Below are 113,207 nucleotides of genomic sequence, written 5' to 3' on the forward strand. Positions count from 1 at the left end.
GGCAAGGGTGGGATGGGCGGGACCAGCCAGCCGAAGAAGTAGTTGAACTCGTTGATGCCGAGGTTGATCAGAGAGGTCACGGTGACCGAGCCGAGGGTCAACAAACCGTTGACATAGCTCGCGGGGTTGAGCGGCTCATTGAGAACCGGCCCGACGAGGTCGACCACGAAGCTGTCGGCGACCGGCCGCACCAGGCTGAAGTAGACGATGTCGATCTGATCGCCGATAAGGGAGCCGAACGGGATGAAGCCCAGCACGTAATCGGCGAGTTCGACGCCGTAGTCGATCCACGGCAGAACCGCATTCCAGGCGTTGACGACGGCATTGCCGAGTGAGGTGGCCCCGACGACCGGTTCGGCGGCGGGAGGCAACGGCGCGGCGGCGCGTGCAGGCACGACCACGCGCTGTAGCCAGTCGCCGAGCAGGTCCGGCAGCTCGGTCATCGCCAACGGCCGCGCCGCGGCAGTCAACCGCATCGGCGGTGTGGCGACGCGTGTCGACGCCGCCGGTGATGGGGACGATGGTGCCGCAGCCGCCGGAGGTACGACGGTCAACGCCGTCGCCGTCACCGCAGCAACACTCGCGGACAGACACGCTCGAGTCAGAGTCCTCACGTCAAACCGCTCCCTCACGCTTGCACGACCCCGACTCGGCAACCAACTTACGCCTGCGAAAGTCGGGCGGACAACCCAGCCCGCACATGCGAGCACCGACCCGATCGTTCAGGGACTAGGGTGACCCGTATGTCAGGCGAAGCGGATCCCGGATGTGAGGTGCCAGGGATGATTCGCGTCGACGCCGGGGTTACAGGGGAGTGGCCCTGAACCCTCAGCGCGGCGCCGATCTGCCCGACCCGGTGATCCCACCGAAGTCCGATCAACCCAGTCCTGCCGCTGTGCGGCGGGTGCTGCGACGCGCCCGCGACGGGGTGGCGCTCAACGTCGACGAAGCGGCGATCGCGATGACCGCGCGCGGCGACGATCTCGCCGACCTGTGCGCCAGCGCTTCGCGGGTGCGCGACGCGGGTCTGGAGGCCGCAGCGCGGCGCGGACCGACCGGGCGGCTGCCCGTCAGCTACTCGCGCAAGGTGTTCATCCCGGTCACGCATCTGTGCCGCGACACCTGCCACTACTGCACTTTCGTCACCGTCCCGGGCCGGCTCCGCGCGCAGGGCACGGGCTTGTACATGGAGCCCGACGAGATTCTCGACGTGGCGCGTCGCGGCGCCGAACTCGGTTGCAAGGAAGCGTTGTTCACCCTCGGCGACCGACCGGAAGCGCGATGGGACGAGGCCCGCCGATGGCTCGACGAGCGCGGCTACGACTCGACGCTGGACTACGTGCGCGCGATGGCGATCCGTGTGCTCGAGGAGACCGGCCTGCTGCCGCACCTGAACCCCGGCGTGATGAGCTGGTCGGAGTTGTCGCGGCTCAAACCGGTCGCGCCGTCGATGGGCATGATGCTCGAGACCACGTCGCGGCGGCTGTTCGAGACGAAGGGCCTCGCGCATTACGGCAGCCCCGACAAGGACCCCGACGTTCGGTTGCGGACGCTGGCCGACGCGGGCCGCCTGTCGATCCCGTTCACCACCGGCCTGCTGGTCGGAATCGGCGAGACGCTTCCCGAGCGCGCCGAGACCATCCACGCGATTCGCCGGTCGCACAAGGAGTTCGGGCACGTGCAGGAAGTGATCGTGCAGAACTTCCGCGCCAAGGACCACACCGCGATGGCGTCGACGCCCGACGCCGCATTCGAGGACTTCCTGGCGACGGTGGCGGTCACCCGGCTGGTGATGGGGCCCAAGATGCGCATCCAGGCGCCGCCGAACCTGGTGTCACGCACCGAGTGTCTGGCCCTGATCGGCGCCGGCGTCGACGACTGGGGCGGCGTGTCGCCCTTGACTCCCGACCACGTCAACCCGGAGCGGCCGTGGCCGGCGCTGGACGAGCTGGCGACGGTGACCGCCGAGGCGGGATACGACCTGGTGCAGCGGTTGACAGCGCAACCGCAGTACGTGCAGGCGGGCGCGGCGTGGATCGATCCGCGGGTGCGGGGCCACGTCGACGCGCTGGCCGACCCCGACTCCGGGTTCGCGCTGGACGTCAACCCGGTGGGCCGACCGTGGCAGGAGCCCGACGAGGCGTCGGAGTCGTTGGGGCGCACCGATCTTCACTCCGCGATCGATGCGACGGGCCGGCTCACCGACACCCGCAGCGACCTCGACAGTGCGTTCGGCGACTGGGAGTCGATCCGCGAGAAGGTTTCCGAGCTGGCCGCACGGGCGCCGGAACGCATCGACACCGATGTGCTGGCGGCGCTGCGCTCGGCCGAGCGGGATCCGGCCGGCCTGTCCGACGACGAGTATCTGGCGTTGGCGTGTGCCGACGGACCAGCTCTGGAAGCCGTTGCCGTGCTGGCGGATTCGCTGCGCCGCGACACCGTCGGTGATGACGTCACGTTCGTCGTCAACCGCAACATCAACTTCACCAACATCTGCTACACGGGTTGCCGGTTCTGCGCGTTCGCGCAACGCAAGGGCGATGCCGACGCCTACTCCCTGTCGGTCGACGAGGTCGCCGACCGCGCCTGGGAAGCGCACGTCGCAGGCGCGACCGAGGTGTGCATGCAGGGCGGCATCGACCCCGAGCTTCCCGTCACCGGCTACGCCGATCTGGTGCGCGCAGTGAAGAAACGCGTGCCGTCGATGCACGTGCACGCATTCTCGCCGATGGAGATCGCCAACGGCGTCACCCGCAGCGGGCTGTCGATTCGAGAGTGGCTGATCTCCTTGCGGGAGGCGGGCTTGGGAAGTATTCCGGGCACCGCCGCCGAGATCCTCGACGACGAGGTGCGGTGGGTGCTGACCAAGGGCAAGTTGCCGACGTCGATGTGGATCGAGGTCGTGACAACCGCGCACGAGGTCGGGCTGCGCTCCAGTTCGACGATGATGTACGGACACGTCGACCAGCCGCGGCACTGGGTGGGCCACCTCCGCGTGCTACGCGAAATTCAGGACCGCACAGGCGGTTTCACCGAATTCGTGCCGTTGCCGTTCGTACACCAGAGCTCGCCGCTGTACCTGGCCGGCGGCGCCAGGCCGGGACCGTCGCACCGCGACAACCGCGCGGTGCATGCGCTTGCGCGAATCATGTTGCACGGCAGGATCGCCAACATCCAGACCAGCTGGGTCAAGCTCGGCGTGGAGCGTACGCAGGTGATGCTCAACGGGGGCGCCAACGATCTCGGTGGCACGCTGATGGAGGAGACGATCTCGCGGATGGCCGGCTCGGAGTTCGGCTCGTACAAGACGGTGGAGGACCTCGTCGCGATCGCCGAAGGCATCGGCCGCCCGGCCCGCCAGCGCTCCACGACGTACGCCCCACTGGCCGCGTAGCTACCTTCAGCGCGAGCGACCGCGTTTGTCCCCCGACACGCCGCAATTGGTTTGCACTTCGGGGTCGCTCGCGCCCGTCGAGTGACCGTCAGGTCTTCAACTGCAGCGGTGGTGGCGTCTCCTCGGGCACCACGAGCGCGATGGCCGACTCGAGCAGCCAGAACACCACGGTCGAAACCAGGGTCGCCGCCGCGGGTACCACGATGATCGGCGCGGCGACGAGCAGCACCAGAAGCGTCGCGCCGGGGAGGTCCTTCCACCACCCCGCACCACCTTTGCCCTGCAGGATCGCGGACAGCCGCACCGTGGCCCAGATGATCCAGCGCCGCAGCAGGCTCACGCCGTCGCGTTGCATCTGCAGGCGGAAGCGGTAGTCGGCGGCGCGGCGATCGCACCCGGTGCGCTCGGGGAAGCGCCAGAGGTAGTCGTGAAGCACGGCCGCACGCGCATAGCGGCCGGCGCGTGGGACGAACCAGGCGACCACGCCGGGCACCGACACCAGGTCGGTCGGAAAGTCGGCGTGGACCTCGAATCGCTCATTGGGCCCCTCGAAATGGAGGGGCTGGGTGGTTCGCCACTCATCCCAGGCGCTCTCCTTGAAGAACTTCTTGGCCGCGCGCACGGCGTCGAGTTCGTCGGCGGTCAGTTGGCGGACATGCAGGACAGCCGTCCTGTCGACGGGAGGTGCGCAGCGTTCCATTACGCAGGTATAGCAAGGTCGGGGGCGACGAGGGGCCATGCTGAGCAGTCGACCAGCAGATCCTCGCGAATCCGGGGTGTCAGTTGGGCAGTTGTATGTGCAACGTCTAGTATCAGTAACCACGCGCAACCCCTAAACCGGGTTGCGCGTGAAGTTAGGGCACACTGAGACGACCGTCCAGGTACCGGCGACGGATACTTGCGGCTGAGCCCAGATGCCCTACCCCGTGCGGCAGCCCACCGGACAGGAGATCGAGGAGACCTTGAGGAGAACACGGTGACGTACGTCATTGCCGAACCTTGTGTCGACGTCAAAGACAAGGCGTGTATCGAGGAATGCCCAGTCGACTGCATCTACGAGGGCGCCCGCATGCTCTACATCCATCCGGACGAATGTGTGGACTGCGGTGCCTGTGAACCGGTGTGCCCGGTCGAGGCCATCTACTACGAGGACGATGTGCCCGACCAGTGGAGCAGCTACACCCAGATCAACGCCGACTTCTTCGCCGAGCTCGGCTCGCCCGGCGGCGCGTCCAAGGTGGGGCAGACCGACAACGATCCGGAGGCGGTCAAGAGCCTGCCGCCGCAAGGTGAGGACTGATAACGGCTCGCGCCGGGCTCCGTAAGCGCGTCTCGGCGGCGCTGCCGGTTTTCCCTTGGGACACGCTGGCCGACGTCACCGCGCTGGCCCGCGCGCACCCCGACGGCATCGTCGATCTGTCGGTCGGCACGCCGGTGGACGAGGTAGCTCCGGTCGTCCGGCAGGCGCTGGCCGCGGCCGGTTCCTCGCCCGGTTACCCGACCACCGCCGGCACCCCGGCGTTGCGCGCCGCGGCGGTCAATGCGCTGGCGCGGCGCTACGGCGTCTCGGGGCTGGCTGACGGCGCGGTGCTGCCGGTGATCGGCACCAAGGAGCTCATCGCCTGGTTGCCGACGTTGTTGGGCCTCGGTCCCGACGACGCGGTGGTGGCGCCCGAACTCGCTTATCCGACTTACGAAGTCGGCGCGCGGCTGGCCGGCACGCAGTTCCTGCGCGCCGACTCGCTGACCCAACTCGGCCCGCAGACGCCCGCGCTGGTGTACCTGAACTCGCCGAGCAACCCGACCGGCAAGGTGCTCGGTGCCGACCACTTGCGCAAGGTCGTCGGCTGGGCGCGCGAACGGGGCGTGCTGATCGCGTCCGACGAGTGCTACCTCGGACTCGGTTGGGACACCCAACCCTTTTCGGTCCTTCACCCGTCGATCTGCGGCGGCGACCACACCGGGCTGCTGGCCGTTCATTCGTTGTCGAAGACGTCGTCGCTGGCGGGCTACCGGGCCGGTTTCGTCGCCGGCGACCCGAACGTCGTCGCCGAACTGCTGGCCGTCCGCAAGCATGCGGGAATGATGGTGCCGACGCCGGTACAGGCCGCCATGGTCGCGGCGCTCGACGACGACGACCACGAGCGCGACCAGCGGGCCCGCTATGCGCGGCGGCGCGACGTCCTGCTACCCGCCCTGCGTTCTGCCGGGCTGAGCGTCGATGACTCCGAGGCGGGGCTGTATCTGTGGGCGACCCGCGGCGAGCCGTGCCGGGACACCGTCGCCTGGTTGGCGCAGCGCGGAATCCTGGTCGCGCCCGGCGAGTTCTACGGCCCCCGCGGCGCCAAGCATGTGAGGGTGGCGCTGACCGCGACCGATGAACGGATTTCGGCAGCGGCGCAACGGCTTACGAGCTGACCACCTCTCTGCCGAGCAGACGCGAAATGCCCTGAAACCCGCAATATTTTGAGCGGTTTACGTCTTCTCGCGCTTAGGGTTCTGTCGCGCGCAAGCCGAGCGCGAGCACCAGGCGGTCGTCGGGATCTGCCAACGAGGTCGACAACAGCTTCTCGATGCGACGGACGCGGTAGCGCACCGTATTCGGGTGCACGTGCAACCGTGCCGCGACCGCGGCGATGTCGCCGAACCCGTCGAGATACGCCCCGAGCGTCTCGGCGAGCGTCGGATCCTGCTCGCGCAGTTGGCGTACCCGCGGGTCCACCAGCCGCGGCTGCGCGGCCACCCGAGACACGATCTCGTCGAGGAGCACGGTGGTGCGCGCGTCGGCGAGCGAGGTGACGCGTCCGATCGCGGTGGGGTGTCGCGCAGCGCTGTCGAGCACCCGGTCCACCTCGGCGCGGGAGTTCGCGGCGACCGCCAAACCCCCTAGCGGCGCGGCGACGACCGCCCGCAGCGAGCGCGCGAGTTCGCGGTCCAGGGTCGACACGACACCGCGCGCCCAGGACATCACCGACGACGGCGCGCCGATCTGAGGCAGCAGCACGTAGACCCGGCCGTTGTCCGACGCGACTTGTGCGTCGGCACGAAAGGCGCTGGCGCTCAGCGCGATGACGTCCGGCGGCGCCGGGTCTCCGGGGTCGGAGAAGCCGACGAGTGCGGCGCGGCCATCGGCCGCGATGCCCAGTTCCCGGGCGAGCGTGGCGACGTCGACGTCGTCGCCGGAAAGCCCGAGCAGCTCTCGCACCTGCCGGGTGTGGGTGGACGGAGAGGCCGACAGTCTGGACATGATCCGGGCCGCCAGCACCGCCCCGCCACGCAGCACGTCGTCGACGTCATCGGCCAACGGTGCCGAACCCTGTTGCAGCCAGATGGTTCCCGCGAACCGCGACCCACGCGGCGCAATTGCGTCGGGCACGTGGACGCCGACCGCCAGCCGCGGTCGCAATCCCAATTCCGGTCGCTCGGCGACGCGCACGACGTCGGCGCTCGAACGCAGGGCGTCGAAGATGCCCCACTGCCCGATCCAGGCGAGATGTTCGGGCGGGCCGGCGCGCCCGAGGATGGTCAACCGGCGCAGCTCGTCGGCCTCGTCGTTGGACGCGGAATAGGCGAGCACATGGGAGTCCTCGTCTTCGATGCTGATCATGCCGCGGGTCCGGTCGGCGATGGATTGGGCCAGACCGAACAGGTCGGTACCCGGGTCATGGCGCGGGTCGCCGCGATCGCCGTGGTGGTCGAAGGCGTGGTTCACCAAGCGGTACAACGACTCCCAGCGAGCCCGCGGTTCGACGGCCACGACCGCGGCGCCCAGCGCGACCGCCCGATCCGCAACGGTGTGAGACGGTTCCTTGACGAAGATCGCCGCGGGCACCCGGCCGGTGCCGGTGAACTGCCGCTCGAGCCAGCGCACCGCGTCCGCATCGGAGACGCCGAGCAGGAAGAACAGGTCTGCCGAACCGGGACCGACGGCCAGTCCCAACCGGACGTCGTCGGCGTCGACGAGCGCGACCGACCCGACCGGCATGTCCAGCCCGCGCGGCGCGTCGATCAGCGTCACCATGGTGCGGTCCAGCGCCAGCAGCAGCTGGCCGAGGCCGAGGCCGGAGGTTCGCGGGTCGATTGGGTCCACTGCACACCCCTTTGTCTGATCCGACTATAGACCGGCGGCGGTATTGTCGGATCGACCATCGGCAGGACAGCTGCATCCGAGCATCATTTCGGCATGGACGCCATCATCGACGTGCCCCTTCCGGCCAACGAGCCGGTACGCGACTATGCGCCTGGTTCGGGTGAGCGCACCCGGCTTCTCGACGCTCTGAGCTCCGTCGCGACGGACCCGGTGGACCTGCCGCACGTCATCGGCGGCCGCCGCCGCATGGGTGACGGTGACCGTGTCGACGTGGTGCAGCCGCACCGCCACTCCGACCCGTCCGGCCGACTGGGCACGCTCACCAACGCCACGCACGCCGACGCCGTCGCCGCCATCGACGCCGCGATGGCCGCGAAAGCGGACTGGGAGGCCACCCCATTCGACGAACGCGCGGCGGTCTTCCTGCGCGCAGCCGAGCTGCTCGCCGGACCGTGGCGCGAGAAGATCTGCGCCGCCACCATGCTCGGCCAGTCGAAGTCGGCGTATCAGGCCGAGATCGACGCGGCGTGCGAACTGATCGACTTCTGGCGGTTCAACGTCGCCTTCGCGCGCGGAATCCTTGCCCAGCAACCGATCAGCGTGCGCGGCGTCCGCAATCGGACCGACTATCGGCCGCTGGACGGATTTGTCTATGCGATCACCCCATTCAACTTCACCGCGATCGCGGGCAACCTGCCGACGGCGCCTGCGCTGATGGGCAACACGGTGGTGTGGAAGCCCTCGCCCACCCAGACGTTCGCCGCCTACCTGACCATGCAGTTGCTGGAGGCCGCCGGTCTGCCGCCCGGGGTGATCAACCTGCTCACCGGTGACGGGGTGGCGGTTTCCGATGTGGCGCTGGCCGATCCGCGGCTGGCGGGCATCCACTTCACCGGTTCGACGACGACGTTCCAGCACCTGTGGCGGGAGGTCGGCACCAACATCGACCGCTACCACGGCTATCCGCGATTGGTCGGTGAGACCGGCGGCAAGGACTTCGTCGTCGCGCATGCCAGCGCGCGCCCCGACGTCCTGCGGACCGCGCTGATCCGCGGCGCCTTCGACTATCAGGGGCAGAAGTGTTCGGCGGCGTCGCGGGCGTTCATCCCGCGGTCGGTGTGGCAGCAGATGGGCGACGACTTCCTGTCGGCGACCGAAGCGCTGCGCTACGGCGACGTCGCCGACCTGTCGAATTTCGGTGGCGCGCTGATCGACGAGCGGGCCTTCGCCAAGAACGTCAAGGCTATCGAGAGGGCGAAAAACGCTCCCGTGACGATCGCCGTCGGCGGCGAATACGACGACAGCGAAGGCTATTTCGTGCGGCCGACCGTCCTGTTGTCCGACGACCCGACCGACGAGGCGTTCTGCACCGAGTACTTCGGGCCGATCCTCGCAGTGCACGTCTATCCCGACGACGACTACGACCGCATCCTCGACGTCGTCGAAACCGGTGTCAGGTACGCGCTGACCGGCGCGGTGATCGCCGATGACCGCGCCGCGGTGCTGCGGGCGCAACGGCGACTTCGCCACGCGGCGGGCAACTTCTACGTCAACGACAAGCCCACCGGCGCAGTCGTCGGGCAGCAGCCCTTCGGTGGCTCGCGGGCCTCGGGCACCAACGACAAGGCGGGCTCGGCGCTGAACCTGCTGCGATGGACGTCGGCGCGCTCGATCAAGGAGACCTTCGTGCCGCCCACCGATCACAACTATCCCCACATGGGGGTCTGAATGCGCGTGTTCGAGCGCGTGGTGCGCCCGGCGATCATGGCCGCCGGCCGACGCGATGGCCTGCGCAGAGCCGCCGAACGGCTGCCCGTGACACGCGACGTCGTGCACAGGTTCGTTCCGGGTGAAACGGTGCCCGAGGTGCTCGACTCGGTTGCGCGGCTGCGAGATTCGAACCGTCTGGTGTCGATCGACCACCTCGGTGAGGACGTCACCGACGTCGACGCGGCGACCGCCAACGTCGACGCGTATCTGAGGCTGCTCGACGGGCTCGCGCGGCGCGGGGAAGCGCGGGCCGAGGGGCGGGCCGCGGTGCCGCCGCTCGAGGTGTCGGTGAAACTGTCGGCGCTCGGGCAGGCGCTGGCCCGCGACGGCGACAAGATCGCGCTGGAGAACGCCCATACCATCTGCGAGCGGGCACAACGAGCCGGAATATGGGTGACGGTGGACGCCGAAGACCACACCACCACCGACTCGACACTGTCGATCGTGCGCGATCTGCGCACCGAGTTCGGTTGGCTGGGAACGGCTCTGCAGGCCTATTTGAAGCGCACCCACGCCGACTGTCAGGAGTTCGCCGCGTGCGGCGCGCGGATTCGCCTGTGCAAAGGCGCGTACGACGAGCCGGCGTCAGTGGCCTACCGCGACCGCCACGACGTCACCGACTCATACCTGCGCTGCCTGCGGATTCTGATGGCTGGCGACGGCTACCCGATGGTCGCCTCCCACGATCCCGCCGTCATCGCGGCGGTGCCGGCGCTGGTGCGCGAGAGCAACCGTGGCCGTGAAGATTTCGAATATCAGATGCTGTACGGCATTCGCGACGCCGAGCAGCGCAGGCTCGCCGAGGCGGGCGACCATGTGCGGGTGTACGTGCCGTTCGGCACCCAGTGGTACGGCTACTTCGTGCGCAGGCTCGCCGAACGTCCCGCCAACCTGGCGTTTTTCCTGCGGGCGCTGGCCGAACGCGGCACGAGCTAGACGGGGCGGGCGGCGACCGGCATCACGACGGTGCCGCGGCACGTTCCGGCCAGAATCTCGGTGCGCCACGTTCCGAACAGTGATCCGTCGATGTCGGGGGCGTAGAACACCTTCGACCGTGCCGGCGCGTACTCGCTGGGCACGCCGTCGCCGCGGAAGCATTCCCACTGCCAGTTGTAGGCGTACTGCCACCTCGACCCGTCCCAGGTGTAGCGAACCGGCTGGGGGATGGTCGGGTTACTCGGCGCGGGTCCCTCCACGACGGTGGCCACGCAGAGTCCCGTCGAGCAGTCGGTCACCAGGACGTACTGCGCGGCGAAGTCGGGTTCGGCCTGCGCGGCCGCGATACTGCTGCCCATTTTGTCCGAGGCGTAGGTGACGATCTCGTAGCGCCCGTTCCATGCCGGGTTCGCTGCGACGGCCTGCGGCAGCGCCGAAAAGCTCGCGGCCGCAGCACAAGTCACACCGAACAGCGTGCTGGTCAGGCGGCGGGCAGACATGGCCGAAACACTAATCGGGCCAGCCGCCCGGAAGCGCCACGACACGGTTTGCCGGCGGCTACGAGACCGTCACGGATTCGTATCGGCGAACGAGTGGTGCTCGTGGGTGACGACCCAGCGACCGTCGCGCTTGCGCAATCCGACGGTCAGCCGCAGCCGGTTCTCGGGGTCGGCCGCCAGCTCGGCGGGCTTGCCGCAGCGCAGCAGTGCCCACGCGAACGCGACGTCGGCGCCCACGGTGAGGTCGAGTTCGACGATCTCGAACACCGCGCCCTGTCGCTGCCATTCGAAGAACGGTGGCCAACAGTCCCGGTACTCGTCGATGCCGCGGACGCCGCGGTGCGGCGGTGGCACGTCGAACATCACGATGTCAGCGTCATGGTCGGCCACAACGGAATCCAAGTCGCCGGCGTGAACCGCCTCGGCCCACCGGACGATCAAGTCGCGGATGGCCTCTTCGTCACTCACCGAGGCGGGCGTTTCCGGGTCTCGTCGCAGCCCGCCGATGCCACGAGAACGTAGCCGGCCCCGCCGAACAACAGGGGCATCATCGCCATCATCCCGTACAGCGCGGTCATCGTGTCACCCCTTTCCGTTCGTCCTACTGGTTATAACGAGACAGACCGCCATTCGGTTCGAAACTCATCGCGCCGGCACGGGTGAGTCAGCGCTCCGCGAGCAACAGCAGCGCCCACGCGGCGATCGACTGCGCGTCGGTGATGACACCGTCACGCACCATCTGCTCCACCTCGGCACGGCTGAACCAATCGCTGTGCATGTCCTGCTCCTCATGCTCGCGGTCGTGTTCGCCCTCGGTGATGCCCGTCGCGAGAAACACCCAGCCGCGCTGGCTGCTCATCCCGGGCGCCACGTCGAGCCGGCCCAGGGCGCTCAGGTGCGACGCCCGCAGTCCGGTCTCCTCGCGCAGTTCGCGCGCTGCCAGGTCGGCCGGCTCCAGATGCCGCCGCTCGGGCGCGGTGCCCTGCGGGAACTCCCAGCGCCGCAAGCCCAGCGGATAGCGGAACTGCTCGACGAGCCGAAATCGGTCACCGTCCCGAGCGATCACCAACGCATACGTCGGCTTGTCGACGACCGCGTAGATCCCGCTGCTGCCGTCGGGCCTGCGGATGTCGTCCTCACGCAGCGTCATCCAGTTGTTCCGGTAGACCTCGCGCGTCGCCAGCCGCTCAATGTGAGTCACGCGACCCAGTATCGCCGAGCCGATGTGGGTAACCTCGCTGGTTATGCTCCTCTCTTCGCTGAACCCCGCCGCGGTGGCGGGCGGCGCAGACATCGGGGACGCCGTCCGTATCGACGGGGCGGTGCTGAGCCGCGGCGATCTGGTCGGTGCCGCCACGTCGGTCGCCGAGCGGGTGGCGGGCGCGCGCCGGGTCGCGGTGCTGGCCACTCCGACCGTGTCGACGGTGCTCGCGGTGACCGGTTGCCTGATCGCCGGGGTGCCCGTCGTGCCGGTGCCCGCCGACGTCGGTGCCGCCGAACGCAGGCACATCCTGACCGACTCCGGCGCGCAGGCCTGGCTGGGGGACAAGCCGGCCGAGACCGACGGCCTGCAACACGTGCCGGTGCGGCTGCACGCCCGCTCCTGGCACCGCTATGCCGAACCGCCCGCCGACTCGCCGGCGTTGATCATCTACACCTCGGGCACGACCGGCCCGCCCAAGGGCGTCGTGCTGAGCCGCCGCGCGATCGCCGCCGATATCGACGCGCTCGCCGAAGCCTGGCAGTGGACGCCCGATGACACCTTGGTGCACGGCCTGCCGCTGTACCACGTACACGGGTTGGTGCTGGGACTGCTCGGCTCGCTGCGCATCGGAAACCGGTTCGTGCACACCGGGAAGCCGACCCCACAGGCGTATGCGGCGGCCGGCGGCTCGCTGTACTTCGGCGTGCCGACCGTGTGGTCGAGGGTGGCGGCCGACCGCGCGTCGGCGACGGCGCTGCGGTCGGCGCGGCTGCTGGTTTCGGGCAGCGCACCGCTGCCGGTACCCGTGTTCGACAACGTGGTTCAGTTGACCGGGCACCGGCCGGTCGAACGCTATGGCTCGACCGAGTCGCTGATCACGATCAGCACCAGGGCCGACGGTGAGCGCAGGCCCGGCTGGGTGGGCCTGCCGCTGACCGGTGTCGAGACACGGTTGGTCGACGAGGACGGCGCCGCCGTTCCACACGACGGGGAAACCATTGGGCGGCTGGATGTTCGCGGTGACACGCTGTTCGACGGTTACCTCAACCGCCCCGACGCCACCGCTGAGGCGGTCGATGCCGACGGCTGGTACCGCACCGGCGACGTCGCGGTCGTGGGAGCCGACGGGATGCACCGCATCGTCGGCCGCGAGTCCGTCGACCTGATCAAGACGGGTGGGTTCCGCGTCGGCGCGGGGGAGATCGAGACCGCGCTGCTCGGACACCCCGGCGTGCGGGAGGCGGCCGTCGTCGGTGTTCCCGACGACGACCTGGGGCAGCGCATCGTCGCGTTCGTCGTGGGCGACGCCCCCGCCGAGGCGCTCATCGACTATGTGGCGCAGGAACTTTCGGTGCACAAACGTCCCCGCGAGGTGCGGCTGGTGAAGGAGCTGCCGCGCAACGCCATGGGCAAGGTGCTCAAGAAGGAGCTGGCACGATGACGCTCAAGTTCGACGAAATCTGCATCGACTCGCACGACGCCTCCGCGCTGGGGCGGTGGTGGTCGCAGGTGCTGGGCTGGGCCCACGAGGTCGACGACGATGGCGACGTGGTGTTGCACGCGCCGCCCGGGGCCGGGCCGAACTGGTTGTTTCTGGCGGTACCCGATGACAAGCTCGTCAAGAACCGGATTCACTTCGACTTTCGCCCCGACGATCAGCGGGCCGAGGTCGAGCGCGTCCTCGGCCTCGGTGCTCGGCGCGTCGACATCGGTCAGGGCGACGCGAGCTGGGTCGTGCTGGCCGATCCGGAGGGAAACGAATTCTGCATCCTCGCCGCCACCTCCTGACCTTTGCGCGTGGGCCCACGCGGCAGCTGGGGATGTACGTCCTGCGCACGCTCGCGCTCGCTTCGGCGTGCGCAATCGTCGCGTGCGGAACGTCCGAACCGGCGCCGGCACCGAGACCCGCCGTCGGTCAGGAGGCACTGAGCATCGGACCGGCCGCGCAGGACACCGTCGGTGGTTGGCTGCCCGAGGACACGACGCTGAGCCCGTTTGACACCGACGACCCGATCGTCGGCTGGCTGGACCCCGAACTGCTCGAGGCGGTCCAGGAGGCGGCTCGTCGAGCTCGAGCCGAGGGCATCGACATCCGCGTCAACTCGGGGTGGCGATCGAAAGGATTTCAGGAGCGGCTCTTCGCCGACGGTGTCGAACGGTACGGAAGTATCAACGCGGCAAGGGAATTCGTGGCATCACCGGAGAAGTCGAAACACGTCACCGGCGAAGCCGTGGACATCGCGCCGGTCGAGGCCGACAAGTGGCTGATCGCCAACGGGCGCGAGTTCGGACTCTGTCAGATCTACGCGAACGAAATATGGCACTTCGAACTGGCCGCCGTTGACGGACGCTGTCCGCCGCTGAAGCCGAACGCCGCGGCGGGTTGAGCACGTCCCCAGCTGCGCGGGAGCCCTCGCGGCCCGCGAGCGACCGCTCAATGCACGCCCCAGCCGGCGTGTCGCCGTGCAAACGCGGTCGCTCGCGCAGAAGAAAAGAGGGGGTCAGTTCTGGTGTAGGGCTTCGTTCAGCGTGATGCCGGTGCCGTCGCGCTTGACCACCTCGACGGCGCCCGACAACGAATTACGCCGGAACAACAGGTTGTCGGCCCCCGACAACTCTCGCGCCTTGACCGTCTGACCGTCGGCGGTCTGCACCTTGGTGCCCGCCGTGACGTAGAGACCGGCCTCGACCACACAGTCGTCACCGAGCGAAATACCAAGCCCCGCATTGGCCCCGAGCAGGCAACGCTCGCCGACGGAGATCACCTCCGTGCCGCCGCCCGACAGGGTGCCCATGATCGACGCGCCGCCGCCGACGTCGGACCCGTCTCCCACGACGACACCCGCCGAGATCCGCCCCTCGACCATCGAGCTGCCGAGCGTGCCTGCGTTGAAGTTGACGAAGCCCTCGTGCATGACGGTGGTGCCGGCCGCGAGGTGGGCCCCGAGCCGCACCCGGTCGGCGTCGGCCACCCGCACCCCGGCCGGCAACACGTAGTCGACCATCCGCGGGAACTTGTCGACGCCGTAGACGGTCACCGGGCCGCGCTTGCGCAGACGTGCCCGCACGCCCTCGAAGCCGTCGACCGCGCAGGGACCGTGGTTGGTCCACACCACGTTGGTCAACACACCGAAGAAACCGTCGGCGTTCAGGCCGTGCGGCGCGACCAGCCGGTGCGACAGCAGGTGCAGCCGCAGATAGGCGTCGTAGGCGTCGGTGGCCTTGTCGTCCAGCGACCCGATGACGGTGCGGACCACGACGACGTCGACCCCGCGGTCCTCATCCCGACCTGTCAGGTCGGCCAGCTCGGGCGGGACCTCGGCCACCGAGAGACGAGTGGTGCCCGACGGGCCGTCGGCGCCGAGTTCGGGTGCTGGGAACCATGTGTCGAGGACTGATCCGTCGGCGGCGATGGTCGCCAGCCCGATACCTGCAGCAGAAGTCACACGGGTAAGACTAACGTCGAGCCCGTGAGCCTCGACCTGCACGGTGACCCGGTCGCGTTGACCGCCGCGCTGGTCGACATCCCCAGCGAGTCTCGCCACGAGAAGCGCATCGCCGACGAGGTCGAGGCCGCGCTGCGCGAGCAGACCTCCCTCGAGGTCGTCCGCAACGCCGACGCCGTGCTGGCCCGCACCAACCTGGGCTTGCCGTCGCGCGTGTTACTCGCCGGCCACCTCGACACGGTCCCGGCCGCCGACAACCTGCCGAGCCGCCTCGTCGACGGCGAACTGCACGGCTGCGGCACCTCGGACATGAAGTCCGGCGACGCGGTGTTCCTGCATCTGGCCGCCACCGTCACCGCACCGAAGCACGACATCACGCTGGTGATGTACGACTGCGAGGAGATCGAGGCGTCCGCCAACGGCCTCGGTCGCATCGAGCGCGAACTGCCCGAATGGTTGCAGGCCGACGTCGCGATCCTCGGCGAGCCGTCGGGCGGCTACATCGAGGCCGGTTGCCAGGGCACACTGCGCGTCGTGGTCAGCACGACGGGCACCCGCGCCCACTCCGCGCGATCCTGGTTGGGAGACAACGCTATTCACAAACTCGGCGCGGTACTGGACCGGCTCGCGTCGTATCAGGCCCGCAGCGTGGAGATCGACGGCTGCACCTACCGCGAAGGGCTGTCGGCGGTGCACATCGACGGCGGCATCGCCGGCAATGTGATCCCCGATGCCGCGTCCGTGACGGTCAACTTCCGGTTCGCTCCGAACCGCAACGTCGCCGATGCGCTGCAACACGTACACGAGGTGCTCGGCGGGCTCGACGTGCAGATCGAGCTGACCGACTCGGCGGCCGGCGCGCTGCCCGGGTTGACCAAGCCCGCCGCCGCGGCTCTGGTGGCCGCCGCCGGTGGACAGGTGCGTGCGAAGTACGGGTGGACCGACGTGTCGCGGTTCGCCGCGCTCGGTATCCCGGCGGTCAACTACGGGCCCGGCGACCCCAACCTCGCGCACCGCACCGACGAACGTGTCGAGGTCGAGAAGATCACCGCGGTGACGGACATGTTGCGCCGGTACTTAACCCCTTGACCGCACACCTACCCTGAAGACATGTGAGTTGACGACGTCTGCCGGGTCTCTCCCGGCTCGAGCCGTCCCGATTGTTCGTGCGATCCCGTGCGCTCAACGAAGAGATCTCTCACATGCCTTCCATCGTCTGTTCCAACTTGTCTTTCGCGTGGCCCGACGACACGCCGCTGTTCGACGAGCTGTCCTTCACCGTCGGCGAGGGCCGCACCGGTCTGGTTGCCCCGAACGGCGCGGGCAAGAGCGCGCTGCTCAAGCTCATCGCCGGTGAGCTCACCCCTACGGCCGGTGCCGTCACGGTCGACGGCACCCTCGGCTACCTGCCCCAGTCGCTGCCGTACGACGGGCGGCGGACCGTCGCAGAGGTACTCGACATCGCCGCCGTCGTCGAGGCGTTGAACGCGCTGGCAGACGGGCAGACCGACGCCGACCTGTTCACCGCGATAGGCGACGACTGGGATGTCGAGGAACGCGCGCGGGCGCAGCTGGACCGGCTCGGGCTCGACCATGTCGCGCTCGACCGCCGGCTGGGCACGTTGTCCGGTGGCGAGGCCGTCGCCATCGGGCTCGCCGGCCAGCTGCTCAGGCGACCTGATGTGTTGCTGCTCGATGAGCCGACGAACAACCTCGACGTCGACGCGCGAGAACGGCTCTACGACGCGCTCGACGCCTTCACCGGCTGCCTGCTGTTGGTCAGCCATGACCGGATATTGCTCGACCGGATGGACCGCATCGCCGAACTACATCGGGCTGAAATCACTTTCTACGGTGGAAATTTCACGATGTACACCGAGTCGGTGAGCGAACAGCAACGCGTCGCCGAGAGCAACGTGCGCAGCGCCGAACAACACCTCAAACGCGAGACGCGGGAACTGCAGCAGGCCCGGGAGCGGGCGGCCCGGCGAGCCGGAACCGCCGCACGCAAGGTCAAGGACGCGGGTCTGCCGAAAATCGTTGCGGGAGCGAGGAAGCGCCGGGCACAGGAGTCGGCCGGCCGCATCGACGCGGTCAACGCCGCCCGGGTCGGCGATGCCAGGGCCCGGCTCGAGGAGGCCGAGCGCGCGGTGCGTCACGACGACGCGCTCGTCCTCGATCTGCCCGACACCGACGTGCCGGCGGGGCGTGTTGTGCTCAGCGTCAACAAGCTACGTGCCCGCGCCGGTGGGCGGGTGCTGCTCGCGGACGTCGACGTGGCGGTCCGCGGTCCCGAACGCATCGCGCTGACCGGGCGCAACGGGACGGGCAAGTCGACGCTGCTGCGCATCCTCAGTGGTGATCTGAAACCCGACGAGGGCACGGTGCAGCGCGCCGACGGCCGGCTGGCATACCTGTCACAGCGGCTAGACCTGCTCGACCCGCGCCGCACGGTCGCCGAGAGTCTGGCCGCGTATGCGCCGAGCCTCTCGCACACCCGTCGGATGCACCTGCTCGCGCAGTTCCTGTTCCAGGGTGATCGGATCCACCTGCCGGTGAGTGCGCTGTCCGGCGGCGAGCGACTGCGCGCGACGCTGGCCTGCGTGCTCTATGCCGAACCGGCGCCGCAACTGCTGCTGCTCGATGAACCGACCAACAACCTCGACCTGGTCAGCGTCGGGCAACTCCGGTCGGCGTTGAACGCTTACCGGGGCGCGTTCATCGTCGTCAGCCACGACGAGCGGTTCCTCGCCGACATCGGGGTGCGACGCCGGCTGCGGCTGTCCGACGGCCGTCTCGAGGAGGTCTGACGCGCCCTGAGCGCGGGCATGGACCCTGTCGAATCAGCGTGCTGTGGGGTATCGAGGGCACGGTAAATTTGACGCCCGAAGCGTGTCACGAAAGGGGGTCGCGTCATGGGAATCGCCCCGGATTCCAGTCCGTACGGCTCGCAGACCGTGACCGGTCCCGGCTGGCCGAACGTCGACGAGGAGATGTTGGCCGCGGCCGCGGCGTCGTATGAGGCGCTGGCCGCCAAGATCAGCGGAAACGTGGTGCCGCAACAGCAGAGCCAGCTGATGCGGCTGTCCGACTCGTGGGAGGGCGTCGCGTCGATGGCCGCGGCAGGGGAGGCCACCACCATCATCGGCGGCCACGAGGCCAACGCGGCGCACGCGGCCGGGATCGCGGCCAAGCTGCGCGCGATGGAGGCCACCGTCGTCAAGACGAAGATGCTGGCAAACACCATCGCGCAGGAAGTCCAGCACGAGTGTGAGGCCATCGCGGCGATGCCGTTCAGCAACACCCAGGAGCTGGTGCAGAGCCGCATCAAGATGGGGTTGTCCCAGAACATCGCCAACGTGACGACCAACACCACCGAACTCGCCGGCACCCTCGGCGTACCGCCGAGCATCCCGTTCTTCGGCGCCCCGCCCGTGCCGGGCAGCAAGGAAGCCCAGGACAGCGGCGAGGAAGCCGCGAAACAGGCCGGCGACGGCTCGCAGCAGGCGATGCAGATGATGAGCCAGATGGGGTCGATGGCCGCGCAGCTGCCCATGCAGATCGGCCAGTCGCTGATGCAGCTGCCCCAGCAGATGGGCCAGCAGCTCCAGCAGCTCTCGCAGCCGCTGCAGCAACTGACGTCGATGTTCGGCCAGGGCGGCAAGGCCGACGCGCTGGGCGCCGCCGGGCTGCCGTTCTCGTCGTTCTCCAACCATCCGCTGGCCGGCGGATCGGGTGCGGGCGGCGGTTCGGGCATGGTGCGGGCGGCGTCGCTTCCGGGCTCCGGCGGCGCGCCTCTGCAGACCCCGCAGATGGCGAATCTGGTCGGCAGCAAGCCCGTCAGCACGGCCCCCGCCGCGGAAGGCGCGATGGCCGGCTCCGCTGTGGTCGCCGGTGCCGCGCCGATGGCCGCGGGCGGCGGGATGGGCGGGATGGCCCCGATGATGGGTCAGCGCGGTGACAGCGGGGGCACCGTGGCGGGCCTGTCCGTACCCGCCCCGCTCGAGCATGACCTCGACGAAGACGACGATGACGACTGGTGACGAGGAGTGCGAATGAGCACGCTGAGAAAGCCCGAGGGCATCAACTGGAACGCCGCGGCGGTCGAACTGCCGGAGATCCCGATGGTTCCCGCCGGGCAGGATGCGATGAGCGCCACCATCTCGGCCGTGTTGCCGACGCTGTCCGCCGAACTGACGGCAAACGTCGCAGCGCTGTCGGCGAAGGAGAACACGTTCTCCGGCAAGGTGGGCGCCGCGCAGGTCGCGTATCAGAACGCCGAAGACGCCGGTTCGCAGTCGGTCGGCCAGCTCGTGGGAATGCTCGGCCAGGTCGGCCAGCAGGCCGGTCAGATGGGACAGATGGCGGGGGCGCCAGCGCAGGCGCTCGGCGGCCAGACCGGGATCTTCGGTTCGCTGATGCAGCAGGCCATGCAGGGCGCGCAAGCGGCGGGCCAGACCGCAGGCGGTCAGGGAGCCGCCGGCGCGGGCTCGGGCGGCACGGCAGCCGGTCCGGCCGGCGCGGCCGCGCAGCAAGCGCGCGACGAATCACCTGGCGGCGCAAGGGAACCCGAACCGGGTGAGCGCGACGAACGTGACGAGCGCCAACCGCTGCAACACGCCGACGACCGGCCATGGGCCGGCGCGTCCGGGCCCGAAGGCATCGCAGCGGGCCCGGCGCCGGTGACCGGGCCGGAGCCCGGACGCGGCGACGACGCGATCGCTCGCAACCTCTAGCGGCGTCAGAGCCAGTCGCCCTGCGGGCGCGTCTGCGCCGGCTGTGGCCGCTGTGGCTCGGCCGGTACATCCGGCGTCCGACCACTCGCCGCTGCACCCGCATCCGCCCGGTCGACCGGCTGGCCCTCGACCGCGCGCTCGGTGTGCTGTGCCCGATCCCGCGTCGGGGACTCCTCAGCGCCGCCGGCGTCCTGCGTGCGGTCGGCCTCGTCATACGCCTCACGGCGTGCCTTGTCGTCGGCGGTCGACCCGGCGGCGCCTTGCACGGCCTGCATGACCTGCTGCGGAACCTGCACCAGCCCTTGCGCGAGGCCGGCCAGCGACGCCGTCAGTCCGCCGACCGCCTGACCTACCTGCTGGCCGATCTGGCCGGCCAGCTGACCGGCCATCTGATCGCCGCCCGCCGGACTTCCGGTGGCTGCCGCCGGGCCGACCGCGCCCACGGGGCCGCTGGTACCGCCGGGTGCGCCCTGTTGTGAGTCGAGGGCATCGGCGGCGGCGCGCAACTTGTCGGCGCCCGCCTGGTCGCCGTCGTCGTACATCCGAGCGGCCTCGCGCAGAAGCTCGGAGAGCGTCTCACCCGAGCGGGCGGTGGCCTGCACGGTGTCGCGTCGGGTGCCGAGTGCACTCGTGAGCGCGGCGCCCACTGCGGCTGCGATCGTGCCGTGACTGGCCTGCACGCCGGCCGCTTCACTGGCATCGGCGTCGATCACTTGTGACAGGTCCGTCGCGACCCGGTCGTGGATCTGGGCGTAGGACCGCACCGCGTCGGTCTGCACGTTCAACTGGCTCATCTGCACCTCCGTCGAAGTCAAAGTCTAGGCCCGCGACCGAACCGTCTCCGACGCCAATTCAGCGGTACTCAGCGCTCTGCGCGGCCGCGTCGGCCGAGGCACCGTGCCACCCGGCCGCCGCGTAACTCTGCGACACCTCGACCAGCGCAGCCGCATCACGCGCGGCGAGCGCCCGGCCGTGTGCCAGCGCCAACCGCCCGGTCGCGCAATCACATTCGGCGCTGATGCGCCCGATCGCGTCGACGGCGCGCATGTCGCCCAGCCGCACCGCGTCGAGCAGGGTGCGCAACGCGACGGCCGTCTGCCCGCCCCGTTCCGCGTTGCGCACCGCCTCGCGGGCGGCGTCGACGGCGCCGTGCCGGTCGCGTCGCGCCGACATCGTCCACGCCCGCGCCACGGCCAGCTCCGGAGCGAACAGCATCGACTTGAGGCCGTGTCGAGATTCGGCGCGCGCCAACGCTTTTCCCGCCTCGACTCCGGCGCCGAGCTGGCCGAGCGCCTGGGCCAGCAGCATCCAGGCCAACGGACCCCACGAATAGCCGGTCGGCGACAGGGCGGAGACCGCGCGACGCAGCAGCCGCACCGCCTCGTCGAGTTCGCCCTTGGCGATCAGCACGTCGGCGACCAACACCTCGCCGATCGCCCGGCCGGGTTGCTGCAGCTGCGCGAAGTCGGTGAGCCGCTGGGCGAGCTCCTGCGCCCGGTCGAGCTGCCCGGCCATCACCAATGCCGTCGTCTGGCCGAACCCGCTGGTGAACCGCAGCAGACCTGGGTGCCCGGCGGCGATCGCACGGTCGGCCAATGCGTCGACCTCGGCGAAGCGGCCCGTCCGCGCCGAACTCAACGCCGCGGCAGCCGCGGCCCAACCGACCGCGGTGTCGTCGGCCGCCGGCGACCGCAGCACCTCATCGGCGAGTTCCACGGCCCGCGACACGCTTCCCGCGTTCATCGCGAACGTCGCCGACAACGCGTCCAGCGTGGTACGGGCCATCGGCGACGACACCCGGTTGCGCGTCGCGCGCAGGAACGCCGTCGCCCGTTCCGGCTCGGACAGCATCCAGAACTGGTTCGCCGCGCGTGGCAGCGCCCATGCCATCAACTCGTGCTCCGAGAGCGCGGCGCTGTCCACCTCCGCGAGCACCGCGTCGGCGTCACGGCCCCGGCCCTGCCAGGCCAGCGAATAGCCCAGCGTCAGCCGGGTCGACAGAACCGGTGCGCGATGCAGTGCGGCGCGGGCGAGCCGTTCGCTGAGCGTCAGATCGCCGAGCCGCAGCGCCTCTGCGGCCGCCGCGGCCACCTCGGCGGGCTCCTGCGGGCTGTCGCTGTCGAGCGCCAGCACCGCGCGGCGTAGCCGGTCGACCGCGGTGTCGCCGGGCCGCGCCGCGAGCCGGTCGACGAGCTCACCGCGCAACCGCCGCAGCTCCGGGCCACCCAACGCCTCGCGCACCGCGTCGGCGAACAGCGGATGCGCTGGACGCACCCAGCCGCCGTCGACGGCCACTGCGCCACAAGCCGATGCGCCCTCGACGGCGTCGCGCCCGGCCAAGGCTTCGAGTTCGCCGAGGGCCAGCGGGTCGTCGACCGCGAGGTACTCCAGCACGCGGTGTGCGGCGGTGGGCAGGGCCGCGACGAACTGCTGGACCCGAGCGGCCAGCCGGCTGTCGTCGTGACCTGGCGGCTCGAGCTCGATGCGCTCGACGAGCCCGTCCTCCCACAACGCCGAGACCCCTTCGGCCATCACGCCGTTCGGCGCCACCGTCACGATCAACGTGGCGGCCGCACCAACCGCCAGCTGATACACCAGCGCCGCCGAGAGCGGGTCGAGCAGATGGGCGTCGTCGAGCACCAGCAGCCGGCCGTCACCGAGAGATTCACGCGCACACCGCAACACGTCGGCGGTCTTGCCGGTTTCGGGGATCTCGATGAGGTGGCTGACCGCCGCGAACGGCACTGCGGCCATCGGCCTGGTCGCGGTCACCCAGTCGACCCGCGGATACCTGGCCCCGAACCGGTCCACGGCCGCGCGCGCCAGCGTCGTCTTGCCTACGCCGGCAGGCCCGATCAGCACCGCACCGGATCGCTTGCGCAGCCCGGCGTCGATCGAGTCGAGTGCCGGTCCGGGCGGCGAGGTGACCCACTCAATCGGCACCGCCGGAGTCTATGGCTAAATCAACCGCCGCACCGCTCAATGCTGCCGGGGCCGCTTGATCGTCGTGCAGTTAGGTTGTGCTCGTGTCCGGCGAACCTGACCGTCAATGGGCGGTATGCGTCTACTGTGCGTCGGGGCCGGCGCACCCCGAACTCCTCGCGCTGGCCGAGGAGGTGGGCGGGGCGATCGCCGAGCGGGGCTGGGCCCTGGTCTCCGGCGGCGGAAACGTCTCGGCGATGGGGGCGCTCGCCGTCGCGGCCAGAGCCCGCGGGGGGCACACCGTCGGTGTGATCCCCAAAGCGCTGGTGCATCGGGAGGTCGCCGACGTGGACGCCGACGAACTCGTCGTCACGGACACGATGCGTGAGCGCAAGCAGGTCATGGAAGGACGAGCGGACGCGTTCATCGCGCTGCCCGGGGGCATCGGCACCCTCGAGGAGTTCTTCGAAGCCTGGACAGCGGGCTATCTGGGTATGCATGACAAACCCGTCGTGCTGCTCGATCCGATCGGGCATTACGACGGCTTGCTGGCCTGGTTGCACGGGTTGCTCGACAGCGGCTACGTCGCCCAAGCGGCGCTGGACCGGCTGGTCGTCGTGACCGACGTCGAGTCGGCCATGGTGGCGTGCGCGCCGCGGCATGACCTGGGTCACTAGGGTGTGCGACAAACGAAGAGCGGAGGGACGGACGCACATGACCGAGAAGTCGGGGACCCGCAGCAGCGTCGGGTTGCTGGACATCGCCGCCAGGATGCCGGGTCTGATCGCGGACGTGCCGACCATCCTGCGGGGCGTGGTCACCGGCTTCGGCGCGCGGCCGTCGGCCAAGACGTCGATCGGCAGGGTGTTCCAGGAGCGCGCCGCCCGTTACGCCGACAAGGTCTTCCTGAAGTTCGGCGACGAGCAGATCACCTACCGCGAGGCCAACGAGACCGCCAACCGCTATGCCGCGGTGCTGGCCGCCCGCGGCGTCGGGCACGGCGACGTCGTCGGCATCATGCTGCGCAACTCACCCGAATCCGTGTTGTTGATGCTGGCCGCGGTCAAGTGCGGGGCGATCGCCGGCATGCTCAACTACCACCAGCGCGGTGACGTGCTCCAGCACAGTCTCGGGTTGCTGGACGCGAAAGCCGTGGTCGCCGACACCGATTTCGTCGAACCGATCACCGACTCCGGCGCGGACACCTCCGGCCTGATCACCGTCGACGAGCTGAAGCGCCTGGCCGCCACCGCGCCCACCGGCAACCCGCCCACCACCGCGGCGGTGTTGGCCAAGGACAAGGCCTTCTACATCTTCACGTCGGGCACCACCGGCATGCCCAAGGCCAGCGTGATGACCCACTACCGCTGGCTGCGCGCACTGGCCGGGTTCGGCGGCCTCGGCATGAGGCTCACCAGCAAGGACACCTTGTACTGCTGCCTGCCGCTGTACCACAACAACGCGCTGACGGTCGCGCTGTCGTCGGTGCTGAACTCGGGCGCCACGCTGGCATTGGGCAAGTCGTTCTCGGCGTCGAAGTTCTGGGACGAGGTCATCCGCTACGACGCCACCGCGTTCGTCTACATCGGCGAGATCTGCTCCTATCTGCTCAGCCAGCCGGAAAAGAACACCGATCGCGCGCACAAGGTCCGGGTGATCTGCGGCAACGGGCTTCGCCCGGCGATCTGGGACGAGTTCACCGAGCGGTTCGGCATCGAGCGGGTGTGCGAGTTCTACGGCGCCAGCGAGGGCAACACCGCGTTCGTCAACGTGTTCAACGTCCCGAAGTCGACCGGCATCTGCCCGACGCCCGTGGCGTTCGTGGAGTACGACCCGGAGACCGGCGATCCGCGGCGCGACGACAAGGGCCGCGTCAAGAAGGTGCGCAACGGTGAGGCGGGGTTGCTGCTGTCCAAGGTGAGCAACTTCCAGCCGTTCGACGGCTACACCGACAAGAAGGAGTCGGAAAAGAAGTTGGTGCGCAACGCCTTTCGTGACGGCGACGTCTGGTTCAACACCGGCGACCTGATGCGCTCACAGGGGTTCGGGCATGCGTCGTTCACCGACCGGCTCGGCGACACCTTCCGGTGGAAGGGCGAGAACGTGGCCACCACCGAGGTGGAGTCGGCGATCTCGGCCGACCCGCAGGTCGAGGAGTGCACGGTGTTCGGCGTCGAGGTGGAAGGCACCGGCGGTCGGGCGGGCATGGCGGCGATCCAGCTCAAGGAGGGCCAGGAGTTCGACGGCAAGGCGCTGGCCAAGGCCGCCTACGACAAGCTGCCCGGGTACGCGGTGCCGTTGTTCGTCCGGGTGGTCAAGGAGCTGGCGCACACGTCGACGTTCAAGAGCCAGAAGGTCGACCTCCGCAAGGAGGGCTACAACGTCGAGGAGATCGAGGACCCGATCTACGTGCTGTCCGGCCGCGACGAGGGCTACGTCGAGTTCTACGACGCGTACCCCAAAGAGGTCGCCGACGGAAAGAAGCCCAAGAACTAGCGATTTGTGGAGCCGCAGCGGCGATGAGCGCCGCGAAAACTCCACAAATCGCACGGCCGTAGCCTGGAAACGTGAGCACGTCCTCGGGCCGATTCCTCGGGCGACCCGTCGCGGGCGACCGGGCGCTGATCATGGCGATCGTGAACCGGACGCCGGACTCGTTCTACGACCGCGGCGCCGCCTTCACCGACGAGGCCGCCAAGGCCGCCGCGCACCGGGTGATCGCCGAGGGCGCCGACGTCGTCGACGTCGGCGGGGTCAAGGCGGGACCGGGCGGGCTCGTCGATGCGGACGAAGAGGTCGCCCGCGTCGTCCCGTTCATCGAATGGCTGCGCGGCACCTATCCCGACCAGCTGATCAGCGTCGACACTTGGCGCTCGGCGGTCGCCAAACGAGCCTGTGCGGCCGGTGCGGACCTGATCAACGACACGTGGGCCGGCCACGACCCGGCGTTACCCGAGGTCGCCGCGGAATTCGGCGCCGGGCTGGTGTGCTCGCACACCGGAGGCGCCCAACCGCGGACGAGGCCTTTCCGGGTCGACTACGGGATCTCCGAACGCGGCGTCGTCGACGCCGTGATCACCGAGGTGACCGCGGCGGCCGAACGGGCGGTGGCCGCCGGGGTGGCGCGCGACGCGGTGCTGATCGATCCGACCCATGATTTCGGCAAGAACACTTACCACGGTCTTATTTTGTTGCGCCATGTAAAAGAGCTTGTAAAAACTGGATGGCCGGTCCTGATGGCGCTGAGCAACAAGGATTTTGTCGGGGAGACTCTGGGGGTGGGTTTGACCGAACGCCTGGAGGGCACCCTTGCAGCCACCGCCCTGGCGGCTGCAGACGGAGCCGCGATGTTCCGGGTGCACGAGGTCGCACCGACTCGGCGCGTACTGGAGATGGTCGCGTCGATCCAGGGCGGACGGCCGCCGACACGCACGGTGAGGGGACTGGCATGACACTCACTCCGGAACTGCCCGGCACCGCGGTCCGCACCGGGCAGTGGCTGGCCGACCGTAGCTGGAACCGGCCGGCGTGGACCATCGCCGAACTCGAAGCCGCCAAGAAGGGCCGCACCATCTCGGTGGTGTTGCCGGCGTTGAACGAGGAAGAGACCGTCGGCAGCGTCGTCGAAAGCATCGCGCCGCTGACGGGTGGGCTGGTCGACGAGCTGATCGTGCTCGATTCGGGCTCGACCGACGACACCGAGATCCGTGCGCTGGCCGCCGGGGCGCGAGTGGTCAGCCGGGAACTCGCGCTGCCCGAGTTGGCCCCGCAGCCCGGAAAGGGGGAGGTGCTGTGGCGTTCACTGGCCGCGACCACCGGCGACATCGTGGTGTTCGTCGACTCCGACCTGATCGACCCCGACCCGATGTTCGTGCCCAAGCTGGTCGGCCCCCTGCTCACCGCCGACGGGGTGCACCTGGTCAAGGGCTTCTACCGCAGGCCGCTGAAGGTCAGCGGCAGCCAGGACGCCAACGGTGGCGGGCGCGTCACGGAGTTGGTGGCCCGGCCGCTGCTCGCCTCGCTGCGGCCCGAGCTCAGCTGCGTCCTGCAACCGCTGGGCGGTGAGTACGCCGGCACCCGTGAGCTGTTGACGTCCGTACCGTTCGCGCCCGGCTACGGCGTGGAGATCGGCCTGCTCATCGACGCCTACGACCGTCTCGGGCTGGATGGAATCGCGCAGGTCAACCTCGGCGTGCGGACGCACCGCAACCGGCCGCTGACCGAGCTGGCCACCATGAGCAGACAGGTCATCGCGACGCTGCTGTCGCGCTGCGGCGTGCCCGACTCCGGTGTTGGGCTGACGCAGTTCTTCGCCGACGGCGACGACTACACGCCGCGGACCTCCCCGGTGTCGCTCGCCGACCGCCCGCCGATGGCGACGCTGCGCCCGCGCGGGTAGTCGGCCGCTTTTGTCGCACGCCTGAGGCAGTATCGACAGCGTGACGCTGGTTCTGCTGTATCTGGTCGTGCTGGTCCTCATCGCTGTGGTGTTGTTTGCCGTGGGCAGCGTGCTGTTCGGCCGCGGTGAACCGCTGCCGCCCCTGCCGCGCGACACCACCGCCACGGTGCTGCCCGCCTCGGGTGTGACGGGTGCCGACGTCGACGCGGTCAAGTTCACCCAGACGCTGCGCGGCTACAAGACCAGCGAGGTGGACTGGGTGCTCGACCGGTTGGGTCAGGAGCTCGACCAGCTTCGCGGCCAGCTCGCCACGCTGCGGGCGACCCACGGCATCGATGACGACGAGCCCGTCGAGGGGGGCGCGCACGCACTGCCGTCGGAGGAAGGGACGGAATCGTGACCGCCACGACGGAGCTGGTCGCCGCACCCGACGGTCGCACCCGGTGCGCCTGGATCGACGAATCACGGCTCGCGTTAGCCGATTTCGTGCTCTATCGCGACTACCACGACACCGAGTGGGGGCGACCGCTGCGCGACTCGGCCGCCCTGTTCGAACGGGTCAGCCTCGAAGCGTTCCAGAGCGGGCTGTCGTGGCTGGTGATCCTGCGCAAGCGGGAGAACTTTCGGCGCGCCTTTCACGGCTTCGACGTCGAGCGCATCGCCCGCTACACCGACCGCGACATCGCGCGGTTGATGGCCGACGCCGGGATCGTGCGCAACCGCGCAAAGATCGAGGCCACCATCGCGAACGCGCGGGCCGCAGCCGCCCTCGCCGATGCCGGGGTCGACCTCGCCGGGTTGTTGTGGTCGTTCGCGCCGCCGCCCCGGGCGCGCCCCGCCGGCTTCGCCGACGTTCCGGCGGTCACCCCGGAGTCGACAGCGATGGCCAAGGAACTGAAGCGTCGCGGCTTCCGCTTCGTCGGGCCGACGACCGCCTACGCCTTGATGCAGGCCACCGGAATGGTCGACGACCACACTGCGGACTGCTGGGTGCCGGCGACGTCACCGCCGTCTCCGAACACGGCCATAGCCGGGTCTTTGCACACCGAACACCGCCGATAGGGAACAATAGGGGCGTTCAGTAGCAGTTCAGTGCCGGGAGCTGTCAAACGGGTGGGCAGACTCGGCCCCGACCGAGCCCGCAAGCGGGCCGGCTCATGTGGAGGGAGCACTCGATGGCGGCGATGAAGCCCCGGACCGGCGACGGTCCACTGGAAGCAACCAAGGAGGGGCGCGGCATCGTGATGCGGGTACCACTGGAAGGCGGCGGGCGACTGGTTGTCGAGCTCACTCCCGACGAAGCCGCCGCGCTGGGGGACGAGCTGAAGAACGTCACAAGCTAGTGAGTTCGCTGTCGGCCACCTTGCGGTAGATCTCCAGCGTCTGCTCGGCGATGTGCGCCCAGGAGAACTCGTCGATGCAACGCTGCCGCCCGGCCCGGCCGTACTGCCGCGCCTTCTGCGGGTCGGCCACCAGCTCGTTGACGGTCGCGGCCAACCGGCTCTCATAGCCCGTCGGGTCCTGCGGGTCATAGTGCACCAGCCGCCCGGTGGTCCCGTCGGCCACCACCTCCGGAATGCCTCCGACATCGGAGGCCACCACCGCGGTCGCGCACGCCATCGCCTCCAGGTTCACGATGCCCAACGGCTCATAGACCGAAGGACATATGAAAACCGTTGCTGCGGTTAATATTTCGCGAATCTTGACGATCGGAAGCATCTCGCGCACCCAGTACACCCCGGCGCGGGCCCGCGAGAGCTGCGCAACCGCCGCGGTCACCTCGGCGGCGATCTCGGGGGTGTCGGGCGCTCCCGCGCACAACACCAGCTGGATGTCGGGCGCGAAATCGTGTGCCGCAGCGATCAGATGCGCGACGCCCTTCTGCCGGGTGATCCGCCCGACGAATGCCGCGATCGGGCGCGTGGGGTCGACCCCGAGTTCGGCCAGCACCGACTCGCCCGGTTCCGGCTTCGCGGGATACCAGACCTCGGTGTCGATTCCGTTACGCACCACATGGACCCGGTTCGGATCCAGTGCGGGATAGGTGCGCAACACGTCGTCGCGCATGCCGGAGCTGACCGCGATCACCGCGTCGGCGGCCTCCACCGCCGTCTTCTCCACCCACGACGACACCCGATAGCCGCCGCCCAGCTGTTCGGCCTTCCACGGCCGCATCGGCTCCAGCGAATGGGCGGTCAGCACGTGCGGGATGCCGTAGAGCAAGCCGGCGAGATGACCGGCCAGCCCGGTGTACCAGGTGTGTGAATGCACGACATGCGCCCGGGCCGCGGCGTTGACCATGTTCAGGTCCGCCGAAAGCATGGTCAGCGCGGCGTTGGCGCCCAGCAGAGCCGGGTCGGGTTGCGCAACAATCGCGTCGGGCCGCGGTGCGCCCATGCAGTGCACGTCCACCTCGCACAGGTGGCGCAGCTGAGCGACCAACTCGGTGACGTGCACCCCCGCACCGCCGTAAACCTCGGGTGGATACTCCCGGGTCATCATCGCCACCCGCATGGGTGTAGACGATAGTTACGGCGGCGGGCCACCGCAGGCTTGTGTCGAGCCCGCGAGTGACTGACTCAGCGCACCAATGCCTGGCCCCGGACAGACCCGGCCGATAGGTTTGAGGGATGAGGGAATTGCCACACGTGCTGGGCATCGTCCTGGCCGGCGGTGAGGGCAAGCGGCTCTACCCGTTGACCGCGGATCGGGCCAAGCCCGCTGTTCCCTTCGGCGGCGCCTACCGGCTCATCGATTTCGTGCTGTCGAATCTGGTCAACGCGCGATATCTGCGCATCTGCGTGCTGACGCAATACAAGTCGCATTCGCTCGACCGGCACATCTCGCAGAATTGGCGGCTTTCGGGCCTCGCCGGCGAATACATCACGCCCGTGCCCGCTCAGCAGCGGCTCGGCCCGCGGTGGTACACCGGCTCCGCCGATGCGATCTATCAGTCGCTCAACCTCATCTACGACGAGGACCCGGACTACATCGTGGTGTTCGGCGCCGACCACGTCTACCGCATGGACCCCGAGCAGATGGTCCAGTTCCACATCGAGAGCGGTGCGGGTGCGACGGTCGCGGGCATCCGGGTGCCTCGCGCGGAGGCCACCGCGTTCGGCTGCATCGACTCCGACGAGTCCGGGCGGATCCGCGGGTTCATCGAGAAGCCCGCCGACCCGCCGGGCACGCCCGACGATCCCGAGCAGACGTTCGTGTCGATGGGCAACTACATCTTCACCACCAAGGTGCTCATCGACGCGATCCGCGCCGACGCCGACGACGACCACTCGGACCACGACATGGGCGGCGACATCATCCCGCGACTGGTCGCCGATGGGATGGCGGCGGTGTACGACTTCAGCAACAACGAGGTGCCCGGCGCGACGGAACGCGATCACGGCTACTGGCGCGACGTCGGAACCCTTGACGCGTTCTACGACGCACACATGGACCTGGTGTCGGTGCACCCGGTGTTCAACCTCTACAACAAGCGCTGGCCCATCCGTGGCGAGTCGGAGATGCTCGCGCCGGCGAAGTTCGTCAACGGCGGCTCCGCGCAGGAGTCGGTGGTGGGCGCGGGCAGCATCGTTTCGGCGGCGTCCGTGCGTAATTCGGTGTTGTCGTCAAACGTCGTCGTCGATGACGGAGCGATCGTCGAAGGCAGCGTGATCATGCCCGGCGCCCGGATCGGCCGTGGCGCGGTGGTGCGCCACGCGATCCTCGACAAGAACGTCGTCGTCGGCCCGGGCGAAATGGTCGGGGTGGATCTGGACAAGGATCGCGAACGGTTCGCGATCAGCGCCGGGGGAGTGGTCGCGGTCGGCAAGGGCGTCTGGATCTAATCCCCTGGCCGCGCTGTGGGCCCAAGCGCGGCGCGACGGGCGCGGCGTCGCCGGCGCACCAGTCGGACCGCCGCCCACACCAGCAGCGCCACGGCCACCAGCACCAGCACCGGCAGCACGATCGCCAGAAAGACCAGGCCGACGCTCACGCCGTCCTCGACGGTGCTGAGCACCGGCGCCGCGACACCCGCGGTGGCGACGTTGGCGGCGGGTCGCACCGCGGATTTCGTCAGCGACACGGCCAGGGCCACGACCACCCCGATGGCCACCGGTATCCACTGCCCGGACTGCGCGAACGCGCCGGGATCGGCGACCGCAGAGGTCTGTGCGGCGGTGCCGGATCCGAATACGATGCCGCCGGCCGTCGGTCGCACGAAGGTCTGGATGGCGTCGTTGACGCTGTCGAGGGCGGGGATCTTGTCGGCGACGATCTCGATCGCCAGCAACACCGCGACGATCGTCATCACCCAGCCGTTCTCGAGCCAGGCCCAGCCACCCGGCAGCGTGACCAGGTCGGTGAACCGCGACAGCAGGCCGAGCGCCAGCAGCGGGATGTAGGCGTTGAGTCCCGCGGCGGTGGCCAGTCCCAGGCCGGTCAGCAGTTCCACAGCGGCATTATGAGCCGGTGCTTCCGCTTGCGCCGGGCGGACCACGAAACTTCACCAGACGTAGGGCAGCAATCGGTAGCGCACCTTTTGCGTGTACTCGCGGTAGCCGGCCAGGTCGCGTGTGAGTAGAGCCTCCTCGTCGCCGATTCGAAGAACGAGGATCGCGAGGCCGACGGGCACGAACACCAAACCCCACCAGGAGCCCAGAGCGAGCGGCACGCCGGTCATCAGGACCACATTGCCGAAGTACATCGGGTGCCGGACGAACCCATACCAACCGGTGGACGACAGCTGTTGACCCGACTCGACGGTGACATTGGCTGCGGCGTAACCATTTTGGATGGTCACCAGCATCGCGATGGTGAGTCCGCCTGCGACGAGGACAAGTCCAACCACCGAAACGACGGCGGGCACCGACGACCAACCGAAGCGGAAGTCCAGCGCGCTCACCGCGATCATGGCGGCCATCGAGATGAAGGCGATGGCGATGATGAGTTTCTGCAGCGGTCGTGTCTCAGCTTGCGGGCCCGCTTGCATGCGTCGACGCAGCGCCGCCGGATTCCGTTTCGCCAGATAGCCGCTCGGTATCAGGGTGGCCGTGGCGAACACCGCAATGAACGCCCAACCGCGCCAGTAGTCGAACGTACCCGCGGGCCCGAACACCAGAAGGCCGAACACGACGAAGCCGGCAAGAGACGTAACTAATGCCTGGGCAGCGGTTTTCATCGTCACCACACCCCCGGCACCAGGCGGTAGTGCACTTTCTCGGTGTACTCGCTGTACCCGTCGAGTTCCTCTCGCAACGCCTTCTCCTCGTCGGTGATACGGGCCGCGAAGACGAGGATGCCCGGAATCACCATGAGCAAGCCCCAGTACGAGGCCAGGGCAAGTGGCATGCCCAACGTCATGATCAGCGCCCCGGCGTACATCGGGTGCCGCACAACGCCGTACAGACCCGTGGACACGACCGGTTGCTCGTCCTCGACGGTGATCGTCGCTGCGGCATAGTTGTTCTGGATCACCACCAGCTCCGACAACCCCAGGCCGGCCAGTACCAGTATGTTGCCGATCACGACAACCGCCGTCGGCACCGTCGACCAACCGAAGCGGTAGTCAAGGGCACTGAGGACGCCGAGGGCGACAACCGACACGATGATGCCGACCGTGATCAGCTTTTGCGCCGTTCGGGTCTCCGCCCAGGGCCCTGATGTCATGCGCCGCCGCAAGGCGTCGGGATACTTCACCGCCAGGTACACGGTCGGCACCATGGCGCCGACGAGGAAAACGGCGATGAAAACCCATGCCTGCCAATAGTCGAACGTGCCTGCGGGCAAGAACAGCACCGCACCCATGAACAGGATTGCCCCGAGCGTCGACGCCAGTAGTTGAAGAGCGACCTTCACGGTTCCTCCTAGTCCTCAGACCACGTCGCGCCGGCGGTACAACGCGCCCGCGAGCAACGTCAATGCCCCTGCGACGACGACCATCACGGCCAGCGCGGTGACCGGGTAGTCCATCGGCGCGGTGGTGCGCCCGACCGGCGAGAGGTCGATCAGCCATTGCGGCAAGCGCAACAGCGCCCCCAGGTACAGCGAGGTGACGACGAAAGCCACCGCCAGCCAGCCGATCCAGGGTCGCCGCACCGCGACGGCGACCGCGGCGATCCCGGCCATCACCGCCATGGCGGGCACGAAGGCCAACCCGGCCAGGGTCAGCCGCAGCACGGTGGCCGGTTCACCGACCGTGATGCCCGCGCCCAGCCCGTTGCCGAGACCCGCGGCCAACATCAGCACGGTCGAGCCCAGCAGCGCCGAGCCGACCGCCGTCGACAGCCAGCGCCACCGCGACACCGAGCCGGCCAACACCGCCTCGCCGAACCCCTTGTCCTCGTCTGCGTGCACCCGCAGCACCGCGCCGACGACGTATGCGCTCGCCGCCGCCGCGAGGAACTGCGTCATGGTGGTGTGGACGCTGTCGGTGCCCTGCTGAGCGATGACCCGCTGGATCATCTCGTTGTTCTCCGCCGCGTCCAACAGCGATTTCGTCATCGACCCGAATGCAAGTCCGCCCAGGAACAGTCCGATCGTCCAGCCGACGGTCTGGCCACGTTGCAGCGTCATGTGCAGGGCCAGCACGCCCGTGATCGGACGGGCGTCGGGGTGCTCGCCGGTGGACGGCAGGGTGCCGTCGTCGTACTGGCGTCGGCTCTCCAGCACGGCGGTCAGCGCCATCAGGGCCACGGTCAATGCGACCAGCAGGGCGAACGGCCACCACCGCAGGTCGACGAAGGCGCGCATCTGCTGTGCCCACGCGACCGGCGAGAACCAACTCAGCACGCTGCCGGAGTTGTCGATGACGTCGCCGATGCCGCGCACCAGCGCAGCGACCGCCAGCGCCGCCATCGCCGCACCGGTCGCGGTGCGCGCCTGTCGCCACAGCTGCGCGGTGACGGCGGCCACCGCGCCGAACACCATGGCCACCCCGGTGACACCGAGGCACATCGCCGCGGTGTCGACGAGGCCAAAGCCGGTGGCCGCCATCGCCAGAGTCATCGTCACCGCCAGCACGGCGTTGACCGCACCGACGAGGATCAGCGCGGCCGCGGTGCGGGCATAGCGGCCGACGACCGACGACAACACCAACTCCGCTGCGCCGCTTTCCTCCTCGGCGCGGGTATGACGAATGACGGTGAGAATGGCGAGGATCGACGTCGCGATGATCAATGTCAGCATCAGCTCGTTGGCCATCATCGCGCCGAGGTCGGTCTCGTTGCTGCCGAACATCGGCCCGCCCATCATGATCCCGGCGGGGGTCTTCATCAGGTCGACCCGGGCAAGGCGTTGCGCCTCTTCGGGGTAGGCCAGCTTTATCGCACCCGGCGCGTAAACCATCAGCGACGTCAGCATCGCTATCCAGACACCGAGCCGGACCCGGTCGCGGTGTAGTGCGAGTCGCAGCAGCTTGGCGGTTCCGGTCCACGCGCCGCTAGCCGTGCCGTGCCGCGTCGTGGCCGGTGCGTCGACCGTGGCGGTCATCGGTCGACCCCCTGATACTCGCGCAGGAACATGTCCTCCAGCGAAGCCGGCGTGACCGTTAGGTCGATGATCCCGAGATCGCTGACGAAGGCCATGGCGTGGTCGAGGTCGTTGCGGTCGACCGAGAAGACGTAATGGCCGTCCCTGACCGCGAAGTCGTGGACGAAGGGCGCGCCGCGCAGCCGCTGGCCGTCGTGGCGGGTGCGTAATGTCACGGTCGTGCGCATCAGGTGGCGCAGCTCGTCGAGGGCGCCGGCGCGCACGGTGCGGCCGGCGCGGATGATAGTGACGCTGTCGCAGAGCTTCTCGACCTCGGCCAGGATGTGGCTGGACAGCAACACCGCGGCACCGCGGTCGGCGACTTCACCGACACACTGCTGGAATGCTCTCTCCATCAACGGGTCCAGGCCGGATGTCGGCTCGTCGAGGATGTAGAGTTCGGCGTTGGTCGAGAACGCGGCGACGATGGCGACCTTCTGCCGGTTGCCCTTGGAGTAGGTGCGCGCCTTCTTGTGCGGGTCGAGTTCGAAGCGCTCGATCAGCTGATCCCGGCGGGTCGTGTCGACACCGTTGCCGCGGAGGTGGACCAGGAAGTCGATCGCCTGCAGGCCGGTCAGGTTGGGCCACAACGTCACATCGCCGGGGACGTAGGCGATGCGGCGATGCAACTCCACCGCGTCGTGCCACGGATCGCCGCCGAGCAGTCGCACCGCGCCGCGGTCTGCCCGCAGCAGGCCGAGCAGCACGCGGATCGTGGTCGACTTGCCCGCGCCGTTCGGTCCGAGAAAGCCGGTGATCTGACCTGGCGCGACGGTCAGATCCAATCCGTCGAGCGCCTTGGTCCGACCGAACGATTTTGTCAGACCACGGATTTCGACTGCCGGACCGCCGCCGGCGTCAACCCGCTGCAGGGGCTTGGCTGGTTGAGCCGTCATCGCCGTCTCCTTCTCGGGGTGTGCTGAACGGGATACCTTTTTCGCGCTGCTCGAGGAATGCGTCGTACATCTTCGAGTCGGTCATCAGGCCATTGGTGTAAAGCTCGAGCGCGGGCAGCATCATTTCTTCGGTGTAATCGCGAAGCACGGCACGCAAATCGCTCGGATTTTCGTGCATCTGCAGATACAGCAGCAGGCCGCCGCCGCCGACCAGGCCGAGGAATTTCGCCCTGGCCTTCGGGTCGTGGCTCGGCTTGAGGGCTCCCGTGCGGACACCCTCCTCCAGGTATTGCTCGGCGTTGTCGATCATGCGCTGCCAGAACGCCTTCGCGAGTTCGGTACCCGACTGCATGCTGCGCATCAGGTAGGCGATCATCGGCGCGAATTCCTCGATTTCGGCTACCTGGCCGAGCCACGTCGCGGGGTCGGCGTTGCGCATTGAGTCGGTCTTGACCTGGCGCACCTGCTCGGCGATGTGGTCGTCGCACGCCTTGCGCAGGCGTTCCTTGGAGCCGAAGTGGTGGATGACCAGCGCCGCCGACACCCCAGCTGCCTCGGCGATCGTCCGCAGTCCGACGTTGAACCCGTGCTCGCCCCACTGCTCGATCGCGGCGTCGCGGATCCGCGCCGCGGCCGTTCGGTCGTTCGAAGCTGAACGCATGTTCAGTATGCTAAACGCGCGTTCAGTCACCGGTCAAGGGTGATGAGCGCGAGCAGCCGCAAATTGTCCAAAAAGTGACCCGAAAAGGGGCAGTTCACGTCTGCTCGGCGAAGGAGTGCTCAGTCGCGGGCGGCCGCGAGCAGGCCATCACCCAGCGGCACCAGCACCGGGGTGAGCCGCTCGTCCTCGGCGATCAGCCGAGCAGCCTCGCGCACCGCCGTGACCTCGGCGTCGTTGGCGCTGGCGTCACCCGCGCGCCCGCCCAGCGCCGCGCGGTGCAGGACGATCGCCCCGCCCGGGCGCAGCAACCGGACGCCTTCGGCGACGAACTGCGGCTGATCCAACGGATCGGCGTCGACGAACACCAGGTCATAGGACTCGTCGGCGAGGCGGGTCAGCACCTCCTGGGCACGGCCGCTGATCAACCGGCTTCGTCCCGGCCCGATGCCGGCTTCGGTGAACGCCTGCTTGGCGATGCGTTGGTGTTCGGGTTCGACGTCGATCGTGGTCAGCACGCCGTCCTCGCGCATGCCCGACAGCAGCCAGAGGCCGCTGACCCCGGCGCCGGTGCCGACCTCGACGACGGCCTTGGCGGCGGTCAGCTTGGCGAACACGCAGAGCAACGCGCCCACCGCGGGGGACACGGCGCCGGCCCCGATGTCGACGGCGCGTTCGCGGGCGGCGGCGACGATGGCGTCCTCGGAGATGGACTGCTCGGCATGAGTGACGATGGCGTCGGCACGGCTGTGCGGTCCGATGACATCGTCGGTGCCGGCCATTCCCGCAGCGTAGCCAACCGGCACCGGCCAGCACCGCGACACGCCCGTTGCCGAACGTCGGATCGAGCAGAATTCGTGGGATTCGTGCAGGTCGAAAGTGGGTAGAGGAGCATTCTCAGGAAATGTTCAGTTTGCTCATATGCCAAGCACGGAACGGTCGGCGACGGTATGTCCCATGGAAAACGGCGGACGCTGGCTTTCAGGGCAGGAACCGGGGAATACCCATGTGGGTGTCCACGTTGCCGCCAATGACGAGTCGCCCAGCCGTGATGGCGGCTGTGACCAGGAGGATCTGACGACCATTTCAAGCGCCCCGACGGCTCCGGTTTCCATGGCCCACCTCGAGCAATTCGCGGACGGGGAGTGGGTCGAGCCCTCGGACGAACTGACCGGCACCGCGGTGTTCGACGCCACCGGTGACAAAGCGACGATGCCGTCGTGGGACGAACTGGTGCGCCAGCACGCCGATCGGGTGTACCGGCTGGCCTACCGCCTGGCGGGCAACCAGCACGACGCCGAGGACCTGACCCAGGAGACGTTCATCAGGGTGTTCCGGTCGTTGCAGAACTATCAGCCCGGCACGTTCGAGGGCTGGCTGCACCGCATCACCACGAACCTGTTCCTCGACATGGTTCGCAGGCGCGGCCGCATCCGCATGGAGGCGCTGCCCGAGGACTACGACCGCGTCCCCGCCGACGACCCGAACCCCGAGCAGATCTATCACGACTCGCGGCTCGGCCCCAATCTGCAGGCCGCGCTGGACTCACTGCCGCCGGAGTTCCGCGCCGCGGTCGTGCTGTGCGACATCGAGGGATTGTCCTACGAGGAGATCGGCGCCACGCTCGACGTCAAGCTGGGTACGGTGCGCAGCCGTATCCACCGCGGTCGGCAGGCACTTCGCGACTATCTGGCCAACCACAGCGAAATCTCGGCCCAGACGGCCTGAGGTTCGCGGCGTTCCGGACCCGCGCCGCGCTACATTCGAGTGAGCACCGTGACACGACGCGAGAGGAGCTGGGCGATGGTCGAGCCGGGACACGTGTTCCGTCGGGCCTTCTCATGGTTGCCCACTCAGTTCGCCTCCCAGAGTGATGCGCCGGTCGGGCCGCGGCAGTTCGGCTCCACCGAGCACTTGTCCACCGAGGCCATCGCCGCGTTCGTGGACGGCGAACTGCGACTGACTCCACATCTGCGTGCGGCCCACCACTTGTCGCTGTGCCCGCAGTGCGCAGCCGAGGTCGACGCCCAGCGGCAGGCCCGCGAGGCGTTGCGGGATTCGCGACCCGTCGTCGTGCCGAGCTCCCTGCTCGGCCTGTTGTCCGAGATCCCGCACCACGCTCCGCCGGAGCCGCCCGTCGAGACGCAGCGGTCACAGTTTGCTGACAGTGCAGAGCGTCCCCGGCGTAAGCGCCGGTAGGGTAAATGCGAAGACGAGCAGGGTTCTGCGCCGGCGATTGCGGGCGCCTTCACAGAGGGTGATATACGGGTGACCAATCTCGACCAGACCGGGCGTGAGCGCCTGGAGCCGCGTCCTGTCTCCCGTCCGCCCGTCGACCCGGCGGCGAAACGCGCATTCGGCAGGCCCGACGGGGTTCGAGGTTCGTTCGTGGGCCTGGAGAAGTATCGCGACCAAGGCGAGTTCACCCCGACGGACCAGCCGCCCGACCCCGTGTTGGCCGAGGCGTTCGGCAGGCCGTATGCCGGCGGTGACTCACTGCAGCGCCATCCCGCCGACGCGGGCGCGCTCGATGCCGAACGTGAGGCGCAGGAACCCGATGAGCCCGCCGATCCATGGCGCGATCCGTCCGCTCCGGCGGCCTTGGGCGCTCCGGCGGTGCACGAGCCGCCGCGCGCTCCGGCGAACGCGATGACCGGCAAGCTGGGCGTGCGCGACGTGTTGTTCGGCGGGCGGGTGTCCTACGTCGCGCTGGCCGTGCTCGCCATCGTCGCACTGGTGATCGGCTTCGCCGGCGGCTGGGTCGGCCGCAAGACCGCCGAGGTGGTCGAGGCGTTCACCACGTCGAAGGTCACGCTCAACACCTCCGACGACGGTCCGCCACCCGAAGGGCGGATCGCCAAAGTCGCTGCAGCCGTTGCCGATTCGGTGGTCACCGTGGAGGCGACCAGCGATCAGGAAGGCTCGCAGGGCTCCGGCGTCGTCATCGACGGCCGCGGTTACATCGTGACCAACAACCACGTGATTTCCGAGGCGGCAAACAACCCGAGCAAGTACAAGATGAAGATCGTCTTCAACGACGGCAAGGAAGTACCCGCCAACCTCGTCGGGCGCGACCCCAAGACTGATCTCGCCGTGCTGAAGGTCGACAACGTCGACAACCTGACCGTCGCGCAGATGGGTGACTCGGACAAGCTGCGCGTCGGCGACGAGGTGATCGCCGCGGGCGCCCCGCTGGGCCTGCGTAGCACCGTCACCGCGGGCATCATCAGCGCCTTGCACCGCCCGGTGCCGCTGTCGGGCGACGGCTCGGACACCGACACGGTGATCGACGGCCTGCAGACCGACGCGCCGATCAACCACGGCAACTCCGGCGGCCCGCTGATCGACATGAACGGCAACGTGATCGGCATCAACACCGCAGGCAAATCGCTTTCGGAAAGCGCCAGTGGTCTCGGGTTCGCTATCCCGGTCAACGAGGTCAAGGCGGTCGTCGACTCACTGATCCGCGACGGCAAGATCGCCCACCCGACGCTTGGCCTGACCGCCCGTTCGGTCAGCAACGACATCGCTTCGGGTGCGCAGGTGGCCAACGTCAAAGCCGGCAGCCCCGCGGAGAAGGCGGGCATCCTGGAGAACGACGTCGTGGTCAAGGTCGGCGATCGCACCGTGGCCGACGCCGACGAATTCGTCGTCGCGGTGCGTCAGCTGAAGATCGGCCAGGACGCGCCGATCGAGGTGATGCGCGACGGTCGGCGGGTGACGTTGACCGTCAACCCGGGTCCCGACAACACCGCCTAGCCGATGTTCGCCAACCTCGGCTGGGGCGAGATGCTGATCCTGGTGATCGCCGGTCTGGTGATCCTGGGGCCGGAGCGACTGCCCGGTGCGATCCGCTGGACGTCGGGCGCGCTGCGACAGGCCCGCGACTACATCAGCGGCGCCACCAGCCAACTGCGCGACGATCTCGGACCGGAGTTCGAGGACCTGCGTGAGCCGCTGGGCGAGCTCAACAAACTGCGGGGCATGAGCCCGCGCGCCGCGCTCACCAAGCATCTCCTCGACGGCGACGACTCCCTGTTCACCGGAAAGTTCGATCGAGCCGTCGACGACAAACCGGTCAGCCCACATGGGCCGACTCCCCAGGTACCGCAGGCCGCATCGGGCCAGCCGGAAACTTCCGCGACACCGTTCGACAGCGACGCGACCTAGCTCCGCGGCCGCGAGGTCAGATGAAGTACTGCTCGTCGCCGGTCGGGTATCCGCCGCCGTTGGTGGCGATGTGGATGTGGTCGAAGTGGTTGGCGGTCTCGTTGCCGTAGTCCGCCGTCCAACTCGGGGCGCCGACGCCGGGGTAGAAGCCCTGCCGCCAGATCACGTGGATCACGCCCCAGCGCTTCGCATTCGCCAACGCGTACCCGGCGATCTGGTTGCCGAGCGCGATGCCCTCCTCGCTGCCGTGGTTCGGGATCATCACGTCGATCGCCAAGCCGTTGGGATGCCACGGCAGCGGGTCCTGGCGGTGTCCGCCGATCGTAGTGACCTCGGGGAACAACACGCTGATGGCGCGGGCCACCCGGATCGTGTTGATCTGCAGACCATCTTCGGGCGCGACGCCGGCGGGCAGCGCGAACCGGGTCGCCGTGCTGGCGACCGGAGCGCTGGCTGCCATCAACTCGGCTTCGGTGAGAAGGGGTACCCGCGGCGGCGCACCGGCAGGCGCTGCTTCCTGACTCTCGGCCGGCGGTGCGGCGGCATTCTGCTTCGGTGGCTCTGCGGTCTGGGCGTAGAACAACGCGGCCGAAAGCGCGATCGAGGTCGCCAAGGCCAGCAACTTGCCGCGTCCGTTGGCTAACATCGCCCTACCCACGATCAGCACTTTAACGCCCGGCCCGACATGGTGTGACCTACTTCGATGCTCGGGACCGGAACCGCTATCGGCCGGCAGGGTCCAACCCCAGCGACATGCCCGCCAGCCCCCGTTTGCGACTGGACAGCGCATCGGCGACGCTGCGCAGCTCCTTGCCGGCGGCCGAGTCCGGCGCCGACAGCACCAGGGGGACACCGGAGTCGCCGGCTGCCACCAGAGCCGGGTCGAGCGGCACCTGGCCCAGCAACGGCACGTCGGCGCCGACCGCGCGCGACAGCCGCTCGGCGACCTGCTTGCCGCCGCCCTCGCCGAAGATCTGCATGGTCGTACCGTCGGGCAGCAGCAGCCCGGACATGTTCTCCACTACCCCGACGATGCGCTGACGGGTCTGCAGCGCGATCGCTCCGGCCCGCTCGGCCACCTCGGCTGCGGCCAGCTGCGGCGTCGTCACCACCAGGATCTCCGCGCCCGGGATCAACTGGGCCACCGAGATCGCGACGTCGCCCGTGCCCGGGGGCAGGTCGAGCAGCAGGACATCCAGATCGCCCCAGTACACATCGGCGAGGAACTGCTGCAGCGCCCGGTGCAGCATCGGCCCGCGCCACACCACCGGGGTGTTGCCTTGGGTGAACATCGCGATGGAAATGACACGCACGTCGTGGGCGACCGGCGGCAGGATCATCGACTCGACCTGAGTGGGCCGGTCGGTGGTGCCCATCATGCGCGGGACGGAATGCCCGTAGATATCGGCGTCCAGGACGCCGACCGACACCCCACGGGCGGCCATCGCCGCCGCCAGGTTCACGGTCACGCTGGACTTGCCCACACCGCCCTTGCCGGACGCCACCGCATAGACCCGGGTCAACGAGCCGGGTTGGGCGAACGGAATGACCGGCTCCCGCGCGTCGCCGCGTAGTTGCTTGCGCAATTCGGTGCGTTGTTCGTCGTTCATCACGTCGAGGCTGACGCGGACGGCGCCCGTGCCGGGGACGTCGGCGACCGCGCGGCTGACCTGATCGGAGATCTCGGTCTTCTTCGGGCACGCGGCAGTCGTCAGATACACCTCGACATGGACGGCGCTGTCGGGCTCGACGGTGACGTTCTTGACCATGCCCAGTTCGGTGATCGGCCGCCGCAGCTCGGGGTCGATCACCTTGGCCAACGCGCGACGAACCGCGGCTTCCAAGTCAGGGGGTGATTGAGACATCACCGCCGAGTGTAGGCCGACTCGACGGCGGTCTTTAACCGACTGGTCCGGGCGCCGGGCCCGGCTGGGGTCCCGGTGCGGGGGCCTGTGCCGGTGCCGGCGGTGCGGCGGCCGGCGCGGGCCCCGGCGCAGGCGCCATCGGAGCCGGCGGCGCCAGTGGAGCCGGGCCGGGCGGGACCAACGGCTGGGCAACCGGAGGCCCCGCGAGCGCCGGCTGCAGCGGTGGTGCCGGGTTGTCCTCGATGCAGAACACCGCGCACTCGGGTCGCGGCGGCGGCTGCATCCACGGCGGCGTCCACGGCGGCGGTTGCGGCGGGGCCAGCGGCGCGGCCGGTCCCTGCGGCATCGGTCCGGGCAACGGGCCGAGCCGCTGGCCCGGCGCACCGATCTGGCTGGCGACAGAATCGCGTTCGAGCAGCGGCATCAGCGCCATCGGGTCGTTCGCGGGCAGGCCCAGCGCATTGATCGGCAGGCCGGGGCCGAGCCCCTCGTACTCGTGGAGCTCGGTGAGATGCACGTCATCGCCGGTCTGCCCCAGCGTGGGAACCGAGCCGGTGATCGGTGGCAGGTCCATCGGCACCACACCGGTCGCATAGGCGGCCGCCCAGCCCAGCACATTGCGGGCGTAAGCCACCGAGTTGTTGTACCGCAGGATCGCCGACATCACGTGGGACTGGTCGCGCAGGTTCAGGTTGCCGCTGCACAGGTAGCGGGCCGCGGCCAGGCTGGCGTCGAAGAGGTTCTGCACTTCGGCCTTGCCGTCGCCGTCGCCGTCGGAGGCGTAGCGCGACCACGTGCCGGGCAGGAACTGCATGGGTCCCATGGCCCGCGCGTAGGTGATGCGATCGGCCGTGCGGCTCTGCACGATTACCTCGTTGCCGGGCAGCGTGCCGTCCAGCGCGGGTCCGAAGATCGGCCGGATCGCGGTGCCGCGGGCATCGGTGGCGCCGCCGTTGGCGTGCATCGACTCGATGCGGCCGATCCCGGCCAGCAGGTTCCAGCTCACGCCGCACGCCGGGTAGGCCGCGGCCATCATCCGTTCGGCGTTGCGGTAAGCCGACAGGGCCATCGCCGGAATGCCAAGTGCGCCAGGCGAATTGACGACAGCCGCGGGTGGGGGAGCCGATACTGTCGAGGCGGCGATGTGGAAAGCCGAGGGCGCCTTGGTCACCGCGACCACCGACGCCCCGGATCTGTTGCCGGGCGACGGTTCGACGGCCGCCAGCGGGGTCACCGCGGCATCGCTGAACGGTGTGCGCGGGGACGGGGCGGAGGCGCCGACGCTGCCGGCCAGGACGACGGGGGTGATGATCGCGACGCCGAGGCCCGCACGCATGCGGTTGGCGGACGCGAGCTTCTGCAGTCGGGGACCCGAAGCGGTCACCACGCCTCCCGCTCGGCGCCGCACGGCCCTGAGGGCGGCTCCTCCCCTTATGTGCACTCAACCGTCCTTGGTCTGCGATCGCTTGTGAACCAAGTCACCATACCTACTCGGCACCGCGCGCGTTGAGCAATGGTGTTAGCTGCCCGCACTCGACTTCTTGGCCCGCCGGTCACCCGCTTCGGGCCGGCCGGCACCGTCGTCGGCCGGATCGGGGGCCGGAGGCTGCAGCTGGGCGAGCATCTCGCGCATCTCCTCGAGCTCCCGCCGCAGGTAGTCGCGGGTCACGACCTCTCCGACGGCCAACCGCAACGCCGCCAGTTCGCGGGCCAGGTACTCGGTGTCGGACTTGGTCTGCAGCGCCCGTCGGCGGTCCTCCTCGAGCGAGACTCGGTCCCGGTTTTCCTGGCGGTTTTGCGCCAGCAGGATCAGCGGCGCCGCGTATGCCGCCTGAGTGGAAAACGCGAGGTTGAGCAGGATGAACGGATACGGGTCCCAGCGCAGGCCGACGGCGAACAGGTTCAGGCAGATCCAGACGATCACGATGATCGTCTGCCACGCCAGGTAGCGCCCGGTGCCCAGGAACCGGGCGATCGACTCGCTGAAGTTCCCGACCGCCTCGGGATCGACGTTGAAGGAGAACCGCCGCCGCGACGCCAGCGGCGTGTCGAGTCGGCCGCGGTCGGTCATGTGGCCCCCTCGGCGCCGGTGAGCTCCGGCTCTTCGGTCTCCCGCCAGTCGTGGGGCAGCAGATGGTCGAGCAAGTCGTCGACCGACACGGCGCCCAACAGGTGGTTCTGCTCGTCGACGACCGGCCCGCAGACCAGGTTGTAGGCGGCGAAGTAGCGGGTCACCGCCGCCAGGGAGTCCTCCGGGCCGAGATTCGGCAGATCGGTGTCGATGATTCCACTGACCAGATCGGCCGGCGGCTCACGCAGCAGCCGCTGCAGGTGCACGCAACCGAGGTAGTGGCCGGTCGGCGTGGCCGTCGGGGGGCGTGCCACGAAGACCAGCGACGCCAGCGCCGGGGTCAGGTCGGGGTCGCGGACGCGGGCCAGCGCCTCGGCGACGGTGGTGTCGGGGGCCAGCACCACCGGCTCGGACGTCATCAGCCCGCCGGCGGTGTCGGGGGAGTGCGACAGCAGCCGTCGCACGTCCTCGGAGTCCTCGGGATCCATCCGCCGCAGGAACTGCTCGGCGTCCACCGGCGTCATCGACCCCAGCAGGTCGGCGGCGTCGTCGGGGTCCATCGCCTCGAGCACGTCGGCGGCCCGGTCGGCGGTCAGCCGCTTCAGTACATCGGTCTGGTCGTCTTCGGGCAGCTCCTGAAGGACGTCGGCCAGCCGTTCGTCGTCCAGGGCATTGACCACCTCGTAGCGCCGCTTGGCCGGCAGTTCCCGGATGGCTTCGGCGACCTCGACCGCCCGCTGGCCCTCGAACTGCTCGAGCAGTTGCGCCACGCCCTGATCGGGCATCGCCAGACCGGACGGCGTCAGGCCGTGAACGTGCTGCCAGTCGACGACGTGCACGTTGGTGCGCCGGCCCAGCCGTCGATGCGAGCGCACCGCCACCTTGGTGACCATCCAGTCGCGGGTGCGTGTCTGCTCGATGCCGAGGTCCACCACGATCACGTCGAGGTTCGCCAGCTGCGGCAGGTCGGGATCGTCGACGCGCACGCGTGTTTCGATGACCTGCCCCAACACCAGCACCTCACCCGGACGCTGCGCGAACCGGCGCAGCGACACACTGCCGGTGGCAAGCGTCACGGCTCCGGGTTCGATGGACGTCACCCGCAGAATAGGTACGAAAATCCTTCGCCGCGTGAGCATTTCGACGACCAAGCCGAGCACCCGGGGTTGCTGGCGCACGAGACTGATGCTGATCACGACATCGCGGACCCGGCCGATGGACTCCCCATCGGGGCCCAACACCACCATCCCCGCGAGTCGGGCCGCATAGACCCTGTTCACCGCCGCCATGACTCAAAGGGTAGAGAGTGTTGTTGTGGAAAACCGGTATCGACCCCGCCGAACGGTGCTTTCCGTTCCCGGGAGCAGCGCGAAGATGGTCGAGAAGGCGAAAACCCTGGCCGCCGACGAGGTGTTCCTCGATCTCGAGGACGCCGTCGCGCCGGACGCCAAGGCCGAGGCCCGTACCCGGGTGGCGACCGCGTTGGCCGAGCCGGGCTGGGCCGGTCAACTGCGCGGTGTGCGGGTCAACGACTGGACAACGCCCTGGACGTACGCCGACATCATCGAGGTGGTGTCGACGGTTGCTTCGTCCCGCGACGCGGCGCTGGACATCGTGGTCCTGCCCAAAGTCACCGACGCCTCTCATATCCACGCGCTGCACCTGTTGTTGAGCCAACTCGAGACCACCCATGGGCTGCCGGTCGGCGGCATCGGGATCGAGGCGCAGATCGAGAATGCGCAGGGGCTCACCAACATTGACGCGATCGCCGCCGCGCCGCGGGTGCAGGCGCTGGTGCTCGGACCCGCCGACATGGCGGCCAGCCTGAACATGCGCACGCTGGAGGTTGGTGAGCAACCGGAGGGTTACGACGTCGGCGATGCGCACCACCACGTGCTGATGCGAATCCTCATCGCCGCTCGGACGCACGGCGTGCTCGCCATCGACGGACCGTATCTGAAGATCCGCGACGTCGATGGCTTCCGCCGGGTTGCCGGTCGCTCCGCCGCGCTGGGCTACGACGGTAAATGGGTGCTGCACCCCGACCAGATCGCCGCGGGCAACGAGATTTTCAGCCCCCGGCAGGCGGACTTCGACCACGCCGAGCTGATCCTCGAGGCCTACGAGTGGCACACCTCGCGAGAGGGCGGGGCCAGGGGAGCCGTCATGCTGGGCGACGAGATGATCGACGAGGCGAGCCGGAAAATGGCGTTGGTGATCGCCGGAAAGGGCCGCGCTGCAGGCATGCAACGCACACGCGAGCCGTTCCGGCCGCCGCAGTGACGCTACGGCTCAGCGCTCAAGTGCCCAGCATGGCGATGGCCAGGATGACGTTGAAGAGAAACGTCGCTGCGCCGACGGCGATGCCCGCGATGGCCAACCCGCGGCCGCCCTCACCGGTTTCCTTGATCTGGTTCAGCGCGACGATACCGAGCACGATGCCGATGATGGCGCCGATGCCGCACAGGATGCCGACCAGCGAGGCCACCAGTGAGCCGATCGCCATTCCGTTCGTCTTGTCCTGCGGTGGCAGGCCGTAGCCGCCGGCATAGCCGGTCGCGCCATACCCGCCGGGTGCGCCGTAGGGCGAGCCACCGTACGGCGATGCGCCGTAGGGCGGCGGCGGATACGCCTGCCCGAAGTTGGACGGGTCGGAGTACGACGGATAGCCGCCTGCCGGGGGCGGGTAGGCGCCCGACGGGGGCGGGTAGCCACCTTGGGGCGGCGGCGGATAACCGGACGGCGGGGGATAGCTCGGCGGGTAACCGGACGGAGTCTCGTACGGTGCGCCGTAAGCCGGCGGGCTGTAGCCGGGTTGCCCCGGCGGCTCGTACGGTGCGGAAGCCTGCCCGCCCTCGCCCTGCGCTGCCGCCTGGTCCGTGGAATGCTCGATCGAGGGCGCTTCTGAGCCGCTAGAAGTCGGTTCCGACGCACCGCTGGCGGCGTCGGATGATGACGTTTGTCCTGCGTCGTCGCCGGGATTTGTCATGCTGTCAACCTAGCGCACCCGCCGGGCACGATCGCGGCGCTCGCGGCGTTGATTCTGGTGAATGCGACAGTGCGATCGGGCGCGAAAAGAGGAGATGGAACAGCGATGACCAGTCCGTTTCAGCCTGGACAGACCCCGGGCGCAACGCCGGGCGCCGCGAGCGTCGGGCGTGGCCCCGCCAGCCTGCCGACCCCCCCGAAGGGCTGGCCGATCGGCTCGTATCCGACCTACGCCGAGGCTCAGCGCGCCGTCGACTACCTGTCCGACCAGGACTTCCCGGTGCAGCAGGTGACGATCGTCGGGGTGGATCTCATGCAGGTCGAACGGGTCACCGGCAGGCTGACGTGGCCCAAGGTGCTCGGCGGTGGTGTGCTGACCGGCGCCTGGCTGGGCCTGTTCATCGGCCTGATCCTCGGATTCTTCAGCCCCAGCCCGTGGGGTGCGTTGGCCACCGGTCTGATCGCCGGTGTGTTCTTCGGCCTCATCACCTCGGCCATCCCGTACGCGATGGCACGCGGCACAAGAGATTTCAGCTCGACACTGCAGTTGGTCGCCGGTCGCTACGACGTGCTGTGCGATCCGCAGAACGCCGAGCGCGGCCGGGATCTGCTGGCGCGCTTGACCATCTGACGGCTCCTCCAGCCCGCGAGCGTGCGCGTGGCGCCCAACGCAATTGCGTAACGGTGCCCGACGCGCGCCCCTGAAGTGTTGCAAACCACGTGGTTGTGGCAATACGGTTTGCGCGCGGGACATTCCCGACGGAGTCGCTCCGCGGCGACATCGGTGGCGGACGGAGGCGGGTGGTGCGCTCCCCGAGCATGCGCATGGGCCCACGGCGGCTGAGCGCTGCGGCGGTTGCTGCGCTGACGACGGCGTCAATGCTGACGGCTTGCGGTTCGGACAGCCGCGGCATCGTGATCAACTACTACACGCCGGCCAACGAGGCGCAGACCTTCACGGCAGTCGCCCAGCGGTGCAACGAAGAGCTCGGCGGCCGGTTCACCATCCAACAGATCAGCTTGCCCAAGAGCGCCGACGAGCAGCGACTCCAGCTCGCGCGCCGGCTCACCGGAAACGACAAGACCCTCGACGTGATGGCGCTCGACGTCGTGTGGACAGCCGAGTTCGCCGAAGCCGGTTGGGCTTTGCCGCTCTCCGAGGACCCGGCAGGTCTCGCCGAGGCCGATGCCACGGCCAACACGCTGCCCGGTCCGCTGGAGACCGCCAGCTGGCAAGGCCGGCTCTACGCCGCGCCGATCACCACCAACACCCAATTACTGTGGTACCGCGCCGATCTCATATCGCAGCCCCCGGCAACCTGGGACGCCATGGTCGCCGAGGCGACGCGGCTGCATGCCACCGGCGAGCCGAGCTGGATTGCGGTACAAGGAAAGCAGTACGAGGGCCTGGTCGTCTGGTTCAACACCTTGCTGGAAAGCGCCGGCGGACAGGTGCTTTCCGACGACGGTGAAACCGTCACGCTGACCGACACACCCGAGCACCGGGCCGCCACCGTCAAGGCGCTGGAGATCATCAAAGACGTCGCCACCGCGCCCGGCGCGGACCCGTCGGTGACCCAGACGGACGAAACCACCGCGCGCCTGGCACTCGAACAAGGCAACGCGGCGCTCGAGGTGAACTGGCCGTATGTGCTTCCGTCACTGCTCGAAAACGCGGTCAAGGGCGGCGTGTCGTTCCTGCCCCTCAACGAGGACCCCGCACTTGCCGGCAGCATCAACGACGTCGGAACGTTCTCCCCGACCGACGAGCAGTTCGAGGCCGCGTTCGAGGCGAGCAAGAAGGTGTTCGGGTTCGCCCCCTATCCCGGCGTCCGACCGGGCGAGCAGGCCAAGGTCACCATCGGCGGTCTGAACCTCGCAGTCGCCAAGACGACGCAGCACAAAGCCGAGGCGTTCGAGGCCATTCGGTGCCTGCGCAATGTCGAGAACCAGCGGTTCACGTCGGTGGAAGGCGGTCTGCCGGCAGTGCGGACGTCGCTGTACAGCGATCCGGCGTTCCAGACGAAATACCCGCAGTACGAGATCATCCGCGAACAACTCACCAACGCCGCGGTCCGTCCCGCGACACCGGTCTACCAGGCGGTGTCGACGCGTATTTCGGCCACGCTGGCGCCGATCACCGACATCGACCCCGAGCACACCGCCGACGAACTCACCGAGCAGGTGCAGAAGGCCATCGACGGTAAGGGGCTGATCCCATGACCGCGCCGCCGGCGACCGCGACGTCGAAGGCCACCCCGGCCATGCCCGCCCCGGCCACGGCCGGCAGCCAGAACACCCGCTCGGAGCGCAGGCTGGCGTTCCTTCTGGTCTCTCCCGCGGTCCTGCTGATGCTCGCGGTCACCGGCTATCCGATCGGCTATGCGGTCTGGCTGAGCCTGCAGCGCAACAACATGGCGGCGCCAGACGACACCGCATTCATCGGCCTGGCCAACTACGTCACGATTCTCAGCGACGCGTATTGGTGGACAGCACTTTTCGTCACCCTGGCCATCACCGTCGTCTCGGTCGCCATCGAGTTCGTGCTCGGCATGGCACTGGCCCTGGTGATGCACCGCACCATCTTCGGCAAGGGCGTCGTGCGCACCGCGATCCTGATCCCGTACGGAATCGTCACGGTCGCCGCGTCGTACAGCTGGTACTACGCGTGGACACCGGGCACCGGCTATCTGGCGAACCTGCTGCCCGAGGGAAGCGCCCCGCTGACCGAGCAGATCCCGTCGCTGGCGATCGTGGTACTCGCCGAGGTGTGGAAGACGACGCCGTTCATGGCGCTGCTGCTGTTGGCCGGGTTGGCGCTGGTGCCACAGGATCTGCTCAACGCCGCACAGGTCGACGGCGCCGGTGCATGGAAGCGGCTCATCAAGGTCATCCTGCCGCTGATCAAGCCGGCGATCCTGGTGGCGCTGCTGTTCCGCACCCTCGATGCGTTCCGCATCTTCGACAACATCTACATCCTCACCGGCGGCGCAAACAACACCGGTTCGGTGTCGATCCTCGGTTACGACAACTTGTTCAAGGCGTTCAACGTCGGCCTTGGGTCGGCGATCAGCGTGCTGATCTTCCTGTGCGTGGCGGTCATCGCGTTCATCTACATCAAGATCTTCGGCGCAGCGGCGCCCGGGGCGGCGGGGGAGCGTCGGTGATGGCCGAGCGGGTCGGTGCAACGCGTGCGACCGGTTGGACCGTCGTCAACATCCTGGTGGTGGTCTATGCGCTGCTTCCGGTGCTGTGGATCCTCTCGCTGTCGCTGAAGCCGACGTCGAGTGTCAAGGACGGCAAGCTGATTCCGGCCGAGGTCACGTTCGACAACTACAAGGCGATCTTCGCGGGCGGCAACACCGGGGCCTTCACCTCGGCGTTGATCAACTCGATCGGCATCGGCCTGATCACCACCGTCATCGCGGTGGTGGTCGGCGGCATGGCCGCATACGCGGTCGCGCGGCTCGACTTCCCCGGCAAGCAACTGCTGATCGGTATCGCGCTACTGATCGCGATGTTCCCCCACATCTCGCTCGTCACACCGCTTTTCAACATCGAACGCGCAGTCGGGCTGTTCGACACCTGGCCCGGCCTGATCATTCCGTACATCACCTTCGCGCTGCCGCTGGCGATCTACACACTGTCGGCCTTCTTTCGTGAGATCCCCTGGGACCTGGAGAAGGCCGCCAAGATGGATGGGGCCACACCCTCGCAGGCGTTCCGCAAAGTCATCGCGCCGCTGGCCGCGCCAGGCATCGTCACCGCGGCGATCCTGGTGTTCATCTTCGCGTGGAACGACCTGCTGCTCGCACTCTCGCTGACCGCGACGCAGCGGGCGATCACCGCGCCCGTGGCGATCGCGAACTTCACCGGCAGTTCGCAATTCGAAGAGCCGACCGGATCGATAGCGGCGGGCGCGATGGTGATCACGATCCCGATCATCGTCTTCGTCCTCATCTTCCAACGACGGATCGTCGCCGGACTGACATCCGGCGCGGTGAAGGGGTAGTTCCATGGCCGAAATTGTGTTGGACCGGGTGACGAAGAGTTACCCCAACGGCGCGACGGCCGTACACGAGTTGTCGATGACCATCGCTGACGGCGAGTTCATCATCCTCGTCGGCCCGTCGGGGTGCGGAAAGTCCACCACGCTGAACATGATCGCGGGCCTGGAGGACATCACGTCGGGCGAACTGCGCATCGCCGGCGAGCGGGTCAACGAGAAGGCGCCCAAGGACCGCGACATCGCGATGGTGTTCCAGTCCTACGCACTGTATCCGCATATGACCGTCCGGCAGAACATCGCGTTCCCGCTCACCCTGGCCAAGTTGAAGAAAGATGAAATCGCCCGCAAGGTCACCGAGGCCGCCAAAATCCTTGACCTGAGCGAACTTCTGGATCGCAAACCGGGCCAACTCTCCGGCGGTCAGCGCCAGCGCGTCGCGATGGGCCGCGCCATCGTGCGCGACCCCAAGGCATTCCTGATGGACGAACCGCTGTCGAACCTCGACGCCAAGCTGCGCGTGCAGATGCGCTCGGAGATCGCGCGTCTGCAGGACCGGTTGGGCACGACCACCGTCTACGTCACCCACGACCAGACCGAGGCGATGACGCTGGGTGACCGCGTCGTGGTGCTGCTCGCCGGGGTAGCTCAGCAGATCGGCACGCCCGAGGAACTCTACAACCGCCCGGCGAACCTGTTCGTCGCCGGCTTCATCGGTTCGCCCGCAATGAATTTCTTCCCCGCGACGGTCACCGACATCGGAGTGCAGCTGCCGTTCGGCGAGGTCACGTTCACCCCGGAGAATTACGATCTGCTCACCCGGCACAACGCGCCGAGGAATGTGATCGTCGGTATCAGGCCCGAGCATTTCGACGACGCGGCGCTGCTCGACGGATATGCGCGGATCCGCGCCCTGACCTTCGACGTGCAGGTCGACAGGGCGGAGTCACTGGGGGCCGACAAGTACGTCCACTTCAAGACCGAAGGCGCAGGAGCGCGTTCCGCTCAACTCGCCGAGCTGGCCGCCGAGTCGGGCGTCGGCGAAAACGAGTTCGTGGCAAGGGTTTCGGTCGAGTCGACGGCGCGGCAGGGCGAGACGATCCAATTGGCGTTCGACACGTCGAAGCTGGTGGTCTTCGATCCCGACTCCGGCAAGAACCTGACGCTGCCCGATGACACCACAGCACCGGCAGCTACGGCCGAGTGATCGACGTCCTGGCCGAGGTTCGCGCTCATCTGCGCGAACATTTCGCCCGGACCGGTGTCACCGCTGAACCCGCCACGGCCAGCGTCACGTTCCTCGGCACCGAGAAGATCGACGTGCTCAGATTCGGTCCCGACCCCGGCAGCGACCCTGACGTCAACCGGCATGTCTACCACTATGTCTCGCTGGGCTGTTCGCGCCACCCGATGCTCGATCCCGCCGAGATGGTGACCGATGTGCTGCACGGCCCGCGAGCGGAGGTGACGGTAACGCTGCGCGGCCCGGCGCCGCGTGGACTGTCGCGATCGATCGCGATCGTCGCCGCCGCGCCAGCCGTCGAAGGGCTGATCCTCGAACCCGACGCGCTGATCGACCTCGAGACGCCACTGTGGGAAGGCGCGCCGTTCACGGCGTTCTTGTTGAGCCACAGCGACATTGACAATGTGTCGCTGACGGGTCCACTGCAGCCGGTGGCGATCCTGTCGGCGACGCCGATCACCGCCACCGAAGCGGCGTGGGTGCGGCTCAAGGGGGCCGAAGCGATGCGCGAGGCATGGGTGCAGGACGGCGTCGACGTCCTGGACCCACGGCGGCGGGCCGCCAAACCCAGCTGAGCGGCGGGCCGCCAAACCCAGCTGAGCGGCGGGCCGCCAAACCCAGCTGAGCGCGAACTACAGCCAGCGGTTGCGCCGGAACGCGCGGAACAACAGCGTGCACACGATCAACATCACGGCCAGTACTGCCGGATAGCCCCACGCCTGTTTGAGTTCGGGCATGTAATCGAAGTTCATCCCGTAGATGCCGGCGATGGCCGTGGGCACCGCGGCGATCGCGACGTAGGCCGAGATCTTGCGCATGTCGACGTTCTGCTGCATGGCGACCTTCCCGACCGCGGCCTGCACCAGCGAGCTGAGCACCTCGTCGTAGGTGGTGATCCGGTCGGCGGCCTGCGTGTTGTGGTCCAGCACGTCCCGCATGTAGCGCCGGACCTCGATCGAGATCAGGTCGTCGTGATCGCTCATGATCCGCTGCAGCGCCAGCGTCAGTGGGCTGACAGCCCGGCGTAACTCGACGATCTCCCGCTTGAGCAGGTAGATGCTTTCGATGTTGGTCTGCGTGGCCGGCGAGAAGACGTTCTCTTCCATCGCATCGACGTCGGTTTCCATCGAGTCGGTGACGTCGAGGTAATCGTCGACGACATGGTCGGCGATCGCATGCATCACCGCGTACGGCCCCAACTTGAGAAGCGCGGGGGAGGCGTCGAGCCGCTTGCGGACCCCGGCGAGCCCACCGTGCTCCCCGTGTCGCACCGTCACCACGAAATCGGGCCCGACGAAGATCATGATCTCGCCGGTTTCGACGATCTCCCGCGCGTACGCGACGGATTCGTGCTCGACGTAGGTGACCGTCTTGAGGACGAGGAACAGGGTGTTGTCGTAGCGTTCCAGCTTCGGTCGTTGATGTGCATGGACCGCGTCCTCGACGGCCAGCTCGTGCAGGCCGAACTCGTCGGCGATCACCTGCATCTGGCGGTCGTCGGGTTCGTGCAGGCCGATCCAGACGAACGCGTCCCTGCCGCCGCCGCGCAACTCCTGCACCTTGCCCTTGGCGGCCGCGTGCGTGTACTTGCCGGCCAGCCGTGTTCCCTCGCAGTAGATGCCGCAGTCGACCGTCGCCCGCGCCACCGGCACGGGGATCGAGTCGGGGTTTACGTCGCCGGAGTTCGCTTTCCCCGCGGGCCGCAGTGACGGAGGCAGTGGGCGAAACGACGGCATCGCATCAGCCTCCCGGGACAGTGCAGGACCCGTATCCGGGCCGTCGCCGATGCTACGCGGCTGGCGACATCGGCGTCCTGCTAGTTTCAGTCCCGACCCGATTTCGCCCGCGGTGCGGGCAACGTAGGACTGTCCAAGGAGCATCTGACGTGAGCACAACTCCCCTCAAGGTCGCCGTCACCGGTGCCGCCGGCCAGATCGGCTACAGCCTGCTGTTCCGCATCGCGAGCGGTTCACTGCTCGGACCTGATCGGCCCGTCGAACTGCGGCTGCTCGAGATCGAGCCGGCGCTCAAGGCGCTCGAGGGTGTCGTGATGGAACTCGACGACTGCGCCTTCCCGCTGCTCGCCGGCGTGGAGATCGGCGCCGACGCGAACAAGATCTTCGACGGCGCGAACCTTGCGCTGCTCGTCGGCGCCCGCCCGCGTGGCCCGGGCATGGAGCGCAGTGACCTGCTCGAGGCCAACGGCGCGATCTTCACCGCGCAGGGCAAGGCGCTCAACGAGGTCGCCGCCGAGGACGTTCGCATCGGGGTCACCGGCAACCCGGCCAACACCAACGCCCTGATCGCGATGACCAACGCGCCCGACATCCCGCGCGAACGGTTCTCGGCGCTGACTCGTCTGGATCACAACCGGGCCATCAGCCAACTGGCCCGCAAGACCGGTGCCAAGGTCACCGACATCAAGAAGATGACGATCTGGGGCAACCACTCGGCCACGCAGTACCCCGACATCTTCCACGCCGAGGTCGGCGGGAAGAACGCCGCCGAGGTGGTCAACGACCAGGACTGGATCGAGAACGACTTCATCCCGACCGTGGCCAAGCGCGGTGCAGCGATCATCGATGCCCGCGGTGCCTCGTCGGCGGCCTCGGCCGCGTCGGCGACCGTCGACGCCGCCCGGGACTGGCTGCTCGGAACCCCGTCCGACGACTGGGTGTCGATGGCGGTGGTGTCCGACGGGTCCTACGGCGTGCCGGAGGGCCTGATCTCGTCGTTCCCGGTGACGACGAAGGACGGCAACTGGTCGATCGTGCAGGGACTGGACATCGACGACTTCTCCCGCGGCCGCATCGACAAGACGACGGCCGAACTCGCCGACGAGCGCAAGGCGGTCACCGACTTGGGCCTCATCTGAGGCCTGTCGTTTGTGAATCTGACGACGAAAATCCGCGTGAAGCGTCGTCAGATTCACACTCCAGCGACACGAGGCGATTAGGTTACCTACCAGTTCGTCGTTACCCTGAGCGCCGTGTCGCAAGCGGTGAGAGACCTACCAGTGACCGGATCCCACATCGTCGTCAATGACGAAGAGATCTTCGCGGCCCACGTCGGCGGCAAGCTGTCGGTGGCGCTCAACGCGCCCCTCGACACCGAGCGGGCGCTGTCCCTTGCTTACACGCCGGGCGTGGCTCAGGTCAGCCGAGCCATCGCCGCCGACCACACCCTGGCCGCCCGCTACACCTGGGCCAACCGGATGGTGGCCGTCGTCAGCGACGGCAGCGCGGTCCTCGGCCTCGGCGACATCGGGCCCGCGGCGTCGCTGCCGGTGATGGAGGGCAAGAGCGCGCTGTTCAAGGCGTTCGCCGACCTCGACTCGATCCCCATCGTGCTCGACACCAAGGATCCCGACGAGATCGTCGAGACCCTGGTGCGACTGCGCCCGTCGTTCGGCGCGGTCAACCTCGAGGACATCTCGGCGCCGCGGTGCTTCGAGATCGAGCGGCGCCTTATCGAGGCGCTCGACTGCCCGGTCATGCACGACGACCAGCACGGCACCGCGATCGTCGTGCTGGCCGCGCTGATGGGTGCGGCCAGGGTCGTAGACCGCGACATGGCCTCCCTGCGCGTGGTGGTCTCGGGCGCCGGTGCGGCCGGCGTCGCGTGCGCGAACATCCTGATGGCCGCCGGGGTCGGCGACGTCACGCTGCTGGATTCGCAGGGCATCCTGCACAAGAGCCGCGAGAACCTCAACTCCTACAAGGCCGAGATCGCCGAGCGGACCAACCCGAGGGGGTTGACCGGCGGCATCGCCGAGGCGCTCGCCGGCGCCGACGTGTTCCTCGGGCTGTCGGCCGGTGTCGTGCCCGCCGATCTGATCGCGTCGATGGCGCCGGACTCGATCGTGTTCGCGCTGTCGAACCCCGATCCGGAGATCCACCCCGACGAGGCGAGCAGGTACGCGGCCGTCGTCGCGACCGGTCGCAGCGACTTCCCGAACCAGATCAACAACGTCCTCGCCTTCCCCGGGGTGTTCCGCGGCGCGCTGGACGCCGGTGCGCGCCGCATCACCGAGCAGATGAAAGTTGCTGCCGCCCAAGCGATCTTCTCGGTGGTCGGCGACGACCTGGCGGCCGACCGAATCGTGCCCAGCGTGTTGGACCCCCGGGTCTCGCCCGCAGTGGCGCGCGCGGTCGCCGGTGCGTCCGACACCGCGTCGGGCGGCTAGGTCGCACGTGGGCCGGCGGCTGGCGCTGGCGCTCGCCGCGCTGATCGTGGCGGGCACCGCGGCGTGTGGCGGGCCCGAAGAGCCGCCGTCGATCGCGGTCGGCACCACGGCCGATCCCGAGTCGACGCTAATCGCGCATCTGTACGCCGCGGCCTTGCGGTCCTACGGCCACCCCGCCCACGTCGAGACCGGGAAACACCCGCTGACCGCGCTGGACTCCGGCGATGTGCGGGTCGTTCCCGGCCTCACCGGACGATTGCTGGACAGGTTCGATCCCGAGGCCACAGCACGGGCGGCCGCGCAGGTCTACCGCGAGATGGTCTCGGCGTTGCCCGAAGGCGTCGCAGCGGGCGACTACACGACGTCGGCGGAGGACAAACCCGCGCTCGCGGTCACCGAGGCGACGGCCGAGGCGTGGGGTGGACGCGACGTCACCGCGGCCGTGCGCCACTGCGCCGAGCTGACCGTCGTCGCGGCAGCCGATGCGCCGCGCCCCGCAGCGATCGGGACATGTAAGCCGAAGGTGAGCGAATATCCGGACAGCGCAGCGGTATTCGCGGCGGTCCGGTCCGGCCGGTTCCGCGCCGCATGGACGACGACGGCCGCGCCGGGCATTCCGCCCGAACTGCTGACGCTCTCCGACAAGACCTCGCTGATCCGCGCCGAGAACCTGGTGCCGCTGTACCGCCGCAACGAGCTCAACGAGTCGCAGGTGCTGGCGCTCAACGAGGTGGCCGGCGTGCTGGACACCGCGGCGCTGGCCGACATGCGCGCAGCGGTGGCCGACGGCGCGGACCCGGGTCAGGTGACCGGCGCGTTCCTTGCCGAACACCCCCTAGGCGACTAGCGTCGTCGGCCCTCCGATCCGAGCGTGCGCGCAGTCAGTGTGCGTTGTCAGTGCGCGTTCGGCACCAACCGCGGCAACACCGTGGAGAACAACCGCTGGTATCCCGATCCGGTCATGCGCACGATGAAGTCGAGGACCTTGGCGTCCGGACCGACCAGCACACGCGCCTTGTCCTTGCGCACCGCGTCGAGGATGATGTTCGCGGCCCGCTCGGGTGTGGTGAGGGTGAGCCACTTGTCGAAGGTCCGAGTCAGGCTTTCCTTGTCGAAACCCTCGACGGCCGTGGCGTTTCGCATGATCGCGGTCTTGATGCCGCCGGGATGCACGGTCGTCACCTTCACCGGATGGCCGGCCGCCGCCATCTCCTGACGCAGCGCCTCCGTGAAACCGCGCACCGCGAACTTCGCCGAGTTGTAAGCCGCCTGGCCGGGAACGGAGAAAATCCCGAACAGGCTCGACACATTGACGATGTGGCCGTCGCCCGACGCGATCAGGTGCGGCAGGAAGGCCTTGGTGCCGTTGACGACGCCCCAGAAGTCCACGTCCATCACTCGTTCGAAGTCCTTGTACGGCGTCACCTCGACGTCGCCGACGTAGGCGATGCCCGCGTTGTTGTAGACCTGGTTGATCGTCCCGAAGTGTTCGACGACCGAGTCGGCGTACAGCTCGAAGGCCTCCCGCTCGGTGACGTCGAGTCGGTCCGCCTTCACCGGCGCGCCGATGGCCTTGATGCGCGCCTCGGTTTCCGCCAGGCCTTCGGTGTTGACGTCGCTGATCGCCACCTTCGCGCCGGAGCGCGCCAGTTCGAGCGCCAGCGCCTGCCCGATGCCTGATCCGGCGCCGGTCACGACGGCGACCTTCCCCGCGAAGCCCTGCATATCCACTCCTCGTGTCAGTTGCTCGTGACGAGGCTAGCCGGTACCGCCGGTTCGCCCTTTAACGGGTTGATCCCACGCACCCGTGCAGGCAAGCAACCCGTCAAGCGACCTACGGCGCGAAGGTCTCGTCAGGCGAAGGCCTCGTCGAGGATCTCCTGCTGCTCGACGGCGTGCACCTTCGACGAGCCCGACGACGGCGCCGACATCGCCCGCCGCGAGATGCGCGTGATGCCGGACAGCTTCTCCGGCAGCACTTCGGGCAGGGTCAGGCCGAACGTCGGCCATGCGCCCTGGTTCGCCGGTTCCTCCTGAACCCAGAAGTACTGCTCGATGTTGGGATAGCGGTCCAACGTCTCGGCCAGCCGGCGCCGCGGCAGCGGTGCGAGTTGCTCGATCCGCACGATCGCCACGTCGTCGCGCTTCTCCTTGTTCTTGCGGGCGACCAGCTCGTAGTAGAGCTTGCCGCTGGTCAACAGCATGCGCTTGGCCTTGCTGCGATCACCGTCGCCGTCTGCGTAGGTCGGTTCCTCGATCACCGAGCGGAACTTCATCTCGGTGAACTCGCGGATGTCGCTGACGGCGGCCTTGTTGCGAAGCATCGACTTCGGCGTGAACACGATGAGCGGCCGGTGGATGCCGTCGAGCGCGTGACGGCGCAACAGGTGGAAGTAGTTGGCCGGCGTCGACGGCATCGCGATCGTCATCGACCCCTCGGCCCACAACAGCAGGAACCGCTCGATGCGGCCCGACGTGTGGTCCGGACCTTGGCCCTCGTGCCCGTGCGGCAGCAGCAGCACGACGTCGGACAGCTGCCCCCACTTGGCCTCACCGGAGCTGATGAACTCGTCGATGATCGACTGTGCGCCGTTGATGAAGTCGCCGAACTGTGCCTCCCACAACACCAGCGCCTCGGGATTGCCGACGGAGTACCCGTATTCGAAGCCGACGGCGGCGAACTCCGACAGCGGCGAGTCGTACACCATGAACTTGCCACCGGTGGGCGTGCCGTCTTCGTTCGTGGTCAGCAGCTGCAGCGGGGTGAACTCCTGGCCCGTCTTGCGGTCGATGATGACCGAGTGGCGCTGCGAGAATGTGCCGCGGCGAGTGTCCTGGCCGGTGAGTCGCACGGTCTTGCCCTCGGCGATCAACGATCCCAGCGCCAGCAGCTCGGCGAAGGCCCAGTCCACCTTGCCCTCGTAGGCCATCTCGCGCCGCTTCTCGAGTCCCGGCTTGACGCGCGGGTGCACGCTGAAGCCTTCGGGAAACGCCAGATGCGCGTCTCCGATGCGGGCCAGCAACGACTTGTCCACCGCGGTGTTCGTACCGGCCGGCACCATCTGGTCGGCCTCGACGGAAGCGCTGGGCGCGATCTCGTGTTTCTCGAGTTCGCGGACCTCGTTGAAGACCCGTTCCAGCTGACCCTGATAGTCGCGCAGCGCGTCCTCGGCCTCTTTCATCGAGATGTCGCCGCGGCCGATCAGCGCTTCGGTGTAGCTCTTGCGCACACCGCGTTTGACGTCGATCGCGTCGTACATCGCCGGCTGCGTCATCGACGGGTCGTCGCCTTCGTTGTGCCCGCGGCGGCGGTAGCACAGCAGGTCGATGACGACGTCCTTCTTGAACTTCTGCCGGAAGTCGACCGCGAGCCGGCCCACCCAGTCCGCGGCCTCGGGATCGTCGCCGTTGACGTGGAAGATCGGCGCGCCGATCATCTTGGCGACGTCTGTGCAGTACTCCGACGACTTGGCGTCGAAAGGCGATGTGGTGAAACCGATCTGGTTGTTGACGATGATGTGGATCGTCCCGCCGGTGCGGTAGCCCCGCAGCAGCGCCAGGTTCAGCGTCTCGGCGACCACGCCCTGCCCGGCGAACGCCGCGTCGCCGTGCAGCATGAGCGGCACGACACTGAAAGCTTCGGCGGTCTCGCTGTCGTGGTCGTCCTTGGCGATGATGTCCTGCTTGGCGCGCACCAGACCTTCCAGGACCGGGTCGACGGCCTCGAGGTGCGACGGATTGGCCACCAGCGACACGTCGATCTCGTTGTCGCCGAACATCTGAATGAACTTGCCGGATGCGCCGAGGTGGTACTTCACGTCGCCGGAGCCGTGCGCTTGCGACGGGTTCAGGTTGCCTTCGAACTCGCTGAAGATCTGTGAGTACGGCTTGCCGACGATGTTGGCCAACACGTTGAGCCTGCCGCGGTGCGGCATGGCGATCACGACCTCGTCGAGTGCGTGCTCGGCGCACTGATCGATCACCGCGTCCATGGTCGGGATGACGGTCTCGGCGCCTTCCAACGAGAAGCGTTTCTGGCCTACGTATTTCGTTTGCAGGAACGTCTCGAACGCTTCTGCCGCGTTGAGCTTGCTCAGGATGTACTTCTGCTCGGCGACCGTCGGCTTCTCGTGCTTCTTCTCGATGCGGTCCTGAAGCCACTGCTGCTGTTCGGGCTCGAGGATGTGGGTGTACTCGACGCCGATGTGGCGACAGTAGGAGTCCCGCAGCAGGCCGAGAACGTCGCGCAGCTTCTTCTGCTCGGCGCCGGCGAAGCCGCCGACCTTGAACTCGCGATCCAGGTCCCACAGCGTCAGGCCGTGGGTCTGCACGTCGAGGTCGGGGTGGCTGCGGAACCGGTTCTTGTCCAGTCGCAGTGGGTCGATGTCGGCCATCAGGTGACCGCGGTTGCGGTACGCGGCGATCAACTCGATGACGCGGGCGTTCTTGTCCTCGATCGAGTCCGGGTTGTCGGTCCGCCACCGCACCGGCTCGTAGGGGATGCCGAGCTCGCGGAAGGTCTCGTCGAAGAAGTCGTCGTCGAGCAACAGCTGGTGCACGGTGCGCAGGAAGTCGCCGGACTCGGCGCCCTGAATGATTCGGTGGTCGTAGGTCGACGTCAACGTGACCAGCTTGCCGACACCCAGATCGGCGATGCGCTCCTCGCTCGCGCCCTGGAACTCGGCCGGATACTCCATCGCGCCGACACCGATGATCGCGCCCTGGCCGCGCATCAGCCGCGGCACCGAATGCACGGTGCCGATGGTGCCGGGGTTGGTCAGCGAAATCGTCACGCCGCCAAAGTCTTGGGCGGTGAGCTTACCGTCGCGCGCCCGGCGCACGATGTCCTCGTACGCTGCGATGAACTGGCCGAACGACATCGCTTCGGCGCCCTTGATGCCGGCCACCACCAACTGGCGGTTACCGTCCTTGCCCTGCAGGTCGATCGCGAGCCCGAGGTTGACGTGTTCGGGGGTGACCGCGGTCGGCTTGCCGTCGGTCTCGGCGAAGTGGCGGTTCATGTTCGGGAACTTCTTGACCGCCTGTACGACCGCGTAACCGATCAGGTGGGTGAACGAAATCTTCCCGCCCCGAGTCCGTTTCAGGTGGTTGTTGATGACGATCCGGTTGTCGATCATCAGCTTGGCGGGTATCGCGCGGACACTGGTCGCCGTCGGCACCTCCAACGAGGCCGACATGTTCTTCACGACTGCCGCGGCCGCACCCCGCAGCACCTGAGTCTCTTGGCCGTCGGCGGACTCCTTGGCCTTGGCCTTCGCCGGGGCGCTCTCCGGCGCCTTGGCTTCCTTGGCCGGGGCCTTGGACTCGGAGGCCTTCTTGTCCTTTGCCGGCGCTTTCGCGTCGGGTGCCTTGGCTTCCTTGGCGGCTCCCTTGGTTTCCTTGGTTTCCTTGGCGCCGTCGCTGTCGGTCTCCTTCGGCGCCGGAGCCGGCGCCGGCTCTGGCGGGCTCACCGGCGCGGCCGCACGCTGACCGTTGGCGCCACCGGTCTGGCTCTCGGACGTCGGCTCGGGAGAGTAGTCGACCAGAAACTCATGCCAACTGGGATCGACCGACGAGGGATCCTCGCGGAACTTGCGGTACATCTCCTCGACCAACCACTCGTTCTGTCCGAATGGTGAAGGTGAGCTCACGGTAGCTACTCGCCTCGATTCCTTCGCTTCGCGCGAGCGCCTCACACGCTCGCCAGGTTCTCTACGGTTACCCCGCAATCCGCCGCCTAAAGGCTAGCGCTGAAGCAACGGCCAGGCCATGACAACGGCCTTATGGTCGTCGCCACGCCGCTAGCCCCGCGGTGCGGGCAGCACATGCAGGGCCGCCGGCCACCGCGGTGGCGGACTGCCGAACGCCTTGCGCGCGTTGGCCACGATGCGTTTGCCCATCAGCCGATTGCCCACGCCGCCGACGACGGCCCCGATGCCGACGGGCAGCATTTTGCCGAACGCGATCGCCCCGCGCTTGAGGGTGTAGCGCTTGACGAAGTACTTCAGCAGGCGCGAATTCAGTTGCGACACCGCGGGCAGCGGCAGCGTGGCCGCGCCGTCGGCCAGCCACGCGCCCCTGGTGCGGCCCGGGCCGATCAGGTCCGCGATCGCATGCTTGCTGTCCTCGCCGACCAGCACCGCCAGCACCAGGGCGCGGCGACGTTCCCGATGCTCGGCGGGGATTCCGTGCACCTCCGCGACGGCCAGCACGTAGACCGCCGTCGCTTCGAGGAACACCACCGTCTCGACGGCAACCGCCGACATCGCGGCCAGCGTCCCGATGCCGGGGAACGCCGCGGCCGAGCCGACGGCCGCGCCGCTGGCCATCACTGCGGCGAGGTAGTGCTTCTCGAGCTTGCCGACGATGTCGGCCGGCGACGCGTCGGGACTCTGCTTGCGAAGGCGGTCCACGTAGGCCTTGACCGCGGGTCCCTGTACGCGCGCGCCGCGCTCGATGATCTGGGTGAGCACCTTGGCGGCGACGCTCGGATCTTCGGCGGCGCCATCGTTGACCGCCGGCAACTGGCTCTTGGCCTTCGACCGGGCACTCATGTGGGCCTCCTGTCCGAGCTATTCGCCTCAAGGCTAACGCCTCGCCAACGAACGGCGATCGGCGTCGGTGCCCGGCCGTGATCACGCTCACTGTGCGCGCAACCGGGAAGAAAATATTGAGAAGCGACGCTAACCATTCTCATGGCAACATCACCGGCTGTGGAGCTGACAACCGCCCCGACCTCGACACAGGAGGAAAGGACGCCGAGCCGCATCCGGATGATCGTCGTGCTCGGGGTCATGGTTGCGCTCGGTCCACTGACCATCGACATGTACCTGCCCGCGCTGCCGAGGATCGCCGACGAGCTCGGGGTGTCCTCGTCGGTGGCGCAGCTGACGCTCACCGGGACGCTTGCCGGGCTGGCGCTCGGCCAGCTGGTCGTCGGCCCGCTGTCGGACTCGTTGGGTCGGCGCCGCCCGCTGATGGCCGGGATCGTGCTGCACATGGTCGCGTCGCTGCTGTGCCTGTTCGCGCCGAACATCGAACTGCTCGGGGTGGCCCGCGGACTGCAGGGGATGGGCGCCGCCGCGGCCATGGTGGTGGCGATCGCGGTCGTCGGGGACCTGTTCACCGACTCGGCTGCGGCGACGGTGATGTCGCGGCTGATGCTGGTGCTCGGCGTTGCTCCGGTGGTGGCGCCGTCGCTGGGCGCCGCGGTGTTGCTGAAGGCCTCGTGGCACTGGGTGTTCGCTGCGCTGGTGGTGATCGCGGGCGTGCTGCTGCTGGTCGCCGCGCTCAGCCTGCCCGAGACGCTGCCCGCCTCGCATCGGCGCCCGCTGAAGGTGCGCGGCATCGCCGCGACGTACTTGGAGTTGCTGCGCGACCTCCGGTTCGTCGTGCTGGTCCTGGTCGCCGCGCTGGGTATGTCGGGGTTGTTCGCCTACATCGCCGCCGCGCCGTTTGTGCTGCAGGGCCGCTACGGCCTTGATCAGCAGGCGTTCGCCCTCGTGTTCGGTGCGGGCGCGATCGCGTTGATCGCTGCGACGCAGTGCAATGTCGTGTTGCTGCGCCGGTTCTCACCGCAGACCATCGTGCTCTGGGCGCTGGTGGTGGCCTCGGTCGCCGGCGCCGTCTTCGTCGGTATGTCGCTTGCTCATCTCGGTGGGCTGGCGGGGTTCGTCGTCCCGGTGTGGGTGATCCTGGCGGCGTTGGGTCTGGTCATCCCGAACGCGCCCGCCGTGGCGTTGACCCGGCACCCCGACGCCGCGGGCACGGCGGCGGCGCTGCTCGGCGCGGCACAGTTCGGCCTGGGCGCGGCGATCGCGCCGCTGGTCGGCGCCCTCGGCAACGACGAGTTCGCGCTGGCGTCGGTGATGACGGTGGGTATGGTGATCGCGTTGCTCGCGCTCATGGCCGTCGGTGTGTCGACGACCGAACGTGCGGGCGACTCCGAACACGACGTCATCGATGACGCCGTGCCCGAACCTGCCTGACGCCTCGTTGCACGTGGGTCCCGACTTGTCGGCCCCTGCCGGGCTCCGTAGCGTCGGCGGGATCGCCGAGTATTAGTCGAGCCCAGATGTTCTCAACCCTCATTCCCCGGCAGAACGCCTCCCCGAACCCGTGGCATGCGCTCTGGGCGATGATGGTCGGCTTCTTCATGATCCTGGTCGACGCGACGATCGTGTCGGTGGCCAATCCGGCGATCATGGCGCGGTTCGATGCGAGTTACGACGCGGTCCTCTGGGTCACCAGTGCCTACCTGCTCGCCTACGCGGTGCCGTTGCTGGTGGCGGGCCGCCTGGGTGACCGGTTCGGGCCGAAGAACCTCTACCTCCTCGGCCTGACGGTGTTCACCGTGGCCTCCCTGTGGTGCGGGCTGTCCGACACGATCGGGATGCTGATCGCCGCGCGCGTCGTCCAGGGGGTGGGCGCGGCCCTGCTGACGCCGCAGACGCTGTCGACGGTGACCCGGATCTTCCCGGCCGAGCGGCGCGGCGTGGCGATGAGCGTGTGGGGTGCGACGGCCGGCGTCGCGACGCTGGTGGGCCCGCTGGCCGGCGGGATTCTGGTCGACGCCCTCGGCTGGCAGTGGATCTTCTTCGTCAATGTGCCCGTCGGCGTGCTCGGCGTTGCGGTGGCGATCCGGTTGGTGCCCGAGCTACCGCGGCACATGCAGCGGTTCGACCTGCCCGGGGTGGTGTTGTCGGCGGTCGCGATGTTCCTGATCGTGTTCGCGCTGCAGGAGGGCCAGGCGCACCAGTGGACGCACTGGGTGTGGGGCCTGATGGCGCTCGGCATCGGAGTGATGGCCGCGTTCCTCTACTGGCAGTCGGTCAACCCCAGGGATCCACTCCTGCCGCTGGTGGTCTTCCGGGACCGCGATTTCTCGCTGTCGAACTTCGGCGTGGCGACCATCGGGTTCGTGGCGACCGGGATGATGGTGCCGGTCATGTTCTACGCCCAGGCGGTGTGCGGGCTGTCGCCGACAAGATCGGCGCTCCTGACCGCGCCGATGGCGATCGCGACCGGCGTGCTCGCGCCGTACGTCGGCCGGATCGTCGACCGGTGGCATCCGCGGCCGGTGGTCGGCTTCGGCTTCTCGGTGCTCGCGATCGCGATGACCTGGCTGTCGATCGAGATGACGCCCGCCACCCCGATCTGGCGGCTGGTGCTGCCGCTGACCGCGACGGGTATCGGCATGGCGTTCATCTGGTCGCCGCTGGCCGCCACCGCGACCCGCAACCTGCCGCCGCAGTTGGCCGGTGCGGGTTCGGGGGTCTACAACACCACCCGACAGGTCGGGGCCGTGCTGGGCAGCGCGGGCATGGCGGCGTTCATGACGTGGCAGGTCGACTCCGAGATGCCGCCGTGGGCCGCCGATTCGACCCAGGGCGAAGCCGGTGCGACGCAACTGCCGTCGTTTCTGCACGGACCGTTCGCCGCGGCGATGTCGCAGGCGTTGCTGCTGCCGGCCTTCGTCGCGTTGTTCGGTGTGGGCGCCGCGCTGTTCCTGCTCGGCTATGCGCGTCGGCCCCTCGACGACGTCGACGCCGCGCCCCTGGCGGTGGAGTACGGCGGCGACGAAGCGTTCGTCGACGACGATGACGACTACCTCGAATACACCGTCGACTGGGGTCATGTCGATCCTTCGCCGTCGGTGTCCGCCGAGCGGGACCCACCGACCGAGCCGTTGGACGTCCGACCCGGACCCGAACCCGAGCGGGCCGGTGACTCGTGGCGCGCGATCCTCGACCAGCTGCTCGCCGACATTCCCCCGGCGCTGCCCGCCGAGCCCACGGTCGAGCCGATCGGGCTGGCGCACAACGGTTTGCATGTCGACGACGAGCCTCGCCTCAGTCGGCTGGAGCGATCCGGGTCTCACCGGATGTCTGACGAGCGCCCGGCCGCCCGGCGGTGGTGGTCCGAGTCCAACGGCAGACATGCTCGCGACGACGACCCCGAGGACCGCTAGCCGAAGAGCACGGCGGGGTTGAGGTAACCCGACGGATCGAACGCCGACTTCACCGTCCGCATCGCCGCGATATCGGCGTCGGTGCGCGACATTCCGACGTAATCCCGCTTGCGGGTGCCGACGCCGTGCTCGGAGCTGACATTGCCGCCGAGACGCGCGATGAGGTCCATCATCGCCGAGTACAGCGCATGTTCGGACTCGTCGTCGATCGTGCATCGCACCAGGTTCAGGTGCAGGTTGCCCTCGCCGATGTGCCCGAACAGCACCGGAATCGCCTCCGGCGCATGGGCGGCGACGAGCTCGGCGGCTTCGGCCGCGAACGATGCGATGGCCGAAAGCGGCAGCGACACATCGAATTTCAACGGCGGCCCGTATGCGCCGAGCACCTCGGCGACGGCCTCGCGTACCTGCCAAAGCCGCTGCTGCGCGGCCACGTCCACACCGACGGCGGGCTCGGCGGTCAGCTCCGCGTCGGAGATCGCCTCGGCCAGCCGCTCGGTCTGGTCCCCGTCGCCGGCCAGCTCGACCAGCAGCTGCCAGGCGCCGTCGACGGCCGCGGGAACCCCTGCGTGTTCGGCGGTCAGCGCGCTGGCGCGCGCGTCGATCAGCTCCAGCGCGGCGATGCCGTCCAGGTCACGGAAGGTACGGCCGGCGGCGACCAGCGAGTCGAGGTCGGCGAACCCGCAGATCGCGGTCACCCGGTGTCGCGGCGTGGGGTGCAGCTTGAGGTCGAGTGCGGTGATGACGCCCAGCGTGCCCTCGGCGCCGATGAACAGCGCTGCCAGGTCGTAGCCGGTGTTGTCCATCCGCACCAGGCTGTGCCTGTGCAGCACCGTGCCGTCGGGCAGCGCGACGTCCAAACCGATGACCTGCTCGCCCATGTTGCCGTAGCGCACAGTGCGCAGCCCGCCCGCGTTCGTCGATGCCATACCGCCGACCGTTGCGGTGTCGCGCGCGGCCAGGTCGACTCCGAACACCAGGCCGGCGGCTGCGGCCGCGCGCTGCACCTCGGCCAGCGTCACACCCGCGCCCACGGAGATACGGCGCTCGGCGACGTCGACCTCGCCGAGGTCGCGCAGCCGTTCGGTGGACAGCAGCACGTCGTCGTGCTCGGGCACGGTCCCGGCCACCAGCGAGGTGCGGCCACCCTGCACGGTTACATAGACGCCCGCGTCGCGGCAGGCCAGCAGGACGGCGGCGACCTCGTCGGCCGACCCCGGCCGCACCAGCGCGCCGGCCCGGCCGTGGTAGCGGCCCGTATGGTCGACGCTGCGCCCGGACAGCACGTCGGGATCGGTGCTGACGTAGGCGTTTCCCACGATCCCGGCCAGCTGGGCGGTCAGACTCATCCCGTCGGTGTATCACACGGCGAGAGCGACAGGAACGCACCCAGTTCGATCAGCCTGTCCGGTGTGCTCGGCAGGTATTCGGTGAGTGTCTCGGAGCGAACGATCACGCTCAGGTACTTCGCTCGGCTGATCGCGACGTTGAGCCGATTCCTGTTGAGCAGGAATGATATTCCTCGCGGCACGTCGTCGATGGACGACGCCGTCATCGAGATGAAGACCACCGGTGCCTGCCTGCCCTGGAACTTGTCGACCGTGCCGACCGCGACGTCGGGCAACCCGGCGGCGTCGAATTGCTCACGCAACAGCGACACTTGCGCGTTGTAGGGTGCGACGACGAGGACGTCGGTCTGCCTCAGTGGGCGGGTGCCGTCCTCGTCGGTCCAATCGCTGCCGAGAACCAGCTTCGTAGCCGCGACGATCGTCGCGGCCTCCTCGGGGCTGCTCGTCGAGTTGCCGTCGTGGGGGATCGACAGCACCCGCACACCGGGGTGTTGGCCCTCGAGGCGCCGCGCGCCGGGGCCGCTCTCAGCGGGCAGCAGCCTGCCTTCGTAAGCCAACTGGGACACCGCCGCGCACAATTCGGGGTGCATCCGGTAGGAGCGGTCGAGGAAGTAGCCGAGTTTCTCGGGCAGCGTGCGGTTTTCCTGCACCAGCCAGCCCAGCGCCGACGCGTCAACGGGTTCGGGGTGGTGGCCCTGGCTGACCTGAGGCAGCTGCTGAGGGTCGCCGAGCAGCATCAGGTTGTCGGCCGCCCTGGCCACGGCGATGGTGTTCGCCAGACAGAACTGGCCCGCCTCCTCGATCACCAGCAGGTCGAGGCTGTGCGCCTCGACGCGAGTGTCGTTCGCGAAATCCCATGCCGTTCCGCCGATCACACAGCCGGCGTGCGCCGCGATGAACGCCGCGTACTCGTCCTTGTCGATCGCCTGGCAGCCGACATCGGCAGGGCAGTCCTTCTTCGCGATGCGCGCCGGATCCACGTCGGCCTTGATCAGGTCGCGAAACAGGTTCTCCACCACCGCATGTGACTGGGCGACGACGCCGACACGCCACTGATGCTCATTGACCAGGCGGGCGATGATCCGGGCGGCCGTATACGTCTTGCCGGTCCCGGGCGGGCCGTGCACCGCGAGGTATGACGAGTCAAGGTCGAGCAGTGCGGCGGTGATGTCGGCGGTCAGGTCGCCGGTGTGGGGCAGTACCGTGCCGCTGCGGGTACGCGGCGGTCGGCGCAACAGCACGTCGACGACCGCGGTGCGGGGCAGATCGGGCAGAGCGGCGGCGACTTCGGCGGCCGCGGTGTCGATGGCCTCCCGTTGCTTCTTGGTTCCGACGACGTTGCGCGGCGTGAGCGCGAACGGCAACTGCGCGAACGTCCCGGCCGGGGTTTCGCGTTCGCAGATCATCACTTCGGTGGGGACATTCGCGTCGTCGACCTCGATGACATCGGCGTTACCTGCGGCGCGCCGGTCTGCGTTGTCGGCCAGGCCCGCCGGCGAGGGGGGTTCGTAGAGCGCAAACACCTCTCTGTTGAGGCCGCCGCTTTCGAGCGCCCCGGTGAGCCTCACCCAGCGCTGCTGCTTGCGTGCGCGTGTCGACGGCAGATGCCAATCCTTGACCAGTGTCGCGCCGTCGGTTTCGGCCAGGAACACGTCGCTGGTGTCGCCCCATTCGTCGACCGGGTTGTTCAACCGGTCGAAATGCGCCCACCAGAACGGTTTGTCCTCGCGGCGGTGGTACCCGCGGGCGGCGGCCATCAACGCCACGGCCGTCTGTTCCGGACTCCGCTGCGTCACACCGTCGCCCGCGAATTGCATCAGCGTGTGCGCGAGTTGATCGGTGTCCTCGACCGCGACGCCCTCTGCGACGGGCTGGGGTCCGAGCGGCGGGACGCTCGACTCTATGGCGATCTTGATCAACCAGTCGCGCAGGCGGTGCGTCGAGCGGCAGTCGTAGCGGTTGTAGTCCTCGATCTGCTTGAGCATGTTGGCGGCCTCGTCGTGGCGACCCTCGGCGCGCAGTTCGCAGAACCGCGCGTACATGGTGATCGACTCCGTCGCGGTCGTGACGTCGCCGGTGCGCAATTCGGCGCCCATGTAGAGCGGCTCCAGCGATTTCAGGCTGTAGTTCTCGGTGCCGACGCGAATGCTCTTGCGTACCAACGGATAAAGGTCGACGAGCACACCGCTGCGCAGCAGGTCGTCCACCTCGTCCTCACCGACGCCGTAGCGTCCGGCCAACCGCAGCAACGCGGTCTTCTCGTACGCCGCGTAGTGGTAGATGTGCATCTTCGGGAACCGCTTGCGGCGTTGGCGGACCAGCTTGAGGAAGTCGACGAGAGCCTTGCGTTCGCTCGCGCGGTCGTGGGCCCACAGCGGGCGAAATGCACCGCCCGTCTCGAGCACACCCCACATGTACTCCAGACCCCACTCGTGACCGTCGGCGGTCCACAGCGGGTCACCTTCGAAGTCGAAGAACAGGTCGCCCCTGTCGGGGTCCGGCAGCAGGGTGAGCGGCTGCGAGTCGGCGATCTCGTACGGCGGCTTGCCGTCGACCCGCGGAGTCAACTGCAGCCGAGCCTGCGCCGACAGCGACGCGACGGTCCGAGCCGGAAGCTCGGCCACCGGGCCTTCATGTTGCGCAAGCTCGGCGACGGTGGTGATGCCCGCGTCGAGCAGGCGTGCCCGCTGGCTCACCCGCATGTTCGCGACCAGCAGCAGGTCGTCGTTGGCGCGAACCTGGCCTTGGCATTCCGGGCAGCGGAAGCAGGCGCGCACCGTCTCGTCCGCCCAGTCGACCGGCGCGCCGGCCGCGAAGTGGTCGTCGAGCAGTCGCTGCAGGGCGGCGCGCCGGGGGCGATACACCGGAAGGAGTTCGTCGACGCGGTAAGTCGCGGTGGCGCCGTCGCCGAGCACCAGCTCCACCTCCTCGGCCACCGGCACTCCCGCGGCTGCGAGCGTCTCCGCATAGGCCGCCAACTGCAGGAGTGCCTCCACCTTGACCGAGCGCGCGAGCTTGGTGTCCCGCAGTCGGTAGCGCTCACCGTCGAAGACCATGAAGTCCGCGAAGCCGACGAACGGGCCGTCGAACATTGCGGCTTGGTAGATGACCTCCGCGCGGCGCTCGACCGCACGCATGGTCTGTTCGGCGGCCGCTGTCAGGCCCTCGACCGTGTACGGGGGCCGCCCGATGATCGCGACGTCGGCGCCAGCGCGCAGCACCTCGAGATGCCGCTGTTCGTGCTCATCGCCGAGCTGGGCGGTCCTCGCTAATAGCTCGTCCTCGACCGCGACGGCGGGCCCCCTGCCGAGCTTGGCATCGAAGGCGCGCAGCAGCGCGTACTCGCAGCGGGCCGCCGCAGCGAGGTCGGATGCGCTGTAAATGACGCGGATTTCGGCGCCCTGAGAGGCCACGAACACGGTGCCACTGTATGTGACCCGGCCGACATCCCGATGCCCCGCGAACGCGGCACCACGCTCGGCGCAACGGCGTCAAGTGTTTCCGACCAGCTCGACACCGTTGCCGTTCCAGCGGAACCGGACGACACTGTCGAGGCCCGGCACGCCGTTGGAGTAGCGCAGCGCGACGGTGTCGCCGGTGGTGACCGACTTGTCGACGCCGTTGAACCCGTAGGTGTCCGGCACTCCGGTCGGAATGAACTTGCCCTGGTGGAACATCACCGCGCGGGTGTTGGGATTCTCGGCGTTGGTGTTGGCCTTGACGATGACGACCGAAAGCTGTGCGCACTCGTTGTAGTTGCCCGCCAGCGGCTCCGAGTTCCAGCCCTGGTTGCTGCGCGGATCGGGGGGCAACTTTTTGACGGCCTCGGCGATCTCCGGCGCGGCGAGGTTGACCGCACACGGATCGGCGGCCGCCGGGGCGCTGGGCGGTGCGACCGTCGCAGCCGGCGGCGGCGCTGCCGTCGTTGCCGGCGAAGCGACGGGCGCCGCCGACGGTGTCTTGGAGACGGTGGAGTCGCTTGCCCCGCATGCCACCAAGAGCGCCGCCACCAAACCGATGAGGCTGCTGAACCGAACCGAGCGAGTCACCTGAGCCACCTTTGCAAATCGCGTCGAGCAGGTCGCGCCGACACACCGCTTGGCAAATCGGGCGTGTCGCGGGCATTAGACTCGGTTACCGATGACGCCCTCCGAGCCGGATGCGACTGGCACCGAGCTGACCTTTGATGACCTGCACATTCACCCATCGGTGCTGCGGGCCGTCGTCGACGTCGGCTACGAGACGCCGTCGGCCATCCAGGCGGCGACCATCCCGGCGATGATGGCCGGCTCCGACGTGGTCGGCCTGGCACAGACCGGCACTGGCAAGACCGCGGCGTTCGCAATCCCGATTCTGTCGAAGATCGACACCGGCAGTCGCACCACCCAGGCGCTCGTACTGGCGCCCACGCGCGAGTTGGCGCTGCAGGTGGCCGAGGCGTTCGGTCGCTACGGCGCACATCTGCCCGACGTCAACGTGTTGCCGATCTACGGCGGATCGTCCTACGGCCCGCAGTTGGCCGGGCTCAAGCGCGGCGCCCAGGTGGTCGTCGGAACGCCGGGCCGGGTGATCGATCACCTCGAGAAGGGCCGGCTCGATCTGTCGCGGCTCGATTATCTGGTGCTCGACGAGGCCGACGAGATGCTGCAGATGGGCTTCGCCGAAGACGTCGAGCGCATCCTGTCCGACACCCCCGAGTACAAGCAGGTCGCGTTGTTCTCGGCGACCATGCCGCCCGCGATCCGCAAGATCACCACCAAATACCTGCACGACCCGGTCGAAGTCACCGTCAAGGCGAAAACCGCCACCGCCGAGAACATTTCGCAGCGCTACATCCAGGTTGCCGGCCACCGCAAAATGGATGCGCTGACGCGGGTGCTCGAGGTCGAAGAGGGCGACGCGATGATCGTGTTCGTCCGCACCAAGCAGGCCACCGAAGAGGTCGCCGAACGGCTCAAGGCCAGGGGCTTCGCCGCGGCGGCGATCAACGGGGACATCCCGCAAGCCCAGCGCGAACGCACCATCGCCGCATTGAAGAACGGCAGCATCGACGTCCTGATCGCCACGGACGTCGCCGCACGCGGCCTGGACGTCGAGCGCATCTCCCACGTGCTGAACTACGACATCCCCAACGACACCGAGTCCTACGTGCACCGCATCGGTCGCACCGGTCGGGCCGGCCGGTCCGGGGCGGCGCTGCTGTTCGTCACGCCGCGGGAGCGTCACCTGCTCAAGGCGATCGAGAAGGCCACCCGGTCCAAGCTGATCGAGGCCGAACTGCCGACGGTCGAAGACGTCAACGCCCAACGGGTTTCCAAGTTCCGCGACTCGATCACCGAGGCGCTCAACGCCCCGGGAACCGACGTGTTCCGGAACATCATCGAGGACTACGAACGCGAGCACGACGTACCGATCGCCGACATCGCCGCGGCGCTGGCCGCGCAGGCGCACGGTGGCGACGAATTCTTCATGGTCGAGCCGCCGCCGGACAAGCGGCGCGAGCGCGACGACCGGCCGCGCCGCGACAAGCCCGACCGCAAATCCCGGGACGGTCTGGTCACCTACCGCATCGCGGTCGGCAAACGGCACAAGGTCGGACCGGGTCACATCGTCGGCGCTATCGCCAACGAAGGCGGCCTGCACCGCAGCGACTTCGGCCACATCACCATCCGCCCGGACTTCTCGCTGGTCGAGTTGCCTGCCGATCTGCCCCAAAGGACACTCAAAGCCCTTGAGAACACCCGCATCTCGGGTGTGAAGATCAACCTGCAGCCCGACCGGCGGCCGGACAAGGCCCGGCGCAAGCAGAGATGACGCTGTCGCGCGGGCTGGACGCGCAGGGCGGCCTGGAATCCATCGGCAAGGCCGAACGAGTCGCCTCGCTCACCGGGATCCGCGCCGTTGCGGCGTTGTTGGTGATGCTCACCCACGCCGCATACACGACGGGGAAGTATCCGCAGGGCTACGTCGGCCTGGTGTACTCACGGGCCGAGATCGGGGTACCGATCTTCTTCGTGCTCAGCGGATTTCTGTTGTTCTCGCCGTGGGTGAAGTCAGCGGCCACAGACGCGCCGCCACCCTCGGTGCGTCGATACGCATGGCACCGGGTGCGCCGCATCATGCCGGCCTACGCGGTGACCGTGCTGGTGGCCTATCTCGTCTATCACTTCCGCACCGCGGGCCCGAATCCCGGCCACACCTGGGAGGGGTTGTTCCGCAACCTCACGCTGACCCAGATCTACACCGACCACTATCTGTATTCGTTCCTGCATCAGGGCCTGACGCAAATGTGGAGCCTGGCGGTCGAGGTCGCGTTCTACCTTGTGCTGCCGCTGCTTGCCTGGCTGCTGCTGGTGGTGCTGTGCCGACGACGGTGGCGGCCGGGCCTATTGATGAGCGGACTGGTCGCGCTCGCATTGCTCACCCCGGCGTGGCTGATCCTGGTGCACACCACCGACTTTCTGCCCGACGGTGCCCGGCTGTGGCTGCCGTCGTATCTGGCCTGGTTCATCGGCGGGATGATGCTGGCGGTGCTGCAGCCACTGGGTGTGCGGGCCTACGCGCTGGCATGTGTCCCGCTGGCGGTCGCGTGCTATTTCATCGTGTCCACACCGATCGCCGGGGAGCCCACCACGTCGCCCAACGAGTTGCGCGAGGGACTGGCGAAGGCGTTCTTCTACGCGGTGATCGCCACGCTGGCGGTCGCCCCGCTGGCGCTGGGCGATCGGGGCGTCTACGCCAGGCTGCTCTCCAGCCGGCCGATGGTGTTCCTCGGCGAGATCTCCTACGAGATCTTCCTGATCCACCTGATCACGATGGAGGTGGTGATGGTGGAGATCCTGCACTATCCGATCTATACCGGGTCCATCGTCATGCTGTTCCTCGTCACCTTCGTGGTGACGATCCCGCTGGCCTGGCTGTTGCATCGGTTCACCCGGGTCAAGACCGCCTGAGGCCTCGCGCTGACGGGTTGATCGCAACATGCACGTGGTGCGAGCAATCAACCACTTAAGCACCCGCGGCCGCCTCCACACTGCGCTTCAGCCGCACGCGGCCTTAGGGTAGCCTAACCAGAACGGCGACACGGAGGGCCAGTTATGTCGGACAAGAAGCCAACGCGCGGTTTCCAGGGTGCGGTGCTCAAGCTGCTGCGCGCGGGCGACTATCAGCTGACCGTGACGGGTAAGCGGGAGATCAGCCCGCACTACCTGCGGCTGAGTTTCGATGCGGGCGGCATGCTCGAGGGTTCTCCGCTGCACCCGACGATGTGGATCCGCATGTGGTTCGCCGACGGCGAGAAACTGCATCAGCGTGGCTACACGCTGGTCGACCCCAATCCCGCGGCCGACACCGTCGACATCGAGTTCGCGCTGCACGACGGCATCGCGTCGCACTGGGCGGAGAACGCCCAACCGGGCGACTCCATCGAGGTGACGGTGCTGGGCAGCAACTTCACCCTGCCCGAACCGGCGCCTGCCGGCTACGTGATCGTCGGCGACACCGCATCACTGCCCGCGATCAACTCGCTGTTGACCGCGATCGGTGACGCCCCGGCCCGGGTGTTCCTCGAGGCCGGTCACGACGACGACAAGCAACTACCGGTCGCCCGCAGCACGGACGTGGTGTGGGTGGACCGCAAGAACGCCGGCGAGGCACTGGTGGAAGCCGTCGCCGCGGCGGCGTTCGACGCGCACGATCACTTCGGCTGGGTGGCATGCGACAACCGCACCACCCGCGCCGTCGCCAAGGTGTTCCGCGAGGAGTACAAGATCTCGAAGAAGTCGATCAAAGCGCAGGCTTACTGGGTGGCATGACAGCCTCCGCACGCGCGGAGGAAAGCTGACCCGGCAGCACGATCGGTACGACGAACTCCTCGAGCATCGACCGCTCGTCGTCCTCGTCATGGCCGGGGAACAGCATCAGCGAGGTCATCACCCGCACCAGCCACCGGGCGCGATGGGCAACCAACTCGGGGTCGTCGGGGCCCAGCGAGATGACGAACGCCTCGGTCAGCGCCTTGATGACCTCGGACTCCTCGGCCATCTCCGCACCGATCGGGCGCTGTGTCGTCGCGAACCACGATGCGAGAGCAGGACTTTCACGCACGTTCCGCAGTGAGGCCAGCATCCCCTCGATCAGGCGTTCGCGCGGATCCGTCAGCGCGTTGATCTGCTCGGTCATCTCGCGGTACAGCCGGTAACTCTCCCGGTGCACATAAGCGGTGTACAACGCGTCGCGGTTTTCGAAGTATCGGTACAGCGTTGCGCGTGAACACCCTGCCGCCGAGGCGATTTCGTGCATGCCAACGGTGGCGGCCTCTTTGTGCGCGAACAGTTCACCGGCCGCGTCGAGGATGCGGTCGGCGGCCACTTCGGTGCGCCGCGCGGCCAGCCAGTCGCCGCCCATCAGGTATTCACCACGAACGGCACGGACAGCGGTCGACGTACGTAACTGCCGCCGGCCCAGACGATTCCGCTCTCGTCGACCTCGAAGTCGGGAATCCGCGTCAGCAGTTCGGTCAGCGCGACGCGAGACTGCATCCTCGCCGCCGCCGCGCCGAGGCAGTGATGCGCACCATGACTGAACGTCAGGATGTTGCGGGGCTTGCGGGTCACGTCGAGTTCGGCGGCGTCGGCGCCGAACTGGCGCTCGTCGCGGTTCGCCGAACCGTAGAGCAACAGCACCCGCCTGCCCTCGGGGATCGTCGTACCGGCCACCTCCACGTCGCGGGTCACGGTGCGGGCCAGTCCCTGCACCGGCGACGTCATGCGCAGGAACTCCTCGACGGAATCCGGTATCAGCTCGGGGTTTTCCACCAGCAGACGACGCTGGTCGGGCCGCTGATGCAACAGCTGCACCGACCCGCCGAGCATGCCGGTGCTGGTGTCGTTACCGCCGGTGACCATGGTGAAGGTGAACGCCAGGATCGACAGCACACCGGCGATGTCACCGTCGGCGCCCACCCCGGCGGCCACCAGATGCGAAACCGTGTCGTCCTCCGGTTCGACGCGGCGGCGTTCGATCAGCTGCGTGAAGTAGGCCATCATCTCGGCGAGCTTGTCGCCCAACGTCTCCAGCGCCCCGCCGATGCCGCCGTCGGCGGTGTTGGCCGCGACGATCGCGTCGGTCCACCCGTCGAACTGGCCGCGGTCCTCCTCCGGAACGCCGAGATAGTGCGCGACGACCATCGACGGCAGGGGCTTGAACAACTCCGCGACGATGTCACCGCCGCCGTTTTTCCGGATGTTCTCGATTCGCTCGACGACGTACTCGCGCACCTTGGGCTCGACCGCCTCGACCTGCCTCGGGGTGAAACCGCGCGACACCAGCTTGCGGAACTCGGTGTGCACGGGCGGGTCCTGCATGACCATCGGCGGATTGTCGGCCAAGCCGATGAGCTCCAGTTCGCCGTAGTTGACCGTGAGCCCCTGCGCCGACGAGAACGTCTCGTGGTCGCGCGCGGCGGCCCAGATGTCGGCGTGGCGCGACATCACGAAGTAGTCGTCGTTCGGCCGGTCCTGCGGCACCACATGGTGGACGGGATCATGGTCCCGCAGCGCCCTGTACATCGGCCACGGATCAGTCCAGGTATCGGCGTTCGCGAGCTGGAATCGAACCGGCGTGCCGTGAGACAGAGTAGCCGTCATGTCTCATTGGTACGACAGAAACCGAGACCATGTCAATAGGCAATCTCCCGCGAACAGACGCGGACTGCCTCTTTTCGCGGCATTTCGGGGCAATTCACCTCTGCTCGCGACAACTAAGACAACTAAAAAGCCGCGCCCGGGTTCAGAATCCCGTCCGGGTCCAGCGCCTGCTTTATCCGCCGGTTGAGTTCCATCGCCTCGGGGCCGATCTGCCCGGCCAGCCACGGCCGCTTGAGCCGGCCGACGCCGTGTTCGCCGGTGATCGTGCCGCCGAGGCCGACGGCCAGATCCATGATCTCGCCGAACGCCCGGTGCGCGCGTTCGGTCATCGCGGCATCGGCGGGGTCGTAGACGATCAGCGGATGCGTGTTGCCGTCGCCGGCGTGCGCGATCACCGAGATCAGCAGTTCGTGATTCGCCGCGATCTTCGCCACGCCGCCGACCAGATCAGCCAACGCGGGCAACGGAACTCCGACGTCCTCGAGTAATAGCGAGCCCTTCAACTCGACGGCGGGAATGCAGAACCGCCGGGCGGCCACGAACGCCTCGCCCTCGTCGGGGTCCGATGTCGAGAACACCTCCTTGGCGCCGTGCTCGGTGAAGACATCGGCCATGAACCGGGCATCCTCGGCGCCGGATGGGCCACGGTCATCGGAGGCGGCCACCAGCATCGCGGCGGCGGAGCGATCCAGGCCCATCTTCAGCTTGTCCTCGACGGCGTTGATGGCCGCCGAGTCCATGAATTCCAGCATCGAGGGCCGGATTTTGGACGTGATCGCGACGACGGCCGTCGCGGCCGCCTCGACCGAGTCGAAGCTCGCCACCACCGTGCACGCCGCCGACTGTGCCGGCAGCAGTTTCAGCGTCGCCTCGGTGACCACGCCGAGCGTGCCCTCGCTGCCGACGAACAACTTGGTCAACGGGAGCCCGGCGACGTCCTTGAGCCGCGGACCGCCGAGTCGCACCGCGGTGCCATCGGCCAGTACTACCTGTAGTCCGAGCACGTAATCCGTTGTGACGCCGTACTTCACGCAGCACAGGCCGCCGGCGTTGGTGGCGACGTTGCCGCCGATGCTGCAGATCTCGAACGACGATGGGTCCGGCGGATACCACAGCCCGAACTCCGCCACCGCCTTCTTGACTTCCGCGTTGAGCAGACCGGGCTGGACGACGGCGGTGCGGGTCACCGGGTCGACGGTGATGTCGCGCATCTTCTCGGTGGTCAGCACGATGGCGCCGTCGAGGGCCGACGCGCCGCCGGACAGGCCGGTGCCCATCCCGCGCGGCACCACCGCGACCTTGTGGGCGGTGGCCCAGCGCAGCACGGCTTGCACGTCCTCGGTGCTGCGGGGCCGAACCACCGCGAGCGGTGTGCCCGCGGTCGGGTCGAAGGCCCGGTCATGCCGGTAGGACCCCAGGATGTCCGGATCGGTGACGACGCCACCCTCGGACAGCGCGTCGATGAGATCGGCCAGGGTGGACTCCACACGCCAATCGTACGAGCAGCCTGTGCGGTTGCGACCCGGCCGCGATGGGAGCGTTGAGCGGTCAGACCGTCGGCGGCCGGTCGAGTTCGCGTAACGCCGACAGGAACACCGCGACGATTCCGAGCAGCAGCATGGGCAGTGCCAGCGCCAGGAAGGTCACGTGCAAGCCGGCGGCGTCGGCCAGTGGGCCCGCCACGATCAACCCCAGCGGCCCGGCGGCGTAGGCCAGCGATCCCATCACCCCGACCACCCGGCCGCGAAGATGCTGCGGCGCCCGCGTCTGCATGACGTAGTTGTAGATCGGGGCGATCGGCCCGTAGACCAGCCCGACGATCGCCGACAGCACAAGGATGACCGGCAGCGGCGGCAGGAACGCGATGACCGTCATCGCGACCCCCAGCGTCAGCACGGCGGCCAGCATGGTCACCCGCCGGCTCACGTACTTCGACGACACCGCGTAACCGAGCGCACCCACCAGACCGCCGACGCTCAACGCCATCAACACCCAACCGAGATGCGCCGGTTCGTTGCGGTCGGTGAAGTACTTCGGGAACAGCACGCTCTCCATCGGCATGTACAGGCCGGTGGCCGCCAGGTCGACGAACGCCAGCGTGCGCAACACCTTGTTGTGCCAGACGAACCGCAGGCCCTCGACGATGCCCGCCCACACCCCGTCGGGCAGCGAGGCGCGGTCGGGCCTGCCGGTGCCCTCCAGTCGCAGGAGGCCGATCGCGACGATCGACAACCCGAAGGCCAGCGCGGTGACCCACATGGTGTTGATGCCGCCCAGCGTCGCGATCAGCAGGCCGCCGATGCCGGGACCGACGATGTAGGCCAGGTTGAACACGGCCTCGTAGACGCTGTTGGCGCGGTCCAGCGTCCACCCGGCGCGGGTCGCCGCCTCGGGCAACATCGTCTCGCGCGCGGTCATCCCCGCCGGGTCGAAGAAGGCGCCCAGCCCGGCCAGCACCGCGAGCACCGCGACGTTGACGGCCTCCACGCCAAAGGTCAGCGCCAGTACCGGGACCGCGGCCACCGACAGCGCGGACAACGCATCGGAGATCATCGAGACCAGTCGTCGGCCCAGATAGTCGACCGCGGCGCCGGCGATCAGCGTCGCGATCAGCAACGGCAGCGTGCCCGCCATCGCCACGATCGAGGCCTCCAGCGCAGAGCCGTTGCGCTGCAACACCAGCCACGGAAACGCGATCAGCGATATGCCGTTGCCTGCACCGGCCATCAGCGCGGCGAACAGGATCAACAGAAGGGGGCCGCGCCTGCTGTGCGTCATGGTTACCGCCGCAGAATGTAGCAGCGGCCGGGGCCGACCGGCATCCGAATTTTGCGCGCGGGCAAAGTGGTGGGCGTGCAGCTGCCTCACCCACGGACCGGTGCGCGGTTCGCCTCGCCGGTGCCTCCCGGCTCGGGCTGGCCCGGCGATCCGGCGACGCCGCACACCGCGGTGGCGTCGACGGCCGCGCACGTGACGTCGATGGCCGCGGCGGTGCGGTCGCTCGACGAGCTCGACGCCGCGGTGTCGGTGTGCCGGGCCTGTCCGCGCTTGGTGGAGTGGCGCGAGGAGGTCGCCGTCGTCAAGCGCAAGTCGTATGCCGACGAACCGTATTGGGGCCGTCCGGCGCCCGGCTGGGGAGCGGCCCGGCCCAGCGTGTTCATCGTCGGGTTGGCGCCCGCGGCGCACGGTGCGAACCGGACGGGCAGGGTGTTCACCGGCGACCGGTCCGGCGACTTTCTGTACGCGGCGCTGCACCGGGTGGGCCTCGCCAATCAATCGGTCTGCGTGGACGCCGGAGACGGCTTGGTGCTCAACGAAACCCGGGTGGCCGCGTCGGTGCGTTGCGCACCGCCGGGCAATGCGCCGACACCGGCCGAGCGCGCGACGTGCGCCCCGTGGCTGGACGCCGAATGGCGGCTGACGGCGCCGTACGTGCGGGTGGTCGTGGCGCTCGGCGGGTTCGCGTGGCGCGCGGCGCTGCAGATGCTGCGCACCGGCGGCGTGACGGTGCCGACACCCGCGCCGAAGTTCGGCCACGGCGCCGCCGCCGAGCTCGGCGACGTCGCGCTGATCGGCTGCTATCACCCCAGCCAGCAGAACACGTTCACGGGCAAGCTGACGCCGCAGATGTTCGACGATGTGTTCCGGCAGGCTAAGGCGCGAGCGTCCGCCGGATAGTCGCGAACTGCGCGTCGGCCAGCTCCGGTAGGGCCGTGACGGGAAAGTCGTCGTAATGGGCGAGCGTCCATTCGTCGAACACCTGCAGGATCCGGAAGATCAACTCCGCCTGCAACGGCTCGGGAAGGTCGGTGCGGACCGCGCCACATCGACGGCCGATTCGCAACACCTCCTGCACCCAGTCCCGCACGGCGTCGAGCGCTCCGCTGACCGCGGATCTGGCGGGGTCGGGCGCCTGCAGGTAGAACATCCGCCCCAGCAGCAGGAACTTCTGCTGCCGTTGCGAGACCAGCACGAGGTCGGTGAAGAACCGTTCGAGTCGTGGCCAAAATTGCTCACCGGCGAATTCTTCGGCCGCGACGACCGGTATATCCGCCGCCACATCCGTGATCAATTCCCGCACGACGAATTCATAGAGTTCGGCTTTCGAGGACAGGACATAGTAGAACGAGCTCTTACTCATCCCGCACCGCTCGATGATGCGGTTGAGCGACGCCTGTTCGTAACCAGCAGAACCGAATTCGGTGGCGGCCACCTCGACGAGCCGTTGCCGTCGCGCTGCCGGCATGCGTCCGATCCGTCCCGAGGTCACGGTTCAGGATAACAAAGTGGACCGGCCGGTCCACACAATGGTACGGTGAAAAATATGTTGAGTCCGACGAGCCTTGAAAAACAATATGAACAGGCGGTCACCGACGCGCTGCGGGTTTTGGTGGTCGGCGCCGGCACCGCCGGGGTCACGGCCGCGCAACTGCTGCGCCGCGACGGCCGCCACCCGGTGCTGATCGAGCGCGCCGAGAGTTCGTCGGCCCAGGGTTACATGCTGGCGTTGATGCCGATGGTGGACGCCGCGCTCGACGACCTCGGTGTGCACGAGGCGTACCGGGCGGCCAGCACCCCGCTCGGGCGGTACGCCGTCCACGGGCACACCGGTCGCAAGCTGCGTGAGGACTCGATGTCGGCGATTCTCGCCCGCTTCGGCGACTACCGCGGCATCGGGCGTGGCGAGCTGATCGACGTGCTGTCCGGCGAGGGCGGCGCGGCCACGTTCGGTTCGACGGTTACCGACCTCATCGAACGCCCCGATGAGGTTGAGGTGACGGTGTCGACGCCCGACGGCTCGCACCGGTTGAACTTCGATCTCGTGATCATCGCCGACGGAATACATTCGGGCACCCGTCAATTCGTGCTGGGGAAGCGGTCGGTTCAAGTGGTCGACACCAAATGGGGCGGCTGGGTGGTGTGGGCGCCCGAAGACGCTGACTCCGATCTCGGTGAAGAATGGTGGGGCGCCGGCTATTTCGCCGGTCTGTATCCCGTCAAGGGGGAAGTCGGCGTGTTCTTCGGGGGCCCACGGGCCGACACCGCCGCCGGCCCGGCGTCGTTCGTCGCCAAGACGCGCCGCCAGCTCAGAGATGTCAGCCCACGGTTGCAACGGGCACTGACGGCGGTGCTGGACGACCCGGACCCCTATTACTGGTCGCTCACCGACTGCCGCGCACCCGATTGGACCACCGGGCGCACGGTCCTGCTCGGCGACGCGGCCGCAGGGTTCCTGCCGACCGCCGGTATCGGTGCGGGGATGGCGATGGAGTCGGCCTGGGTGCTCGCCGCGATCCTGCGCCAATCGGGCGGTTCAGCGCTTGCCGAGCTCTTGCGCGCATACGAACGCCTGCAGCGGCCGCGGGTCGAGGCCGCGCAGGACAATTCCCGTCAACTCGCGAACCTGATGTTCCACCGCAGCCGCGTCCTGACGGTGATCCGCGAGCTGGCGATGCGCTTCGTCAGCGTCGAACGCGCGCTCGGGCCCATCAAGAAGTTGTTACAGGAGCAACCCGATCCGCGGGAAGCCATCCGCATAGGGCAGTGTTGACACTGAAATGCGCTTATCAGTTCTCGATCTCGTGTCGGTGCGCACCGACCAGTCGACCTCGGACGCGCTGGCGGCGTCGACCCGGTTGGCGCAGACCGCCGACCGCCTCGGTTACACGCGCTACTGGGTAGCCGAGCACCACAACATGCCCGCGGTGGCGGCGACCAGCCCGCCGGTGCTCATCGCGCACCTGGCCGCGCATACCGAGCAGCTCCGGCTCGGGTCCGGCGGGGTGATGCTGCCCAACCACGCACCGTTGGCCGTGGCCGAGCAGTTCGCGCTGCTCGAGGCCGCCCACCCCGGGCGGATCGACCTGGGCATCGGCCGCGCACCCGGATCCGACCCGGTGACGTCGATGGCGCTGCGCGGCGCCGCCGGCCGCGACGATCGTGACATCGAGGCCTTTCCCGACTACCTCGACGACGTCGTCGCGCTGATGGGTGCGCGCGGTGTGCGGGTGCCGATCCCGAATCAGCGCTACATCCTCAAGGCCACGCCCGCGGCGGTGAGTGAACCGAAACTGTGGCTCCTGGGTTCGTCGATGTACTCGGCGCACCTGGCCGCAGCCAAGGGCCTGCCCTACGTGTTCGCCCATCATTTCTCCGGCCAGGGCACCGCGGAGGCGTTGGCCGTGTACCGCTCCGAGTTCCGGCCCAGCGAGCTGGCATCCGAACCCGTCACGTTCCTCACCGTCAACGCGGTCGTTGCCGAAACACGCCAAGAAGCAACGGCTTTGGCGTTGCCGAACCTGCAGATGATGGCGCGGCTGCGAACGGGCGAGCCGCTGGGCCCGCTGGATCTCGTCGAGGACGCCGAGCGGCAGGAACTCGCGCCGCATGCACAGCGAATCGCCGAAGCCGCGTTCGGGCGCGCCGTCGTCGGCGATCCGTCAGAGGCCGCCGATCAGATGCGCGCGCTGGCCGACGAGTTCGGAGTCGACGAGGTCATGGTCAATCCGGTGGCCTCGGCACGCCGCGGCACCGATCCGGCGACCGCGCCGGCGCGCGAGAAGACGCTGGAATTGTTGGCCAAGGAGCTGTTCTGAGAGCGCGGGCCTTCTACGGCGTCAGCTTGACCACCGGGATCGGCCGCGTGGTGCGCTTCTGGTACTGGTTGTAGCGGTCCTTGTTGGCCTTCATGTTGTTGACGATCTGCCACAGCCGCGCAAAGTCGGGATCGTCGCGGGTGACCGGCGTGGCCGTCACCTTGATGCGCTTGGGTCCGACGTTGATCTCGACGTTCGGGTTGGCCTTGAGATTGTGGTACCAGCCCGGTGCCTTCGGTTCACCACCTTTGGACGCGACGACGAGGTAGTCGTCGCCGTCGCGGACATAGGCGAGCGAATTGGCCCGCTGCAGACCGGTTTTCGCGCCGACCGTGTGCAGGATCAGCATCGGCGGCGCACCCGGAATCGTGTGCCCGATCCGGCCGTTGGTGCCCTTGTAGAGCCTGTCGTGCAGTAACAGCATCGGATATCCGACGTACTTCTCCCACCAGGGCATGCTCATGACGTCAGTCTTGCGCAGCGGAGTCCAGTTGCGCCAGGGCCTCACGCAGCAGGCGGCCGGATTCCTCTCGGTCCGGGTCGCGGCGCAGCAGCATGTTCTTGGCGAACGACAGCTTGTCGCCGCTCTGCCGGGGCAACACGTGCAGATGAATGTGGAACACCGATTGAAATGCGGACTTGCCGTCGTTGATCACCACGTTGTTGCCGTCCGCGTGCAGCCCCGACCTGCGCGCGGCCCGGGCGATGCGCTGACCGATCCGCGCCATCGCCGAGACGGTCTCCGGCGGCGTGTCGGTCAGGTCGACGGTGTGCCGTTTGGGGATCACCAGCGTGTGGCCGCGGGTGAAGGGGCGGATGTCGAGGATCGCGAGATAGTCGTCGTCCTCGTAGATGCGGATGGCCGGCGCCTCGCCGGCAACGATGGCGCAGAACACACAGGACATCCCGCCACGGTAGCCGCCGGACCGCGGCGCTCACCGTCCGCCTTGTCCTTCGGCTAACGGCGTGCGGTGATGGCTTCGCGCCAGATTGCGAGCTTGTCCACATAGCGCATGGTCTGCGCCGGGCTGGTCGACGGCAGTCGCCGGTGGGGCAGGTCAGGTGCGGCGGAAACGAGTCTGGTGAAGTTCTTCTGCGCCGCGGCGCCGTTGAACAGCACGAGCGTGATGCCCGGATGTTCGGCGAAGAAGCGCTGAAAGTTGTTCGGCACCATGCTGTCCGGCTTGACCGCGGAATCCAGGCTGCCTTCGCGCCGGCAGGACCGCAGCACATCCCAGACGGCGATCTGGTGAGCCGTCAACGCGGCACACCGCTGCTCGTAGGGTGCGTCCGCGCTGAATCCGAGAACCTCACCGACGATGCGCCAGAAGGCATTGCGCGGATTTCCGTAGTACTGCGCAGCGGCCAGCGACATCACGCTGGGCATGTTGCCCAGGATCAACGTGCGCACCCCTTCGGCGACGATCGGCGGCAACCCGTGCAGCACCGGCGAACCCATGCTGCGATGATCGCACGCGGTATACGTTGAGCCGGTGGCCGATGACTTCGACGCCGACGCGTCCGGGTTGCTGGACGGACTCGAAGGTGCGGCGCGCGCCGAACGCGCCGAGCTGATTCCGTGGCTGTTGGGCAGGGGCATCTCGGTCGAGGAGATCCGAAATGCCTACCTGCCAATGCTGCTCGGTGCGCGTCGAGTGCTCGGTGACGATGGTGTGTACGTTTCCGCGAGAGAAACCAGCGAGAAGACCGGCATCGATCTCGACCTGTTGCAGCGCATCCAACATGCGATGGGCTTGCCGACCGTCGACGACCCCGATGCGGCTGTCCACCTGCGTGCCGACGCCGAAGCCGCGGCCTTCGCGCAGCGGTTCATCGAGATCGGCATCCTGCCTGAGCAGATCGTTCAGATAACCCGGGTGCTCGCCGACGGGTTGGCCAAGGCGGCCGAGGTGATGCGCTACGCGGGGTTGGCTTCGGTTCTCGACCCGAGCGCGTCGGAACTCGTCATCGCCGAGAACGCCGAAGCCCTCGTGCGCACCGCCGACCCGTTGCTCGGACCGATGGTCCAGGATTTGTTGCGGTTGCACCTGCGCCATCTCATGGAGACCGAGGCGATCACGGCCTCCGAGCGGGCAGCGGGTCAACGGCTGCCCGGTGCCCGGCTCGTGACGATCGCGTTCGCCGATCTCGTCGGCTTCACCCGGCTCGGCGAGGCCGTTCCTCCCGAAGACCTCGAACGGCTCGCCCACCGGCTCTTCGATCTCGCGCACGAGGTTTCTGCGCCGCCGGTGCGGTTCGTCAAGACGATCGGCGACGAGGTGATGCTCGTCAGCACCGAACCGGTGCCGTTGTTGGACGGCGTGCTGACGCTGCTCGAGCGGACCGACGACGACGAGGATTTTCCCCGCCTCCGCGTGGGCGTGGCGACGGGTATGGCGGTGAGCCGGGCGGGCGACTGGTTCGGCAGCTCGGTCAATCTCGCCAGCCGCATCACCGGTGCTGCGCGGCCGGGTTCGGTCCTGGTCTCCGAAGCGACCCGCGACGCCATCTGTGACGACGAGCGGTTCGCGTGCTCATTCGCCGGCGCGCGGCACCTCAAGGGTTTCAAGTCCGACGTGAAGCTGTTCCGAGTGCGCAGGACGGATGACTGACAGATCTTGTCGGTGACTCGAACTATTGTTCGAATATGGTCCAAGAGGGCTGGCCACAACAGGATGTTCGCGCGGTTTACGACGAGCTCGAGTCGGCGCTGCAGAAAGCAGCCGACGTGTCGCTGGACGCGCTGAGACCTGCTGAGTTGGTCGCCTTGCTCGCGAGACGGGAGCGATTGTTCAGCGCGTTGCCCGTTGTCGATCACGCGGTCATTGCCCGGTTGGTGGCAGACGACGACCCGAAGGCGTTGGGGGCGTCGTCATGGCCGGAGGCGTTGGCCACGACTTTGCGGATTTCGCGCGCGGAGGCCAAGCGGCGGATCGGTGCGGCGGCGGTGTTGGGTCCCCGGCGGGCGTTGACCGGTGAGCCGTTGGCCCCGGTCCTGGAGACCACGGCTGCCGCGCAGGCTCGCGGTGAGGTGGGCGCGGAACATGTGCGCATCATCGAGGAATTCTTCATTCACCTGTCGGCGCATGTGAACTATCAGGCCCGTGAACTGGCGGAGGCCGACCTGGTGCGCGCCGGATGCGGTTTGCGGCCCGAGGAGTTGCGCAAAGTCGCCGACCGGCTGACCCAGCTGCTCGACGAGGACGGTGTTCCGCCCGATGAGGCCGAGCGCGAGCGTGCCCGCAAGCGCTACCTCGAGATCGGCCCGCAGGGCCGCGACGGGATGAGCCGCCTGCGCGGATTGCTCGATCCCGAGACCCGCGCGGCGCTCGACGCGGTCTTGGCCAAGCAGGCCGCGCCGGGGATGTGCAATCCCGATGACCCCGACCCATGCGTCGATGAACCCGCGTGTGCTGAGAACCAGGTCAGCGACGGGCGCTCGCAGGGGCAGCGCAATCACGATGCCCTCACCGCCATGTGCCGCGCGCTACTGGCCTCCGGGCAATTGGGCCAGCACAACGGAATGCCGTCGACCATCGTGGTGTCCACCACCCTCAGAGAACTGCGCTCGGCGGCCGGGCTCGCGGTCACCGGGGGCGGAACCTTGTTGCCGATGGCTGATGTGATCCGCATGGCCGCCAGCAGCGACCACTATCTGGTGATCTACGAAGACCACCGCGAGGTCCCGATGTATGTGGGCCGGGCCAAACGCTTGGCCACCCCCGGTCAGCGCATCGTGTTGCACAACCGCGACGGCGGCTGCACCAAACCTGGCTGTACCGCGCCGGCCTACTGGAGTCAGGTTCATCACGCCCTCACGGACTGGGCCCACGGCGGCAACACCGACATCACTGATCTGACCCTCGCCTGCGGACCGCACAACCGGCTCGTCACCAACGGCGGCTGGAGGACACGGGTCCGCGACGACGGGCGCATCGAATGGCTACCCCCACCCGACCTCGACACCGGCCAAACGCGGGTGAACAACTACCACCACCCCGAGAAGTACCTCGCCCCCGAAGAGACCCCCGAGGACCTCCCCAGAGACAGCGAAGGACCGTAGGGGACAACCGCTCTCATTTCGGATCCGAGGTCGTGGCAGTGATCTACCATCCAGGCATGAGCCGGGTCGTCAAAGCTGTGCTGACCGCGCTACTCGTCGCGCCCTGCGGCCTCCTGGCCCCAGCGCAGGCCCAACCGCCACCCCCGGCGTGCGGTTACACGCTGTCGCCGCCACAAGTCGTGAACACCGGAGGCGTGAGCAAGGTGACGGCGACCGTCTCGTTCGACGCTTGTGGGGCTCCGTTCCGGCCGGCGTACAGCGTCGCCTGTGTCCACATCGCCGGGCACGATTCGCAGGGGCAGTGCACGCAGGCCAGGGGGCCGGCCGCCGCGCGGGTGTACCTGGAGCCGTATCGGCCGGGCGCGACCTATATCGCGAGCGGACGCGGCTGCGGCAAGGTCTTCGAGGATGCGCTGGAGCCGAACTGTCAGATGCTGGGGCCGATCAACGCGACGCTGTAGCGGTGAAGCGGCGCAGCCGAAGGCTGTTGCTGACGACGAACACCGAACTGAACGCCATCGCCGCGCCGGCGATCATCGGGTTCAGTAGACCCGCCGCCGCCAGGGGAAGCGCTGCGACGTTGTAGGCGAAGGCCCAGAACAGGTTTCCCTTGATCGTCGCCAAGGTCCTGCGGGACAGGCGAATCGCATCGGGGACCGCATTCAAATCGTCGCGCACCACTGTCAGGTCGCTGGCCTCGATCGCGACGTCGGTGCCGCTGCCCATCGCGAGCCCGAGGTCGGCCTGCGCGAGCGCCGCCGCGTCGTTGACGCCGTCACCCACCATCGCCACCACCTTGCCATCGGCCTGCAGGCGCTTCACGACGTCGACCTTGTCTTGCGGAAGCACTTCGGCGATGACGTCGTCGATACCCACGTGTCTGGCGATGGTGTGGGCTGCCGCCTCGTTGTCGCCGGTCACCATGATCGGCGTCAAACCCAGCGCGCGGAGCCGGGAGATCGCTTCGGCCGACGTCGGTTTGACCGTATCGGCGACCACCAGCACGCCACGGATCGTGTCGTCCCAGCCGACGACGACGGCGGTGCGGCCCTGCGACTCCGCTTGTCGGACCGCCGCTTTCAAGGAGCCGGGGAACTCGTGCGACGTCAGCATCTGCTGCCGTCCGACTGTGACGTCGCGGCCCTCGACGAGCCCGCTCACGCCCAGACCGCGTCGGTTGGCGAAGTCCTCGACCGACGGCAGATCACCGACCTTCTCCCGCGCGCCCTTCACGATGGCCCTGGCGATCGGATGCTCCGAGCCGTTCTCGACCGCGCCTGCCATCCGCAGTACCTCGTCGGGCTGTTCGTCTTCGGTCACGACATCGATCAAGGTCATCCTGCCGGTGGTGATCGTTCCGGTCTTGTCCAACACGATCATGTCGATGCGCCGCGTCGACTCCAGCACCTCGGGTCCCTTGATCAGGATGCCCAGTTGCGCGCCGCGGCCGGTGCCGACCATCAGGGCGGTCGGTGTGGCCAACCCCAGCGCGCAAGGGCACGCGATGATCAGCACCGCCACCGCCGCGGTGAAGGCTGCCGCCACCGATCCGCCTGTGCCCAGCCAGAAGCCGAGGGTCGCCACCGCCAAGGCGATCACGATCGGCACGAACACACCCGAGATCCGGTCGGCCAGCCGCTGCGCCTGCGCCTTACCGTTCTGGGCGTCCTCGACGAGGCGCGCCATCTGAGCGAGCTGGGTGTCGGCGCCGATCCGCCGCGCCCGCACCACGAGCCGGCCGTCGACGTTGACCGTTGCGCCGACGACCTCATCGCCGGGGCCGACCTCGACCGGCACCGACTCGCCGGTGAGCATGGACGCGTCGACCGCCGAAGCGCCCTCGACCACCACGCCGTCGGTGGCGATCTTCTCGCCGGGCCGGACGATGAACTCGTCGTCAACGGCCAGCTGGCCGAGCGGAATCCGTTGTTCTCCACCGCCTCTACGCACCACGACGTCTTTGGCGCCCAGCTCCAGCAGCGCGCGTAGCGCCGCGCCGGCCCGCCGCTTCGAGCGGGCTTCGAAGTACCGTCCGGCGAGGATGAAAGTGGTCACCCCGGCGGCGACCTCGAAGTAGACGCTGCCGGAGCCATCGGTGCGCGAGAGGGTCAGCGAGAACGGATGCGTCATCCCCGGTGCGCCGGCCGTGCCCCAGAACAGCGCATAGACCGACCAGCCCAGGGCCGCAACGGTTCCCATCGAGATCAGTGTGTCCATGGTGGCGCTGCCGTGCCGCAGGTTCGCCCACGCCGCGCGGTGGAACGGCCACGCGCCCCACACCACCACCGGCGCCGCCAGTGTCAGCGACAGCCACTGCCAGTTGGTGAACTGCAGCGCGGGGATCATCGCCATCGCGATCACCGGAACCGTCAGCGCCAGCGAGACGAGCAGACGGTGCCGCAACGCGGCGGTCGGGTCGTCTTCGGCGACGGCCTCCTGCACATCCGGCAGATGCGCCTGATAGCCGGCCTCTTCGACGGTGGCCACCAACGCGTCGGGCGTCACGTCCCCGCCGTACTCGACGCGCGCCTTCTCGGTCGCGAAGTTGACGGTCGCCGTCACCCCGTCGATCTTGTTGAGCTTCTTCTCGATTCGGTTCGCACACGACGCACACGTCATGCCATCGATCGACAGTTCGATCGTGTCAGTGGCCATGGCCGACTCCGCCGTGTTCTCGGGTGGGGGAGTGCTGTTGTCCGGACGGGTCGACCGACACCGTGAACTCGGCCGTGCGGACCTCGTCGCGGTGCCTGAAGTCCAAGAACAGCCGGTACTCGCCCGCACTGGGGAACGTGGTGTGGAAATCGACGGTCGGGCCTGCGGGCGTGACTCCGTCGCCGGGTTCTCCGATCGGATGCACGTGCAGGTATGCGAGGTCCGCCGCCCGCAACGCCACCAGATGACCGTAGGCGCCCAGGTACGGTTGCAGATCGTCGACCGGGGTGCCGTTGCGGTTGACCGTCAGCGCGAGAGTCGACGGCTCACCGGCTTTCGGTGTGCCGCGCAGCGTCACGGTGTAGTCGTCGACCGTCGACGACGCGTCGACCGCGGGCAACGGCCGCGGCTGGTACGGGCCGGGCACGTGCACGTTGGCGCTCAGGGTGAGCGCGGGCCCGCCGGCGGGCACGAAATCGGCGAACACCCGGTAGTCACCCGCGCGGCTGAAATCGACCGGAACGTTCCACGTTCCACGGTCGTCGAGCACCGGATGCAGATGCTGAAATGCGGTCAAGTCGTTGCGAACCACGATCAGATGCAACAACTTTTCGTGGGACTCCTCGAAGTGCGACACGGGCGCGCCGGCGTCGTCGAGGATGCGGAACCGCAGCGGCGAACCCGGCTCCGCGGAGAGAATCGACTGAGCCAGCGCGAGGGTGTAGCCGTGCTGGCTCGCCTGCAATCCGCCGGGCGGTTGCGCAGCGGTGCCGGCGTCGTGACCGGCGGGCTGGGCGGGCACCGTGATATCGCCCTGCGGTCCGAACGACTTGCCCACCCACACCGCGACCGCGAACACCACCGCGAGTGCGGTGAGGAAGGCGGCGATCCGTGGCCCGGTTTTCATCAGCTCGCCAGCCGGTAGCCGGCCTCTTCCACGGCGCTTCTGATTTCGGCCGGTTCGACGGCGGCGACGCTGTCGATGGTCACCGCACCGCTGGCGATGTCCACGTCGACGCTTCTCACTCCCGTGATCTCGCTGATCTCCTCACGCACGGATGTCGCGCAATGCCCGCAGGTCATGCCGGTGACGGTGACTGTCGTAGTGGTCATGACCCCGAGCATACCTATACCCCCGTGGGGTATGCAATCAGGTCTTGCATCGCGTCGTCGAGGTCGAAGGCCGTGACCTTCGAAACCATGCCGCCTCGCGGGTGTGCTGGTGTGCGGCCCGCACGGGGTTGTTCATCACCGCGCGCTCGATGCTGTTCAGCTTCATGCGGGCGAACTGTACCCCCGTAGGGTATGCCCTACCAGGCCTCCGTGTCGGCGAGCGTGGCAGCATCGGCAGCCATGCGGGTTCTCGTTCAGCGGGTCACCTCTGCCGCGGTCACGGTGGACGGCGACGTCGTCGGCGCCATCCGGCCGGAGAGTCAGGGTCTGCTCGCGCTCGTCGGCGTCACACACGACGACGACGCCGCCAAGGCCCGGCGGATGGCCGAAAAACTCTGGCAGTTACGGATTCTCGATGACGAGAAGTCGGCGAGCGACGTCGGCGCGCCAATCCTGGTGGTCAGCCAGTTCACGCTCTACGCCAACACCGCGAAGGGCCGGCGCCCGGCGTGGAACGCGGCGGCGCCCCGTGCCGTGGCCGAACCGCTCGTCACGTCCTTCGCCGACGCGCTGCGCGGGCTCGGTGCCGATGTCGAGACCGGGGTGTTCGGTGCGCACATGACCGTCGATCTCGTCAACGACGGCCCGGTGACCGTGTTGCTCGAACTCTGACCTACTGCGTCGCGACCGGCGGGGCGCCTTCCGAGGGCTGAACGATGACGAAGCCCTGGCCGTGGAAGGACACCTGAACCGCCTCGCCGGAGCCTCGTCCGATCAGCGCGCCCGCCTTGAAGCTCGTCTTGAGCTGCGTCTGCAGATTCGCCGACCATGCCACCACCGCGTTCGTGTCGGCGAAGGTCGGCGCCTCGGCGGCGTTGAGCACGACCGGTGGACCGTCGGTGGTCAGCGCGACCCAACCGGTTCCGCGCAGGGTGGTGTTGAACAGCCCGCCCGTGGCGATGCTGCCGCCCTTCACCCGTTCGATGTTCCAGTCCAGGCTCGACGAGAACGCCAGCACGTTCTTGCCGCTGATCGACAGGCCGGAATTGGTCAGGTTCAGCAGGTGCACGTCGTAGGCCCGCTCGGCGAGGAACACGTCACCCTGTCCCTGACAACGCATGAGCGGCAAGCCTTCTCCGGTCAGCGCCTTCTTGAGGAACTTCGACGCGCCGCCGCCCTCGAACGCGAAGTCCACGTTGCCCTGATACGCGACCATCGATCCCTGCCGCGCCATGAACGGCTCGCCGAGGCGCACCCGCAGCAGTTTGGTGTTCTGGTTCGCGATGGGCTTGGCTTCCTTCTCGCTGAACCTGCCGTCGACGAGATCGCCGGTGATGCCGGCGAACCCGTCCGCTCCGGGCTGGCCGACCGTGCTCGCCTGGGGTGGTGGCGAGCCCTGCGGATGGCCTTGCGCGGCGGCCGGCGGCGGGCCACCCAGCGGTGCCCGACCGACTTGGCCCTGATGCGACACCTGATCGGTCCAGCGCTGCCCGTCCCACCAGCGGTACTCGTAGCGGCCCTCGGGATCCGGGCGCCAGCTTCCATTGTTCGGTGCGGTCATGGGCACCAAACTAACCGGACGGCTGGCATTCTTGGGCTATGGCAAAGGAAATTGACCGGGTGCGAGCGCAGAGCGCAGTGTCCGTCATCAAGCAGCATCCGGGCATGGTGTTGTTCGTCGCGTCGCCGGCGCTCCTCGTGGTGGGTTTGGTGTGGTGGCTGGTCAGCCCGGCGCTGGCCGTGCTGCTGTTGATCGGCATGGTGGTGGCAGGCGGCGCTGCGCTGCTGCTCAAGCGCAACTAGCCCAACCGATCGATGGGCGTCGGCCGGACGACCGTGTTCTGTCCGGCCGTGAGCCACCACTGCCCGTTGCGGCGCACCAGCTCAACATCGGTTGAGGTCAAGAAGGACGTTTCGCTCTGAGGCGAACCCCTGCCAGCCGGAGTGTAACGGTGTAATCATGTAATCATGAGACACAACATCCATGGCCGGCGCCGTCCGGGCGGCTGGCAACAGGCTGCGCAACCCGACGCCGGCGACGCGCCCGACTGGTTCGCCGGCAGGCTTCCCGAGGGCTGGTTCGCCGGTGATCCGACCGTGGTCGTCGACCGTGAGGAGATCACTGTCATCGGTCGCCTGCCCGAACCCGAGGGCGGCGAGAGTGAGGCGCGTGCATCCGGACGGGTTGCGCGGTTCCGCGAAGAGACCCGGCCCGAGCGGATGCGCATTGCCGACGAAGCCGAGTCGCGCTACGGACGCAAGGTGGCGTGGGGCGTCGAGGTGGGGGCTGGCGAAGCCGCCGAACGAATCCTGTTCACGCACTTGGCCGTTCCGGTCATGACGCGGCTGCGCCAGCCCGAGCGGCAGGTACTCGACACGCTGGTGGACGCGGGTGTGGCGCGGTCGCGTTCGGACGCGCTGGCGTGGTCGGTGCGACTGGTCGGCGAGCATGCCGAGGAGTGGCTGGACAAGTTGCGCGAGGCGATGCGCAACGTCGACGACTTACGCGCCGAGGGACCTGAGCTCTAGTGTGGGGACTCATCAGTTCGGCAGCAACATCTGGGGTGCTTGTACGCACGCACGTGGCCAGGGGGTGCTGGTCCGCGAAATGGTCCTAGCGCCGAGATTGCATTCAGGGTTGTGCTGATCTGAGAGAACGACCACAGCCGTGTGTGCAATCTCGAGCATAGGAAGCCAAAAACGGACCACACCGAACGCGCGCGAACATCTGGACACTAGCTCGTCGTCCGCTTCACGGCGACGAAGGCCGAACTCAGGGCCGACGTCTGCGACAGCGGATCCACCGGTCCGCCATTGATCAGCAGGTTGCGGTTGGCGCCGTAGGAGATCGGCTCGGCGCGGCCACGGGGATCGAAAACCCTTGAGCCCCAGCCGTGGTCGACGATGATCACGCCCTGTCGCGGCCGGTCGTTCACCACCGCCCTCAACTCGATCGCGCCGACGGGCGAGATGATGCTGACCAGATCGCCGTCGGTCACTCCCAAGTCGGCGGCGTCCTTCGGATGGATGACGACGTCGTTGCCCTTACCAGCCGGATGCAGGCCGGGCAGGTCGTTGAGCCACGAGTTCATCGAGTGCCGGTGCCTGCGGTTGGCCAGCTGGAACGGATAGCCGACGGGCGGCTCGGGATGCGGTCCGGCGAGCAGTTCGCGGGCCCGCGCGACGAACTCCGGCGGCGCGGCGTGCACCTTCTTGTCGTCGGTTCGCAGCGCGTCGCGAAAATGCCCGAATTCGCGAGGCCCCAACACCCAGCCGTGCGGATGTGATGTGACGTCGCGCCATTTGATCCGGCGTCCGTTGAACTTTCGTCCGGTTGCGACCACGAGCCGGTCGATCCAGTGCGGGCCGAACTCCAGGTTCGGCTTGCGGGTCAGCCGAGCCAACGCCCGCGTCGCCGTGATGAACCCGTTGAGGCCGCGGGCGCGGAACAGAGGTCTGCGCATCGCGATCGCCAGGTCGGTGAAGATGCGCCATTCCTCCCGGACATCCGGCGGCGGCTCGACGGCCTTGGCCCCGTAATGCAGATACGGCTCGTCGTGCATGTTGCTGGTGAACGCGAGCAGGTCACTGCGTTCGAGCCAGTGGGCCGCCGGCAGCAGCCAGTGCGCGTGGCGGTGGCTCTCGCGCTGGACGAAGTCGATGGCAACGAGCAGGTCGAGGTCGGCCAGCGCGCGGTCGAGTTTGGCGCCGTCGGGCCCGGAAACCACGGGATTGCCGCAGTTGATCAGCATCGCCCGGATCTGGCCGCGGCCGGGAGTGGTGATCTCGTCGGGCAATTCGCTGAGCGCGTGTGCGCCCGCGACCATCTCGCGGCCCAGCAGTCGGCTGTGGTGCGGCTTGGACTTGACCATCGCCGACATCCGGATCGCGTCGACGTAGCCGGGCTCGTAGCGACGCCCACCGGGGCGGTCCATGCGGCCGGTGATCACGTTGAGCACGTGCCCCAGCCACTCGGCGACGGTGCCGGTCAGGTGCAGTGAGACCCCGGTCCGGGTGACCACCATGGCTCCGCGCGCCGCGGCGAAGTCGCGGGCGACCTGCTCGATCCGGTCGCGTGCGACGTCGCACCGGGCGGCCAGATCATCGAGATCCGCATCGGCGACCAGTGCGCGCAGATCGTCCACGCCGGTGGCGAGTTCGGTGCAGTCGCCGCGGTGTTCGCGGCCCTCGTCGAGGATGACCTTCACCATCGCCAGCAACAGCGCCCAGTCCTGTCCGGGCCGCACCGCGAGGTGCACGTCGGCCTTCTCGGCGGATTCGGTGCGCAGCGGATCGACCACGACGATCGTGGCGCCCTGCTGTTGACGTGCGAGCGCGCGCCGCCACCCGCCGGGTACGGTCTCCAGCCAGTTCCACGCGCTCACCGCCGGGTTGGTGCCGACCAGAAGGAAGTAGTCGCAGTTGTCGATATCGGACACGGGCGCCATCAGGATCGACCCGTACATCGCGGCGGCCACGACGTGCATCGCGTTCTGGTCGACCGAGCCGACGAAGTAGCGGCTGTGCGTGCCGATCGCGTCCAGCCAGCCGTTCATGAAGATGATGTTCGACGACGAAAACCCCGATGGATTGCCGTAATAGACGCCGACCGCGTCGGGACCACCCGCCTCGATCGCGGCGTTCATCCTGGCGGCGATGTCGCTGATGGCCTCGTCCCAGGTGGCATCGACGTAGGAGTCGCCGACTCGGCGCATCGGGTGAAGGATCCGTCGCGGATGTTCGACGAGTTGGTGTGCGGTGCGTCCCTTGGCGCAGAAGTCCTGCCAGCTGTGCGGGTTCTGTTTGTCCGCGGCGATCTTGGTGACCCGGTTGTCGTCGACCGTCACCTCCAGGCCGCACGACGACAGGCAGTACCGGCAGAAGGTGTAGACCGTCTTGCTCATCATGGTGAGCGTACGGCGGTCAGGCCTGCGTCATGGACCAATAAGCACCACGCTTAGCCAGGAGTTCGGCGTGGTTGCCGCGTTCGACGATCCGGCCCGCCTCGAGCACCACGATCAGGTCGGCGTCGCGGATCGTCGAAAGCCGGTGGGCGATGATGAAACTCGTGCGGTCGCGGCGCAATTCGGCCATGGCGTGCTGGATCAGCAGCTCGGTGCGGGTGTCGACCGAACTGGTGGCTTCGTCGAGGATCAGCAGTCGCGGCCGGGCCAGCACCGCACGGGCGATCGTGATGAGCTGCTTCTCGCCGGCGCTGATGGTGCCGCCGTCGTCGCTGACATGCGTCTGGTACCCGTCGGGGAGCATGTGCACGAACCGGTCGACGTATGCGGACTTCGCGGCCGCGAGGACCTCCTCCTCCGACGCGTCCGGCCTGCCGTAGGCGATGTTGTCGTAGATGGTGCCGCCGAACAACCAGGTGTCCTGCAGCACCATCCCGATCCGCGACCGCAGCGAAGCCCTGCTGACCGTCGAGATGTCCACGCCGTCAACCAGTATCCGACCGGAGTCGACGTCGTAGAACCGCATCAACAGGTTCACCAGTGTGGTCTTGCCGGCTCCCGTCGGCCCGACGATCGCGACTGTGCTGCCGGGTTCGGCGATCAGCGACACGTTCTCGATGACCGGTTGGTCGGGGTGGTAGCCGAACGTGACGTCCTCGAACTCGACCCGTCCCACCATGTCCCGGCCATCGGGATGGAGGGCCGGATCGGGTTCCTCCTCCTCGGCGTCGAGCAGGTCGAACACCCGCTCGGCGCTGGCCACGCCGGACTGCATCGCGTTGTACATGCCGGCCACCTGCGTCAGTGGCTGGTTGAACTGGCGGACGTACTGGATGAACGCCTGGATGTTGCCGAGCGTGATCTGGCCGGTGGCCACCTGCAGTCCGCCAACCACCGCCACCGCGACGTAGCTCAAGTTCCCGATGAAGGTGGTGGCGGGCGACACCAGCCCCGAGAAGAACTGCGCGCCGAAGGCGGCGTGGTAGACGTCGTCGTTGCACTCTCGGAAGCGTTCCTGGGCGGCCGCGCGGTGGCCGAACGTCTTGACGATCGCGAAACCGCTGTAGGTCTCCTCGATGTGGGCGTTGAGCCGACCGGTGTTCGTCCACTGCGCGACGAACAACCGTCGCGACCGGCGCGCGATCACCCGGGTCGCCCACAGGGACAACGGCACCGTCACCACCGTCAGCAGGGTCAGCAAAGGCGAGATCGTCAGCATCATCACCAGTACCGAAAGCACCGTCAATACGGCCGTCATCAGCTGGCTGATCGTCATCGACAGCGAGGTCTGGATGTTGTCGACGTCGTTGGTCACCCGGCTGAGAACCTCGCCGCGTTGGCGAGAGTCGAAGTACGACAGCGGCATCCGGTGGACCTTGTTCTCGACGTCGGAGCGCAGCGTCACCATCGTCCGCTGCACCGCGACGATGAGAAGCCTCGCCTGCAGCCAGACCAGCAGCGCGGCAACCAGATACAGGCACAGCGCGAGGAGCAGGGTGCGGCCGACGGCACCGAAGTCGATACCGCGGCCGGGTACGACGTTCATTCCCGACAGCAGGTCGGCGAAGGTGTCGTCACCGCGGGCCCGCGCGGCCTCGATCGCCTGTTCCTTGGTGAGGCCCGCCGGCAGTTGGCGCCCGATAACACCGTTGAACAGGAGATCGGTGGCGTGCCCGAGGATTCGCGGCCCGACGACGCTGATCGCGATGCCACCGACACCCAGCAGGATCACCGCCGCGGTGAGGCCGCGCTGCGGCGTCAGCCGCTTGATCAGTCGGATCGCCGATCCGGTGAAGTCGCGGGACCGCTGGGTCGGTGGCTGCGCCGTGCCGCGGATCGGCCGCGCCATCGGTCCTGTCATTGCGTGTCACCAACTTCGGCGAGCGACTGGGAGTCGGCGAACTCGGCGTATTCGACGCATTCTGCGAGCAGGGTCTCGTGGGTGCCGATGCCGACGACCCGACCGTCGTCGATGACGACGATCTGATCTGCCTGCGTGACGGTGGAGATGCGCTGTGCAACAACGATGACCGTCGCATCCGCCGACACCTCGCGCAGCGCGGAGCGCACTCGAGTGTCGGTGTGCACGTCGAGTGCGGAGAACGCGTCGTCGAACAGGTACACGGCGGGTCGACGGATCACCGCGCGGGCGATGGCCAACCGTTGCCGCTGCCCGCCCGAGAAGTTCGCCCCGCCCTGCGCGACCCGCATGGCCAGGCCGTCGGCGTGCGCGCGCACGAAATCGTCGGCCGCGGCCACCCGTAGCGCCTCCCACATCTCGTGCTCAGTGGCGACATGGCCGGGCACCGCGCCCAGTTGCAGGTTGTCGGCGACGGTGCCCGAGAACAGGTAGCCGCGCTGCGGCACCAGGCCGATCACCGACCACAGGTGATCGGGGTCGTACTCGCGCACGTCGACGCCGTCTAGGCGAACCGAACCGCTCGTCACGTCGTACATCCGGCAGATCAGTGACACCAGCGTCGACTTGCCCGACCCGGTGGACCCGACCACAGCCGTCGTCGTACCGGGTCGAGCGGTCAGCGAAACATCTTGCAGGACGGGGCGTTCGGCTCCCGGATAGGAGAACGTCGCGCCCTCGAGCCGGATCTGTCCCTCGATCGTCGCCGGTCGGACCGGGTGCTGCGGGCTGGTGATGTGCGGTGAGACCGACAGCACCTCGGTGATGCGTTCGGCGCACACCGACGCGCGCGGGATGATGACGAGGAGGAACGTCGCCAGCAGAACGGCCATCAGAATCTGCATGAAGTAGGCCAGGAACGCGATCAGCGAACCGACCTGCATCTGTCCGGCGTCGATGCGTAACCCGCCGAACCAGATCAGTGCGACGCTCGAGACGTTGATCACCAGCGTCGTGGTCGGCAGCATCAGCGCCTGCCACCGGCCGGCCGCCAGTGCGGTGTCGGCCAAGGCGTGGTTGGCCACCGCGAACCGGTTGCGCTCGAACGGCTCCCGGGCGAACGCGCGGATCACCCGCAGACCCGCGAGCTGGTCACGCATCACCCGGTTGATCCCGTCGACCTGCCGCTGCATCCGGCGGAATATCGGCAGCAGGTGACGCACGATCCAGTAGTTCGCCACGGCCAGGATCGGCACACTGACCAGCAGCAGCCACGACAGGCCGGCATCCTGGTGCACGGCCATGAAGATGCCGCCGACCGACATGATCGGAGCGGTGATCAGCATCGTGCAGCTCAGCTGCACCAGAAGCTGGATCTGCTGCACGTCGTTGGTGGTGCGGGTCAGCAGCGACGGCGCGCCGAACCGTGCGGTGTCCTCCGTCGAGAACCCGGTGACGTGATCGAAGATCGCGGCACGCAGGTCGCGGCCGACGCCCATGCCCGCCCGCGACCCGAAGTACACCGCGCCGACCGCACACACCACTTGCAGCGCGGTGACCGCAAGCATCACACCGCCCAACTCGACGATCCTGCGCAGGTTGCCGGCCGTGACGCCGTCGTCGATGATCGCCGCGTTGACGGTCGGCAGGTACAGCGACGCCAGCGTGCTGACCAACTGCAGCGTGGCGACGGCGGCGAGCGGCGCCCGGTATGGCCGCGCGTACTGTCGCAGCAGCGCCCATAGCATCCCGTTACTGTCGCATACCGGATGAATCAGCAGGTCAAGCGACATGTCTGTGCTTGACCCCGTGGGCTGCCGCTACAGTGCATGGCGTGACCCACAGCACGCGCATGACCCGCTGCCTGGCCGTTGCGGTCGCGGCGGTCATCCCGCTGGTCGCCGCATGCTCGGATTCCGAACCGGCCGGCCCCCAAGTGCCCGAGGACAGCCCGGCGCCGACGGAGAACGTCTCGCACGGCCCGTTTTTTCCGGAGTGCGGCGGTATCAGCGACCAGGAGATCACCAAGCAGACCCGGGTGCCGGGGTTGGTCAACACCGCCAAGACCTCGGTCGGATGCCAGTGGCTGGCCGGTGGCAGCATCCTGGGCCCGCACTTCTCGTTCACGTGGTTCCGTGGCAGCCCCATCGGCCGAGAGCGCAAGACCATGGAGCTGTCGCGCACCAGCGTCGAGGACATCAGCATCGAAGGCCACGACGGGTTCATCGGCTACAGCGAGGATCCGACCAACGGCGTCAACCTGTGTGAGATCGGCATCCAGTTCGACGACGACTTCATCGAGTGGTCGATCAGCTACGCCGCGAAGCCGTTCCCGGATCCCTGCGAAGTGGCCAAGGAACTGACCCGCCAATCGATTGTGAATTCCGAATGAGAACCGCGTCCGTCCGTCGGTTGCTCGCGGGCATCGTCGTTGTGCTCGCCGCCCTGGTTTCCCTTTCCCTGCTCACCGGTTGCACGCGGACGGTCGAGGGCACCGCAGCGAAATCTGGCTCGGGCGGCGTACCGCGCAACGAGGACTCAGAGCGGCAGTACCCGAACCTGCTCAAAGAGTGCGAGGTGCTGACCGAGGACATCCTCGCCGAGACCGTGGGCGCTGATCCGCTGGACATCCAGAGCACGTTCGTCGGGGCGGTGTGTCGCTGGCAGGCGGCCAACCCGTCGGGTCTGGTCGACATCACCAGGTTCTGGTTCGAGATGGGCGACCTCGACCACGAACGCGAGGTCGCGCAGCGGCTGAACTACCAGATCGAGGACCGCAGGGTGGCCGGCATCCAGTCGATCGTGATGCGGCCGAACGATCCGAACGGCGCGTGCGGCGTGGCCAGCGACGCCGCCGGTGTCGTGGGCTGGTGGGTCAATCCGCAGGCGCCCGGGATAGACGCCTGCGGGATGGCGCTGAAGCTGATGGAGTTGACGCTCGCCACCCGCGCTTAGCGCGGCACGTGGAAGGTGATGAGCGCGGCGCCGTCGAGGGCGAGCTGATCCCACGGCCGCTCCGTGCGCAGCACCGCGATCGATGAGGTGGGAAACTTCATCGAGATCCGCTCGGCCGCAGCCTTGTTGCTGCCGTCTGCGGTGGCCAGCCCCAGGGCGACGCCGGACATCGCCGGCTCGTGCCCGATGACCAGTAGCGTCTGCACCTCGAAGTCGAAACGTGTCTGCACCCGGTTGATCTCGTCGATCACTGTGCCCGGTGTCGCGTCGTAGATGCGGTCGACGTACTCGACGGGTGCGGCGACGCGGGTACGGGCCAGCGTCTCGCGGGTGCGGGTCGCGGTCGAGCACAGCACCGCGTCCACCGCGGGCGCCTTCGCCCGCAGCCAGTCGCCGGCCAACCCGGCCTCGCGCACACCCCGCGGGGCCAGCGGCCGGTCGTGATCGGCCACGCCCGCCGGGTAGCCCGACTTGGCGTGCCGGAGCAGCAGAAGCGTGCGATACACCTTGGTTTCCGGACTGGTCACCGGTCTCACGGTAAGGCATGCCGACGCACCTCCCGGGACTTGTCGGGCCCCCGCCCTACACTCGCGATGCCTGGCAAACACGCAAGCAGAAGGGACGGGCCGAGATGCGATTCGTGCACACCGCCGACTGGCAACTCGGCATGACCCGATACTTCCTCAATGGTGAGGCGCAGCCCCGTTATTCGGCCGCGCGCCGCGACGTGGTGGCCGAGCTCGGACGCGTGGCCGCCGAGGCCGGCGCGGAGTTCGTCGTCGTCGCCGGCGACGTCTTCGAGCACAACCAGCTCGCGCCGCGCGACGTCAGCCAGTCGCTGGAGGCCATGCGCGCCATCGGCGTTCCGGTGTACCTGCTGCCCGGCAATCATGATCCGCTGGACGCCTCCTCGGTGTACACCAGTGCGCTGTTCACCACGGAGTGTCCCGACAATGTGACGGTCCTCGACCGCGCGGGGGTGCACGAGGTGCGACCCGGGGCGCAGTTGGTGGCGGCGCCGTGGACCTCGAAGGCGCCGTCGTCCGATCCGGTCGCGGGTGTGCTCGCCGACCTGCCTGCCGACGGTGCCGCGCGGATCGTCGTCGGCCACGGCGGTGTCGACATCTTCGTGCCCGACAAGGACCGGCCGTCGCTGATCCGGCTGGCGGCGCTAGAGGAGGCCATCGGCCGCGACGTCGTGCACTATGTGGCGTTGGGGGACAAGCACTCTCGGATGCAGGTCGGGACCACCGGGCGGATCTGGTATTCCGGATCTCCGGAGGTCACCAACTACGACGACATCGAGGCCGACCCGGGCCATGTGCTGATCGTCGACGTCGACGAGGATGACCCGGCGCATCCGGTTCGCGTCGAACCGCGGAAGGTCGGCCGCTGGCGGTTCGTCACGCTGCGTCGTGGGGTCGACAGTGGCCGTGACGTCACCGACCTGGACATCAACCTCGACCTGCTGCCGGACAAGGAACGCACCGTGGTGCGCCTGGCGCTGACCGGATCGCTGACCGTCACCGACAAGGCCGCGCTTGACAGGTGCCTCGACAAGCACGACCGGTTGTTCGCGGCGTTGAGCCTGTGGGAGAAGCAGACCGACATCGCGGTGATGCCGGCCGACGGTGAGTTCGACGACCTCGGCATCGGCGGATTCGCGGCATCGGCGGTCGAGGAATTGGTCGGGACGGCCCGTTCGGACGGCGAGGCGGCCGACGACGCGCGGGCCGCGCTCGCGCTGCTGCTGCGACTGTCGGATCGAGGTGCGGCGTGAAACTGCACCGCCTGGTCCTGACCAACTACCGCGGAATCACCCACCGCGAGATCGAGTTTCCCGACCGCGGCGTGGTGGTGGTCAGCGGCGCCAACGAGATCGGCAAGTCGTCGATGATCGAGGCGCTCGACCTGCTGCTCGAAGCCAAGGACCGGTCGTCGAAGAAAGAGGTCAAAGAGGTCAAGCCGACGCACGCCGACGTCGGCGCCGAGGTCACCGCCGAGATCTCCACCGGGCCATACCGATTCGTGTACCGCAAGCGGTTCCACAAGCGCTTCGAGACCGAGCTGACTGTGCTGGCGCCGCAGCGCGAGCAGCTCACCGGCGACGAGGCGCACGAGCGCGTCCGCGGCATGCTCGAGGAAACCGTCGACACCTGCCTGTGGCAGGCCCAGCGGGTGTTGCAGTCATCGTCGACCGCGGCGGTGGACCTGTCCGGTTGTGATGCGCTGTCCCGCGCGCTCGATGTGGCCGCCGGCGAGGCCGTCGCGCTGTCGGGTACCGAACCGCTTTTGATCGACCGCGTCGAAGAGGAGTACCTGCGCTACTTCACCAGGACCGGCAGGCCCACCGGCGAATGGGCCGCGGCCACCAACCGGTTGCGCACCGCCGAGGAGGCGCTGGCCGAGGCGGCGGCCGCCGTCGCGGAGGTCGACGACGCGGTGCGCCGGCACGCCGCCCTCACCGAGGACCTCGCCCGGCTGAAAGCGCAACGGGCCGACGCGGCAACGGAACTCGCCGCGGCGCAGCAGGCCGCAGAGGCGGTGGCCGTGCTGGCCCGCCAGCTCAAGGAGGCGGACCTGGTTGCCGCCGCGGCGCAGGCCAATCACGACACATCCCGCGCCGCGGTCGACGAACGGCGACGGTTGCGCACCGACATCGAGCAGCGGGCCACGTCGATCGCCGAGCTGGAGGCAGCCGTCGCCGAGGCCGCCGAAGCACAGTCGACGGCCGCCGAGGTGGCCGAGGCCGCCGAGGCCGAAGCCGAGCAGGCGCGAAGCGCGCTGGAAGCCGGCCAGATCCGGGTCGAAGCGGCGCGTCGATCGGTTCAACAGCTCGCCGACCGTGACGAAGCCGACCGGGTTGCAGCGCGGCTGGCGAAGATCGAGACTACCCGGCGTGACCTCGAACGGGTGCAGGCCGAACTCGCCGAGATCCGGCTGTCCGACGAGGGTATGCGGGCCATCGAGGCCGCCAAGGCGACGGTCGACGTGGCGATGGGACAGGTGGAGCTGGCGTCGGCGCAGATCGAGCTGACCGCAACCGCCGACGTCGAGGTGAGCGTGGGCGGCGAGACGGTCAGGCTCGGTGCCGGCGAGACATGGGCGACCAGCGTGAGCGCCGAGACCGCGGTCGATGTGCCCGATCTGTTGACCATCTGTCTGGTGCCGGGCACGCCGGCGTCGGAAACCCGGATGAAACTCGCTGCGGCACAGGAGGTTTTGGCATCGGCGCTCGAGCGTTGCGGGGTCGACGACGTCGCCGCGGCACGCATTCTCGACCAGCGTCGTCAACAACTGATGGGCACCCGCGACCGGCTGTGTGCGGCCAACGAGGCATTGGCCGGCGACGAATCGGTCGAACAGCTCAGGGCGCGGTTGGCCGACCTGACCGAGCGCCAGCCGGAGGTCGCCGACCTGTTCGGCGTCGACTCGGGTGCCGCCCGTGCCGAACTCGACGCCGCCACCGCCGCGCAGAAGGAGGCGATCGGCGCCTGTGAGACGCATCGTAGAGTCGCCGAAGAGGCCGCGAAGCGATTGGGGCAGCGAGAAACTCGTCTCACCGTCCTGACCGAGAAGCTCACCGGAGCGCAGGCGGAGCTTGCGCTGGCACGGGAACGGCTGGACGGGCAGCGTGCCGAGGTCGGCGACGACGAGTTGGCGGTCACGGCGCAGGCGCACGCCGACGAAGCGCAGCGAGCGGCCACACAGGTCACCGAGCTGAGCGGCGAATTGGCCTGCACGGCACCGGATAGCGTCGCAGCTGCACTCGACGAGGCCGCGCGTCGCGCATATGCATTGGCGGCGAGCCACGACGAGGTGGCCGAGGCCCTGCGCGAAGTCACCACCCAGCTGAAGCTCTACGGAACCGAAGGACGCAAGGGCAAGCTCGACGAGGCCGGCACCGAGCGCGAGCACGCCTTCGCGGGGTACTCGCGGGTGCAGCGGCGGGCCCGCGCGGCGCAACTGTTGCGGTCGGTGCTGTCGCGCCACCGGGATGCCACCCGGTTGCGCTATGTCGACCCGTTCCGCGGTGAGGTGGAGCGGTTGGGCCGCATGGTGTTCGGCGACGACTTCGAGGTGGAGGTCGACAGCGCGCTGCGGATCTGCACTCGCACGCTGTCGGGCCGGACGGTGCCCTATGACTCGCTGTCCGGCGGGGCCAAGGAGCAGTTGGGCATCGTGGCGCGGCTGGCCAGTGCGGCGCTGGTGGCCAAGGAGGACAGCGTGCCGGTGGTGATCGACGACGCGCTTGGCTTCACCGACCCCGATCGGCTGGTCAAGATGGGTGCGGTGTTCAACGCGGTCGGTGGTGACGGCCAGGTGATCGTGTTGACCTGCAGTCCGCAGAGGTACGCCTCCGTCGATGGCGCGCACCACATCGCCCTGGCAGGTTGAGTTTCTTCGCGAGCAGTCACAAACTGCCCAATTTTTAGGGGCGGTTTCGGGACACTTTCCGTCTGCTCGGCCCCGTGCTCGGCCATCCACAACCGCCCGGTTATCCACAGATCTGTGCTTGGCCTTGTTGTGTCCGCATCCGCGGCAGCGACTCTCGATCGCATGCCCATCGACAATCTCTTTGCATCGAACCAAGGGCCTCGCCACTCGCAGCCAACTGCTTGCGGTCATGTCGCGCAGTAAGCTCGACGCTCATCTGGGCAAGGGCGAGCTCGTGCGAGTGTGGCACAACATCTACGCCCTGACGCCGCCGGACACAGTCGGCCAACTCGCGGGGCTCGACCTGATGACCGGAAAGTCCATCGTGTCGTGCATGGCCACCGCAGCACAGTTGTACGGGTTCGTCTCCACCGCTAGCAGCCGCAAAGTGTCCCATTTCAAAGCTATTCGGGCATTTCACGTTCCCCTAACTCCGTTGTGGCCCCATCTCGCCGAGAAGAAATTAGACTCCGGTAAATGGAGGCCGACTACATCGTCGTTGGAACCGGATCGGCGGGGTCGGTCGTAGCCGGCCGGCTGAGCACCGACCCCTCCATTCGGGTCGTGGCACTGGAAGCGGGCCCATACGACAAGGACAAGTTCATCCGCATCCCCGCCGGATTCCAGAAGCTCTTCCGCAGCCCGATGGACTGGGATTACCGCACAGAGCCGCAGAAGGAGCTCGACGGTCGGGAGATCTATTGGCCCCGAGGCAAAATGGTCGGCGGATCGTCGTCGATGAACGCGATGATGTGGGTCCGCGGTTTCGCCGCCGACTACGACGAGTGGGGTGAAGCCGCGGGCGACCAGTGGGACTACGCGCATCTCGAACCGTACCTGCGCCGCATCGAGGCCGGCCCGCTGTCCATCAGCCCGCAGCGCAGCCCGCGCAGTTCCACCGCCAAGTGGCTGGCGGCCGCCGAAGAATGCGGCTTTCGCATCGAGAAGCCGAACCAGGCTGCGCCCGAGGGGTTTTGCGAAACGCTCGTCACGCAGCGCCGCGGCGCCCGGTGGAGTGCCGCCGACGCCTACCTCAAACCCGCCCTGAAGCGGGACAACCTCACGCTCGAGACCGACGCACTGGTGACCAGGCTGGTTTTCGACGGGCGCCGTGCTGTCGGCGTCGAGGTCGAGCAGGCCGGCCGGCGCCGCATCATCAACGCGCGACGCGAGGTGGTGCTGTGCGGCGGTGCGATCAACAGCCCTCAGCTGCTGATGCTGTCGGGCATCGGTGACGGCGAGCGGCTGATGGAGCACGGCATCGAGACGCTGGTGCACGCGCCGAACGTCGGAGCCAACCTGCTCGACCATTTCATCGCCGCTCTCGGCTTCGACGTTCCCGACGATTCGCTGTTCGGCGCGGAGAAGCCGCTGCAGCTGCTGAACTACTTCCTGCGCCGCCGCGGCATGCTCACCTCCAACGTGGGAGAGGCCTACGGTTTCATCCGCAGCCGCTCGGACCTCGCGCTGCCGGACCTCGAACTGATCTTCGCGCCCGCCCCGTTCTTCGATGAGGGCGTCGGCGACCCTTACGACACCCACGCCGTCGTCCTCGGCACGATCCTGCTCAAGCCGCACAGCAGCGGCACCATCGAGCTGCGCTCGGCCGATCCGAAGGACAAGCCGATCATCGACCCGCGGTACCTCACCGACCCCGACGGCGCCGACCGTGCGGCGATGATGGCCGGCCTGCGCATCTGCGCGACGATGGCCCAGGCGTCGGCGCTCAAAGGCGTCATCGGCAGGATCGCGCGCCCGCTCGACGCGACGGCCCTCGACGACGAGACGCTGGAGCGGGCGCTGGCCACGGTGTCGCACACCCTCTACCACCCTGTCGGCACCTGCCGGATGGGGCGCGACGACGGCAGTGTGGTCGACCCACAGTTACGCGTTCGCGGCGTCGACGGCCTGCGGGTCGCCGATGCGTCGGTGATGCCGACGATCATTCGCGGGCACACCCACGCGCCCAGCGTGCTGATCGGAGAGAAGGCCGCCGAGCTGATCCGAGCGGGATGACGCCTGCGCCGAGCCGCGGATGCCAGGATGGGTGCATGGCCGAGCGTGACCGCGACGAAGCCGGGCGGCCCCGCAACACCCGTCCGCGCGATGCGCTGGGCCGGCCGCTACCCCACGGGAGCGAGGGCGTCACCCGAATTCCCGACGAACTCGACCTGTCACCGGCCGAGACCCTGCGCTACGCCCAGCGACTCCTCGACGACGGTCTGGCCTTCAACGCCCACGAGGTTTTGGAATCGGCGTGGAAGAGCCGCCCACAGGACGAACGGAAACTCTGGCAGGGGCTGGCCCAACTCGCAGTCGGCATCACCCATGTGCAACGGGGCAACACCAAAGGCGCGATCGGTGTGCTGCGTCGAGCGTCGACCCGCCTGTCCGACGACGGCCCGGCGCCGCACGGCGTCGACGTCACCGGCTTGGTCCGCTATGCCCACGCGCTGATCGACGACCTCGAGGCAGGAGCGACGGTCGCGCCCGAGCGACTTCGACCACGCCTGTCAGCGAACTAGTCTTGCGATTTGTGGAGCCGCACCGGCGGTCACCGCCGCTAGGACTCCACAAATCGCCGGGCCGGGTGCGCACGCTCGCCGGCTACGGCTTCATGAAGCCGATCTTGGTGTAGTCCGCGTCGGCCAAGCCGAACGCGCCGAAATTCGCCAGATTGCTTCGGACGGCGACGTTTCCGGTCGACTGGGTCAGCGGCAGGCTGAACACCTCGTTGAACAACATCTTGTCCAACTCGTTGGCAAGTTTCCGAGCCTTGGCGGCGTCGAGCTCGCCGACGGTCTCCTCGATCTTCGCGTCGATTTCCGGGCTGCTGATCTTGCCGAAGTTGCTCGCTGCCCCCGTCTGATAGATCTGCGTCAAGCTCGCGAGCGGGAAAGCATCACCACTCCAAGCGAATTGAGCGATATCGAAGTTGCCGACGGTGACGTAGTCGGTGAAGAAGCCCGCCGCCGGTCGCACGTCGAGTTCGAGTTTGACCCCGATCTGGGCGAGATTGGCCTGGGCGATCTGGCCGTACTGACGCGTGCCGAGCGAGTCGAACAGCACGTCGCGGATCACGAGTGGGCGGCCGTCCTTCTCGCGGAACTGGCCGTTGAGCCGCCAGCCCAGCGCATCGAGTTCCTGCTTGGCCTTCTCCGGATCGAACGCGACGACGCCGCTGTTGTCCTGGTAGCCCTCCTGGCCCTCCACGTAGATGTGGTTGTTCAACGGCGCCGGGTTGTCGGCGAGCCCGCGCTGGGTGACCTCGGCGATCGTCTTACGGTCGATGCCCTTGGCGATCGCCCGCCGCAGCGCGGGATCGGCCAGGATCGAACCCGGCGCACCGTTGAACGTGAAGTGATACCAGGCCAGCCCGGGTGCGCGCCGGATGGTCACCCCGTCCGTGCGCCGCGCGATCTCCATCTCGTCGAGCGTCGCCAGGCCGGTGGCGTCGATGGTGTTGTTCTGCAGCGCGGGCATGCGCGCGGCGTCGTCGAGGACCAGGAAAGTGATGCTGTCCAGCAGCGGTGGCGCACCCCACCATTTCGGGTTGCGGGTCAACGTGATTCGCTTCGCACCGCGGTCGAGATTGGACACGATGAACGGTCCGGCCGATGGACCGGGGGCCTCCAGTTGCCCCTTGTTGAACACCTCGGGGTTCGCCGTCGAACTCTTGGGTACCAGCATCGAGGTGCCCGCGAACATGCCGCGCCAGTCCGCCCACGGCTTGGCGAAGGTGATGACGGCTTGGCGGTCGTCGACGCCGCGCTCGACCTTCGCGACGCGGTCGCTGCCGTTGGTGGCGGCGATCGCGAAGTTCTCATCCTTCCCGCTGGTGGCGTGGATCTGAGACTGGATGTCCTCCCAGGTGATCGGCGTGCCGTCGCTCCACACCGCCTTCGGGTTGATCGTGTAGGTGACGACCTGCGGATTGGTACTCGTCAGCTCGACATTGGTGAAGTAGTCGGTGTTGACGGTGGCCGAGCCGTCGGCCGCGATCCGGAAGGCGCGCGGCATCGTCGGCTTCATGAGCGAGTTGTTGTCGCCGGTGTTGCCGTCGATGTGCAGCGGGTTGAAGTTCGGCGGAAACTCGTTCAGCGCCAGCCGCAGGTTGCCGCCCTGCGCAAGCTCGGCGACATCCTGCGGGTTGATGTCGCTGCTGGTGCCGACCGCCGCGTCCCCGCCCGCGGACGGGGCCTCTTCGGTCCCGCCGGAACACGCGGTCAGGGTCAGCGCGGTGATCATCGTCGCCACAAGGAAGCGTCGCAGGCTCATGCGGTCCGACTTTAGCTGTGATGTACCTCGGGCTGCGGGACCGCGGCCAGCAACCGCCGGGTGTAGTCCTGGCGGGGATTGGCGAACACCTGGTCGCCCTCGCCCTGCTCGACCACGGCGCCCTTGTACATGACCGCCACGTCATGCGCGAGGTGTCTGACCACGGAGAGATCGTGCGACACGAAAAGATACGACAACCCGAACCGTTGCTGCAGATCCAGCAGCAGGTTGATGATGCCGGCCTGGATCGACACGTCGAGCGCCGACACCGGTTCGTCGAGCGCCAGGATCTTCGGTTGCAGCGCGAGAGCCCGCGCGATTCCGATGCGTTGCTTCTGCCCGCCGGAGAACTCCGTCGGATAACGTGTGGCGTCCTCCCGGCGCAACCCGACGATGGCGAGCAGTTCGGCGACCCGTTCGTCGCGGCTGCGCTTGTCGAATCCGTTGGCCTGCAAGGGCTCGGCGAGCACGTCGAACACGGGAAGCCGTGGGTCCAGTGACGCCACCGGATCCTGGAACACCACCTGCAGATCGCCTCGCAACGCCAGCCGGGCTTGGCGGTCCAGGGATGCGACGTCGTTACCGAGCACTTCGATGGAACCGGACTCGGGCGCGGTCAACTGCAAGACCTGATGCAGCGTCGTAGACTTGCCCGACCCGGACTCGCCGACGATCCCCAGCGTGCGGCCCTGCTGCAGCTCGAAGCTGACACCGTCGACGGCACGCACCTCGCCGACCTGGCGGCGGAACACCAGACCCTTGGTCAGCTTGTAGGTCTTGACCAGGTCGGCCACCCGCAGCACCACCGGCGCGTCGTGATCGGGCGGCGTGTCGGGCGGCGCGGTCGACACCCCGTAGATGTCGGCGGCGCTGCGGCCGACGACGTGTTCGGTGCGAATGCAGGCCGCGCGGTGCCCTGTTTCCGTCGGCCCCATCGGGAGCAGCTCCGGTTCGGCGGCGCGGCAGTCGTCGATCGCCAGCGGACACCGCGGCGCGAAGGGGCAGCCGGGTGGTAGGTCCGCCATCGACGGCGGTGCGCCGGGTATGGGCACCAACCGCGCGCCCTGCGCGGCGTCGAGGCGCGGCACGGACCCGAGAAGCCCGACGGTGTAGGGCATCCTGCGATCGGAATACAGCGTCGACACGGGTGCCGTTTCGACGGCGCGTCCGGCGTACATCACCAAGGCGCGGTCGGCGAACTCGGCGACCACACCGAGGTCATGGGTGATGATCAACACGCCGGCACCGGTCACGTCACGGGCGGTCTTGAGCACCTCGAGGATCTGGGCCTGCACCGTGACGTCCAGCGCGGTCGTCGGCTCGTCGCAGATCAGAAGGTCGGGATCGTTGGCGATCGCGATCGCGATCACCACCCGCTGGCGCTCGCCACCGGACAACTCGTGCGGAAAAGACTTCGCCCGCCGGTCGGGTTGCGCGATGCCGACCAACTCGAGCAGTTCGACCGCCCGTTTCCTGGCCGCCTTTCGGCCGATGCCGCGCTGATGAACCTCGATCGCCTCGGCGATCTGGTCGCCCACGGTGTAGACGGGGGTCAGCGCGGACATCGGGTCCTGGAACACCGTGCCGATGGACTTCCCGCGGATCGCCGACATCCGTTGATCCGACAGGCCGATCAGCTCGTCGCCGTGTAGCCGGATCGAGCCGGCCACGTCGGCGTATTCGGGCAGCAGGCCGACGACGGCCATCGCACTGGCCGATTTGCCGGCCCCGGATTCTCCGACCAGTGCGACGACCTCGCCCTTGTCGACGTCGAAGTTCATGCCGCGCACCGCATTGACCGGTGTGGTGTCCGTCGGGAACGCGACCGTGAGATCGCGGACTTGGAGCAGGGTCATCGTGGCCTGCGCCTTCGCAGTTGTTGGGCGCCCGGGTCGAGTGCGTCGCGCAAGCCGTCCCCAACGAGGTTGGCGCACAAGATGATCAGCACCAACACCCCGGCAGGGAACAGGAAGAGCCACGGGAACGTCGTCGCCGATTTGGTGCCGTCGGCGATCAGCGTGCCCAGCGATACGTCTGGCGGTTGGATGCCGAATCCGAGGAAGCTCAAGCCGGTTTCGGCCAACACCGCGACCCCGACGTTGAGCGCGGTGTCGATGATGATGATCGACGCGACGTTCGGCAGGATGTGACGGACGATGATCCGCGGGCCGCTGACGCCCATATACCTTGCCGCGGCAACGAATTCGCGATCGCGCAGGCTCATCGTCATACCGCGAACGATCCGCGAGCTGATCATCCAGCTGAACAACGACAGCAACACGATCATCCAGATGATGTCACCTTTGGTGCGCTGC

Annotated in this window: 102 protein-coding genes and 2 pseudogenes (1 of these 104 running past the window's edge); 54 read left to right on the forward strand and 50 right to left on the reverse strand. The window is 68.1% G+C overall.

The genetic code is table 11. The features are described 5' to 3' along the window. Positions 1-614: pseudogene (locus AU188_RS04200) on the reverse strand (hypothetical protein); the annotation flags it as partial. A 200-nt stretch (positions 615-814) separates the two neighbouring features. Here AU188_RS04200 and AU188_RS04205 point away from each other — a divergent pair. Continuing rightward, positions 815-3,394 carry a bifunctional FO biosynthesis protein CofGH gene (locus AU188_RS04205; RefSeq protein WP_059162485.1) on the forward strand — a complete coding sequence of 860 codons (2,580 nt, stop codon included), beginning with the start codon at positions 815-817 and terminating at the stop codon, positions 3,392-3,394. A gap of 88 nt (positions 3,395-3,482) precedes the next feature. Here the strand turns inward: AU188_RS04205 and AU188_RS04210 are convergent, their stop codons facing one another. Continuing rightward, a complete protein-coding gene (locus AU188_RS04210) occupies positions 3,483-4,094 on the reverse strand; it encodes a DUF1353 domain-containing protein (protein ID WP_059162486.1) in 612 nt (203 codons plus the stop codon). A gap of 276 nt (positions 4,095-4,370) precedes the next feature. Here AU188_RS04210 and fdxA point away from each other — a divergent pair, with 276 nt between their 5' ends. Next, positions 4,371-4,694, forward strand: coding sequence for a ferredoxin (gene fdxA / locus AU188_RS04215; protein ID WP_059097893.1), 324 nt, complete (start codon positions 4,371-4,373; stop codon positions 4,692-4,694). Then, positions 4,694-5,812, forward strand: coding sequence for a succinyldiaminopimelate transaminase (gene dapC, locus AU188_RS04220; RefSeq protein ID WP_172799396.1), 1,119 nt, complete (start codon positions 4,694-4,696; stop codon positions 5,810-5,812). The genes fdxA and dapC overlap by 1 nt, the downstream gene beginning before the upstream one ends. Before the next feature lie 73 nt (positions 5,813-5,885). Here the strand turns inward: dapC and AU188_RS04225 are convergent, their stop codons facing one another. Next, positions 5,886-7,415, reverse strand: coding sequence for a PucR family transcriptional regulator (locus tag AU188_RS04225; protein WP_059162626.1), 1,530 nt, complete (start codon positions 7,413-7,415; stop codon positions 5,886-5,888). A 162-nt stretch (positions 7,416-7,577) separates the two neighbouring features. On the opposite strand from AU188_RS04225, the gene pruA reads away from it, so the two are divergent. Next, positions 7,578-9,212: an L-glutamate gamma-semialdehyde dehydrogenase gene (gene pruA / locus AU188_RS04230; protein WP_059162488.1), complete on the forward strand. Its 1,635-nt coding sequence runs from the start codon at positions 7,578-7,580 to the stop codon at positions 9,210-9,212. Beyond that, positions 9,213-10,190, forward strand: coding sequence for a proline dehydrogenase family protein (locus AU188_RS04235; protein WP_059162489.1), 978 nt, complete (start codon positions 9,213-9,215; stop codon positions 10,188-10,190). It begins immediately after the preceding gene. On the opposite strand, the gene AU188_RS04240 is transcribed toward AU188_RS04235, so the two are convergent. The 3 genes from AU188_RS04240 to AU188_RS04250 all read right to left on the reverse strand — a co-directional run bounded on the left by AU188_RS04240 (position 10,187) and on the right by AU188_RS04250 (position 11,891). Continuing rightward, on the reverse strand, positions 10,187-10,690 hold the full coding sequence (locus AU188_RS04240) for an Rv2253 family sensor-like surface protein (protein ID WP_059162490.1): 504 nt from the start codon (positions 10,688-10,690) through the stop codon (positions 10,187-10,189). The genes AU188_RS04235 and AU188_RS04240 overlap by 4 nt on opposite strands. 69 nt (positions 10,691-10,759) lie before the next feature. Continuing rightward, the gene (locus AU188_RS04245) at positions 10,760-11,158 is read right to left on the reverse strand and encodes a YybH family protein (protein ID WP_059162491.1); all 399 of its coding nucleotides are present in this window, start codon (positions 11,156-11,158) and stop codon (positions 10,760-10,762) included. Between the two features lie 196 nt (positions 11,159-11,354). Then, positions 11,355-11,891, reverse strand: coding sequence for an NUDIX domain-containing protein (locus tag AU188_RS04250; protein WP_156426574.1), 537 nt, complete (start codon positions 11,889-11,891; stop codon positions 11,355-11,357). A 43-nt stretch (positions 11,892-11,934) separates the two neighbouring features. Here AU188_RS04250 and AU188_RS04255 point away from each other — a divergent pair, with 43 nt between their 5' ends. Genes AU188_RS04255 through AU188_RS04265 form a run of 3 tightly spaced genes read left to right on the forward strand, consistent with a single transcriptional unit; the run spans position 11,935 to position 14,281 of the window. Continuing rightward, entirely contained in the window at positions 11,935-13,335 is a 1,401-nt protein-coding gene (locus tag AU188_RS04255; protein WP_059162492.1) for an acyl-CoA synthetase, read from the forward strand. Further along, positions 13,332-13,682 (forward strand): VOC family protein, encoded by a 351-nt coding sequence (locus AU188_RS04260; RefSeq protein WP_059162493.1) that lies wholly within the window; start codon positions 13,332-13,334, stop codon positions 13,680-13,682. The genes AU188_RS04255 and AU188_RS04260 overlap by 4 nt, the downstream gene beginning before the upstream one ends. A 32-nt stretch (positions 13,683-13,714) precedes the next feature. Next, positions 13,715-14,281 (forward strand): M15 family metallopeptidase, encoded by a 567-nt coding sequence (locus AU188_RS04265; RefSeq protein ID WP_059162494.1) that lies wholly within the window; start codon positions 13,715-13,717, stop codon positions 14,279-14,281. 114 nt (positions 14,282-14,395) lie between these two features. On the opposite strand, the gene dapD is transcribed toward AU188_RS04265, so the two are convergent. Next, positions 14,396-15,382, reverse strand: coding sequence for a 2,3,4,5-tetrahydropyridine-2,6-dicarboxylate N-succinyltransferase (gene dapD / locus AU188_RS04270; protein ID WP_172799391.1), 987 nt, complete (start codon positions 15,380-15,382; stop codon positions 14,396-14,398). Between dapD and dapE the strand changes: the two genes are divergently transcribed. The 4 genes from dapE to AU188_RS04290 all read left to right on the forward strand — a co-directional run bounded on the left by dapE (position 15,365) and on the right by AU188_RS04290 (position 20,076). Next, complete coding sequence (gene dapE, locus AU188_RS04275) at positions 15,365-16,429, forward strand: succinyl-diaminopimelate desuccinylase (protein ID WP_059162496.1); 1,065 nt, start codon at positions 15,365-15,367, stop codon at positions 16,427-16,429. The two genes, dapD and dapE, sit on opposite strands and share 18 nt — an antisense overlap. Positions 16,430-16,542: 113 nt before the next feature. Continuing rightward, positions 16,543-18,150 carry an ABC-F family ATP-binding cassette domain-containing protein gene (locus AU188_RS04280; RefSeq protein ID WP_059162497.1) on the forward strand — a complete coding sequence of 536 codons (1,608 nt, stop codon included), beginning with the start codon at positions 16,543-16,545 and terminating at the stop codon, positions 18,148-18,150. A gap of 105 nt (positions 18,151-18,255) precedes the next feature. Next, positions 18,256-19,383 (forward strand): hypothetical protein, encoded by a 1,128-nt coding sequence (locus AU188_RS04285; protein ID WP_059162498.1) that lies wholly within the window; start codon positions 18,256-18,258, stop codon positions 19,381-19,383. Positions 19,384-19,395: 12 nt separating this feature from the next. Further along, positions 19,396-20,076, forward strand: coding sequence for a hypothetical protein (locus AU188_RS04290; protein ID WP_059162499.1), 681 nt, complete (start codon positions 19,396-19,398; stop codon positions 20,074-20,076). A 5-nt stretch (positions 20,077-20,081) separates the two neighbouring features. Here the strand turns inward: AU188_RS04290 and AU188_RS04295 are convergent, their stop codons facing one another. Together AU188_RS04295 and AU188_RS04300 are read right to left on the reverse strand one after the other, a co-directional pair. Next, the gene (locus AU188_RS04295; protein ID WP_059162500.1) at positions 20,082-20,870 is read right to left on the reverse strand and encodes an ESX-1 secretion-associated protein; all 789 of its coding nucleotides are present in this window, start codon (positions 20,868-20,870) and stop codon (positions 20,082-20,084) included. A gap of 58 nt (positions 20,871-20,928) precedes the next feature. After that, a complete protein-coding gene (locus AU188_RS04300) occupies positions 20,929-23,019 on the reverse strand; it encodes an AAA family ATPase (protein ID WP_059162501.1) in 2,091 nt (696 codons plus the stop codon). Positions 23,020-23,102: 83 nt separating this feature from the next. On the opposite strand from AU188_RS04300, the gene log reads away from it, so the two are divergent. The 7 genes from log to AU188_RS24825 all read left to right on the forward strand — a co-directional run bounded on the left by log (position 23,103) and on the right by AU188_RS24825 (position 28,740). Further along, complete coding sequence (gene log, locus AU188_RS04305) at positions 23,103-23,675, forward strand: cytokinin riboside 5'-monophosphate phosphoribohydrolase (RefSeq protein ID WP_059162628.1); 573 nt, start codon at positions 23,103-23,105, stop codon at positions 23,673-23,675. A 37-nt stretch (positions 23,676-23,712) separates the two neighbouring features. Continuing rightward, complete coding sequence (gene fadD6, locus AU188_RS04310; RefSeq protein ID WP_059162502.1) at positions 23,713-25,494, forward strand: long-chain-acyl-CoA synthetase FadD6; 1,782 nt, start codon at positions 23,713-23,715, stop codon at positions 25,492-25,494. 131 nt (positions 25,495-25,625) lie between these two features. Further along, a complete protein-coding gene (folP, locus tag AU188_RS04315) occupies positions 25,626-26,450 on the forward strand; it encodes a dihydropteroate synthase (protein WP_059162629.1) in 825 nt (274 codons plus the stop codon). After that, entirely contained in the window at positions 26,447-27,397 is a 951-nt protein-coding gene (locus tag AU188_RS04320) for a glucosyl-3-phosphoglycerate synthase (protein WP_059162503.1), read from the forward strand. Before folP ends, AU188_RS04320 begins: the two co-directional genes overlap by 4 nt. A 40-nt stretch (positions 27,398-27,437) precedes the next feature. After that, the gene (locus tag AU188_RS04325; RefSeq protein ID WP_059162504.1) at positions 27,438-27,797 is read left to right on the forward strand and encodes a DivIVA domain-containing protein; all 360 of its coding nucleotides are present in this window, start codon (positions 27,438-27,440) and stop codon (positions 27,795-27,797) included. A 14-nt stretch (positions 27,798-27,811) separates the two neighbouring features. Continuing rightward, a complete protein-coding gene (locus AU188_RS04330; RefSeq protein WP_059162630.1) occupies positions 27,812-28,459 on the forward strand; it encodes a DNA-3-methyladenine glycosylase I in 648 nt (215 codons plus the stop codon). Positions 28,460-28,572: 113 nt separating this feature from the next. Further along, the gene (locus tag AU188_RS24825) at positions 28,573-28,740 is read left to right on the forward strand and encodes a DUF3117 domain-containing protein (protein ID WP_005059648.1); all 168 of its coding nucleotides are present in this window, start codon (positions 28,573-28,575) and stop codon (positions 28,738-28,740) included. Here AU188_RS24825 and glgA read toward each other — a convergent pair. Beyond that, positions 28,730-29,911: a glycogen synthase gene (glgA, locus tag AU188_RS04335; RefSeq protein ID WP_059162505.1), complete on the reverse strand. Its 1,182-nt coding sequence runs from the start codon at positions 29,909-29,911 to the stop codon at positions 28,730-28,732. The two genes, AU188_RS24825 and glgA, sit on opposite strands and share 11 nt — an antisense overlap. 116 nt (positions 29,912-30,027) lie before the next feature. Here glgA and glgC point away from each other — a divergent pair, with 116 nt between their 5' ends. Further along, positions 30,028-31,242, forward strand: coding sequence for a glucose-1-phosphate adenylyltransferase (gene glgC, locus AU188_RS04340; protein WP_059097869.1), 1,215 nt, complete (start codon positions 30,028-30,030; stop codon positions 31,240-31,242). On the opposite strand, the gene AU188_RS04345 is transcribed toward glgC, so the two are convergent. The 7 genes from AU188_RS04345 to AU188_RS04375 all read right to left on the reverse strand — a co-directional run bounded on the left by AU188_RS04345 (position 31,239) and on the right by AU188_RS04375 (position 37,260). Beyond that, positions 31,239-31,850 (reverse strand): DUF4126 domain-containing protein, encoded by a 612-nt coding sequence (locus AU188_RS04345; protein WP_059162506.1) that lies wholly within the window; start codon positions 31,848-31,850, stop codon positions 31,239-31,241. The genes glgC and AU188_RS04345 overlap by 4 nt on opposite strands. A gap of 51 nt (positions 31,851-31,901) precedes the next feature. Beyond that, positions 31,902-32,576: a methyltransferase family protein gene (locus AU188_RS04350; protein ID WP_059162631.1), complete on the reverse strand. Its 675-nt coding sequence runs from the start codon at positions 32,574-32,576 to the stop codon at positions 31,902-31,904. 2 nt (positions 32,577-32,578) lie between these two features. Further along, positions 32,579-33,253: a methyltransferase family protein gene (locus tag AU188_RS04355; RefSeq protein ID WP_059162507.1), complete on the reverse strand. Its 675-nt coding sequence runs from the start codon at positions 33,251-33,253 to the stop codon at positions 32,579-32,581. Positions 33,254-33,268: 15 nt separating this feature from the next. Beyond that, positions 33,269-34,885, reverse strand: coding sequence for an ABC transporter permease (locus AU188_RS04360; protein WP_059162508.1), 1,617 nt, complete (start codon positions 34,883-34,885; stop codon positions 33,269-33,271). Then, the gene (locus AU188_RS04365; RefSeq protein WP_059162509.1) at positions 34,882-35,820 is read right to left on the reverse strand and encodes an ABC transporter ATP-binding protein; all 939 of its coding nucleotides are present in this window, start codon (positions 35,818-35,820) and stop codon (positions 34,882-34,884) included. Before AU188_RS04365 ends, AU188_RS04360 begins: the two co-directional genes overlap by 4 nt. Continuing rightward, entirely contained in the window at positions 35,783-36,481 is a 699-nt protein-coding gene (locus tag AU188_RS04370; protein ID WP_059162510.1) for a TetR/AcrR family transcriptional regulator, read from the reverse strand. The genes AU188_RS04365 and AU188_RS04370 overlap by 38 nt, the downstream gene beginning before the upstream one ends. A 119-nt stretch (positions 36,482-36,600) precedes the next feature. Then, positions 36,601-37,260 (reverse strand): O-methyltransferase, encoded by a 660-nt coding sequence (locus AU188_RS04375; RefSeq protein ID WP_059162511.1) that lies wholly within the window; start codon positions 37,258-37,260, stop codon positions 36,601-36,603. A gap of 175 nt (positions 37,261-37,435) precedes the next feature. Here AU188_RS04375 and sigE point away from each other — a divergent pair, with 175 nt between their 5' ends. The 4 genes from sigE to tatB all read left to right on the forward strand — a co-directional run bounded on the left by sigE (position 37,436) and on the right by tatB (position 40,648). Beyond that, positions 37,436-38,206 (forward strand): RNA polymerase sigma factor SigE, encoded by a 771-nt coding sequence (gene sigE / locus AU188_RS04380; RefSeq protein ID WP_059162512.1) that lies wholly within the window; start codon positions 37,436-37,438, stop codon positions 38,204-38,206. A 75-nt stretch (positions 38,207-38,281) separates the two neighbouring features. Further along, positions 38,282-38,677: an anti-sigma E factor RseA gene (gene rseA, locus AU188_RS04385; protein WP_059162513.1), complete on the forward strand. Its 396-nt coding sequence runs from the start codon at positions 38,282-38,284 to the stop codon at positions 38,675-38,677. Between the two features lie 69 nt (positions 38,678-38,746). Then, positions 38,747-40,237, forward strand: coding sequence for a serine protease HtrA (htrA, locus tag AU188_RS04390; RefSeq protein WP_059162514.1), 1,491 nt, complete (start codon positions 38,747-38,749; stop codon positions 40,235-40,237). A 3-nt stretch (positions 40,238-40,240) separates the two neighbouring features. After that, positions 40,241-40,648: a Sec-independent protein translocase protein TatB gene (gene tatB / locus AU188_RS04395; RefSeq protein ID WP_059162515.1), complete on the forward strand. Its 408-nt coding sequence runs from the start codon at positions 40,241-40,243 to the stop codon at positions 40,646-40,648. Positions 40,649-40,664: 16 nt separating this feature from the next. Here tatB and AU188_RS04400 read toward each other — a convergent pair whose 3' ends face one another. The 5 genes from AU188_RS04400 to AU188_RS04420 form a co-directional block, all read right to left on the reverse strand. Further along, on the reverse strand, positions 40,665-41,294 hold the full coding sequence (locus AU188_RS04400; protein WP_172799397.1) for a VldE C-terminal domain-containing protein: 630 nt from the start codon (positions 41,292-41,294) through the stop codon (positions 40,665-40,667). Between the two features lie 76 nt (positions 41,295-41,370). Then, positions 41,371-42,513: an Mrp/NBP35 family ATP-binding protein gene (locus AU188_RS04405; RefSeq protein WP_059162516.1), complete on the reverse strand. Its 1,143-nt coding sequence runs from the start codon at positions 42,511-42,513 to the stop codon at positions 41,371-41,373. A gap of 34 nt (positions 42,514-42,547) precedes the next feature. After that, on the reverse strand, positions 42,548-43,849 hold the full coding sequence (locus AU188_RS04410) for a lytic transglycosylase domain-containing protein (protein ID WP_059162633.1): 1,302 nt from the start codon (positions 43,847-43,849) through the stop codon (positions 42,548-42,550). A gap of 183 nt (positions 43,850-44,032) precedes the next feature. Continuing rightward, a complete protein-coding gene (locus AU188_RS04415; protein ID WP_059162517.1) occupies positions 44,033-44,584 on the reverse strand; it encodes a DUF1003 domain-containing protein in 552 nt (183 codons plus the stop codon). Further along, entirely contained in the window at positions 44,581-45,873 is a 1,293-nt protein-coding gene (locus tag AU188_RS04420; RefSeq protein WP_059162518.1) for a magnesium transporter MgtE N-terminal domain-containing protein, read from the reverse strand. The genes AU188_RS04415 and AU188_RS04420 overlap by 4 nt, the downstream gene beginning before the upstream one ends. A 25-nt stretch (positions 45,874-45,898) precedes the next feature. On the opposite strand from AU188_RS04420, the gene AU188_RS04425 reads away from it, so the two are divergent. Further along, positions 45,899-46,867, forward strand: coding sequence for an HpcH/HpaI aldolase/citrate lyase family protein (locus AU188_RS04425; RefSeq protein ID WP_082686482.1), 969 nt, complete (start codon positions 45,899-45,901; stop codon positions 46,865-46,867). Between the two features lie 16 nt (positions 46,868-46,883). Here the strand turns inward: AU188_RS04425 and AU188_RS04430 are convergent, their stop codons facing one another. After that, on the reverse strand, positions 46,884-47,573 hold the full coding sequence (locus tag AU188_RS04430) for a DUF4190 domain-containing protein (protein WP_059162520.1): 690 nt from the start codon (positions 47,571-47,573) through the stop codon (positions 46,884-46,886). A gap of 105 nt (positions 47,574-47,678) precedes the next feature. Between AU188_RS04430 and AU188_RS04435 the strand changes: the two genes are divergently transcribed. The 6 genes from AU188_RS04435 to AU188_RS04460 all read left to right on the forward strand — a co-directional run bounded on the left by AU188_RS04435 (position 47,679) and on the right by AU188_RS04460 (position 53,396). Beyond that, positions 47,679-48,203 carry a YflT domain-containing protein gene (locus AU188_RS04435; RefSeq protein WP_059162521.1) on the forward strand — a complete coding sequence of 175 codons (525 nt, stop codon included), beginning with the start codon at positions 47,679-47,681 and terminating at the stop codon, positions 48,201-48,203. 194 nt (positions 48,204-48,397) lie between these two features. Next, positions 48,398-49,795 (forward strand): ABC transporter substrate-binding protein, encoded by a 1,398-nt coding sequence (locus AU188_RS04440; protein ID WP_059162634.1) that lies wholly within the window; start codon positions 48,398-48,400, stop codon positions 49,793-49,795. A gap of 41 nt (positions 49,796-49,836) precedes the next feature. Then, complete coding sequence (locus tag AU188_RS04445; RefSeq protein WP_156426580.1) at positions 49,837-50,739, forward strand: carbohydrate ABC transporter permease; 903 nt, start codon at positions 49,837-49,839, stop codon at positions 50,737-50,739. Further along, positions 50,739-51,584 (forward strand): carbohydrate ABC transporter permease, encoded by an 846-nt coding sequence (locus AU188_RS04450; protein WP_059162523.1) that lies wholly within the window; start codon positions 50,739-50,741, stop codon positions 51,582-51,584. Before AU188_RS04445 ends, AU188_RS04450 begins: the two co-directional genes overlap by 1 nt. Positions 51,585-51,588: 4 nt before the next feature. After that, positions 51,589-52,785 (forward strand): ABC transporter ATP-binding protein, encoded by a 1,197-nt coding sequence (locus AU188_RS04455; RefSeq protein ID WP_059162524.1) that lies wholly within the window; start codon positions 51,589-51,591, stop codon positions 52,783-52,785. Continuing rightward, on the forward strand, positions 52,782-53,396 hold the full coding sequence (locus AU188_RS04460; protein ID WP_059162525.1) for a suppressor of fused domain protein: 615 nt from the start codon (positions 52,782-52,784) through the stop codon (positions 53,394-53,396). Before AU188_RS04455 ends, AU188_RS04460 begins: the two co-directional genes overlap by 4 nt. A 57-nt stretch (positions 53,397-53,453) precedes the next feature. On the opposite strand, the gene corA is transcribed toward AU188_RS04460, so the two are convergent. Further along, the gene (corA, locus tag AU188_RS04465) at positions 53,454-54,557 is read right to left on the reverse strand and encodes a magnesium/cobalt transporter CorA (RefSeq protein WP_059162526.1); all 1,104 of its coding nucleotides are present in this window, start codon (positions 54,555-54,557) and stop codon (positions 53,454-53,456) included. 149 nt (positions 54,558-54,706) lie between these two features. Here corA and AU188_RS04470 point away from each other — a divergent pair, with 149 nt between their 5' ends. From AU188_RS04470 to AU188_RS04480, 3 genes are all read left to right on the forward strand, one after another. Continuing rightward, entirely contained in the window at positions 54,707-55,696 is a 990-nt protein-coding gene (locus AU188_RS04470) for a malate dehydrogenase (protein WP_059162527.1), read from the forward strand. Positions 55,697-55,810: 114 nt separating this feature from the next. Continuing rightward, on the forward strand, positions 55,811-57,007 hold the full coding sequence (locus AU188_RS04475; RefSeq protein WP_172799392.1) for an NAD(P)-dependent malic enzyme: 1,197 nt from the start codon (positions 55,811-55,813) through the stop codon (positions 57,005-57,007). A gap of 7 nt (positions 57,008-57,014) precedes the next feature. Next, positions 57,015-57,854 carry a glycine betaine ABC transporter substrate-binding protein gene (locus AU188_RS04480; protein ID WP_059162528.1) on the forward strand — a complete coding sequence of 280 codons (840 nt, stop codon included), beginning with the start codon at positions 57,015-57,017 and terminating at the stop codon, positions 57,852-57,854. Positions 57,855-57,901: 47 nt separating this feature from the next. Here the strand turns inward: AU188_RS04480 and AU188_RS04485 are convergent, their stop codons facing one another. The 3 genes from AU188_RS04485 to AU188_RS04495 all read right to left on the reverse strand — a co-directional run bounded on the left by AU188_RS04485 (position 57,902) and on the right by AU188_RS04495 (position 63,561). Further along, positions 57,902-58,732, reverse strand: coding sequence for an SDR family NAD(P)-dependent oxidoreductase (locus tag AU188_RS04485; protein ID WP_059162529.1), 831 nt, complete (start codon positions 58,730-58,732; stop codon positions 57,902-57,904). A 128-nt stretch (positions 58,733-58,860) separates the two neighbouring features. Further along, positions 58,861-62,610 carry a multifunctional oxoglutarate decarboxylase/oxoglutarate dehydrogenase thiamine pyrophosphate-binding subunit/dihydrolipoyllysine-residue succinyltransferase subunit gene (locus tag AU188_RS04490; protein ID WP_502687587.1) on the reverse strand — a complete coding sequence of 1,250 codons (3,750 nt, stop codon included), beginning with the start codon at positions 62,608-62,610 and terminating at the stop codon, positions 58,861-58,863. A gap of 198 nt (positions 62,611-62,808) precedes the next feature. Continuing rightward, positions 62,809-63,561 (reverse strand): hypothetical protein, encoded by a 753-nt coding sequence (locus AU188_RS04495; RefSeq protein ID WP_059162531.1) that lies wholly within the window; start codon positions 63,559-63,561, stop codon positions 62,809-62,811. Between the two features lie 141 nt (positions 63,562-63,702). On the opposite strand from AU188_RS04495, the gene AU188_RS04500 reads away from it, so the two are divergent. Next, positions 63,703-64,995: a multidrug effflux MFS transporter gene (locus AU188_RS04500; protein ID WP_059162532.1), complete on the forward strand. Its 1,293-nt coding sequence runs from the start codon at positions 63,703-63,705 to the stop codon at positions 64,993-64,995. Positions 64,996-65,081: 86 nt separating this feature from the next. After that, entirely contained in the window at positions 65,082-66,977 is a 1,896-nt protein-coding gene (locus tag AU188_RS04505; RefSeq protein WP_059162533.1) for an MFS transporter, read from the forward strand. On the opposite strand, the gene AU188_RS04510 is transcribed toward AU188_RS04505, so the two are convergent. The 3 genes from AU188_RS04510 to AU188_RS04520 form a co-directional block, all read right to left on the reverse strand. Further along, positions 66,974-68,326 (reverse strand): FAD-binding oxidoreductase, encoded by a 1,353-nt coding sequence (locus AU188_RS04510; protein ID WP_059162534.1) that lies wholly within the window; start codon positions 68,324-68,326, stop codon positions 66,974-66,976. The two genes, AU188_RS04505 and AU188_RS04510, sit on opposite strands and share 4 nt — an antisense overlap. Further along, the gene (locus tag AU188_RS04515) at positions 68,323-71,745 is read right to left on the reverse strand and encodes a TM0106 family RecB-like putative nuclease (protein ID WP_059162535.1); all 3,423 of its coding nucleotides are present in this window, start codon (positions 71,743-71,745) and stop codon (positions 68,323-68,325) included. Before AU188_RS04515 ends, AU188_RS04510 begins: the two co-directional genes overlap by 4 nt. Before the next feature lie 72 nt (positions 71,746-71,817). Then, entirely contained in the window at positions 71,818-72,375 is a 558-nt protein-coding gene (locus AU188_RS04520) for an LppP/LprE family lipoprotein (RefSeq protein WP_082686488.1), read from the reverse strand. Positions 72,376-72,466: 91 nt separating this feature from the next. Here AU188_RS04520 and AU188_RS04525 point away from each other — a divergent pair, with 91 nt between their 5' ends. The 3 genes from AU188_RS04525 to AU188_RS04535 all read left to right on the forward strand — a co-directional run bounded on the left by AU188_RS04525 (position 72,467) and on the right by AU188_RS04535 (position 76,140). Beyond that, the gene (locus tag AU188_RS04525; RefSeq protein WP_059162536.1) at positions 72,467-74,140 is read left to right on the forward strand and encodes a DEAD/DEAH box helicase; all 1,674 of its coding nucleotides are present in this window, start codon (positions 72,467-72,469) and stop codon (positions 74,138-74,140) included. After that, the gene (locus tag AU188_RS04530) at positions 74,137-75,279 is read left to right on the forward strand and encodes an acyltransferase family protein (RefSeq protein WP_059162537.1); all 1,143 of its coding nucleotides are present in this window, start codon (positions 74,137-74,139) and stop codon (positions 75,277-75,279) included. Before AU188_RS04525 ends, AU188_RS04530 begins: the two co-directional genes overlap by 4 nt. Positions 75,280-75,423: 144 nt before the next feature. After that, complete coding sequence (locus AU188_RS04535; RefSeq protein ID WP_059162538.1) at positions 75,424-76,140, forward strand: siderophore-interacting protein; 717 nt, start codon at positions 75,424-75,426, stop codon at positions 76,138-76,140. On the opposite strand, the gene AU188_RS04540 is transcribed toward AU188_RS04535, so the two are convergent. The 4 genes from AU188_RS04540 to tap all read right to left on the reverse strand — a co-directional run bounded on the left by AU188_RS04540 (position 76,112) and on the right by tap (position 80,751). Continuing rightward, positions 76,112-76,732: a TetR/AcrR family transcriptional regulator gene (locus AU188_RS04540; protein ID WP_059162539.1), complete on the reverse strand. Its 621-nt coding sequence runs from the start codon at positions 76,730-76,732 to the stop codon at positions 76,112-76,114. The genes AU188_RS04535 and AU188_RS04540 overlap by 29 nt on opposite strands. Further along, positions 76,732-77,973, reverse strand: a complete 1,242-nt coding sequence (locus tag AU188_RS04545) for a cytochrome P450 (protein WP_059162540.1) — start codon at positions 77,971-77,973, stop codon at positions 76,732-76,734. The genes AU188_RS04540 and AU188_RS04545 overlap by 1 nt, the downstream gene beginning before the upstream one ends. 122 nt (positions 77,974-78,095) lie before the next feature. Beyond that, on the reverse strand, positions 78,096-79,460 hold the full coding sequence (locus AU188_RS04550; protein ID WP_059162541.1) for an FAD-binding oxidoreductase: 1,365 nt from the start codon (positions 79,458-79,460) through the stop codon (positions 78,096-78,098). 61 nt (positions 79,461-79,521) lie between these two features. After that, a complete protein-coding gene (gene tap / locus AU188_RS04555; RefSeq protein WP_059162542.1) occupies positions 79,522-80,751 on the reverse strand; it encodes a multidrug efflux MFS transporter Tap in 1,230 nt (409 codons plus the stop codon). 75 nt (positions 80,752-80,826) lie between these two features. Here tap and AU188_RS04560 point away from each other — a divergent pair, with 75 nt between their 5' ends. Continuing rightward, on the forward strand, positions 80,827-81,651 hold the full coding sequence (locus tag AU188_RS04560; RefSeq protein ID WP_059162637.1) for a uracil-DNA glycosylase: 825 nt from the start codon (positions 80,827-80,829) through the stop codon (positions 81,649-81,651). On the opposite strand, the gene AU188_RS04565 is transcribed toward AU188_RS04560, so the two are convergent. Next, a complete protein-coding gene (locus AU188_RS04565; RefSeq protein ID WP_059162543.1) occupies positions 81,626-82,219 on the reverse strand; it encodes a TetR/AcrR family transcriptional regulator in 594 nt (197 codons plus the stop codon). The two genes, AU188_RS04560 and AU188_RS04565, sit on opposite strands and share 26 nt — an antisense overlap. Positions 82,220-82,297: 78 nt before the next feature. On the opposite strand from AU188_RS04565, the gene AU188_RS04570 reads away from it, so the two are divergent. Together AU188_RS04570 and AU188_RS04575 are read left to right on the forward strand one after the other, a co-directional pair. Further along, on the forward strand, positions 82,298-83,524 hold the full coding sequence (locus tag AU188_RS04570) for an FAD-dependent oxidoreductase (RefSeq protein ID WP_059162544.1): 1,227 nt from the start codon (positions 82,298-82,300) through the stop codon (positions 83,522-83,524). Between the two features lie 7 nt (positions 83,525-83,531). Next, a complete protein-coding gene (locus AU188_RS04575) occupies positions 83,532-84,569 on the forward strand; it encodes an LLM class flavin-dependent oxidoreductase (RefSeq protein ID WP_059162545.1) in 1,038 nt (345 codons plus the stop codon). A gap of 13 nt (positions 84,570-84,582) precedes the next feature. Here the strand turns inward: AU188_RS04575 and AU188_RS04580 are convergent, their stop codons facing one another. From AU188_RS04580 to AU188_RS04590, 3 genes are read right to left on the reverse strand one after another with little or no spacing between them, the layout of a single operon-like run. Further along, a complete protein-coding gene (locus AU188_RS04580) occupies positions 84,583-85,026 on the reverse strand; it encodes a nitroreductase family deazaflavin-dependent oxidoreductase (protein ID WP_082686489.1) in 444 nt (147 codons plus the stop codon). A 10-nt stretch (positions 85,027-85,036) separates the two neighbouring features. Next, the gene (locus AU188_RS04585) at positions 85,037-85,474 is read right to left on the reverse strand and encodes an HIT family protein (protein ID WP_059162547.1); all 438 of its coding nucleotides are present in this window, start codon (positions 85,472-85,474) and stop codon (positions 85,037-85,039) included. 53 nt (positions 85,475-85,527) lie between these two features. After that, positions 85,528-86,028, reverse strand: coding sequence for a DNA-deoxyinosine glycosylase (locus AU188_RS04590; protein ID WP_059162548.1), 501 nt, complete (start codon positions 86,026-86,028; stop codon positions 85,528-85,530). A 34-nt stretch (positions 86,029-86,062) separates the two neighbouring features. Here AU188_RS04590 and AU188_RS04595 point away from each other — a divergent pair, with 34 nt between their 5' ends. From AU188_RS04595 to AU188_RS04605, 3 genes are read left to right on the forward strand one after another with little or no spacing between them, the layout of a single operon-like run. Then, positions 86,063-87,181 (forward strand): adenylate/guanylate cyclase domain-containing protein, encoded by a 1,119-nt coding sequence (locus tag AU188_RS04595; protein ID WP_059162549.1) that lies wholly within the window; start codon positions 86,063-86,065, stop codon positions 87,179-87,181. A gap of 35 nt (positions 87,182-87,216) precedes the next feature. Next, complete coding sequence (locus tag AU188_RS04600) at positions 87,217-88,632, forward strand: HNH endonuclease signature motif containing protein (protein WP_059162550.1); 1,416 nt, start codon at positions 87,217-87,219, stop codon at positions 88,630-88,632. A gap of 56 nt (positions 88,633-88,688) precedes the next feature. Next, the gene (locus tag AU188_RS04605; protein ID WP_059162551.1) at positions 88,689-89,093 is read left to right on the forward strand and encodes a hypothetical protein; all 405 of its coding nucleotides are present in this window, start codon (positions 88,689-88,691) and stop codon (positions 89,091-89,093) included. Here the strand turns inward: AU188_RS04605 and AU188_RS04610 are convergent. The 4 genes and pseudogenes from AU188_RS04610 to AU188_RS25215 all read right to left on the reverse strand — a co-directional run. Continuing rightward, positions 89,077-91,287: a heavy metal translocating P-type ATPase gene (locus tag AU188_RS04610; RefSeq protein WP_059162552.1), complete on the reverse strand. Its 2,211-nt coding sequence runs from the start codon at positions 91,285-91,287 to the stop codon at positions 89,077-89,079. The two genes, AU188_RS04605 and AU188_RS04610, sit on opposite strands and share 17 nt — an antisense overlap. Next, positions 91,277-92,194: a DUF8832 domain-containing protein gene (locus AU188_RS04615; RefSeq protein ID WP_059162553.1), complete on the reverse strand. Its 918-nt coding sequence runs from the start codon at positions 92,192-92,194 to the stop codon at positions 91,277-91,279. Before AU188_RS04615 ends, AU188_RS04610 begins: the two co-directional genes overlap by 11 nt. Next, positions 92,194-92,400 (reverse strand): heavy-metal-associated domain-containing protein, encoded by a 207-nt coding sequence (locus tag AU188_RS04620; protein ID WP_059162638.1) that lies wholly within the window; start codon positions 92,398-92,400, stop codon positions 92,194-92,196. The genes AU188_RS04615 and AU188_RS04620 overlap by 1 nt, the downstream gene beginning before the upstream one ends. 76 nt (positions 92,401-92,476) lie before the next feature. Further along, positions 92,477-92,566: pseudogene (locus AU188_RS25215) on the reverse strand (methyltransferase type 11); the annotation flags it as partial. A gap of 74 nt (positions 92,567-92,640) precedes the next feature. Between AU188_RS25215 and dtd the strand changes: the two are divergent. After that, entirely contained in the window at positions 92,641-93,072 is a 432-nt protein-coding gene (gene dtd / locus AU188_RS04625; RefSeq protein ID WP_059162554.1) for a D-aminoacyl-tRNA deacylase, read from the forward strand. Between the two features lies 1 nt (position 93,073). Here dtd and AU188_RS04630 read toward each other — a convergent pair whose 3' ends face one another. Beyond that, a complete protein-coding gene (locus tag AU188_RS04630) occupies positions 93,074-93,961 on the reverse strand; it encodes an AIM24 family protein (protein WP_059162555.1) in 888 nt (295 codons plus the stop codon). A gap of 38 nt (positions 93,962-93,999) precedes the next feature. On the opposite strand from AU188_RS04630, the gene AU188_RS04635 reads away from it, so the two are divergent. Together AU188_RS04635 and abmR are read left to right on the forward strand one after the other, a co-directional pair. After that, on the forward strand, positions 94,000-94,203 hold the full coding sequence (locus tag AU188_RS04635) for a hypothetical protein (protein ID WP_059162556.1): 204 nt from the start codon (positions 94,000-94,002) through the stop codon (positions 94,201-94,203). 165 nt (positions 94,204-94,368) lie between these two features. Beyond that, positions 94,369-94,929 carry an ATP-binding transcription factor AbmR gene (gene abmR / locus AU188_RS04640; RefSeq protein ID WP_059162557.1) on the forward strand — a complete coding sequence of 187 codons (561 nt, stop codon included), beginning with the start codon at positions 94,369-94,371 and terminating at the stop codon, positions 94,927-94,929. A 206-nt stretch (positions 94,930-95,135) separates the two neighbouring features. Here abmR and AU188_RS04645 read toward each other — a convergent pair whose 3' ends face one another. The 3 genes from AU188_RS04645 to AU188_RS04655 are packed head-to-tail and all read right to left on the reverse strand — an operon-like array spanning position 95,136 to position 100,970. Then, positions 95,136-97,304, reverse strand: coding sequence for a molybdopterin-containing oxidoreductase family protein (locus AU188_RS04645; RefSeq protein ID WP_082686490.1), 2,169 nt, complete (start codon positions 97,302-97,304; stop codon positions 95,136-95,138). Positions 97,305-97,323: 19 nt separating this feature from the next. Then, complete coding sequence (locus AU188_RS04650) at positions 97,324-99,225, reverse strand: ABC transporter ATP-binding protein (RefSeq protein WP_059162559.1); 1,902 nt, start codon at positions 99,223-99,225, stop codon at positions 97,324-97,326. Then, the gene (locus AU188_RS04655; RefSeq protein ID WP_082686491.1) at positions 99,222-100,970 is read right to left on the reverse strand and encodes an ABC transporter ATP-binding protein; all 1,749 of its coding nucleotides are present in this window, start codon (positions 100,968-100,970) and stop codon (positions 99,222-99,224) included. Before AU188_RS04655 ends, AU188_RS04650 begins: the two co-directional genes overlap by 4 nt. Positions 100,971-101,047: 77 nt before the next feature. On the opposite strand from AU188_RS04655, the gene AU188_RS04660 reads away from it, so the two are divergent. Then, complete coding sequence (locus AU188_RS04660) at positions 101,048-101,614, forward strand: DUF3558 domain-containing protein (protein ID WP_059162561.1); 567 nt, start codon at positions 101,048-101,050, stop codon at positions 101,612-101,614. Beyond that, on the forward strand, positions 101,611-102,177 hold the full coding sequence (locus tag AU188_RS04665) for a DUF3558 domain-containing protein (RefSeq protein ID WP_059162562.1): 567 nt from the start codon (positions 101,611-101,613) through the stop codon (positions 102,175-102,177). The genes AU188_RS04660 and AU188_RS04665 overlap by 4 nt, the downstream gene beginning before the upstream one ends. Here the strand turns inward: AU188_RS04665 and AU188_RS04670 are convergent. After that, a complete protein-coding gene (locus AU188_RS04670; protein WP_286137292.1) occupies positions 102,174-102,704 on the reverse strand; it encodes a SixA phosphatase family protein in 531 nt (176 codons plus the stop codon). The genes AU188_RS04665 and AU188_RS04670 overlap by 4 nt on opposite strands. A 104-nt stretch (positions 102,705-102,808) precedes the next feature. Here AU188_RS04670 and AU188_RS04675 point away from each other — a divergent pair, with 104 nt between their 5' ends. From AU188_RS04675 to AU188_RS04690, 4 genes are all read left to right on the forward strand, one after another. Then, positions 102,809-103,957 carry a metallophosphoesterase family protein gene (locus tag AU188_RS04675; RefSeq protein WP_059162563.1) on the forward strand — a complete coding sequence of 383 codons (1,149 nt, stop codon included), beginning with the start codon at positions 102,809-102,811 and terminating at the stop codon, positions 103,955-103,957. After that, complete coding sequence (locus tag AU188_RS04680; RefSeq protein ID WP_059162564.1) at positions 103,954-106,575, forward strand: AAA family ATPase; 2,622 nt, start codon at positions 103,954-103,956, stop codon at positions 106,573-106,575. Before AU188_RS04675 ends, AU188_RS04680 begins: the two co-directional genes overlap by 4 nt. 516 nt (positions 106,576-107,091) lie before the next feature. Next, the gene (locus AU188_RS04685; RefSeq protein WP_059162565.1) at positions 107,092-108,630 is read left to right on the forward strand and encodes a GMC family oxidoreductase; all 1,539 of its coding nucleotides are present in this window, start codon (positions 107,092-107,094) and stop codon (positions 108,628-108,630) included. Between the two features lie 35 nt (positions 108,631-108,665). Then, the gene (locus AU188_RS04690; protein WP_059162566.1) at positions 108,666-109,139 is read left to right on the forward strand and encodes a DUF309 domain-containing protein; all 474 of its coding nucleotides are present in this window, start codon (positions 108,666-108,668) and stop codon (positions 109,137-109,139) included. 82 nt (positions 109,140-109,221) lie between these two features. Here the strand turns inward: AU188_RS04690 and AU188_RS04695 are convergent, their stop codons facing one another. The 3 genes in view from AU188_RS04695 to AU188_RS04705 are tightly spaced (at most 11 nt apart) and all read right to left on the reverse strand, a layout consistent with a single transcriptional unit that may run on beyond the window. Then, positions 109,222-110,892: an ABC transporter family substrate-binding protein gene (locus AU188_RS04695; protein ID WP_059162567.1), complete on the reverse strand. Its 1,671-nt coding sequence runs from the start codon at positions 110,890-110,892 to the stop codon at positions 109,222-109,224. Positions 110,893-110,903: 11 nt separating this feature from the next. Beyond that, entirely contained in the window at positions 110,904-112,748 is a 1,845-nt protein-coding gene (locus AU188_RS04700; RefSeq protein ID WP_059162568.1) for an ABC transporter ATP-binding protein, read from the reverse strand. Then, positions 112,745-113,207, reverse strand: partial view of an ABC transporter permease gene (locus AU188_RS04705; protein ID WP_059162569.1) — the 3' portion only. The gene runs 488 nt beyond the window's last position; the window shows 463 of its 951 coding nt (coding positions 489-951); its start codon lies off the right edge, out of view — the gene reads right to left on this strand; the stop codon is at positions 112,745-112,747. The genes AU188_RS04700 and AU188_RS04705 overlap by 4 nt, the downstream gene beginning before the upstream one ends.

The sequence above is a fragment of the Mycobacterium sp. IS-3022 genome, assembly GCF_001500065.1.
GTDB lineage: Bacteria > Actinomycetota > Actinomycetes > Mycobacteriales > Mycobacteriaceae > Mycobacterium.

What these genes read in the sequence shown, in the direction of transcription:
- AU188_RS04210 (WP_059162486.1), bottom strand. Translation starts at nt 4,094, where the DNA reads ATGGAACGCTGCGCACCTCCCGTCGACAGGACGGCTGTCCTGCATGTC.
- AU188_RS04225 (WP_059162626.1), bottom strand. Translation starts at nt 7,415, where the DNA reads ATGGTGACGCTGATCGACGCGCCGCGCGGGCTGGACATGCCGGTCGGG.
- pruA (WP_059162488.1), top strand. Translation starts at nt 7,578, where the DNA reads ATGGACGCCATCATCGACGTGCCCCTTCCGGCCAACGAGCCGGTACGC.
- AU188_RS04235 (WP_059162489.1), top strand. Translation starts at nt 9,213, where the DNA reads ATGCGCGTGTTCGAGCGCGTGGTGCGCCCGGCGATCATGGCCGCCGGC.
- AU188_RS04240 (WP_059162490.1), bottom strand. Translation starts at nt 10,690, where the DNA reads ATGTCTGCCCGCCGCCTGACCAGCACGCTGTTCGGTGTGACTTGTGCT.
- AU188_RS04255 (WP_059162492.1), top strand. Translation starts at nt 11,935, where the DNA reads ATGCTCCTCTCTTCGCTGAACCCCGCCGCGGTGGCGGGCGGCGCAGAC.
- AU188_RS04260 (WP_059162493.1), top strand. Translation starts at nt 13,332, where the DNA reads ATGACGCTCAAGTTCGACGAAATCTGCATCGACTCGCACGACGCCTCC.
- AU188_RS04265 (WP_059162494.1), top strand. Translation starts at nt 13,715, where the DNA reads ATGTACGTCCTGCGCACGCTCGCGCTCGCTTCGGCGTGCGCAATCGTC.
- AU188_RS04280 (WP_059162497.1), top strand. Translation starts at nt 16,543, where the DNA reads ATGCCTTCCATCGTCTGTTCCAACTTGTCTTTCGCGTGGCCCGACGAC.
- AU188_RS04285 (WP_059162498.1), top strand. Translation starts at nt 18,256, where the DNA reads ATGGGAATCGCCCCGGATTCCAGTCCGTACGGCTCGCAGACCGTGACC.
- AU188_RS04290 (WP_059162499.1), top strand. Translation starts at nt 19,396, where the DNA reads ATGAGCACGCTGAGAAAGCCCGAGGGCATCAACTGGAACGCCGCGGCG.
- AU188_RS04295 (WP_059162500.1), bottom strand. Translation starts at nt 20,870, where the DNA reads ATGAGCCAGTTGAACGTGCAGACCGACGCGGTGCGGTCCTACGCCCAG.
- fadD6 (WP_059162502.1), top strand. Translation starts at nt 23,713, where the DNA reads ATGACCGAGAAGTCGGGGACCCGCAGCAGCGTCGGGTTGCTGGACATC.
- folP (WP_059162629.1), top strand. Translation starts at nt 25,626, where the DNA reads ATGGCGATCGTGAACCGGACGCCGGACTCGTTCTACGACCGCGGCGCC.
- AU188_RS04320 (WP_059162503.1), top strand. Translation starts at nt 26,447, where the DNA reads ATGACACTCACTCCGGAACTGCCCGGCACCGCGGTCCGCACCGGGCAG.
- AU188_RS24825 (WP_005059648.1), top strand. Translation starts at nt 28,573, where the DNA reads ATGGCGGCGATGAAGCCCCGGACCGGCGACGGTCCACTGGAAGCAACC.
- glgA (WP_059162505.1), bottom strand. Translation starts at nt 29,911, where the DNA reads ATGCGGGTGGCGATGATGACCCGGGAGTATCCACCCGAGGTTTACGGC.
- glgC (WP_059097869.1), top strand. Translation starts at nt 30,028, where the DNA reads ATGAGGGAATTGCCACACGTGCTGGGCATCGTCCTGGCCGGCGGTGAG.
- AU188_RS04350 (WP_059162631.1), bottom strand. Translation starts at nt 32,576, where the DNA reads ATGAAAACCGCTGCCCAGGCATTAGTTACGTCTCTTGCCGGCTTCGTC.
- AU188_RS04360 (WP_059162508.1), bottom strand. Translation starts at nt 34,885, where the DNA reads ATGACCGCCACGGTCGACGCACCGGCCACGACGCGGCACGGCACGGCT.
- AU188_RS04365 (WP_059162509.1), bottom strand. Translation starts at nt 35,820, where the DNA reads ATGACGGCTCAACCAGCCAAGCCCCTGCAGCGGGTTGACGCCGGCGGC.
- AU188_RS04370 (WP_059162510.1), bottom strand. Translation starts at nt 36,481, where the DNA reads ATGCGTTCAGCTTCGAACGACCGAACGGCCGCGGCGCGGATCCGCGAC.
- AU188_RS04375 (WP_059162511.1), bottom strand. Translation starts at nt 37,260, where the DNA reads ATGGCCGGCACCGACGATGTCATCGGACCGCACAGCCGTGCCGACGCC.
- sigE (WP_059162512.1), top strand. Translation starts at nt 37,436, where the DNA reads ATGGAAAACGGCGGACGCTGGCTTTCAGGGCAGGAACCGGGGAATACC.
- rseA (WP_059162513.1), top strand. Translation starts at nt 38,282, where the DNA reads ATGGTCGAGCCGGGACACGTGTTCCGTCGGGCCTTCTCATGGTTGCCC.
- tatB (WP_059162515.1), top strand. Translation starts at nt 40,241, where the DNA reads ATGTTCGCCAACCTCGGCTGGGGCGAGATGCTGATCCTGGTGATCGCC.
- AU188_RS04400 (WP_172799397.1), bottom strand. Translation starts at nt 41,294, where the DNA reads ATGTTAGCCAACGGACGCGGCAAGTTGCTGGCCTTGGCGACCTCGATC.
- AU188_RS04405 (WP_059162516.1), bottom strand. Translation starts at nt 42,513, where the DNA reads ATGTCTCAATCACCCCCTGACTTGGAAGCCGCGGTTCGTCGCGCGTTG.
- AU188_RS04410 (WP_059162633.1), bottom strand. Translation starts at nt 43,849, where the DNA reads ATGCGTGCGGGCCTCGGCGTCGCGATCATCACCCCCGTCGTCCTGGCC.
- AU188_RS04415 (WP_059162517.1), bottom strand. Translation starts at nt 44,584, where the DNA reads ATGACCGACCGCGGCCGACTCGACACGCCGCTGGCGTCGCGGCGGCGG.
- AU188_RS04420 (WP_059162518.1), bottom strand. Translation starts at nt 45,873, where the DNA reads ATGGCGGCGGTGAACAGGGTCTATGCGGCCCGACTCGCGGGGATGGTG.
- AU188_RS04430 (WP_059162520.1), bottom strand. Translation starts at nt 47,573, where the DNA reads ATGACAAATCCCGGCGACGACGCAGGACAAACGTCATCATCCGACGCC.
- AU188_RS04435 (WP_059162521.1), top strand. Translation starts at nt 47,679, where the DNA reads ATGACCAGTCCGTTTCAGCCTGGACAGACCCCGGGCGCAACGCCGGGC.
- AU188_RS04440 (WP_059162634.1), top strand. Translation starts at nt 48,398, where the DNA reads ATGGGCCCACGGCGGCTGAGCGCTGCGGCGGTTGCTGCGCTGACGACG.
- AU188_RS04445 (WP_156426580.1), top strand. Translation starts at nt 49,837, where the DNA reads ATGCCCGCCCCGGCCACGGCCGGCAGCCAGAACACCCGCTCGGAGCGC.
- AU188_RS04450 (WP_059162523.1), top strand. Translation starts at nt 50,739, where the DNA reads ATGGCCGAGCGGGTCGGTGCAACGCGTGCGACCGGTTGGACCGTCGTC.
- AU188_RS04455 (WP_059162524.1), top strand. Translation starts at nt 51,589, where the DNA reads ATGGCCGAAATTGTGTTGGACCGGGTGACGAAGAGTTACCCCAACGGC.
- corA (WP_059162526.1), bottom strand. Translation starts at nt 54,557, where the DNA reads ATGCCGTCGTTTCGCCCACTGCCTCCGTCACTGCGGCCCGCGGGGAAA.
- AU188_RS04485 (WP_059162529.1), bottom strand. Translation starts at nt 58,732, where the DNA reads ATGCAGGGCTTCGCGGGGAAGGTCGCCGTCGTGACCGGCGCCGGATCA.
- AU188_RS04490 (WP_502687587.1), bottom strand. Translation starts at nt 62,610, where the DNA reads ATGTACCGCAAGTTCCGCGAGGATCCCTCGTCGGTCGATCCCAGTTGG.
- AU188_RS04495 (WP_059162531.1), bottom strand. Translation starts at nt 63,561, where the DNA reads ATGAGTGCCCGGTCGAAGGCCAAGAGCCAGTTGCCGGCGGTCAACGAT.
- AU188_RS04500 (WP_059162532.1), top strand. Translation starts at nt 63,703, where the DNA reads ATGGCAACATCACCGGCTGTGGAGCTGACAACCGCCCCGACCTCGACA.
- AU188_RS04505 (WP_059162533.1), top strand. Translation starts at nt 65,082, where the DNA reads ATGTTCTCAACCCTCATTCCCCGGCAGAACGCCTCCCCGAACCCGTGG.
- AU188_RS04510 (WP_059162534.1), bottom strand. Translation starts at nt 68,326, where the DNA reads ATGAGTCTGACCGCCCAGCTGGCCGGGATCGTGGGAAACGCCTACGTC.
- AU188_RS04525 (WP_059162536.1), top strand. Translation starts at nt 72,467, where the DNA reads ATGACGCCCTCCGAGCCGGATGCGACTGGCACCGAGCTGACCTTTGAT.
- AU188_RS04530 (WP_059162537.1), top strand. Translation starts at nt 74,137, where the DNA reads ATGACGCTGTCGCGCGGGCTGGACGCGCAGGGCGGCCTGGAATCCATC.
- AU188_RS04535 (WP_059162538.1), top strand. Translation starts at nt 75,424, where the DNA reads ATGTCGGACAAGAAGCCAACGCGCGGTTTCCAGGGTGCGGTGCTCAAG.
- AU188_RS04540 (WP_059162539.1), bottom strand. Translation starts at nt 76,732, where the DNA reads ATGGGCGGCGACTGGCTGGCCGCGCGGCGCACCGAAGTGGCCGCCGAC.
- AU188_RS04545 (WP_059162540.1), bottom strand. Translation starts at nt 77,973, where the DNA reads ATGACGGCTACTCTGTCTCACGGCACGCCGGTTCGATTCCAGCTCGCG.
- tap (WP_059162542.1), bottom strand. Translation starts at nt 80,751, where the DNA reads ATGACGCACAGCAGGCGCGGCCCCCTTCTGTTGATCCTGTTCGCCGCG.
- AU188_RS04565 (WP_059162543.1), bottom strand. Translation starts at nt 82,219, where the DNA reads ATGCCGGCAGCGCGACGGCAACGGCTCGTCGAGGTGGCCGCCACCGAA.
- AU188_RS04570 (WP_059162544.1), top strand. Translation starts at nt 82,298, where the DNA reads ATGTTGAGTCCGACGAGCCTTGAAAAACAATATGAACAGGCGGTCACC.
- AU188_RS04575 (WP_059162545.1), top strand. Translation starts at nt 83,532, where the DNA reads ATGCGCTTATCAGTTCTCGATCTCGTGTCGGTGCGCACCGACCAGTCG.
- AU188_RS04580 (WP_082686489.1), bottom strand. Translation starts at nt 85,026, where the DNA reads ATGCCCTGGTGGGAGAAGTACGTCGGATATCCGATGCTGTTACTGCAC.
- AU188_RS04585 (WP_059162547.1), bottom strand. Translation starts at nt 85,474, where the DNA reads ATGTCCTGTGTGTTCTGCGCCATCGTTGCCGGCGAGGCGCCGGCCATC.
- AU188_RS04590 (WP_059162548.1), bottom strand. Translation starts at nt 86,028, where the DNA reads ATGGGTTCGCCGGTGCTGCACGGGTTGCCGCCGATCGTCGCCGAAGGG.
- AU188_RS04600 (WP_059162550.1), top strand. Translation starts at nt 87,217, where the DNA reads ATGGTCCAAGAGGGCTGGCCACAACAGGATGTTCGCGCGGTTTACGAC.
- AU188_RS04605 (WP_059162551.1), top strand. Translation starts at nt 88,689, where the DNA reads ATGAGCCGGGTCGTCAAAGCTGTGCTGACCGCGCTACTCGTCGCGCCC.
- AU188_RS04610 (WP_059162552.1), bottom strand. Translation starts at nt 91,287, where the DNA reads ATGGCCACTGACACGATCGAACTGTCGATCGATGGCATGACGTGTGCG.
- AU188_RS04615 (WP_059162553.1), bottom strand. Translation starts at nt 92,194, where the DNA reads ATGAAAACCGGGCCACGGATCGCCGCCTTCCTCACCGCACTCGCGGTG.
- AU188_RS04620 (WP_059162638.1), bottom strand. Translation starts at nt 92,400, where the DNA reads ATGACCACTACGACAGTCACCGTCACCGGCATGACCTGCGGGCATTGC.
- dtd (WP_059162554.1), top strand. Translation starts at nt 92,641, where the DNA reads ATGCGGGTTCTCGTTCAGCGGGTCACCTCTGCCGCGGTCACGGTGGAC.
- AU188_RS04630 (WP_059162555.1), bottom strand. Translation starts at nt 93,961, where the DNA reads ATGACCGCACCGAACAATGGAAGCTGGCGCCCGGATCCCGAGGGCCGC.
- AU188_RS04635 (WP_059162556.1), top strand. Translation starts at nt 94,000, where the DNA reads ATGGCAAAGGAAATTGACCGGGTGCGAGCGCAGAGCGCAGTGTCCGTC.
- abmR (WP_059162557.1), top strand. Translation starts at nt 94,369, where the DNA reads ATGAGACACAACATCCATGGCCGGCGCCGTCCGGGCGGCTGGCAACAG.
- AU188_RS04645 (WP_082686490.1), bottom strand. Translation starts at nt 97,304, where the DNA reads ATGAGCAAGACGGTCTACACCTTCTGCCGGTACTGCCTGTCGTCGTGC.
- AU188_RS04650 (WP_059162559.1), bottom strand. Translation starts at nt 99,225, where the DNA reads ATGACAGGACCGATGGCGCGGCCGATCCGCGGCACGGCGCAGCCACCG.
- AU188_RS04655 (WP_082686491.1), bottom strand. Translation starts at nt 100,970, where the DNA reads ATGCTATGGGCGCTGCTGCGACAGTACGCGCGGCCATACCGGGCGCCG.
- AU188_RS04665 (WP_059162562.1), top strand. Translation starts at nt 101,611, where the DNA reads ATGAGAACCGCGTCCGTCCGTCGGTTGCTCGCGGGCATCGTCGTTGTG.
- AU188_RS04675 (WP_059162563.1), top strand. Translation starts at nt 102,809, where the DNA reads ATGCGATTCGTGCACACCGCCGACTGGCAACTCGGCATGACCCGATAC.
- AU188_RS04685 (WP_059162565.1), top strand. Translation starts at nt 107,092, where the DNA reads ATGGAGGCCGACTACATCGTCGTTGGAACCGGATCGGCGGGGTCGGTC.
- AU188_RS04690 (WP_059162566.1), top strand. Translation starts at nt 108,666, where the DNA reads ATGGCCGAGCGTGACCGCGACGAAGCCGGGCGGCCCCGCAACACCCGT.
- AU188_RS04695 (WP_059162567.1), bottom strand. Translation starts at nt 110,892, where the DNA reads ATGAGCCTGCGACGCTTCCTTGTGGCGACGATGATCACCGCGCTGACC.
- AU188_RS04700 (WP_059162568.1), bottom strand. Translation starts at nt 112,748, where the DNA reads ATGACCCTGCTCCAAGTCCGCGATCTCACGGTCGCGTTCCCGACGGAC.